This is a genomic window from Amycolatopsis ponsaeliensis (genome assembly GCF_030182635.1).
GTDB lineage: Bacteria > Actinomycetota > Actinomycetes > Mycobacteriales > Pseudonocardiaceae > Amycolatopsis > Amycolatopsis ponsaeliensis.
In genome coordinates this window covers 1-115,343 of the sequence record NZ_JAPZLD010000030.1, presented here as the reverse complement: position 1 = coordinate 115,343, position 115,343 = coordinate 1, and the positions used below count along the sequence as shown (strand labels likewise).

The following is a 115,343-nucleotide window of genomic DNA, read 5'->3' as shown; positions in this document are numbered from 1 at the left end:
CGTCAAGGAGCTGGTCAACCGCCTGCTCGACGACATGCAGGCCCACGGCGACAGCGCCGACCTCGTCGAGGAGCTGGCGCGGCCGCTGCCGGTCACCGTCATCTGCGACCTGCTCGGGGTGCCGCAGGAGGACCACAAGATCTTCCGCGAGTGGACCCAGGCGCTGGTCAGCGACGCCACGGCCAAGGGCGACGTGCTCGACGTCTACGGCGACCAGCTCGACAACTACGTGGCCGGGCTGGTGGCCCAGCGTCGCGAGGAGCCGACCGACGACCTGCTCGGCGCGCTCGTCTACGCCCGCGACGCGGGGGACAAGCTGACCGAAAACGAGCTGATCTCGATCGCCGGTGCGGGGTTGCTGACCGGCGGCGTGGAGACGGTTTCGACGGCGCTGCCCAGCTTCATCTTCACGTTGCTGACGCAGCCGGAGCTGCTGGCGCAGCTGCGCGCGGACCCGGACCTGATGCCGACGGCGATCGAGGAGCTGCTGCGGTACGTGCCGATCAACACCGCGGCGATGTTCGCGCGCTACGCCACCGAGGACATCCGCTTCGGCGACGTTGTGGTGCGCGCGGGCGACCCGGTGCTGCCGGCGCTGCACGCGGCCAACCGCGACCCGGAGGTGTTCGCCGACCCGGACCGCATCGACCTGACGCGCAAGCCGAACCCGCACGTCGCGTTCGGCCACGGCCCGCACCACTGCATCGGTGCGCAGCTGGCCCGGCTGGAGCTGCAGGAAGCGCTGAAGGCGATCCTGGCGCGGTTCCCGGACCTGCGGTTCGCGGACGGGCGCGAAGGCGTGAAATGGGAGTACGGCGTGATCGTGCGCGGGCCTTCGCTGCTGCGCATCGCCTGGTGACTTCCCGCCCCTAGAAGCGTTTTCAGGGGATCCGGCGGCGCTGCGCGCCGACCTACGATTGAAAAGACGACCTTGAGTGCTGGCTTGCTACAGCGGTGGAGTGCGGAATGCGTGAGTTTGAAACCGAATCGAATCGGGCGTCCGGGTTCGCGGAGCGGCTGACCGAACTGCCCCCCGGTGACCGCTCGGCATTCCTGGCCGACGTCGTCCACGACGCCACCCGGGCCGCGCTCCTGGCGGCCCGGCCGGACGTCCCGGCGTTGCTCGACCCCGAAAAGGCGTTCTCCGACCACGGGTTCGACTCGCTGGCCGCGGTGGAGCTGCACGCGCGGCTCACCGAGGCCACCGGGCTCGACCTGCCGGTCACGCTGGCCTTCGACCACCCGACGCCGGTCGCCGTCGCGCGCTTCCTGCACGCGGCGGTGTTCGGCGCCGAGGTCGTCCACAGTGGACCTTCGAGCACGGGTGACGTAGACGAGCCGGTCGCGATCGTCGGCATCGGCTGCCGCTACCCGGGCGGGGCCGCCTCGCCCGAGGAGCTGTGGCGGCTCGTCGCCGAAGAAGTGCACACCATCACCGGGTTCCCGACCGACCGCGGCTGGGACCTCGACGGCCTCTACGACCCGGACCCGGACCGCCCGGGCAGCAGCTACGTCACCTCCGGCGGGTTCCTGCCCGACGCCGGGGAGTTCGACGCCGGCTTCTTCGGCATCGCCCCGCGCGAAGCGTCCGCGATGGACCCGCAGCAGCGGCTCGTCCTCGAGACCGCCTGGGAAGCCCTGGAGCGCGCCAAGATCGACCCGACGACGCTGCGCGGCACACCTGCGGGCGTCTTCATCGGCGCCGAGGCCCAGGAGTACGGCCCGCGCCTGCACGAGGCCCCCGACGGCCTCGACGGCTACCTGCTCACCGGCAACGCGCCCAGCGTCGTCTCCGGCCGCGTCGCCTACGCGCTCGGCCTCGAAGGCCCGACGCTGACCGTCGACACCGCGTGCTCCGGCTCGCTCGTCGCGCTCCACCTCGCGGTGCAGTCCCTGCGACGTGGCGAGACCCCGCTCGCGCTCGCCGGCGGCGTCGCCGTCATGGGCGGGCCCGGCACGTTCACCGCGTTCAGCCGCCAGCGCGGCCTCGCCGAAGACGGCCGCTGCAAGGCTTTCGCCGCGGGCGCCGACGGCACCGGGTTCGCCGAGGGTGTCGGTGTCCTGGTGCTGGAACGCCTGTCCGACGCGGTCGCGAACGGGCACACCGTGCTCGCCGTCGTCCGCGGTACCGCCATCAACTCCGACGGTGCCTCCAACGGCCTCACCGCCCCCAACGGCCCGTCGCAGCAGCGCGTCATCCACCGCGCCCTCGCCGACGCCCGGCTGGAAGCGTCCGAAGTGGACGCCGTCGAGGCGCACGGCACCGGCACCCGGCTCGGCGACCCGATCGAGGCGCAGGCCCTGCTCGCCACCTACGGCCAGAGCCGTGAGACGCCGCTGCTGCTCGGCTCGATCAAGTCCAACATCGGCCACACCCAGGCCGCGGCCGGCGTGGCCGGCGTGATCAAGATGGTCGAGGCGATCCGCCGCGGCCGGCTCCCGAAGACCCTGCACGTCGACGCGCCGACGCCGCACGTCGACTGGACCGCGGGCGCGGTCGAGCTGCTGACCGAGGCCCGCGAGTGGCCCGCGGTCGAACGTCCGCGCCGCGCGGGTGTTTCGTCGTTCGGTGTCAGCGGCACCAACGCGCACGTCATCATCGAACAGGCTCCGGCCACCGCCGACGAGACCGTCGACACCCGGCCGCTGCCGGTCGTGCCGCTCGTCGTCTCGGCCCGCAGCGAGGAAGCCCTGCGGGCGCAGGCCGAGAAGCTCGTGTCCACAGTGGAGTCCGCCGACCTCACCGAGATCGGCTTCTCTCTGGCCGGCACGCGTGCCGCGCACGACCACCGCGCCGTCGTCGTCGCCGAGAGCACCGAGGACGCCGTCCGCGGCCTGCGTGCGCTCGCCGCGGGGGAGCAGGACAGCGCCGTCGTCACCGGCGAACGCACGCCGGGCAAGCTCGCGATGCTGTTCACCGGCCAGGGTTCGCAGCGGCTCGCCATGGGCAAGGAGCTGTACCTGGCCCACCCGGTCTTCGCCGAGGTCTTCGACGAGGCCATCGACCACCTCGACGTGCAGATGGACCGCCCGCTGCGCGACGTCCTCTTCGGCGACGACGCCGACGAGCTGAACGGCACCCAGTACGCGCAGTGCACGCTGTTCGCGATCGAGGTCGCGCTGGCGCGGCTGCTGGAGTCGTGGGGTGTCAAGCCGGACGTCCTGCTCGGGCACTCCATCGGTGAACTGGCCGCCGCGCACATCGCCGGCGTCTGGTCGCTGGAGGACGCCTGTCTCGTCGTCGCCGCGCGTGGCCGTCTGATGCAGGCTCTACCCGAGGGTGGCGCGATGGTCGCCGTCGCCGCGACCGAGGACGAGGTCCTGCCGCTGCTCACCGACGGTGTCAGCATCGCCGCGATCAACGGCCCGGCGGCCATCGTCGTCTCCGGTGAGCGGGACGCGGTCGAGGGCGTCGTCGCGGTGTTCCGTGCGCAGGGCCGCAAGACGAGCGAGCTGCGCGTGTCGCACGCGTTCCACTCGCCGCTGATGGAGCCGATGCTCGCCGAGTTCCGCGAGGTCCTGGAGGTCGTCGACTTCGCGCCGCCGTCGATCCCGGTCATCTCGAACGTCACCGGCCGCCTGGCGACCGCCGAGGAGCTGTGCTCGCCCGGTTACTGGCTCTACCACGTCCGGCGGGCCGTGCGATTCGCCGACGGCGTCGCCGCGCTCGCCGCGGCCGGGGTCACCACCGCTCTGGAGGTCGGCCCGGACGCTGTCCTGGCCGCGATGGCCGCCACCGGCCCGCACGGCAACGACATCGCCTTCGTGCCCGCGCAGCGCCGCGGCCACGCCGAGGTCCCGGCACTCGCCGGCGCGCTCGGCCGGCTGCACACCCGCGGCGTGCGGGTCGACTGGACCGCGTTCTTCGGCCCGGCCAACGCCGTGGACCTGCCGACCTACGCCTTCCAGCGCAAGCACTTCTGGCTCACCGCGCCGAGCCACGGCGACGCGGCCGGCTTCGGCCAGCTCGCCTCCGGCCACCCGCTGCTGGCCGCCGAGATCGGCCTGGCCGACCACGACGGCCTGGTCCTCACCGGCCGGATCGGCCTGCGGTCGCACCCGTGGCTCGCCGACCACACCATCGCCGGCACGGCCCTGCTGCCCGGCACCGCGTTCGTCGAGATGGCCCTGCACGCCGCCGAACGGGCGGGCTGCGACGTCGTCGACGAGCTGACCCTGCAGGCACCCCTGTCCGTGCCGGAGGGCCGGGGCGTCGAGGTGCAGGCCGTGGTCGGCCCGGTCGAGGACGGCCGTCGCACCATCGAGTTCTACTCGCGGACCGAGCAGGACGTCGCCTGGACCCGCCACGCCGTCGGCGTGCTGGCCGAGGAGGAGGCCGCCGCGCCCGCGCCGATCACCGAGTGGCCGCCGTCCGGCGCCGAGGTCGTCGCCACGCACGAGCTGTACGAAGAGCTGGCGGCCCAGGGCTACGGCTACGGCCCGCTGTTCCAGGGCCTGCGCACCGCGTGGAAGCGCGACGACGTCGTGTTCGCCGAGGTCGCCCTGCCCACCCGGGACGAGGACTTCGGGATCCACCCGGCACTGCTCGACGCCGTCCTGCACGCCACCGACTTCGCCCCGGGCGAGGCCCGCGAAGCCGACGAGATCCGCCTGCCGTTCGCGTGGACCGGCGTGCGGCTGCACGCCTCCGGCGCGACCGAGGTGCGGGTGCGGATCACTTCGCCCGCCACCGGCGGCGTCTCCCTGGAAGTGACCGACCCGGCGGGGACGCCGGTGCTGTCGGTCGAGTCGTTCCGCTCCCGCCCGGTCAGTGGCACCGACCTGGGCCCGCGGGCCCAGGACCTGCTGCACACCGTCGAATGGACGCCGGTCGCGGCGTCCGACGCCGAGTTCTCGGTGACCGAGGTTTCCGAACTCGCCGAGCTGACCGACGTGCCGGATGCCGTCCTGGTGCGGATCTCCGCGAAGGGCCGGAGCGTTCCGGCCGCGGCCAAGCAGACCGCGCACCGCGTGCTCGCCGTCCTTCAGGAGTTCGTCGGCGACGACCGCTTCGCCTCGGCCAAGCTCGTGCTGCAGACCCGCGGCACGCTCGCCGACTCCGTCGCGCGCGGGCTGGTCCGGTCGGCGCAGGCCGAGCACCCGGGCCGGATCGTGCTGGTCGAAGGTGAGACCACTAGCGCGACGCTGGCCACCGCGCTCGCGTCCGGCGAGCCGGAGCTGCGGATCGACGGCGACCAGGTGCGGACCGCCCGGCTCGTCCGCCTGCTCGCCGACGCCGACGCGCCGGCCTGGCAGGCGGGTGGCACCGTGCTGATCACCGGCGGCACCGGCGGCCTCGGCGCGCAGGTCGCGCGGCACCTCGTGGCCACGCACGGCGTCCGGCACCTGGTGCTGCTCAGCCGTCGTGGAAGCGACGCCCCGGGCGCGGCCGAACTGGTCGCCGAGCTGGGGACGAGCGCAACGGTGCAGGTCATCGCCTGTGACGTCACGAAGAAGCGGTCGCTGTCGGCCGCGCTGAAGAAGATCGAGCAGCCGCTGACCGCCGTCGTCCACACCGCCGGTGTGCTCGACGACGCGATGATCGGCTCGCTCACCGACGATCGCCTCGACACCGTCCTCGGCCCCAAGGTCGACGCCGCTTGGGCGCTGCACGAGCTGACCTCCGACCTGGCCGCGTTCGTCCTGTTCTCGTCCTCGGCCGGCCTGGTCGACGGCGCGGGCCAGGCGAACTACGCGGCGGGCAACACCTTCCTCGACGCGCTCGCCGAGCACCGCCGTGGCCAGGGGCTCCCCGCGACGTCCCTGGCCTGGGGCCTGTGGACCGACGACGGCGCCGCGCTCGGCATGAGCGCCGGACTGTCCGAAAAGGACTTGAGCCGGATCGGCCGGCTGGGTCTCGCCCCGCTGACCGCGTCCGAAAGCCTGGCCGCGCTGGACGCCGCGATCGCCACGGGCACGCCCACCGTGGTGCCCACCCGCGTCGACCGCGTCGCGCTGAGCGCCCGCGACGACGTGCCGGCGCTCCTGCGCGGCCTCGTCCCCGCGAACCGGCGCCGCATCGCCGCGGCGGCCGGGGAGCTCACGCCGGAGCGGCAGTTCGCCGAGCGGTTCGTCTCGCTGTCCGAGGCCGACCGCGACCGCGCGGTGCTGGACCTGGTGCGTACCCACGTCGCGGCCGTGCTCGGCCACGACGGCCCGTCGGCGATCAGCCCGTCCCGCCCGTTCGGCGAGATCGGGTTCGACTCCCTCGCCGCGGTGGAACTGCGCAACATCCTCGACTCCGTCACCGGCCTGCGGCTGCCCGCGACGCTGGTGTTCGACCACCCGACCCCGCGCGCGCTGGCCGAGTACCTGGTCACGCGCGTCGCCGGGCTCGCCCCGGCGACGCCGGTCGCGCCGGTGACCACGGCCGACCCGGAAGAGCCGATCGCCATCGTCGGCATCGCCTGCCGCTACCCCGGCGGCGTCGCGACGCCCGAGGACCTGTGGCGGCTCGTCTCGGGTGGGGAAGAAGCGCTCACGCCGTTCCCGGCCGACCGCGGCTGGAACGTCGACGCGCTCTACGACCCCGAGCCCGGCAAGCCCGGCCACAGCTACGTCAAGCACGGCGCCTTCCTGCACGACGCCGCCGAGTTCGACGCCGACTTCTTCGAGATCAGCCCGCGCGAGGCGGCCGCGATGGACCCGCAGCAGCGGCTGCTGCTGGAAGTGTCCTGGGAGGCGTTCGAGCGGGCCGGCATCGACCCGGTTTCGTTGCGCGGCAGTGCCACCGGTGTGTTCGCCGGCGTCATGTACCACGACTGGGGCACCCGACTCGGTACGGTTTCCGACGACATCGCGGGCTACCTCGGCAACGGCAGCCTCGCCAGCGTCGTCTCCGGCCGCGTCTCGTACGCCCTCGGCCTGGAGGGCCCGACGGTCACCGTCGACACGGCGTGCTCGTCCTCGCTGGTCGCCCTGCACTGGGCGGTCCAGGCCCTGCGCCGCGGCGAGTGCACCCTGGCCCTCGCCGGTGGCGTCACCGTGATGTCCACCCCGGACACGTTCGTCGACTTCAGCCGCCAGCGCGGCCTGTCCGCCGACGGCCGCTGCCGCTCGTTCGCCGACTCGGCCGACGGCACCGGCTGGGGCGAGGGCGCGGGCATGCTGCTCGTCGAGCGGCTCTCCGACGCCAAGCGCAACGGCCACCCGGTCCTGGCGCTGCTCAAGGGCTCCGCGGTCAACCACGACGGCGCGTCCAACGGCCTCACCGCCCCGAACGGTCCCTCGCAGCAGCGCGTGATCGCGAAGGCACTGGCCGACGCGGGTCTCAATCCGTCCGAAGTGGACGCCGTCGAAGGCCACGGCACCGGCACCACGCTGGGCGACCCGATCGAGGCGCAGGCCCTGCTCGCCACCTACGGCCAGGGCCGCGCCGAGGACCAGCCCCTGTGGCTGGGTTCGATCAAGTCCAACATCGGCCACACCCAGGCCGCGGCCGGCGTCGCCGGCATCATCAAGATGGTCATGGCGCTGCGCAACGAGCAGCTGCCGCAGACCCTGCACGTCGACCGTCCGTCCACTGTGGTCGACTGGGACACCGGCGCGGTGCGGCTCCTGACCGAGTCGCGCGACTGGTCCCCCAACGGCCACCCGCGCCGGGCCGCCGTCTCGTCGTTCGGCATCAGCGGCACCAACGCCCACGTGATCATCGAGCAGGCTCCGGCCGACGCCGGGATCGAGCAGCCGGCCGAGCCGCAGCCCGACGCCGTCGTCCCCGTCGCGCTCTCCGGGCGCACCGCGGCCGCCGTGCGCGGCCAGGCCGCCCGGCTGCGCGAGTACCTCGCCGACCACGAAGACATCACCGTCGCCGAGCTGGCTCGCTCGCTGGTCTCGACCCGCTCCGCGCTGGAACAGCGGGCCGTGGTGGTCGCCGGGACCCCGGCCGAACTGGCCGACGGTCTCGACGCGCTGGCCGCCGGCGAGCCCGGCACCGACGTCGTCACCGGCACCGCCGGCGAGGGCAAGCTCGCGTTCCTGTTCTCGGGCCAGGGCGCCCAGCGCGTCGGCATGGGCCAGGCGCTGCACGCCACCTACCCGGTGTTCGCCGAAGCCTTCGACGCCGTCTGCGCCGCGATCGACCCCCTGCTGGACATCCCGCTGCGCGACGTCGTCTTCGGCACGACCGCGCTGGCGAACCGCGGCCTGCTCGACCAGACGCAGTACACGCAGACCGCGCTGTTCGCGGTCGAGGTCGCGCTCTTCCGGCTCGCCGAGTCGTGGGGGATCGTCCCCGACGCCCTGGCCGGGCACTCGATCGGCGAGCTGGCCGCGGCGCACGTCGCCGGCGTGCTCTCCCTCGAGGACGCGGCGGCGCTGGTCGCCGCGCGCGGCCGCCTGATGGGCTCGCTGAGCGAGCCGCCGGGCGCCATGGTTTCGCTGGCCACGACCGAAGAGGGCGCGCGGGAACTGCTGCGCGGGCACGAGGACGAGGTCAGCATCGCCGCCGTCAACGGCCCGGAGTCGATCGTCGTCTCCGGCGTCGCCGAGGTCGTGGCCCGGATCGAGCGGGCGGCCACGGTCGCCGACGTCCGGACGCGCCGGCTGCGCGTGAGCCACGCCTTCCACTCGCCGCTGATGGCCCCGATGCTCGACGAGTTCCGCGAGATCGCCGCCGGCCTGACGTTCCACGCGCCGCGGATCCCGATCTTCTCCACGGTCTCGCCCGGCGCGGACCTGACTTCACCGGAGTACTGGGTCACCCACGTCCGCGAAGCCGTGCGCTTCGGGGACGCGATCGCGGCCCTGGCCGCCGACGGCGTCGAGACGTTCCTCGAGCTGGGGCCGGACAGCGTGCTGTCGGCGCTCGGCCCGCAGAGCGTCGCGAACCCCGACGCGGTCGCGTTCGTGCCGTTCGGCCGCCGCGACCGGGACGAGGTGCGCACCGCGCTGGCCGCGCTCGGCCGTCTCCACACCCGCGGGGCCGCCCAGCTGGGCCGCGTGCTCGGCGACGGCCCGGTCCGGCTCGACCTGCCGACGTACGCCTTCCAGCACAAGCGCTTCTGGCTCGACGCGACGCCGTCCGGCGACGTGACGGCGGTCGGCCAGCAGCCGCTGCCGCACCCGATGCTGGGCGCGGTCGTGCCACTGTCCGGTTCGGACACCACGGTGCTCACCGGCCGGCTGTCGGCCGGGTCGGTGCCGTGGGTGGCCGACCACGTCGTGAAGGGCGCGATCCTGGTGCCCGGCACCGGGTTCGTCGAGCTCGCCATCGCCGCAGGCGACCAGGTCGGCCACTCGACGGTCGAAGAGCTCACGCTGCAGGCGCCGCTGGTCCTGCCGCCGGACGGTGCCGTCGCGCTCCAGGTCGTGGTCGGTCCCGCCGACGGCGACCGCCGCCCGGTCACCGTGTTCTCCCGGCCCACCGACGGCGAAGAGTGGACCCAGCACGCGGTCGGCACGCTGTCCGCGGCGCCGCGGCCCGAGCCCGCCGGGCTCACCGAGTGGCCGCCGGCCGGGGCGACCCCGATCGTGGTCGAGGGCGCGTACGACCTGCTCGACGAGCGTGGCTACGGCTACGGCCCGTCCTTCCAGGGCCTCAAGGCCGCCTGGCGGCGGGGCAACGAGGTCTTCGCCGAGGTCGCGCTGCCGGAGCCGGCGGCGTCGACGGCGAGCCTCTACGGCCTGCACCCGGCGTTGCTCGACATCGCCATGCACGCCGATCTCCTCGGCGACCCGGGTGGCGCGACGCTGCTGCCGTTCGTCTGGAACGGCGTCACGCTGCACGCCGCCGGCGCTTCGGTGCTGCGGGTGCGGATCGAGCGGCTGAACGGCGACGAGGTGTCGGCCATCGAGGTGGCCGACAGCGAAGGCCGTCCGGTCGCGACCATCGACTCGCTCGTCTCGCGTCCGGTCCGCCGGGAGCTGACGGCGTCGCCGGCCGAGGTGGACGGCTCGCTGCTGAAGATCGCCTGGCAGCCCGTCTCCGTGCCGCCGTCCGACGCCGAAGTGGTCGCCATCGGCCGCGGCCGCGTCGGGGTGGCCGCCACCTACGCCGGGTTCGCCGACCTCACCGCGGCGATCGACCGCGGCGAGCCGGTGCCGTCCCTGATCACGCTGACCGTGCCGGGCGCCGAGGGCGATGTCCCGGCGGTGGCCCGCGAGAACGCCGCTTGGCTGCTCGCCGAGCTGCAGGCCTGGCTGGCCGAGCCCCGGTTCGGGATCACGAAGCTGGCCGTGGTGACGCAGGACGCGGTGCCCGCTGGTGAGTCCACTGTGGACGTCACGCAGGGGCTGCTGTGGGGCCTGGCCCGTGGGGCGCAGGCCGAGCACCCCGGCCGCGTGTTCGTCGTCGACGGTGACGAGGCCGCGGCGGCCGGGTCCATCGCGGCGGTCGTCGCCTCCGGGGAGCCGGAAGCAGCTATTCGCGAGGGCGCGGTGCTCGTGCCGCGGTACGCCAAGACCGAGTCCGGCGACGCTTCGCCGTGGCGGGCCGGCGGTGCCGTGCTGATCACCGGTGGCACCGGCGGGCTCGGCAGCCTGCTGGCGCGCTACCTGGTGGCCGAGCACGGCGTCACCGACCTGGTGCTCACCAGCCGCCGCGGGCTCGGTGCGCCGGGGGCCCCGCAGCTGGTCGAGGACCTGAAAGACCTGGGGGCCCGGGTGCGGGTCGCCGCGTGCGACGTCACCGAGCGCGCCCAGGTCGAGAGCCTGGTCGGCGCGATCGACAACCTCACCGCCGTGGTGCACGCGGCGGGCACGGCCGACAGCGGCGTCTTCGACTCGCTGACCGCCGACCGGCTCGACTCGGTCCTGCGGTCCAAGGTCGACGCCGCCTGGCACCTGCACGAGCTGACGAAGGACCTCGCCGCGTTCGTGCTGTTCTCCTCCGCCGGCGGCCAGGTGCTGCCCGCGGGCCAGGCGAACTACGCCGCGGCCAACGCGTTCCTCGACGGCCTCGCCGCGCACCGGCGGGCCGCGGGCCTGCCGGCGACGGCGCTGGCCTGGGGTCTCTGGGCCGAGAACACCGGCCTCGGCGGCGAACTCGCCGAAGCCGACCTCGCCCGGATGGCGCGGCTCGGCCTCCCCGCGGTCACCGCGGAGCAGGGGCTCGCGCTGTTCGACGCGGCGACCGCCGCCGAGGACGCCGTGATCGCCCCGCTGCGGGTCGACGTCGCGGCGCTGCGGGCCCGCACCGACGACCTGCCGGCCCTGCTGCGCGGGTTCGTCCCGCCGAAGGCCCGCCGGACCGCCAGGGCGGCGGCGAAGGCTGCCGACAACGCACTGGCAGCGGAGCTGGCTTCGCTGGCCGACAACGAGCGTGACCGCGTGCTGCTGGACATCGTCCGCACGCAGGTGGCCACCGTGCTCGGCTACGCGGACAAGTCCGAAGTGGACGGCACCCGGGCGTTCAAGGAGCTCGGCTTCGACTCCCTAGCAGCGGTCGAGCTGCGCAACCTGCTCGGCACCGCCACCGGCCTGACCCTGCCGGCGACGCTGATCTTCGACCACCCGACCGCCAAGGCGGTGGCCGACTTCGTCAAGGGCAAGCTGCTCGGCGCGGTCGCGAAGGTCCCGGCCACCACGACCCGGACCAACGCGTCGATGCAGGAGCCCATCGCGATCGTCGGCATGGCCTGCCGGTACCCCGGCGGCGTCCGGTCGCCGGAGGACCTCTGGCAGCTGCTGGTCGACGAGGTCGACGCGGTGTCGGAGTTCCCGACCAACCGCGGCTGGGACATCGAGAGCATCTACGACCCCGAGCGCGGCAAACGCGGCAAGACCTACGCCCGCGAAGGCGGCTTCCTCCACGAAGGCACGTTGTTCGACCCGGCGTTCTTCGGCATCGGCCCGCGCGAGGCGCTGGCCATGGACCCGCAGCAGCGGCTCCTGCTGGAGACGGCGTGGGAGGCCATCGAGCGGGCCGGCATCGACCCGACCGCGCTGCGCGGCAGCATGACCGGCGTCTTCACCGGCGCGATGTACGACGACTACGGCAGCCGCGTCCCCGGCGCGCCCCTCGACGTCGCCGCCTACATCCCCAACGGCAGCTCGGGCGCGGTCGTCTCCGGCCGCATCTCCTACCTGCTGGGGCTGGAAGGCCCGTGCATGACGGTCGACACCGCGTGCTCGTCCTCGCTGGTCACGCTGCACCTCGCGGTGCAGGCGCTGCGGGCGGGGGAGTGCGGGCTGGCACTGGCGGGCGGCGTCACGCTGCTCTCGCAGCCGGACCTGTTCGTCGACTCCAGCCGCCAGGGTGTGCTGTCGCCCAACGGCCGGTCGAAGTCCTTCTCCGCGGCGTCCGACGGCGTCGGCTGGGCCGAAGGCGCGGGCCTGCTCCTGCTGGAGCGGCTGTCCGACGCCCAGCGCAACGGGCACGAGGTCCTGGCCGTGGTCCGCTCCAGCGCCGTCAACCAGGACGGCGCGTCCAACGGCCTCACCGCGCCGAACGGGCCGTCGCAGGAACGCGTGATCCACGCGGCCCTGGCGGCGGGCGGTCTCACTCCGTCCGAAGTGGACGCCGTGGAGGCGCACGGTTCCGGCACGAAGCTGGGTGACCCGATCGAGGCGCAGGCGCTGCTGGCCACCTACGGCCAGGACCGTCCGGACGGGCGGCCGCTGTACCTGGGCTCGGTGAAGTCCAACATCGGCCACGCGCAGGCTTCCGGCGGCGCGGCGGGCGTGATCAAGGTCGTCCAGGCCATGCGGCACAACATGCTGCCGAAGTCGCTGCACATCGACGCGCCGTCCCCGGTCGTCGACTGGACCACCGGCGACATCGAGCTGCTGAGCGAGGCTCGCCCGTGGCTGCCCAACGGCCGCCCGCGCCGCGCCGGCGTCTCGTCCTTCGGCATCAGCGGCACCAACGCGCACATCATCATCGAAGAGGCACCGCCGTCCACTGTGGAGCGTCCGCGCCGGACGGCTCCGCCGCTGACGTCGGTTCCGCTGCCGATCGCCGGGACCACTGCGTCGGCGCTCGCCGACCAGGCCGCCCGGATGGCCGCGTGGATCCGGTCGAACCCGGAGCTGGACCTCACCGACGTCGGTTACTCGCTCGCCACCGGGCGAGCGGCCCTCGACCACCGCTCGGTGGTCCTGGCCGCCACCCGTGACGCCGCTTTGAAGGCACTCGACGGCCTCGCCACCGGCGGGACCCCGGCGGGCACGGTGACCGGCGCGACCAGCGCGGCCGACCTGACCGCGTTCCTGTTCACCGGACAGGGCGCCCAGCAGCCGGGCATGGGCCGCGAGCTGTACGAGGCCTTCCCGGTCTTCGCCGGTGCATTCGACGAAGCGTGCGGCCTGTTCGACACCGACGTCCCGCTGAAGCAGGTCATCTGGGCGGAGAAGGGTTCCGCCGACGGCGAGCTGCTGAACAAGACCGCGTACACGCAGTGCGCCCTGTTCGCCATCGAGGTCGCGCTCTACCGCTTGGTCGAGTCGTGGGGCATCACGCCGGACTACGTCGCCGGGCACTCGATCGGTGAGCTGGCCGCGGCGCACGTCGCCGGGGTGCTCTCCCTTGCCGACGCCTGTGCACTGGTCGCGGCTCGCGGCCGGTTGATGCAGGCCCTGCCTTCCGGCGGGGCGATGGCAGCCATCGCGGCCACCGAGGACGAGGTGCGTGCCGCGCTCCCGGCCGAAGTAGACATCGCCGCGGTCAACGGCCCGCGCTCGGTGGTCGTCTCCGGCCCCGAGGCCGCGGTGCAGGCCGCCATGGCCGCCTTCAAGGAAGCCGGACGGCGCGTGAAGCAGCTGGTCGTCTCGCACGCCTTCCACTCCTCGCTGATGGAGCCGATGCTGGCCGAGTTCGCCGTGGTGGCGGAGAAGCTGACGTACTCGGCCCCGGGCATCCCGGTCGTCTCCAACGTGACCGGCCGGATCGCCACCGCCGAGCAGCTCTGCTCGCCGGAGTACTGGGTGAACCACGTGCGGGAAGCCGTCCGGTTCGCCGACGGCGTCGGCGCGCTGCTCTCGGCCGGGGTGACCCGGTTCGTCGAGCTGGGCCCGGACGCCGTGCTGACCGGCATGGCCCGCGAGTGCGACACGTCGCTCGCCGACCGGCCCGACCGCGTCGTGGGCGTGCCCGCGCTGCGCCGGGGCCGCGACGAGGTCCAGACGCTGTTCACCGCGCTGGCCACGCTGTACTCGCGCGGGGCGAAGCCGGACTGGAGTGCCGTGTATGCCGGCCGTGGCGCGTCCACTGTGGGCCTGCCGACGTACGCCTTCCAGAACAAGGAGTACTGGCTCAACGCGACGAAGCGGGCCGGCGACGTCGGCTCGCTGGGCGCCAAGTCCGCCGGGCATCCGCTGCTGGGCGCGCTGGTGGAGCTGCCCGACGGCGGCGCCGTGCTCACCGGCCGGCTCGCGGTCGACCGGCAGACCTGGCTGGCCGACCACGTGGTGATGGGCCGGACGATGCTGCCGGGCACCGCGTACGTCGAGCTGGCCCTGCACGCCGGCGACCAGCTCGGCTGCGACGTCCTGGAAGAGCTGACCCAGCAGGCCCCGCTGCTGCTCCCGGCCGAAGGCGGCGTCGACATCCGGGTCGTCGTCGGCGCTCCGGGCGCGGGCGGCCGTCGTGAGCTGTCGGTGCACTCCCGGATCGAGGACGTCTGGACGCAGCACGCGGCCGGCACGCTGTCCACCGGTGCCCAGCCGGAGGAGTTCGACCTCTCGGTGTGGCCGCCGGAGGGCGCCGAAGCCGCCGACCTCACCGGGCTCTACGACGACCTGGCCGGGCTCGGCTTCGGCTACGGCCCGGTGTTCCGGAACCTGCGCGCGGTCTGGCTGCGTGACGGTGAGGTGTTCGCCGAGGTGGCGCTGCCCGAGGGCACCGCGGCGAGCGAGTTCGGCCTCCACCCGGGCCTGCTCGATTCGGCGCTGGGTGCCACGGACTTCCTCGTCCCCGGTGGCCCGAAGGCGCTGACCGAGACGACGATCCCGTTCGCCTGGAACCAGGTCTCGCTGCACGCGGCCGGAGCCACGACGCTGCGGGTGTGGGTTCGCAAGGAGGGCAAGGACGCCTCGCTGGCGCTGGCCGACGCGACCGGTTCGCCGGTCGCCTGGATCGAGTCGCTGGTGACGCGGCCGGTGTCGGAGGGCCAGCTGGGCGCGAAGGTGCCCGACTCGCTCTACCGGATCGACTGGCAGCCCGCGGCCGGTGTCCGCCTGGTCAAGTCCCTCGAGGGCTGGGCCGTGCTCGGCACCGACGACCTCGGTCTCGGCGTACCGACGCACGAGCGGCTCGTGGCGGCCGACGTCCTGGTCCTGCCGGTCGGCTCCGCCGAAGGGGATGTCCCGGCCCGGGTCCACGCGACCGTCCAGGAAACCCTCGGACAGCTGCAGACCTGGCTCGACGGCTTCGAGGGCAAGCTCCTGGTCGTCACGCGCAACGCCGTGGCCGACAGCGCGGACCTCGCGCAGGCGCCGGTCTGGGGGCTCGTCCGGGCCGCGCAGGCGGAGAACCCCGGGCGGATCCAGATCGTCGACGTCGACGATCTGTCCCAGTCGACGCGTGCCCTGCCCGCGGTGGTCGCCTCCGGTGAGCCGGAAGCGATCGTCCGCGTCGGCGAGGTCCGCGTGCCCCGGCTGGCCAAGGTCACGACGGTCGGCGACCCGGTCGACTGGGACCCGGCCGGCACGGTGCTCATCACCGGCGGCGCGGGCCTGCTCGGCGGCCACCTCGCCCGGCACCTCGTCGCCCGCGGGGCCCGGAACCTCGTCTTGACCAGCCGTCGCGGTCTCGACGCGGCCGGGGCTCGCGAACTCGTCGACGAGCTGGCCGAGCAGGGTGCCGAGGTGACCGTCGCGGCCTGCGACGTCACCGACCGGGCCGAGCTGGCCACCCTCATCGAGTCGCTGCCGGACCTCACCGCCGTGGTGCACGCCGCCGGCCAGATGGACAGCGCGGTGCTGAGCGCGCTCACCCCGGAGCAGGTCGGGAACGTCCTGCGCCCCAAGGTGGACGCCGCCTGGCACCTGCACGAGCTGACCGCTTCGCTGGACCTCAAGGCGTTCGTCCTCTACTCGTCGGCGGGCGGCCTGCTGCTCGCCGCCGGGCAGGCGAACTACGCGGCGGGCAACGTCTTCCTCGACGCGCTGGCCGAACACCGCACGGCGCTGGGCCTCCCGGCGACGTCGCTGGCCTGGGGTCCGTGGGAAGGCAGCGGCGACGCGGTCGACCTGACGCACGTCGCCCGGTACGGGGTCGCGGAGCTGGCCGTCACCGACGGGCTCGCGCTCTTCGACGCCGCCCTCGCGGCCGGTGAACCGACGCTGGTGCCGGTCAAGCTCGCCGACCTGCGGGAAGCCGACCGGCTGGCACCGCTCCTGCGCGGCCTGGTCACGGCCACCCCGCGACGGGCTGCCGCGGCGGCCGGGCCGGCGACGGCGGCACCCGAAGCCGGGTTCGCCGAGAAGCTGACCGGGATGTCGGCCGACGAGCGGGAAACCGCGCTGCTGCAGCTGGTCTGCGAGCATGCGGCGGCCGTCCTCGGCTACGACGACGCTTCGGCGGTCGGGGTCGAGAAGGGCTTCACCGACCTGGGCATCGACTCGCTGGCGGCGCTGGAACTGCGCAACCGGCTCGGGGCCGCCTGCGGGCTGCGCCTGCCGGCGACGCTGATCTTCGACTACCCGAGCCCGCTGCCGCTGACCCGGTTCCTGCTCGGGGAGCTGCTGCCCGAGCTCGGCGAGCCGGTCGAAGAAGTGGCCGAGGCCAACGGAACCGACGAGGTGGCGGCGATCGCCGGGATGGACCTGGCCGACCTGGTCCGGTCCGCGATGGCCGGCGCCCAGACCGAGGATGGAGGGGACTCCCAGTGACCGGCCAACCGAAAAGCTCGCCGTCCACCGAGCAGATCGTCGCCGCGCTGCGTCAGTCCATGATGGACAACGAGCGGCTCAAGGCGGACAACCAGAAGCTCACCGCGGCGATGAGCGAGCCGATCGCGATCATCGGGATGGGCTGCCGCTACCCCGGCGGGGTCACCACGCCTTCGCAACTCTGGGACCTCGTCGCGAGCGGCACCGACGCCGTCGGCGAGTTCCCCGAGGACCGCGGCTGGGACACCCCCTCGCTCTTCGACCCCGCCGGCCGGCCCGGGACGACGTACTCGAAGGAGGGCGGTTTCCTCTACGAAGCCGCCGACTTCGAGCCGGAGTTCTTCGGGATCTCCCCGCGCGAGGCCCGCACGCTCGACCCGCAGCAGCGGATCGTGCTGGAGACGGCGTGGGAGGCCGTGGAACGCGCCGGCATCGTGCCCTCGACGTTGCGGGGCAGCAAGACCGGCGTTTTCGCGGGCGTGATGTACCACGACTACGGCGCCGGGAGCAGCGACGGCAGCCTGATCTCCGGTCGCATCTCCTACACCCTCGGGCTCGAAGGCCCGTCGGTGTCGGTGGACACGGCGTGTTCGTCATCGCTGGTCGCCTTGCACTGGGCGGCGCAGGCGCTGCGCCGCGGCGAGTGTTCGCTGGCGCTGGCCGGCGGCGTGACCGTGATGGTGACGCCGGACATGTTCGTCTACTTCAGCGAGCAGCAAGGGCTTTCCCCGGACGGCCGGTGCAAGGCGTTCGGCAGCGGCGCCGACGGCGTCGGGTGCTCCGAGGGTGCCGGGATGCTGTTGCTGGAGAAGCTTTCCGACGCGCGGCGCAACGGCCACCACGTGCTGGCCGTGCTGCGCGGCAGCGCGGTGAACTCCGACGGCGCGTCCAGCGGCATCACCGTGCCGAACGGGCCCGCGCAGCAGCGGGTGATCCGCGCGGCGCTGGCCGACGCCGGGCTGGAGCTGTCCGATGTGGACGCCGTCGAGGCGCACGGCACCGGCACCAAGCTGGGCGACCCGATCGAGGCTCAGGCGCTGATCTCGACCTACGGCAAGGTGGCGACGCCGGAGCGGCCGCTGCACGTCGGGTCGTTCAAGTCGAACGTCGGCCACACGCAGGCGGCCGCCGGCGTCGGCGGCGTGATCAAGATGGTGGAGGCGCTGCGGCGCGGCGTCCTCCCGCGCACGCTGCACGCCGAAGAGCCGTCGCCGCACGTCGAGTGGACGGACACCGTCTCGCTGCTCACCGCGGAACGGACGTGGCCGGAGACCGGCCGGCCGCGCCGCGCCGGGGTGTCGTCGTTCGGCATCAGCGGGACCAACGCGCACGTGATCGTCGAGCAGGGCGACCCGGTGGCCGTTTCTTCCGGTGATGAAGGCCCGGTGACCTGGCTCCTGTCCGCCAACGACCCCGAGGCCTTGCGGGCGCAGGCGGGCAAGCTGGCCGCGTCCGTGGGCGAAGAGTCCACTGTGGACGTCGGATATTCGCTGGTGACCACCCGTACTCTTGCCGAACACCGAGCCGGTGTCGTGGCTGCCGATCGTGAGGGCGCGATCCGCGTGCTCACCGAGTACGCGGCGGGCCGTCCGGCCGGCGTTGTGGAAGGTGTGGCGGGGGCGGGGCGCACGGCGTTCCTGTTCACCGGCCAGGGTGCGCAGCGCGCCGGGATGGGCCTGGAGCTGGCGGCGGCGTTCCCCGCGTTCTCCGAGGTCTTCGACCTGGTGGCCGCCGAACTGGACAAGCACCTCGACGTTCCCCTGAAGACCGTGCTCGGCTCCGGCGAGACCGGGTACACGCAACCCGCGTTGTTCGCGATCGAGGTCGCCGTGTTCCGGCTGCTCGAGTCGTGGGGTGTCCAGCCGGACTACCTGCTGGGGCACTCGATCGGCGAGCTGGCCGCGGCGCACGTCGCCGGCGTGCTCTCGCTCGAAGACGCTTGCACGCTGGTGACGGCCCGGGCGCGGCTGATGCAGGCGCTGCCCACCGGGGGCGCGATGGTCGCCGTGGCGGCGGCCGAAGCCGATGTCCTGCCGCTGCTGGGCGACGGCGTGTCGATCGCCGCCGTCAACGGGCCGGCGTCCGTGGTGCTCTCCGGGGACGAGGACGCGGTGCTCACCGTGGCCTCGAAGTTCTCGAAGACCACGCAGTTGAAGGTGTCGCACGCGTTCCACTCGGCGCTGATGGAGCCGATGCTGGCCGACTTCGCCTTCATCGCCCGGAACCTGACCTACCGCGCGCCGGAGATCCCGATCGTCTCGACGGTTTCGCCGGACGCCGACCTGACCTCGCCGGAGTACTGGGTGAGCCAGGTGCGCGACGCCGTCCGGTTCGCCGACGGGATCCGCACGCTGCTGGACGCGGGCGTCACGACGTTCGTCGAGGTCGGCCCGTCCGCGGTGCTCACCGCGATGGGCCAGACGTGCTTGGGTGAAGACGACCGGGCCACGTTCGTCCCGGTGCTGCGCAAGGACCGGCCCGAAGCCGAGTCGGCGGCCGCCGCGGTCGCCGCTCTCTTCGTCAGCGGGTCCACTGTGGACTTCTCGGCGTTCTACGCCGGCGGGACGGCGGTCGAACTGCCGACGTATGCGTTCCAGCGCAAGCGGTACTGGCTGGAGAACCCGACCGGCGCCCGCGTCCGCGGCGTCGCCGAGGTCGGGCAGCGCGACGCCGAGCACCCGCTGCTGGGTGCCGTCGTCGTCGCGGCCGACTCCGGTGGTGCCGTGCTGACCGGCCGGCTTTCGGCTTCGACGCAGCCGTGGCTCGCCGACCACGTCGTCCAGGGTTCGCTCGTGTTCCCCGGCACGGCGTTCGTCGAGCTGGCGGTCCGCGCGGGTGACGAGGTCGGCTGCGGGCGGCTCGACGAGCTGACCCTGGCCGCGCCGCTGATCGTGCCCCCGGAAGGGGCTGTCCGGCTGCAGGTCGTCGTCGGTGCTCTCGAATCGGAGCAGCGCTCTCTGTCGATTTATTCACAGGCCGAGGATGCTTCGGAATGGGTGCAGCACGGCTCCGGCCGGCTGTCTTCCTTCGTGTCGAGTCCGGCGGCTTTGCCGGAGTGGCCGCCCGCGGGGGCGGTCGAGATCGACGTGACCTCGCGCTACGACGACCTCGCCGCCCAGGGCTTCGACTACGGGCCGGTGTTCGCCGGGCTGCGCCGCGTGTGGCAGGACGGCGACACGCTGGCCGCCGAAGTCGCGCTGCCGGAGGACGCGGACGCGTCGGCGTTCGGCCTGCACCCGGCCCTGCTCGACGCCGCGCTGCACACGATCGGCCTGGCCGGGCCGACCGAGGACAAGCCGGTGCTGCCGTTCGCGTGGTCGGGCGTTTCGCTGCACGCGGCCGGGGCGTCGGAGCTGCGCGTCCTGATTACTTCGGACGTCGAGAACACCGTGTCGCTGACCGCGACGGACGCCACCGGTGCGCCGGTGCTCAGCGTCGAATCGCTTTCGCTGCGGCCGATCGCGGCCGACGCGTTCCGCGCCACGCGCTCGGCGGTCGACGACTCGCTCTTCCGCGTCGAGTGGCAGCCGTTCACAGGTGACGCCGTCTCGGGGGTCACTTCGGCGGTGCTCGGTGCCGGGTTCGGGTTGCCGGGGCAGTCCTATGTGGACCTTCCGGCGCTGGTTTCCGCGGGGGTGGCGCCGGATGTGGTGTTCGCGCCGTTCGTGGCGCCTGCCTCGGCTTCGCCGGCTGCGGCTCGTGAGGCGACGCATCGGTTGCTGGCGCTGGCCCAGGCTTGGGTCGCCGAGGAGACGTTGGCGTCGTCCCGGCTGGTCGTGGTCGCCGCGAACGCGATCGGGACGCGGCCCGACGAGGGCGTCGACGATCTGACGCACGCCGCGCTGTGGGGCGTGATCCGGACGGCTCAGCTGGAGTACCCCGACCGGTTCATGGTCGTGGACGTCGACGGTGGTCCGGTGCCCCTCGATGCGGTGCTCGGGGCGATGTACGCCGACGAGCCGGGCGTCGCGGTGCGGGACGGCGCGGTGCTGGTGCACCGGCTGGCGAAGTTCGTGCCTTCTTCGAATGTGGCCGGGCTGGATCCTGACGGAACCGTGCTGGTCACCGGCGGCACCGGCGTGCTGGGGCAGCTGATCGCGCGGCACCTGGTGACCGACCACGGCGTCAGGAACCTGCTGCTCACGAGCCGTCGTGGTGCTTCGGCGCCGGGGGCCGCCGAGCTGGTGTCGTCGCTGACTTCCTTGGGGGCCACGGTCTCGTTGGAAGCGTGTGATCTCGCCGACCGCGACGCGGTCGCGACTCTGCTGGACGGGGTCTCGCTGACGGCGGTCGTGCACACGGCGGGCGTCGTCGACGACGGCGTGCTGCTCGCGCTGACGCCCGAGCGGATGGACGCGGTGCTGCGGCCGAAGGTCGACGCGGCGTGGAACCTGCACTCGCTGACTGCTTCGCTGGACATTCCTTTCGTGCTGTACTCGTCGGCGGGCGGCACGCTCGGCGCGGCGGGCCAGGCGAACTACTCGGCGGCGAACGTCTTCCTGGACGCGCTGGCCCACCACCGGGCGGCGTCCGGGCGGCACGCGGTGTCACTGGCGTGGGGGTTGTGGTCCGAGGGCGGCATGTCGAACGAGCTGGCGGACACCGACCTGATCCGGATGGCCCGCTCGGGCGTGCTGGGCTTGTCGTTCGCGGACGGGCTTTCGCTGTTCGACGCGACGTTCGGTACGTCGCAGCCTTCACTGGTGCCGGTCCGGCTGGACATGTCCGGCGTGCGAGCCGACGCGCACAGCGTCCCGGCGATGCTCCGGGGCCTGGTCCGCGGTGGCACCCGGCGTCGCGCGGAGGTCGTGGACGACTCGTGGGCCCGGGTGGTGGCCTTGCCGGCGGCGGAGCGCGACCGCGCGCTGCTGGACGTGGTCTGCGGCACGGCGGCGGTGGTCCTCGGCCACGAGCGCCGTGACGCGATCGACCCGCGCAAGGGCTTCATCGAGCTGGGCTTCGATTCCCTGACGGCGATCGAGCTGCGCAACCGCCTGGAATCCCTGACGGGGCAACGGCTGCCGGCGACGCTGATCTTCGACCACCCGTCGGCGGGCGCGCTGGCTTCGTTCCTCGGTGCGGGGCTGACCGAACCGCCGTCCGCGGTGGAGGTCCGGCTGGCGGACCTGGAGACGGAGCTGCGGGCTTTGGACTCCGCGGAGCGGGCATCGGTGGTGGGCCGGCTGCGCGAGCTGGTGGCGACGTTCTCCCCGGCCGACCGCGAGCTCGAGGAGGCGGGCGCGGACGAGCTGTTCGCGATGCTGGACGAAGAACTGGAGTCACAGGGGTAGAACTCCCGGTCACCTCCCCCGGCCGGGTCCAGGGACCGCTTCCGCCAACGGCGCCGGAAGCGGTCCCTTTGCGTTGCGCCGGCCGCGGCTTGCCGTGTCTTGAATGAGTCATTCAGGTCTTCGGAGGTCTTGAATGACTCATTCAAGACCTTCGAGCGCAGGAGACGGTTCGGCACATGTTCGCAGTGAGGGGTTTCGCGGAGCGCCACGCGCGGTGGGTGCTCGACGCGAGTCAGGGATGCGCGGTCGCGAGGAGCGGCCGCGCTGCCGCATGTCTTGAATGACTCATTCAAGACGTCTCATCGGCCGGGCTCGCGGATCGCCGCTCAGGGCGCTCGACGCGAGCCGGAAACACCACCCGGACGAACGCCCCCAGGCGTCCGCCGCGGGGGGCTCACACCTCGGCCAGCAGCCCCAGCGAACACAGCGAGCCCGCCAGCAGCATCATGTCGTAGCGGGTGTCCTCGACGTCCGTCTCCCACAGCGCCGCCAGGACCGCGCTGGCCCGGTCCACGTCGCCGTTGTGCTGCTTCAGCGCGATCCACATCGCCGCCGCCACCGGCTCGCATTCGACCTGGCGGCTCGTGTTGCGGCAGCTCAGCTGGAGGTGGCCGTTGGGGAGCATCCGCTGGGTGACGCCGGGAACGGTCTGGATCGCCATCATGACTACCTCCGGGGGCAGGTCGTTTTCTTCGATGTACCCAGTTTCGCGGACCGGGGCCCGCCGAACCATGGGGTCCGCACCTGAACTCCGCCTGGGGTTTCCCCACCCCACCCCCTAGGGGCTCCAGTCACCCAGCCGGGCCTTGACACTGGCCAGCACGCCCTCGAGCTGCGCGTTCAGGTAGAAGTGCCCACCAGGGAACACCTCCACGACGCACTCGCCCGTCGTGTGGGCGCGCCAGGCGTCCGCCTCGGCCAGCTCCGTCACCGGGTCGTCGTCGCCCACCAGCACGTGGATCGGGCACTCCAGCTCGCGTCCCGGGCGGTGGCGGTACGTCTCGACCGCCGTGTAGTCGCCGCGGATCGCGGGCAGGACTATGCGCAGCAGCTCGTCGTCGCCCAGGACCGCGCTGTCGGTGCCGCTGAGTTCCTTGATGGCCGCGATCAGGCCGTCGTCGTCGCGCTGGTGGATGTACTCGATCCGCTGAGCGGACGGTGCGCGGCAGGCGGACGCGAACAGGCCCAGCGGCCGTGCGCCCCGTGCTTCGAGCCGGCGGGCGACCTCGTAGCCGAGGGTCGCGCCCATGCTGTGGCCGAAGAGGGCCACCGGGCGGTCGAACCACGGGCCGAGGTCGTCGGCGATCGCGTCGGCCATGGTCCCGACGTCGTCGAAGCAGCGTTCGGCGAGCCGGTCCTGGCGGCCGGGGTACTGGACGGCGACGATGTCGGCGTCGAGCCCGGCGGCGGTGGCCGCGCGCGAGAACGGGAAGTAAGCCGTCGCGGACCCGCCCGCGTGCGGCAGGCAGACGAGCCGCACGGCGGCGTCGTCGGCCACGTGGAAGCGCCGGATCCACCGGCTCGTTCTTTCGTTCAGGGCAGTCACAGTTTCCGAAGTGTTCGGGGCTTTCCCCGCACTGGCAACCCCTACCGAAACTGTGTCGGATTCACTCCGCTGGGTGACTTTAGATCGCGGTTGGCCCTGCTTAGGCGCCTGCTGCGAACGTCGTAGGGGCAGGAAGACAACCGCCTGCTTCGAGGAGCTTGCGATGGGCGCGATCTGGGGGCAGAACCGCCGCGAAAATCCGCAGGGGGCCTTGGCTTTTCTCGAGGACCTGTTGATCGAATGCGACGCCGGCGTGGGAGAGACGGTGCTGGTCGGTGGGGGACCGGCCAGCGGGAAGACACACCTGCAGCACCAGGTGGTGGTGCGGGCCAAGGAACTGGGCATCGTCACGCTCACCGCGGCCGGCGCCGCCGACGAGCGCGACGTGGACGGCGGGGTGATCGACCAGCTGCTGGCGAGCCCGCTGCTGCCGCCGTCGCTGACCGGCCGGCCGGCCGATGGCGACGGCAGGGACGTCGATGAACGGATCGCCGAGCTGTGCAGCGCGATCCACCGGCTGGCCCGCGAACGCGCGGTGCTGGTGGCGGTCGACGACCTGCACCACATCGACGAGACTTCGGCGCGGCTCCTGCTGCGCCTGCAGCGGCGGGCGCCGTCCGCGGCACTGCTGCTGGTCCTGAACCACGCCGACGGCTCGTACGCGGATTCGCCGTTCACCTCGCTGCCGCACCGGCACGTCGAGCTGACGCCGCTGTCGGTGCAGGCCATCGCGGAGCTGGTGCAGGGCGACGGGCTGCCCGAGCGGATCCACGAGCTGAGCGCCGGGAACCCGCTGCTGGTCCGTGCGCTGGTCGACGCCCACCGCGGCAGCGCGGACACCGGCTCGGCGTACTCCGAGGCCGTGCAGCGGCTGCTGCACCGCTACGGCTCGCCGCTGCGCGAGGTGGCGACCGCGATCGCCGTCCTGGACAGCGACGTCACCACCGAGGCCGTCGCCATCGTCGCCGGGGTCGACCCCCTGGAGGCCGAGGCGTCCACCGGGCGGCTCGCCGACGCGGGCCTGGTCGCGGGCGTCCGGTTCCGGCCGCCGGCCGCCGCCGCGGTGGTGGGCGGGCTGCGCGGGCCGGAGAAGGTCCGCCTGCACGTCCGGGCCGCCGAGGTCAAGCACGCACGCGGGCTGAGCCCCGCCGAAGTCGCCCGGCACCTCGTCGCCGCGGGCGAGGCGGAGGCCGACTGGGCGCTGCCGGTGCTGGTTGCGGCGGCGGAGCAGGTGATGCTCGGCGACGACATCGAGTTCGCCACCCGCTGCCTGAAGCTCGCGGCCTCGGTCGCGAAGGCGCGGTGGGAGCAGCAGACGATCTCCCAGCTGCTCGCCAAGATCACCTGGCGCGTCAACCCGGCCGCTGCCGCGCCGCACCTGAGATCGCTGCGGGAGGCGGGCTCGCTGGACGCCTCCGACCGGATCGGGCTCGCGCGGCAGTCGCTGTGGCTGGGCGACCGCGACACCTTCGAGCGCTCGTTCGCCGCGCTCGAGACCGACGTCGAGCCGCTCGACCCGCGCACGTCGGCCGAGCTCATCCTCGCCGGCTACTGGCACTACGGCGTCTCGACGACGACGGCCGACCCGGGCGATCCGTGGCTGCACACGGCGAACTCGCTGGCCGCGATGTGGCGCACCGGGGGCACCGAGACGACTTCGGCGTGCGCGGAACGGATCCTGCAGAACTGCCGGCTTTCGGACACTTCGCTGGAGGCGCTGGCGACCGCGATCCTCGCGCTGGCCCACGACGACAAGGCCGACCGCGCGGAAGGCTGGTGCACCTCGCTCAGCGAGGAAGCCGAATACCGCGGCGCGATCACGTGGAAGGCGATGCTCGACGCGATCGGCGCGAGCCTGCGGCTGCGCCGGGGCGACGTCCCCGGTGCCGTGGACCTGGGAACGCGGGCACTGGGCATGCTGGACGCGCCGAACTGGGGCGTCGCGATCAGCTACCCGCTGGCCACGCTGCTGATCGCGCACACCGCGGCCGGCGCGTTCAAGGACGCGGCGGCGGTGCTGCGGCACCCGATGCCGGACGCGGTGTGGGCGACCCTGGGCGGCGTCCGCTACCTGCGGGCGCGCGGGCACTTCCACCTGGCGACCAACCGCGGCCTCGCGGCCGTGAGCGATCTGCAGCAGTGCCGGCGGATCCTGCACGAGCAGGACCTGGAGCTCCCGGCGGTCCTGCCGTGGCAGGCCGACCTCGCGGAGGCGAACCTCGGGCTGGGCAACACGGCCATGGCGGTCGAGCTGGCCAGGCAGTCCCTGGCGGGGCCGGCCGACGCGTACTCGCGCGGGTCCGCCCTGCGGGTGCTGGCGCTGGCCGGCGACGCGGCGGCCCGCCCGGGACTGCTGAACCGGGCGGCGGAGGCGTTCAAGGCGTCCGGCGACCGGCTGGAGCTGGCGAAGACGATGCGCACGATCAACCACCTGAGCCAGCGCGCGGAACGCGCCGGCAGCCTGGTGAAGGCGGTGCACGTGCCGCGGCAGGGCCGGTCCCGGCCGGCGGTTCCCCGCCCGGTGGCGCGTCCGGAGCCGGTGGCGTCGCCGTCGGCGTCCGTGCTGAGCGAGGCGGAGCTGAGGGTGGCCGAGCTGGCGGTGGAAGGCCGCACGAACCGGCAGATCGCGGAGACGCTGTACATCACGGTGAGCACGGTGGAGCAGCACCTGACCCGCGTGTACCGCAAGCTGGGCGTCGCCGGCCGGGCCGCGCTGGCGGGCGAGTTCGCCGACGCCGAGGGCGGGCAGTGACCGTGCTGCTCACCGAGGCCGAGCTGCGGGTCGCCGAGCTGGCCGCGGACGCGACGGGGATCGAAGCGATCGCGGAGGCGCTGGGGGTGCGTGCGGACGAGGCCGCGGGGCTCCTGGAGACGGTGTACCGCAAGCTGGGCCCGCAGGGTGGCGCCTGAACGAGTCGTTCACGGCGTGAAGAACCCGGAAACGCGGCGGAGGCCGGCCACCCCGGAGGCCTTCGCGGCATTTCCGCGGCGCTCGGCCCAGCAGTCCTGGTACGCCATGAGGGGCACCCTCATGGCTCTTATGGCCATGAGGGTGCCCCTCATGGGCGGCCGGGTGCGGCGGCGTTTCCGCGGCGGGCGAGGGGTGGGATGCGCGGCTCAAAGGTCTTGAATGAGTCATTCAGGACCTCCGAAGACCTGAATGACTCATTCAAGACATCCGGAACCGGGTGCGGCGCCGAAGAACCCCGCAACGCACTGAAGGGGGCTTTCCTCGCTTCACAAGCGAGGAAAGCCCCCTTCAGGCAGTGCCGGGCCGGGTCAGGAACCGCGCTGGTCCGCGACCACCGCGGCGATGATGTCGTCCAGCGTCCGGGTCGGCGAGAACCCGATCTGCCCCAACGCCTTCTCGCAGTTCGGGATCCGGCGCTGCATGTCCTCGTACCCGTCGCCGTACGCCTCCTCGTACGGCACCTTCGCGATCGTGCTCGCCGAGCCCGTCGCCGAGATCACGCGCTCGGCGAGCTGGGCGATCGTCGTCTGCTCGGTGCTGCCCAGGTTGAACACCTTGCTGTACGCCGTTTCGTCGGCCAGCAACGCCACCAGTGCCGGGACGACGTCGTGGACGTGGCAGAAGCACCGCGTCTGCTGGCCGTCGCCGAAGACCGTGATCGGTTCGCCCGCCAGGGCCTGCTTCACGAACCGCGGGATGACCATGCCGTAGCGCCCGGTCTGGCGGGGGCCGACCGTGTTGAACGGGCGGACGATCACCGTGCGCAGGCCGTGCTCGACCGCGTACAGGTACGCGAACGTCTCGTCCAGCGCCTTGGCCTCCGCGTACGACCAGCGGTTCTTCAGCGGCGAGCCGATGATCCGGTCGGCGTCCTCGGTGAGGCCGTCGGCGGTGTTCTTGCCGTAGATCTCGCTCGTGGACGCGACCAGGATCGGCACGTCGTGCTGCAGGGCCGCGTCCAGCATGGTCTCCGTGCCGTGCAGGTTGGTCCGCAGGCTCTCCATCGTCTTGTCGAGGATGGTGAAGACGCCGACCGCGGCCGCGAGGTGGAAGATCGCGTCGATGCCGGCCATGCACGCCTCGACCGCCGAGGGGTCGGTCACCGAGCCGCGCACGAAGCGGAAGCCCGGGTTGTCCCGCACGCCGGCGAGGTTGTCGAGCGTGCCGGTGCTGAGGTTGTCGAGCGCGACGACCTCGTGGCCGCGCTCCAGGAGGTGCTCGGTCAGGTGGGAGCCGATGAAGCCGGCGCCGCCGGTGATGAGGTAACGCACGTCGGGTGTCCTCTCAGTTCGCGAAGAGCGCGGGGTCGAAGCGGTAAGTGGCGTCGATGACGAGCGGGCACTGCCCGAGCCAGTCGTACCCGTGGCCGGGCTGGATGGTGTGGATCAGCGCGACGTCCCAGTCGTCGCCGTCCGGCTCGACGACGCTGTCGAGCTGGCCGCCGGTGACGCGGATGGTCGGCACGAGCGGGTCGTGGTAGCCGACCTTCGCGCCCTTCGCCGCCAGCAGGTCGATGATGTCCAAAGCGGACGACGACCGGACGTCCTGGACGCCGGGCTTGTACGTCACGCCGACCACCAGCACGCGCGTGCCCGCCAGGCCCTTCCCGTTGCGGGACAACGTGTTGGCGACGCGGTCCACGACCTGCTTGGGACGTTCGGCGATGGCGTGCATGGCCTGCGTGACGAGCGGCGCGTTGTGCTGCGTCGCGCGCAGCTGCCAGAGCAGGTAGTGCGGGTCGCAGGGGATGCAGTGCCCGCCGACACCCGGGCCGGGGTGGAAGGCCATGAAGCCGTAGGGCTTGCTCGCCGCCGCGTCGATCACCTCGATCGGGTCGATCGAGAAGCCGTCGCTGATCTCCGCGAACTCGTTGGCCAGCGCGATGTTCACCGCGCGGAAGGTGTTCTCGTACAGTTTCGTGAGCTCGGCGACCTCCGCCGAGCTGACGCAGTGCACCGCCGGGGTCAGCAGGTTGATGACGCGCTGCGCCATCGCGGTGCACGCCGGCGTCACGCCGCCCAGGACACGCGGGGTCTCCTGCTGTGTGTGCGTGACGTTGCCGGGGTCGATGCGCTCGGGGCTGGACGCGACGAAGATGTCGCGGCCGACCTTGAACCCCTTGGCGACCAGCGGTTTCACCAGCAGCCGCCCGGCGGTGCCGACGTAGCTGGTGGAGGTGAGGATCAGGGTCTGGCCGGTCCGGGCGTGCGCGATCAGCGCGGCGCAGGCGCTCTCGAGCGGGCCGAGGTCGGGCATCAGGTACTCGTCCAGCCCGGTCGGCACGCACACCAGGACCGCGTCGGCCTCGGCCATCCGCGCCAGGTCGGCGGTGAGCTGGAAGTCCTCCTGGTGCACGGCTTTCTCCAGCCGGCGGTGGTCGGCCTCGATCAGGTCGACCTCGCCGGAGCGGATCGCGTCGAGGCGGTTCTGCGAGAGGTCGATGCCGATGATGCCGACACCGCTCTCGTGCAGGCCGAGGGCGGTCGGCAGGCCGACGTACCCCATCCCGATGACCGCGACCGAGGTCAGTTCGTTCAGCTCGGCCAGGATTTCGTGTTCAGCGACAGTACTCGTCATTGCGGTTCACCCGTCTCTTGCACGGTGGAAGGGTCAGTGCACGACCCGGACGATTTCGAAGGCTTCGGCGAGTTCGGTGGAGATCTGCGAACCGCGGTATTCGGCGAGGGCGCGGACGCCCCGCTCGCTGCGCGGGTGGGGCCAGGGCTCGAGTTCCTTTCCGTACGCGCGCAGCGCTTCGATCTTGCGCTCGACGTGCGTCTCCTCGAGGCGCTGCCAGCAGTTGGGGCGGAAGGTGACCGGCAGCCCCGACGCCTCGCCGACGTCGGTGGCGGAGCGGATCTCGAAGGTCCGCACCTCCTGCACGCTGCCCTTGCCCGGCCGGCCCGCGACCCGGGCGGCGCGGCTGACGAGCGCGTGGTCGGTGCTCAGGTCGCACATGCTCGTGGTGAGGATGGTGTCGGGCTCGAAGTCCCGGACCTCGTGCTCCACCACCCGGTTGAGCTCGAGGTGGCTGACGGTGTCGAGGCGGTTGTCCCCGAACTCGTGGATGCGCACGCGTTCGATGCCGAGCGTCTTCGCCGCCAGCTCGATCGCGGCGGTGCGGTTGACGACCCCGGCGCCGCTCGAGGACCGCGAGCCGTCGTCGTTGGTGAGGATGCAGAGCGAGATCGTCACACCCTCGTCGGCGAGGCGGGCGATGGTGCCGCCCGCGCCGAGCGTTTCGTCGTCGCCGTGCGCTCCCACGACCAGCAGCTTGCCAATTTTCCTGTGCATACCGGATCCCCAGTCTTCGTGCTGATGGAAGTGCCGTCGCACGGCATCACGGGCAACGGAAGTTTCTTTCACGAAATCTGACATCCGCCGGTCGCGACCGACAACCCCTAAAGACCGTCTAAAGCGGACCTTGGCGGGGGCGCGGGACGGCGGCTAGGGGCGCGATCCCCGCGTTGTCCGGGGCCATTAGGGGTGGGTGCGCCCGCGGTGCGCTCGTATCGTCGATCGCATTGCTGTGGGGGTGCGCGATCCCCCTTTCCAGCGCAGGCGACGTGGAAGGAAAGAGGACTCGTGGGCAACTCCGAAGACAAGCTGGTCGGTGCGCTCCGTGCCTCCCTCAAGGAGAGCGAACGGCTGCGCGAGAAGAACCGGCGGCTGACCGAAGCCGCACGGGAACCGATCGCGATCATCGGCATGGCCTGCCGGTTCCCGGGTGGCGCCACGACCCCGGAAGAGCTCTGGCGGCTGCTGGACGGCGGCATCGACGCGATCGGCGAGTTCCCCGCGAACCGCGGCTGGGACCTGGACCGCCTCTACGACCCGAGCGGTGAGCGCGCGGGCTCGAGCTACGTGCGCGAAGGCGGCTTCCTCCACGACGCGCTGGACTTCGACGCCGACCTCTTCGGCATCAGCCCGCGCGAAGCCCTGCTCATGGACCCGCAGCAACGACTCCTGCTGGAAACCTCCTGGGAGGCCTTCGAACGCGCGGGCATCGCGCCGCATTCGGTCAAGGGCAGCGCCACCGGCGTCTTCGCCGGCACGATGTACCACAACTACCAGGGCAGCTACGGCTCTTCCGGCGTCATCTCCGGCCGGCTCGCCTACACCTTCGGCCTGGAAGGGCCCGCCGTCACCATCGACACGGCGTGCTCGTCGTCGCTCGTCGCGCTGCACATGGCCGTGCAGGCCCTGCGTTCCGGCGAATGCTCGCTCGCGCTCGCGGGCGGTGTTTCGGTGATGTCGACGCCGCGCACCTTCGTCGAGTTCAGCCTCGACGGCACGCTCGCCCGCAGTGCCCGCTGCCGCGCGTTTGCCGACTCCGCCGACGGCACCGGCTGGTCCGAGGGCTGCGGGATGCTGCTGGTGGAGAAGCTGTCCGACGCCCGCCGCAACGGCCACCCGGTGCTCGCGATCGTGCGCGGCACCGCGATCAACCAGGACGGCGCGTCCAACGGCATGACCGCGCCCAACGGTCCCGCCCAGCAGCGCGTCATCCGCCAGGCGCTCGCCAACGCCCGCGTCAGCCCGGACGAGGTCGATGTCGTCGAGGCGCACGGAACCGCGACCAAGCTCGGCGACCCGATCGAGGCCGGCGCGCTGCTCGCCACCTACGGCCAGGGCCGCCCCGAGAACTCCCCGCTGTGGCTGGGTTCGGTGAAGTCCAACGTCGGCCACACGCAGGCCGCGTCCGGCGTGGCCGGCGTGCTGAAGATCGTCCTCTCCCTGAACAACGGCGTGCTGCCGCAGACCCTGCACGTCGACCGGCCGACGACGCAGGTCGACTGGAGCGCCGGGCAGGTCGAGCTGCTCACCGAGCGGCGCACCTGGGAGCGCAACGGGCACCCGCGCCGCGGCGCCGTCTCGTGCTTCGGCCTGAGCGGTACCAACGCCCACGTCATCCTCGAAGAAGCTCCGGACCCCGAAAACGCCGGAGTCGCCGAGGAGACCCCTCGCGACGACGCCGCGATCCCGTTCGTGCTGTCCGGCCGGACACCGCAGGCACTGCGAGCGCAGGCCGCGCGGCTGCTCTCGGACCTCGACGGGAACTCCGCCGGGCCGCTCGACGTCGCCGCGACGCTGGCCGCCGGGCGCACGCACCTCGACCACCGCGCCGCCGTCGTGGCGAGCGGCCGCGACGAGCTGATCGCCGCGCTGCGCGGGTTCGCCGACGGCGAGCCCGGCGCGCTGACCGGCGTCGCCCGCGGCGAGACGAACACCGCGTTCCTGTTCTCCGGCCAGGGTTCCCAGCGCGCCGGGATGGGCGCGGTGCTCGGCGCGAAGTACCCGGCGTTCGCCCAGGCGTACGCCGAGACCTGCGCCGAACTGGACAAGCACCTCGACCGCCCGATCCGCGAAGTGATCGACACCGACGCGGAAGCCCTGTCGCAGACCGGGAACACCCAAGCCGCCCTGTTCGCCTTCGAGGTCGCGCTGTTCCGGCTCGTCGCGTCGTGGGGCCTGGTCCCGGACGCGGTGTGCGGCCACTCCATCGGCGAACTCGCCGCGGCCCACTGCGCCGGTGTGCTTTCCCTCGCCGACGCGGCGAAGCTCGTCGCCGCCCGCGGCCGCCTGATGCAGGCGCTGCCCACCGGCGGCGCGATGGTCGCCGTCGAGGGCACGGCCGACGAGGTCGCCGCCTTCGATCCCGAAGGGACAGTCGACGTCGCCGCCGTCAACGGCCCGCGCTCGGTCGTCATCTCCGGGGCGGAGGAAGCGGTCATCGCGATCGGCGACAAGTTCGTCGACGCGGGACGCCGCACCACGCGGCTGAAGGTCTCGCACGCGTTCCACTCGCGGCTGATGGACCCGATGCTCGCCGAATTCCGTGCGGTGGCAAGGAGTCTCACCTACTCGCAGCCCGAGCTGACCGTCGTCTCGAGCGTCACCGGCGGAGAGGTTTCGGCCGAGCTGACCGATCCCGAGTACTGGGTGACCAACGTCCGGCAGCCGGTCCGGTTCGCCGACGCCGTGCGCGCGCTGGCCGCCGAGGGCGTCAACCGGTTCCTGGAGCTGGGGCCGGACGCGCCGCTGACCGCCGCCGTCCCGCAGTCCGCCGACACCGCGGTCGCCGTCGCGGCGCAGCGCCGGGACGTCCCGGAAGACGTCGCCGTCGCCACCGCGCTCGCCACCCTGCACGTCCGCGGCGTCGTGCCGGACTGGGCCGCGCACTTCGCCGCCCGCGGCGCGGGCCGCGCGGACCTGCCGACCTACGCCTTCCAGCACCAGCGGTACTGGCTGGAGGTGTCGAACGAGTCCGGGGACGTTTCCTCGATCGGCCTCGACCCGGTCGACCACCCGCTGCTCGGCGCGGCCACCCTGCTGGCCGACGCCGACGGCGTGCTGCTGTCCGGCCGGATCTCCGCCGCCACCCACCCGTGGCTCAACGACCACGTCGTCGGCGGCGCGATCCTGTTGCCCGGCACGGCTTTCGTCGAGCTGGCCGTCCGCGCGGGCGACGAGGCCGGCTGCGGCCGCGTCCGCGACCTGACCCTGCACGCGCCGCTGGTGCTGCCCGCCAAGGGCGCCGCGCGGATCCAGGTGCGGATCGGCAAGCCCGCCGCCGACGGCTCCCGCCCGATCAGTGTCCACTCGCGACCGGACGACCTCGCCGCGGCCGCCGGCTGGACCCGGCACGCCGACGGCACCCTCGCCCCCGCCACGGCCGCCGCCACGTTCGACCTGAGCGCGTGGCCCCCCGCCGGCGCCGAGGTCGTCGACCTCGACGGCATGTACGACCTGCTGGCCGAAGCCGGCATGAACTACGGCCCGGTCTTCCAGGGCCTGCGCGCGGCCTGGCGAGCCGGTGACGACATCTTCGCCGAAGTCGCCCTGCCCGAGCAGGACCGGCTCGGCGCCGAAGCGTTCGGCCTGCACCCCGCGGTCTTCGACGCGTCCCTGCACGCTGTTGGCCTGAGCAGCGCGGCGGGGGAGGGCACGACGCTGCCGTACTCCTGGTCCGACGTCGAACTGCTGGCCGCGGGCGCGGCCGCGCTGCGGGTACACGTCCACCCGACCGGGCCGCAGACGGTCGAGCTGCGGCTGGCCGACTCGGCCGGGGCACCGGTCGCCCGCGTCGGGCAGCTGGGACTGCGCCGGATCAGCGAGGAACAGCTCGCCGCGGCCCGTGCGAAGCCCGGCGGCACCGACTCCCTCTACCGCGTCGACTGGGTTCCCACGACGCTGCCGGAGGCTTCCGAAGCGGACCTCACGGTGTACGAGGTCAAGCCCGGCACGACGGCGGCCGCCGCGAAGAAGGCCGTCCACAGTGCACTGGACGAACTCCAGGCGTGGTCGTCCGCGAACGCGTCCGGACTGCTGATCGTCGTGACCCCCGCCGACCTGGCCGGGGCCGCCGTCGCCGGGCTGGTGCGCTCGGCGCAGGTCGAGAACCCGGGCCGGATCGTGCTGGTCGAAGGCACCGCCACGGCGGAGCAGCTCGCCGCGATCGTCGCCGCCGACGAGACTTCCGTCCGCGTCGACGGTGACCACGTGACCGTGCCGAGGCTGGCCCGCGCGGTGCCCGAGGCCGCCGAGACGCCGGAGTGGGGCACGGTGCTGCTGAGCGGTGGTACCGGCGCGCTGGGCAAGCTCGTCGCGAAGCACCTCGTGCGGCAGCACGGCGTCAAGAACCTCGTGCTCGTCAGCCGTCGTGGCCCGGAAGCCGAGGGCGCCGCCGAACTCGTGGCCGAACTGGCGGAGCTGGGCGCCGAGGCGACCGTCGTGGCCGCCGACCTCGCCAACCGGGCCAAGGTCCGTGCCCTGCTGAAGAAGTACCCGGTGAACTCGGTCGTCCACGCGGCCGGTGTGCTCGACGACGGCGTCCTCGCATCGATGACCCCCGAGCGCGTCGACGGCGTCTTCGACCCGAAAGCCCTGGCGGCCTGGCACCTGCACGAACTGGCCGGCGACCTCACCGCGTTCGTCACGTTCTCCTCGGCCGCCGGCGTGCTGGGCGCGCCGGGCCAGGCCAACTACGCCGCCGCCAACGCCTTCCTGGACGCACTCACCGCGGTGCGCCGCGCCGAAGGCAAGCCGGCGCACTCGCTCGCCTGGGGCATGTGGGAGTCGGCGGCCGGCATGGCCGGCGAAACCCACGGCAAGCGCGGCCTCGGCGCCTTCGGCGTGGAAGAGGGCATGGCGCTGTTCGATGCCGCGGTCGGCGCGGCCGGGGACCTGTACGTCCCGATCAAGCTCGACCTGCCCGCGTGGCGCGACGCGGGCGGCGTCCCCGACCTGCTGCGCGCCCTCGTCCCGGCGTCGCGGCGGACGGTGTCCGGCCGCGAAGCGGGCGCGGACTCGTTGCTGGGCAAGCTGATCCGGCTGCCCGCGGAGAAGCGCCGCGACCACCTGCTCGAGCTGGTGGTCCAGCACTCGGCCGCGGTGCTCGGCCACGGCTCGGCCGACCTGGTCGACGCCGACCGCGCGTTCAAGGACCTCGGGTTCGACTCGCTGACCGCCGTCGAGCTGCGCAACGCGCTCAACGAGGCCACCGGCCTGACCCTGACCGCGACGCTCGTCTTCGACTACCCGACCGCGGGCGACCTCGCGGCGCACCTGCACGAATCGCTGCTGGGCGAACTCGGCGACCCGGCCGAGACCGAAGAGATCACCGCGAGCACCGACGAGCCGATCGCGATCGTCGGCATGGCCTGCCGGTTCCCCGGCGGCGTCACCACCCCGGACGAGCTGTGGGAGCTGGTCGCGGCCGGCCGCGACGGCACTTCGCGGTTCCCGGAAGACCGCTCGTGGGACCTCGACTACTGGCTCGGCATGGCGGCCGCCGCGGGCAAGGAGCCCAACGGCGGCTTCGTCACCGGCGCCACCGACTTCGACGCCGGCTTCTTCGGCATCAGCCCGAACGAAGCCGTGATGATGGACCCGCAGCAGCGGATGCTCCTCGAAGCGTGCTGGGAGGCGTGCGAGTCGGCGGGCATCGACCCGTTGTCGCTCAAGGGAACCGACACCGGCGTGTTCGCCGGCGTGATGCAGTCCGACTACGACCCGGGCCCGCTCGGCACGGTCGAGCACAACGGCCTGTTCCGCGGTTCCGGCGCGCTCGGCAGCGTCGTGTCCGGCCGCGTCGCCTACACCTATGGCCTCGAAGGGCCCGCCGTCTCGATCGACACCGCCTGCTCGTCGTCGCTGGTGGCGCTGCACCTGGCCGTCCAGGCGCTGCGGCAGGGTGACTGCTCACTGGCGCTGGCCGGCGGCGTTGCCGCGCTGGTCTCGCCGGAACCGTTCGTGCACTTCGACAACAGCGGCACCGCCACCGACGGCCGGACGAAGGCCTACTCGGCGGCGGCCGACGGCGTGGGCTGGGCCGAAGGCGTCGGCCTGCTGGTCGTCGAGCGGCTGTCGGACGCCCGGCGCAACGGGCACGAAGTCCTCGCCGTGGTCCGCTCCAGCGCGGTGAACTCCGACGGCGCGTCCAACGGGCTCACCGCCCCGAACGGCCCGTCGCAGGAACGCGTGATCAAGCGTGCGCTCAAGCTCGCGGGCCTGAAGACGTCCGAAGTCGACGCCGTCGAAGGCCACGGCACCGGCACCACGCTGGGCGACCCGATCGAGGCCAACGCGCTGCTCGCCACCTACGGCCGTGACCGGCCCGAGGACGCGCCGCTGTGGCTGGGGTCGGTCAAGTCGAACATCGGGCACGCGCAGGCCGCGGCCGGCGTCGCCGGGGTGATCAAGATGATCCTCGCGATGCGCCACGGCGAGCTGCCGATGACCCGCCACGGCGACGACCCGTCGCCGCACGTCGACTGGTCCGCGGGCGCCGTGCGGCTGCTCGCCGAGACGATCCCGTGGCCCGACCGGGGCCGGCCGCGCCGCGCCGGCGTGTCGGCCTTCGGCTACAGCGGCACCAACGCACACGTGATCCTGGAGCAGGCGCCGCCGGCCGAAGCGGCCGAGCCGGTGCGTGCCGCGGGGGAGCGGCCCGCGGTGCTCCCGCCGTGGCTGCTGACCGCGCGCACACCGGAAGCCCTGCCGCTGCAGGCCGCCGCGCTGCTGACCCACCTGAACGAGAACCCGGACCTGGACCTGCTCGACGTCGGCTTCTCCCTGGCCGTGCGCGAGCCGGTGCTGCCCTACCGCGCCGCGGTGGCCGGGGACGACCAGGCCGAGCTGATCGCGGGGCTCACCGCGCTGGCGGCGGGCGAAGACTCGCCCGCCGTCGTGCGGGGAACCGCCCGCGGCGGCCGGACGGCGTTCCTGTTCCCCGGCCAGGGCACCCAGCGGCCCGGCATGGGCCGCGAGCTGTGCGCGGCGTTCACCGTCTTCGAGCACGCCTTCACGCAGACGAGCGCGCTGTTCGACGGCCACCTCGGCCGGTCGCTGCGTCAGGTCATGTTCGCCGAGGAAGGCTCGGCCGACGCGCAGCTGCTCGACCGGACCGCGTTCACGCAGGCCGCGCTCTTCACCATGCAGGTCGCGCTCTACCGCCTGGTCGAGTCGTGGGGCCTGCGCCCGGACGTGCTGCTGGGCCACTCCGTCGGCGAGATCGCCGCGGCCCACGTCGCCGGGGTGCTTTCGCTGAAGGACGCGGTGAAGCTCGTCGCCCACCGCGGCCAGCTCATGCAGGAGCTTTCCGGTGGTGCCGTCGTCGCGGTCGAAGCCACCGAGGACGAGGTGACGCCGCTGCTCACCGCCGCCTGCGGGATCGCGGCGATCAACGGCCCCACCTCCCTGGTGGTTTCCGGCGCGGAGTCCGACGTCCTCGCGATCGCCGAGCACTTCACGGCGCAGGGCCGCCGGACCAAGCGGCTGGTGATCAGCCAGGCGATCCACTCGCCGCTGCTCGACGAGATCCTCGACGAGCTGCGCGAGATCGCCGAAGAACTGACCTACGAACCCGCCCGGATCCCGGTCGTGTCCACAGTGGACGGCGCGGCGGTGGAGCCGGAACGCTGGGCCGACCCGGAGTACTGGGTGGCCAACTGCCGGCAGTCGGTCCGGTTCCTCGACGGCGTCCGCGCCCTCGAAGCCGCCGGTGTCAGCCGGTACGTCGAACTCGGCACCGACGGGACCCTCGCGGCGATGACCCAGGGCTGCCTGGCCGGGGACCCGCGCGACGCCGTGGTGATCCCCTTGCGGACCAAGACGCAGACGGAGGTCCGGGGCGCGCAGCTGGCGGCCGGCCGGTTCTTCGCCCACGGCATCGGCTTGACCGGCGCGAAGCTGTTCCGCGGCGCCGAGCGCGTCGCGCTGCCGCCGTACGCCTTCCACCGCAGCCGGTACTGGCCGGACGTCGACATGGAAGCACTGCACGCCACCGGCGACCTCACCGCGACCGGGCTCGACGCGACCGAACACCCGCTGGTCTCCGCGTCGCTCGCGGTGGCGGGCTCCACGCAGGTGGTGCTGACCGGGCAGATCTCGGTGCACACGCACCCGTGGCTGGCCGACCACACCGTCGGCGGCACGATCATCTTCCCCGGTGCGGGTTTCGTCGAGCTGGCCGTGCGGGCCGGTGACGAAGCGGGCTGCCCGCGGCTCGACGAGCTGACCCTGGAAGCACCGCTGGTGCTGCCCGAGCTGGGCAAGGTGCGGCTGCAGGTCGTCGTCGACGAGCCGGACGCTTCCGGCCACCGCGCGGTTGCGGTGTATTCGCAGACCGACACCGACGACCCGTGGGTCCGGCACGCGGCAGGCCGGCTGGCGCCGACCGCCGGCGCGGAACCGGCCGGCCTCACGGCGTGGCCGCCCGCCGGTGCCGAACCGCTGAACCTGGACGGGCTGTACGAAGGGTTCGCCGCCGCCGGGCTCGGCTACGGGCCCGCGTTCCAAGGCCTGTCCGCGGCCTGGGTCCGCGACGGCGAGGTGTTCGCCGAGGTCGTCCCGGCCGAAGCCGGGACCGCCGGATTCGGGTTGCACCCGGCCGTCTTCGACGCCGCGCTGCACGCGATCGGCCTCTGCGACACCGTGACGGTCGCGGGCGGGTTGCCGTTCGCGTGGACGGGGGTCGCGCTGCACGCGGCGGGGGCGTCCCGGCTGCGGGTGCGGGTCGTCCCGCTCGGCGCGGACTCCGTGTCGCTCGAGCTGGCGGACCAGACGGGCCGCGCGGTCGCTTCGGTCGGTTCGCTCGTGCTGCGGGCCGGGGCGACGGCCGTTTCGGTGGTCCGCCCGCCCAAGTCACTTCACGGCTGGGCTTGGCAGCCGGTCCCCGTGCCCGCCGGCCCGGTGTCCGACGTCGAGGTCCTCGACCTGCCCACTTCGGGCTCGGTGCAAGAGACGCTGACCCGGGCGCTCGACCGCGTGCGGGACCGGCTGACCGGTTCGCAGGCCACGATGGTGGTGGTCACCCGCGGCGCGGTCGCGCTCGACGGCGAGGACGTCACCGACCTGGCCGGCGCCGCGGTGTGGGGCCTGATCCGCTCCGCGCAGTCGGAAAACCCGGGTCGGTTCGTGCTCGCCGACATCGACGACCACGCCGGTTCGGCGGCCCTGCTGCCGCGGCTCGCGGCTGCCGGGGAACCGCAGCTCGTCGTCCGTGACGGCGTCGCGTACGGCGGGCGGCTGACGCGCCTCGCGCCGTCGGCCGACGCGCCCGCGACGACGTTCGACGCCGAGGGCACCACGCTCGTCACCGGGGCCACCGGCGCGCTCGGCTCCCAGCTCGTGCGCCACCTGGTCACCGAGCACGGCGTGCGGAACCTGCTGCTCGTCAGCCGTCGTGGTGCGGCACCCGGCCAGGTCGAGGACCTGACCGAGCTGGGCGCTTCCGTCACGGTCGCCGCCTGCGACGCCGCCGATGCCGACGCGCTGGAAGGCGTGCTCGCCGCGATCCCGGCCGAGCACCCGCTGACCGCTGTGGTGCACCTGGCCGCGGTGGTGGACGACGCGACCCTCCCGTCGCTGACCCCCGACCGGCTGGCCGCGGTGCTGCGGCCCAAGGTCGACGCCGCGCTCAACCTGCACCGGCTGACGTCGAACCTGGGCGCGTTCGTGCTCTTCTCGTCCGTCGCGGGGCTGCTGGGCAACGCGGGCCAGGGCGCTTACGCCGCCGCGAACAGCTTCCTGGACGGGCTGGCCGCACACCGTCGCGCTCAGGGCGCTCCCGCGCAGTCCCTCGCCTGGGGGCTGTGGGACGCCACCGCGGCGCTGTCCGACGCCGACCGGGCGCGAATGGCACGCACCGGCCTGTCCCCACTGTCCACTGAGGAGGGCCTGGCGCTGTTCGACGCGGCGTCCGCACGGCCGGAGGCGCTGCTGGTGCCGATGAAGGTGGACACTGCTGCGGAAGGCGGCGAAGTCCCGCCGGTGTTCCGGGCTTTGGTCCCGCCGACGCGGCGCACGGCGTCGCGGGCCGAAGGCGGTCCGACGCTGAAGGAGCGCCTGGCCGGGCTCGAACCGCTGCGGCGGGAACGGGCCGTGCTCGACCTGGTCCTGGACCGGACCGCGGGCCTGCTCGGCTACGCCGGCGGCAGCGCGATCGAGGCGCAGCGGCACTTCCTGGAGTCCGGTTTGGACTCACTGACGGCCGTCGAACTGCGCAACGGGCTCAACGAGGACACCGGGCTGCGGCTGCCGCCGACCGTCGTCTTCGACCACCAGACCCCGGCGGGGCTGGCCGCCCACCTGCTGTCCGAACTGGACGGTTCCGGGCCCGCCCCCGAACCGGCCGGGGAGCCCGACGCGCTGGCGGACGTGTTCGCCGACGCGGTGCGGGCCGGGCGGGTCGAGGACGGGCTGAGCATGCTGGCCGCGGTGGCGAACCTCCGCCCGGCGTTCACCTCGTCGGCCGACATCGACGGCCTGCCGGCCCCGGTGCGGCTCAAGGAAGGCACGGCCGGCGCGCAGGTGTTCTGCTTCAGCACGCCGGTCGCGACCGGCGGCGTCTACCAGTACGCCAAGCTGGCCGCCGGGTTCGGCGACGACCGGGAGCTGCACGCCGTGCCGATGCCCGGGTTCCTGCCGGGGGAGGCGCTGCCGTCGTCCCCGGAGGCGATCGTCGAGGTGCTGGCGGAGAGCCTGCGCAAGTCCGCCGGCGACCGGCCGTTCGCGCTGCTGGGGTATTCCTCGGCGGGGATCCTGGTGCACGCGGTGGCGGAGTGCCTGGAGCGCGCCGGGACCCCGGCCGCGGGCATCGTCCTCCTGGACACGTACGTGATCAACGGCGACGACGCGATCGGCGACGGCGCGGCGGACCTGGCGAAGGGCATGCTGGCGAACGAGTCCCAGTACGGCTCCTTCGACCGCGCGAAGCTCACGGCGATGGCCCGCTACATGGACCTGTTGCCCAGCATCGCGATCAGCGGCATCGAGACGCCGTCGCTGCTGGTCCGCGCGGGAGAGCCGTTCGACGCGGAGGCCCGCAACTGGCAGACGACGTGGTCGCACGCCGACGAGGTTCGCACGGCGAAGGGACACCACTTCACGCTGATCGACACGGACGCCCCCACGACGGCCGCCGCGGTGGCCGAGTGGCTCGCGGGCCTGGACTGAAGTCGCGACCCGGCCCGGCGCCGGTGAGATGTCTTGAATGAGTCATTCAGGACATCCGAGGACCTGAATGACTCATTCAAGACATCCGGGCCGCGGCGACCGGGCCGCGCACGCCGGGCGGGCGGGGTGGCGGGCTCAGAAGATGCTCGCCATCCCGGCCACTCCCGCCAGCACGGGCTCGAGCCCGGCGGTCAAGAACGCTTCACGGTCCTCGGCGGTGACCGGGTACCGGCCGTCGGACACCAGGGCCGCCAGCTCGGCCGAGTCGTGCCGAGCCAGGTTGGGCGCGAGGTGATCCCGCACGGCCGACGCCTCCGCCGGGGTCGCCGGGGTGGCCAGGCGAACCGCCGCGGCGGTGGCGAACCCCGTCACCATCGTTTCGCAGCCGAGCAGGTGTTCGCCGCGGACGCCCGCCGCGGCGCACGCCCGCAGGAGCAGTTCGGTCCACGCGAGGCGGTTCGGGGTCACCGGGTCGCCGCGCATCGGCAGGTCCAGCAGCCAGGGCCGGCTCAGCAGCCGGTCGAGCACCGCCCGCGTCCAGGCGCGGACGTCGGCACGCCAGTCGCCCGACGACGCCAGACCCGCGGGCGGCGGGCCCCAGCCCGCGTCGGCGAGCAGGACCGTCAGCTCCTCCTTCGAGCTGACGTAGCGGTACAGCGCGTTCGTCGTCACGCCCACCTCGTGGGCGATGTTCGGGAGCGAGGCGTTGGCGACGCCGTCGGCGTCGGCGAGTCCCACGGCCGCCGCGACGATCTGCGCCACCGAGTGCGACGGCTTGGGCCCGCGGCGCGGCGGCGGCGTGCCGCCCCAGGCCAGTGTCATCCCGGGGGGCAGCTCCGGTGTGGTGTCCCTGTCCAGCATGGTGCGTCTTCCCTGGCGAGTGCTCCGGCAGTAAACTGTGAGAGTCTTACACTGATTTGGGCGGAGGGCGAGCGACGTGAGCGAGAACAGGCCGGTGGCCACGGCCGTCGGCCGGCTCCTGTGGCCGGAGCGTACGCGGGTCACCGAGCTGGATCGCAAGCTCGCCGTCACGCGGATAGAGCACGATCGCGCCGAGGGGCGGTGCGAAGACGCCGAGGTCAGGCTGGCCCGCGTGCGGGTCGCCACCACCCACGCGGAGCTGGACAGCGCCGTCTCCGGCCGGTCCGGATCCACGGTGCCGCCGATCCTGGAGGCCGCGCCGCGGGTCGGGCTGGCGGTCTGGGTCGTGGTCAGCCTGGTCAACGTCGTGGTCTACCTGACCCTGGGGATGGTCAGCGGCCAGTGGGACGGGCCGTGGGTGCTGTGGCCGGTGCTCGGCGGCGGCCTGCTCGTGCTCGGCCTGTGGTCGACGCGGGAGCGGGACCGCCGGATGCGGCTGGGCGACTGACAGGGCAACCCCTGCGTCCCGGTCATCGGGGTCCGGGTTCCGCTCGGAGCCCGATTGGGCTAAACTGTGCAACCCATACACAGATTTGTTCGTACCTGAGATCGGGGGCCGAGATGGCCGAGACGACAGACGGTTCCACGGCCGGGGGGCGCACGGCACTGAAAGTGGTCACGATCGTGTGGCTCGCCGGCACCGGCATTCACCTGCTGATCTGGCTGATCATGTGCTTCGCGACGCTCAGCCTGCACTCGCCGTTCTTCATCTGGCCGCTGATCGGCGGCGCGCTCATCGTGGTGCCGTGGCACTTCGCTACGCGCAACCGCTCGAACGAACGGATCGCGCGGGGATGACTACCTTGACGACCACCGGGTCGCCCGTCCGGCTGGACTCGGTGAAGAAGACGTACGGGCGCGGCGAGAGCGGTGTGGTCGCGCTCGCCGGGGTCAGCGTGGAGTTCCCCGCCGGCAGCTTCACCGCCGTGATGGGGCCGTCGGGATCCGGCAAGAGCACGCTGCTGCACTGCGCCGCCGGGCTCGACCGGCCCGACGAGGGAAGCGTCACGCTCGTGGGCGTCGACCTCAAGGGCCGCAACGAGACCCAGCTGACCGAACTGCGCCGCGAGCACGTGGCGTTCGTGTTCCAGTCGTTCAACTTGATGCCCGCGCTCAACGTCGAGGAGAACATCACCCTCCCGATGCTGTTGGCGGGCAAGGAACCGGACCGGGCGTGGATCGCCCAGGTCGTCGAGCGGGTGGGCCTGTCGCAGCGCATCGGGCACCGTCCCGGCGAGCTGTCCGGTGGCCAGCAGCAGCGCGTGGCGATCGCCCGCGCGCTGGCCGGCCGCTCGGCGGTGACCTTCGCCGACGAGCCGACCGGTGCGCTCGACACGACCACCGCGCTCGAGGTCCTCGGGCTGCTGCGCGAGCTGGCCGACGCGGGTCAGACCATCGTCATGGTCACCCACGACCCGGTCGCCGCGTCGTTCGCCGACGAGGTGCTCTTCCTGGTGGACGGGCAGATCGTGACCAAGATGGCCACCCCGGCCGTCGAGATGGTGGCCGCGGAGCTGGCGCGTCTCGGTGCCCAGGCCAAGCAGGCGAGGGGGCGGCAGTGAGCCCGCGGCGGGTGGTCCTGCGGATGGCGCTGGCCAGCCTGCGGTTCCGCGCGGCCGCCTCGCTGGCGACGTTCGTCGCGGTCCTGGTCGGCTGTTCGCTGCTCATCGCGTGCGGTGGCCTGTTCGAAACCGCGCTGTCGCTCGACGCCCAGCCGCAGCGGCTGGCCGCCGCGCCGGTCGTGGTGACCGGTTCGGCCGGGTTCAAGCTGCCGGACGAGGAGTCGCAGGTCGTTCCCTACGGGGAGCGCTCGGGCATCCCGGCCGGGCAGCTCGCCCAGCTCGCGTCCGTGCCGGGCGTGCGGCAGGTCGTGCCGGACACCACCTTCGCCGCGGTCGTCGTCACCGCGTCCGGGCCGCAGAGCGCCGACGCTCCGCTCGCCGGGCACGGCTGGGACTCGGCCGCGCTGGCGCCTTACTCCCTTGTGGACGGTGCGCAGCCGCGCGCCACGGGCCAGGTCGTGCTGGACGAAGCTTCGGCTGCGACCGCCGGTGTCCGCACCGGGGGCCAGGTCCCCATCGCCGTCAACGGCGCGCCGCCGCGGGACTTCGTGGTCGTCGGCGTCGCGCACGCGGACACGATCGGTCCGGCCCTGTTCTTCTCGCCCGCCGACGCCCAGCAGTTCTCGGTGCACCCCGGCACGGTCGACCTGGCCGGGATCTTCCCCGCGGACGGCGTCGACGCCGGTGAGCTCGCCGCCCGGATCGCCGAGAAGGTGCCCGGGCTGAACGTGCTGACCGGCGCGGACCGCGGGTCCGCCGAGTTCCCCGGCATCGACGGCGCCCAGCTGCCGCTGATCCTGCTCGCCGGCGTGTTCGGCGGCATGGTCCTGGTGGTCATGGCGCTCGTGGTGTCGGCGACGATCAGCCTCACCGTGCGGCAGCGGCAGCAGGAGCTCGCGCTCCTGCGGGCCACCGGCGCGACGCCGCGGCAGGTGCACCGCATGGTGCTCGCCGAGACGATGGTGGTGGCGGCGCTGGGCGCGCTCGTCGGGCTGGTCGGTGGCCGCTTCGTCGGCACGGAGATCTTCAGCTTCACGACCGGCAACGGGATGCTCCCGCCCCAGCTGGAGTTCCAGCAGGGGATCATCGCCTTCGGCGGCGGTCTCGTGCTTTCGCTCGCCATCTCGTTCGCCGCCGCGTGGTTCGCCGCGCTGCCGGCGGCGCGGGCCCGGCCGCTGCAGGCACTCGTCGAGGCGTCCATCCCGCCCGCGAAGGTGAACGACGTGCGCCGCTTCGGCGCGAAGGTGTTCGCCGGGGTCACCGTGCTGCTCGCTGTCGCGACCCTGTTCATGCCGGTGGAGATCGCGTCGGCCGTGTGCGGTCCCGCGGTGCTCACCGGCTCGATCGCCGTCGCGCTGATCGGCCCGGAGCTGATGGCGTTCGTCGCCACGCGCTTCGGCCCGCTGATCCGGCGGGTCGGCGGCCGGGACGCGGTGCTCGCGGTGATCAACTCGCGGACGCGGGCGGTGGCGTTCGCCGCCGTGCTGACGCCGATCACGCTGGCCACCGCGGTCGCGCTCGGCAACGTGTACGCGGAAACCACGCAGCAGCACGCCATCATCGGTGCCTACGCCGACCAGCTGCAGGCCGACGCGGTGGTGACCAGTGGCACGGGTGCGGTTTCGCCCGCGCTGGCCGACGCCGTCCGGCAGGCGCCGGGCGTCGGGTCGGTGTCGCCGCTGGTGACCAGCCAGGGCTGGATCGAGGAGCCCTACGACGGCAATGGCAGCGACCCGGGCCGGCTGCTCGGCCTCGACGTCCGCGACGCGAAGGGCGTGCTGGCGACGCCGGTGACGTCCGGTTCGCTGGGGGAGCTCACCGGTGAGACGGTGGCGTTGCCCGAAGGCATCGCGGACGACCTGGACCTGAAGCTCGGCGACCAGATCACCATGCGCCTCGGTGACGGCGCGCAGGCGAAGGTGAAGATCGTCGCGTTGCTGGACAGCCCCTCGGGCTACCCCAGCATCGTGCTGCCGGCCGCGCTGCTCGCCCCGCACACGACGTCGGGCGTGGCGAACCGGCTGCTGGTCCGCGCGGCGGATGGAAATGATGCAGCGGCCATCGTTTCGGCGGTCACTTCGGCGACGGCGAACTGGCCGGGCGCCACCGTCGGGGACTCCGACGCGGTGACGGAAAGCTTCGCGGCCAGTGCCGACATCGAGGCGATGATCCACTACCTGCTGGCCGTGCTCGCGATCGCGTACGCCGCGATCGCGGCGGTGAACACGCTGGCCGTGGCGGTGCTTTCGCGGCGTCGCGAGTTCGGCGTGCAGCGGTTGGCGGGTGCGCGACGCGGGCAGGTGCGGTCGATGCTGATGATCGAGGGCGGCATCCTGGCCGTGCTCGGCCTGGTGCTCGGGACGGGGATCTCGCTGTTCACGGTGATTCCCATGGCACTCTCGTCCGGCACCGTCGTGCCGATCGGGCCGCTGTGGGTGTTCCTCGCGGTGATCGCCGCGGTGTTCCTGATCGTCTGGCCGGTCACCGCGCTTTCCGCGCGGCTCGCCATGCGGCGGAGCCCGATCGAAGCGGTGACGTTGCCGGGGCAATGAGTTTCGTCCGGACCGGCGGTTGCCGGTTCGGAGGTCTTGAATGAGTCATTCAGGACCTCCGGCGCCCTGAATGAGTCATTCAAGACGCCGGGCCGGCGTGCATCCTGGGCTGCTTCGGCCGGGGAAGCCGCGCAGGCGGGAATTTGTAGGGGTTAGCGGGCCGGCCCGGTGCGGATAGTGTCGAAATCGACTATCCGCACCGGGCCGGCCCGGTTTCCTTTTCTGGAGTGGATCCCATGCGCGTACTCCTGGCCGCTCCGCCGTCGCCCGCGCGGCTGCACAACCTCGTCCCGCTGGCGTGGGCGTTGCGCACCGCGGGCCACGACGTGAAGATCGCCGGGCAGGCGTCGTTCGTCGACGAGATCCTGCGCACCGGCTGCGTCGCGGTCGACCTCGGCACCGAGGACACGGAGTCCGCGGCGCTGACCGAGTTCGCCGAGCTGTGGCGGCCCGACGTCGTGGTCGCCGACGCGCAGGCACCGGCTGCCGGTGCGGGCACCGTGCGGCTGCTGGGCCCGCTCGACGAGTCCGGCCCGGCCGGCTTCGACACCGTTCCGCCGTCTCTGCGGGACTCCTCGGACGCCCGCCCGGTCCGGCACGTGCCGTACTTCGGGCCGGTCGTGGTGCCGGAATGGCTGCGCCGCAAGGCAAGGCGCAGCCGCGTGCTGCTCTCGCTCACGGACGCGACCCTGGCCGGACCGGTGTTCGACGCCCTCGCCGGTCTCGCGGCCGAGGTGGTCTGGGCGACCGACGCGGCGGAGATCCCGGCCGGCGTCACGATGCCGCCGAATGTCCGGCTGGTCGACACGGCACCCCCGGCGGCGCTCCTGCCGACGTGCAGTGCCGTCGTCCACGACGGTGACGCGTCCCTCGCCCTCGCGGCGGCAACCCATGGTGTGCCTCAGCTTTCCCTGACGGAGACGGCGATCGGCGCCCGCATCGCGGCGGCCGGGGCCGGGTTCGTGGGCTCGGCCGACGGCGTCGCGGAACTGGCTTCGCTGAGTGGCGCGGCGACCGCGCTGCGGGACGAGATCGCCGCCCTGCCCGCGCCGCGCGAGCTGGTCGCCGCCCTGACCCGCTGATTGTGGGGCCGTTAGGGGTGGGACGGCACAAAGTCCCTGGGTAGCGTTTTCGACGTGGCACCTTCCACCCCTTTCGCGGTTAGGTGGTCGATTACGTGAGTACCGTTTTTCCTGCCATTTCCCGGCTGCGCGCCGGAACGGGGGTAATGGCGTGAGCGCCGAGAACGAGCGGAAACTGCTCGACTACCTCAAGCGCGCGACCGCCGACCTGCGCGAGGCCAAGGGTGCCCTGCAGGAGGTCCGGCGGCGCGACAGCGAGCCGATCGCGATCGTCGGCATGGACTGCCGCTTTCCCGGCGGCGTGGCGAGCCCCGACGACCTGTGGGAGCTGGTCGGCACCGGGACCGACGCCATCGGCGCGTTCCCGGCCGACCGCGGCTGGCCGCTGGACCGGCTCTACGACCCGGCGGGCGAGCGGCCCGGCACCACGAACACGCGCGAAGGCGGCTTCCTGCGCGACGCCGCGGAATTCGACCCCGAGTTCTTCGGGATCTCGCCCCGCGAGGCGCTCACCATGGACGCCCAGCAGCGGCTGCTGCTGGAGACGTCGTGGACCGCGCTGGAGCGTGCGGGCATCGTCCCGGAAACCCTGCGCGGCAGCAGCACCGGCGTCTTCGCCGGCGTGATGTACCACGATTACCTCGGCCACGCGGCCGCCGGCAGCGTCGTCTCCGGCCGGGTCGCCTACGCGCTCGGGCTGGAAGGCCCCGCGGTCTCGATCGACACGGCTTGCTCGTCCTCCCTGGTCGCGTTGCACTGGGCCACGCAGGCGCTGCGCCGCGGCGACTGCTCGCTGGCCCTCGTCGGCGGTGTCACCGTGATGGCCACCCCCGAGACGTTCGTCTACTTCACCGAGCAGCGCGGCCTGTCCGACGACGGCCGCTGCAAGGCCTTCGCCGCCGGTGCCGACGGCACGGGCTGGGGCGAAGGTGCCGGTGTGCTCGTCGTCGAGCGCCTGTCCGACGCCCGGCGACTGGGCCACGAAGTCCTCGCCGTCGTGCGCGGCAGCGCGGTCAACTCCGACGGCGCGTCCAGCGGCCTGACCGTCCCCAATGGACCGGCGCAGCAGCGCGTGATCCGCCAGGCTCTCGCCACCGCCGGACTGTCCACAATGGACGTCGACCTCGTCGAAGGCCACGGCACCGGCACGAAACTCGGCGACCCGATCGAAGCGCAGGCGCTCCTGGCCACCTACGGCCAGGACCGCGCGGCGGACCAGCCGTTGTGGCTCGGCTCGCTCAAGTCCAACATCGGCCACACCCAGGCGGCCGCCGGGGTCGGCGGTGTCATCAAGGTCGTGCAGGCCATCCGGCACGGCGTGCTCCCGAAGACCCTGCACGTCGACACGCCGTCGCCGCACGTCGACTGGTCGGCCGGCGCGGTCGAACTGCTCACCGAGTCCCGCGAGTGGCCCGCCGTCGACCGCCCCCGCCGCGGCGCGGTGTCGTCGTTCGGCATCAGCGGAACCAACGCCCACGTGATCATCGAGCAGGCCGAGCCCGTCGCCGAGGAGCCCCCGGGCGCCGAGGTGCCGGTCGTCGCGTGGCCGATCTCGGCGGACTCTGCCGACGCCCTCGCCGCGCAGGCCCAGCAGCTCGTGGACCACGTCGGGGACCTGGCGGACGTCGGGTTCTCACTGGCCACGACCCGCTCGGCGCTGGACCACCGCGCCGTCGTCGTCGGCTCCGACCCCGCCGAGCTGCGTGCCGGGCTGACCGCGCTCGCCGCCGGCGAGGACGCGCCGAACGTCGTCCGCGACCGTCGCGGCACCGGCCGGACGGCCTTCCTCTTCACCGGCCAGGGCGCCCAGCGCGCCGGCATGGGCAGGTCCCTCGCCGCGAAGTACCCGGTGTTCGCCGAAGCCCTCGACGCCGTCTGCTCCCGGCTCGACCTCGACCGCGCGGTCTTCGACGACGCCGAAGCCCTGGCACAGACCGGTTTCACACAGCCCGCGCTGTTCGCGTTCGAGGTCGCGCTGTACCGGCTGGTCGAATCCTGGGGCGTCCGGCCCGACCACCTGCTGGGGCACTCGATCGGCGAGCTGGCCGCGGCCCACGTCGCCGGGATCCTCTCGCTCGACGACGCTTGCACGCTCGTCGCGGCCCGCGCCCGGCTCATGCAGGCGTTGCCGGCCGGAGGGGCGATGGTCACGATCCCGGCCGCCGAGGCCGAGGTGACCCCGCTGCTGACGGCCGGGGTGAGCATCGCCGCGATCAACGGCCCGCGCTCCCTGGTGGTCTCTGGCGCCGAGGACGAGGTCGCCGCCGTCGTCGCGCACTTCGAGCGCCCGAAGGAGCTGCGCGTCTCGCACGCCTTCCACTCGCCGCTGATGGAACCGATGCTGGACGAGTTCGCGGTCGTGGCGGAGAAGCTCACCTACGCGAAGCCCGAGATCCCGATCGTCTCCACGGTCGCCGCCGGGGCCGACCTGGCGTCGCCGGAGTACTGGGTGGAGCAGGTCCGCGCGACCGTCCGGTTCGACGACGGCCTGCGCGCGCTCGCCGCCGAAGGCGTCCGGACGTTCGTCGAGCTCGGCCCGGCGCCGGTGCTGACCGCCGCCGCGAGCACCGCCCTGGACGACGAATCGCTCGCCTTCGTCCCGGCCGTGCGCAAGGACCGCGACGAAGCCCACTCGGTCGTCACCGCGGTCGCCACCCTGCACGCCCGCGGGATTCCCGTGGACTGGCCGGCGTTCTACGCCGGTGCCCGTCGCGTCGAGGTGCCGACCTACGCCTTCCGCCGCACCCGTTACTGGCTGTCCGCCACCACCGCGACCGGCGACGCCGCGGACCACGGCCAGCAGCCCGCCGCGCACCCGATGCTCAGCGCCGTCGTCCGCGTGCCCGAGTCGGACACGGTCGTGCTGACCGGGCGGCTGTCGGCGGACACCGTGCCGTGGGTCGCCGACCACGTCGTGCTCGGCACGATCCTGCTGCCGGGGACGGCGTTCATCGAGCTGGCGCGCGCCGCCGCCGAGGAGGTCGGCTGCGCCGGGATCGAAGAGCTGACGCTGCAGGCTCCGCTCACCCTCGCCGAGGGCGCGGGCGCGGCGATCCAGGTCACGCTCGAAGCCGAGGACGCCGGACGCCGGCGCGTCACCGTCCACTCGCGAGCCGACGGCGAGGACGCCTGGACGCTCCACGCCGAAGGCTTCGTGACCGCCGAGGCGGCCGAGCCGTCGTTCGACCTCACCGCGTGGCCGCCCGCGGGCGCCACCGAGGTCGCCCTGGACGACCCCTACGCGCAGCTCGCGGACCTCGGCTACGACTACGGTCCCGCCTTCCAGGGGCTGAGCCGGATGTGGCGCCACGGCGACGACGTCTACGCCGAGGTCGCCCTGGCCGACGCCCGCGACTACGGCCTGCACCCGGCCCTGCTCGACGCCGCCATGCACGCCCAGCTGCTCGGCCCGGTCCCGGAGGACGGCGAAACGAAGCCGATGCTGCCGTTCGCCTTCAGCGGCACCACGTGGCACGCCGCCGGCACCTCCGCGCTGCGCGTCCACGTGTCGCCGGCCGGCCCGGACACCATCACGCTGCGGATCGCCGACGCCACCGGTGCCCCGGTGCTGTCCGTCGGCTCCTTGGCCGCCCGGCCGATCTCGCTCGGCAAGCTGGCGACCGGCTCGCTGTTCCGCGTGGCTTGGGAGCCGGCGCCGGCGGGCACGGCGGTCGCCGCGAAGGTCCTGGAAGTGTCCACATCGGACGGTTCGGTGCCGGCGCGAGCCCGCGCGGCCACCCGTCAGGTGCTCGCCGCCATCCGGGACTCCGAGGACCGACTGGCCGTCGTCACGCGCGGCGCGGTGTCGGTGGCCGGCGAGGACGTCGACCCGGCGCTCGCGACGGTCTGGGGCCTGGTCCGCGCGGCCGAAGCCGAGAACCCGGGCCGGTTCGTGCTGATCGACGGCGAGGACGTCGAAGCGGCCTTGGCCACCGGCGCGCCCGAGACGGCCGTCCGCGACGGCAAGGTCCTGGTGCCGCGCCTGGTCGCGGCGACGCCGTCCGGCGACCTGACCTGGAACCTGGAGCGCACGGTCCTCATCACCGGCGGCACGGGCGGGCTCGGCGCGGTCGTCGCGAAGCACCTGGTGACGAACCACGGAGTCCGGCACCTGCTGCTGACCAGCCGTCGCGGCGCGGACGCACCCGGCGCTCGTGAACTGCGCGACGAACTCGCGAGTTTGGGCGCGGACGTCACGATCGCGAGCTGCGACGTCACCGACCGCGCGTCCGTGGCGGCCCTGCTCGACGGCGTCGAACTGACCGCGGTGGTGCACGCGGCGGGCGTCCCGTCCGCCGGTCGCGTCGAGAACCTGACTGCTGAAGAAGTCGACCGCGTCTTCGCCCCGAAGGTCGACGGCGCCTGGCACCTGCATGAACTCACGAAGGACCTCGACGGGTTCGTCCTGTTCTCCTCGGCCGCGAGCACGGTGCTGGCCGCGGGACAGGCCGGATACGCGGCGGCCAACGCGTTTCTCGATGAGCTGGCCCGCCACCGCCACGCGCAGGGGCTCCCGGCGACGGCCCTCGATTGGGGCGCCTGGGCCGAAGACGGTGGCATGGCCGGCGAACTCGGCGAAGCCGACTTCCGCCGCCTGCGCCGCCTGGGCACCCCGCCGATGGCGACCGCCGACGCACTCGCGCTGTTCGACGCGTGCCTGGTCGCCGAGGACGCCGTCCTCGCGCCGGTGAAGCTGGACCTCGCGGCCCTGCGGTCCCGCGCGGACTCGCTGCCGCCGGTCCTGCGCGGCATGGTCCGGCCTGCGGCCCCCCGCCGCACGGCGGCGAAGAACGACGGCGCCGTCACGGCCCGGCTCTCGACGTTGCCGGAGTCCGAGCGCGAGGCGTACCTCCTGGAGGTCGTCTCCGGTCAGGTCCAGGCGGTGCTGGGCCTCGGGTTCGTCGAGCCCGGCAGGGCGTTCCAGGAGATGGGGTTCGACTCGTTGACGTCGGTGGAGCTGCGCAACCAGCTCGGCGCCCTGACGGGCTTGAAGCTGACGGCGACGATCGTGTTCGACCACCCGACCCCGGCGGCCCTGGCCTCGCGACTGCACGCCTTGCTGGGCCCGAGCCGCGGCGCGGCGGACTCGCTCCTGGCCGAGATCGACCGCTTGGAGGCGTCCCTGGCCGCCGCGGGCTCGCTGAACGGCTCGACGGCGAAGGTCACCGCCCGCCTGGACGCGCTGCTGCGCAAGTGGACCGAGGCGAACACGGGCACCACCGAGTCCGCCGACCTGGACGAAGCCACCGACGACGAGCTCTTCGCCGTGCTCGACGAAGAACTGGGGATCTCATGAGCAACGAGGACAAGCTCCGCGACTACCTGAAGCGCGCGACGGCGGACTTGCAGGCGGCCCGGCGCCGGGTGCAGGAGCTGGAAGCCAAGAACGCCGAACCCATCGCCATCATCGGCATGAGCTGCCGCTACCCCGGGGACGTCCGCACGCCGGACGACCTGTGGGATCTGGTCGACCAGGGCCGCGACGTCATCGGGGAGTTCCCCGCCGACCGCGGGTGGGACCTCGAGGGCATTTACGACCCCACGCCCGACCGGCCCGGCAAGACCTACACGCGCCACGGCGGGTTCCTCTACGACGCCCCGGGCTTCGACGCCGAGTTCTTCGGCATCAGCCCGCGTGACGCCCGCCGCGCCGACCCGCAGCAGCGGATCCTCCTGGAGGCCTCGTGGGAGGCCTTCGAGCGGGCCGGGCTCGACCCGCACGCGCTCAAGGGCAGCCCGACCGGTGTCTACGCCGGCGTCATGTACCACGACTACAGCGCTGGCAGCCCCGACGGCAGCCTCGTCTCCGGACAGGTTTCCTACACCCTCGGCCTCGAAGGCCCGTCGGTCTCGGTGGACACCGCGTGCTCGTCGTCGCTCGTCGCGCTGCACATGGCCGCGCAGGGCCTGCGGGACGGCGACTGCACCCTTGCGCTGGCCGGTGGCGTCGCCGTCATGGGCACGCCGGAGATGTTCGTCGACTTCAGCGGCCGCCGCGGCCTGTCCGCCGACGGCCGCAGCCGGTCCTTTTCGGACGACGCCGATGGGACGTCGTGGGCCGAAGGCGTCGGCGTCCTCGTGCTGGAACGGCTTTCCGACGCGCGCCGCAACGGCCACCGCGTCCTCGCGCTGCTGCGCGGCTCCGCGATCAACCAGGACGGCGCCAGCAACGGCTTCTCCGCGCCCAACGGCCCGTCGCAGGTCCGGGTGATCGAAGCCGCGCTGGCCGACGCCGGGCTGTCGCGGTCCGATGTGGACCTCGTCGAGGCGCACGGCACCGGCACCGCGCTCGGCGACCCGATCGAAGCGCAGTCGCTGATGGAGACCTACGGGCAGCGCACCACCGGTGAGCCGCTGCTGCTCGGCTCGATCAAGTCCAACATGGGGCACCCGCAGGCCGCGGCGGGTGTCGCGGGCGTGATCAAGGTGGTGCAGGCACTGCGCCACGGCAAGGCGCCGCGGACCCTGCACGTCGGCACGCCGTCGACGCACGTCGACTGGACCGCCGGCGCGGTCGAGCTGCTCACCGAGCCGCGCGACTGGCCCGAGGTGGGCCGTCCGCGCCGGGCCGCGGTGTCGTCGTTCGGCGTCAGCGGCACCAACGCGCACGTCATCCTGGAGCAGGCGCCGGCCGAAGACGCCGTCGAGCCGCCGAAGCCCGCGGTGCACCCGCTGGTGCTGTCGGCGAAGACCCCGGCCGCGCTGGCCGAGGCCGCCGGGCAGCTCGCTTCCCACGTGGAGGGCAACCTCGCCGACGTCGCTCACACCCTCGCCACCGGCCGCGCGCAGCTCGACCACCGCGCGGTGGTGCTGTCGGCGGACGCCAAGCAGGCGCTGGAGACGCTGGCCGCGGGCGGTTCGCGGCCCGACATCGTCACCGGCACCGCCGACGTCCGCGGCAAGACCGTGTTCGTCTTCCCCGGTCAGGGCTCGCAGTGGACCGGCATGGCGCTCGAGCTGATCGAGCAGTCGCCGGTGTTCGCCACGCGGATCACCGAATGCGACGAGGCTCTGCGGGAGTTCACCGGCTGGTCCGTGCTCTCGGTGCTGCGCGGTGAGCCCGGCACGCCGCCGGCCGACCGCGTCGACGTCGTCCAGCCGATGCTGTGGGCGGTGATGGTTTCGCTGGCCGCGGTCTGGCGCGCGCACGGCGTCGAGCCGGACATGGTGATCGGGCACTCGCAGGGTGAGATCGCCGCAGCCACTGTTTCGGGCGCACTGTCCCTTCAGGACGGTGCCCGCGTGGTCGCGCTGCGGAGCAAGGCGATCGGCGACGTCCTCGGCGGACGCGGTGGCGGCATGCTGGCCGCCGGGCTCCCCGCCGCCGAACTGCTGAAGCGGCTCGACACCTGGGACGGCCGGATCTCCCTGGCCGCCGACAACGGCGCCACCTCGGCCGTGCTCTCCGGCGACGGCGACGCCCTCGACGAGCTGCGTGACCAGCTCGTCGCCGAAGGCTTCCGCGCCAAGCGCGTCCCGGTGGACTACGCGTCGCACTCCGCGCACGTCGAGCACCTCGCCGACCGCCTGCTGGCGGATCTCGGCCCGATCACCCCCGCCGGCGGGAGCGTCGCGATGACCTCCACGGTGACCGGGGAGCCGGTCGTCGAGTCCACTGTGGACGCGAAGTACTGGTTCACCAACCTGCGCACCACGGTCCGGTTCGCCCCGGTCGTCGCGAAGCTCGCCGAGGCGGGCTACACCCGGTTCGTCGAGGTCAGCCCGCACCCGGTGCTGGCCATGAGCATCCAGGAGACCCTCGACGACGGCGGGCACAGCGGGTCCGTCACCGGCACCCTGCGCCGCGACGAAGGCGGCCTGACGCGCTTCGCGACCTCGCTGGCCGAGCACTCGGTCCGCGGCGGCGCGGCGGACTGGGCGTCGCTGGTGCCCGGCGGCCGGATCACCGATCTGCCGACCTACCCGTTCCAGCACAAGCGCTTCTGGCTCGAAGAGGAAGCCACCACGACGGCGCCCCCGGCGTCGGTCGCCGACCAGGACTTCTGGCAGGACGTCACGAGCGGCGACGTCGACGCGCTGGCTTCCCGGCTCGGCGTCGAAGCCGCGCCCCTAGGTGAGATCGTCCCGGCGCTGGCCGCGTGGCACGGCCGCCGCACCGAGCTGTCCACAGTGGAGTCCTGGCGGTACCGCGTCTCCTGGGCGCCGGTGAACGTCACGGGCGGGCTGACCGGCACCTGGCTGGTCGTCGTGCCGGCGGACGTCCCCGCGGCGGCCGAGCTGGCCGACGCGCTCGCCGAGCAGGGCGACGTCGTGCGCGTCATCGCCACGGCCGACCGCGAAGCCCTCGCCGAGCTGGTCACCGAAGCCACGGCGCTGCGGCCGTTCGACGGCGTGCTGTCGCTGCTCGCCCTCGACACCCGCGAACACCCGGAGCACCCCGCGCTCAGCACCGCGGTCGCCGCCACCATCGCGCTGCTGCAAGCGCTGCGCGACACCGGCGTCGACGCTCCCACCTGGGTCGTCACCCGCGGCGCGGTCGCGGTGGACGCCTTCTCCGACGCCGACCCGGCCGCCGCGGCGGTCTGGGGCCTCGGCACGGTCGCCGCGCTCGACCTGCCCGCCACCTGGGGTGGCCTGGTCGACGTCGACGGCCCCGCCGACGCCGCCCGCCTGGCCGCGGTGGTGTCCGGTGTGGACAGTGAGGACCAGGTCGCGATCCGGCCGTCTGGGGTGTTCGCCCGGCGGATGGTCCGCGCCCCGCTGAAGGGCACCGCCGACGAGTGGAAGCCGCGGGGGACGGTCCTGGTCACCGGCGGCACCGGCGCGATCGGCGCGCACGTCGCCCGGTGGCTGGCCGGCCGCGGCGCCGAGCACATCGTGCTCACCAGCCGCCGCGGGCTCGACGCCGAAGGTGCGCGCGAACTGGTCGACGAGCTGGGCGTCACCGTGGTGGCCTGCGACGTCTCCGACAAGGAGCAGCTGACGGCACTGCTGGCCGAACACCCGCCGACCGCCGTGGTGCACGCCGCCGGCGTCCTCACCGCCGAGTCGCCGCTGGCCGACGTCACGCCCGCGGAGTTCGCCGCGGCCACCCGCGCGAAGGTCACCGGCGCCGCGCTGCTCGACGAGCTGCTCGGCGACACCGAGCTGGACGCGTTCGTGCTGATGTCCTCCGGCGCCGCCGTGTGGGGCACCTCCGGCCAGCCCGCCTACGCCGCGGGCAACGCCTATCTCGACGCCCTCGCCCGGCGCCGCCGGGCCGCGGGCCGCACCGCGACCGCGATCGCCTGGGGCTCCTGGGGTGGCGGCGGCATGGTCGACGCCGAAGCGAGCGACCTGCTGCGCCGCATGGGCCTCGCCGAGATGGCGCCGGAACTCGCCGTCGAAGCACTGGGCCAAGCGCTCGACCACGACGAAACGCAGCTGGTCGTCGCGGACATCGACTGGGCCGCGTTCGCCCCGGTCTACCAGCTCGCCCGCCCGCGGCCGCTGCTGCGCGCGCTGCCCGAGGTGGCCGAGGACAAGACCGAAACCGTCGAGAACACCGGTGACCTCAAGGCGAAACTGGCCGCGCTCACCCCCGCCGAACAGCAGCGGACGCTCCTGGAGCTGGTCCGCGGCGAGGTCGCCGTGGTCGCCGGCTACGACGGCGGCTCGGCGGTCGAACCGGCCCGCGCGTTCAAGGAGCTCGGCTTCGACTCGGTGACCGCGGTCGACCTGCGCAACCGGCTCGGCGCCGCCACCGGGCTGAAGCTCCCGGCGACCGTCGCCTTCGACCACGTCAACCCGCAGGCGCTGGCCGAGCACCTGTGGACCCAGCTCGGCGGGGGCGAAGCGGCCGTGCCCCTCGAAGTGGAGCTGGACCGCCTCGAAGCGGTGGCCGCCGGCCTGGACGCCGCCGAGATCGACCGGTCCCGGATCGTCGCCCGGCTGCAGGCGATGGTGACCACCCTGCACAAGACCCTGTCCGGCACCAAGTCCACCGACGTGCTGGAGACCGCGACCACGGATGAGCTGTTCGCCCTCATCGACAACGAGCTCGGCGCCTGAGAGGTATCCCCACGATGACTGACGAAAGCAAGCTGGTCGACTACCTGAAGCGGGTGACCGCCACCCTGCAGGAGACGCGGGAGCGGCTGCGCGAAGTCGAAGCCGCGGACGCCGAGCCGATCGCCATCGTCGCGATGGGCTGCCGGTACCCGGGCGACGTCCGGTCGCCGGAGGACCTCTGGGACCTGGTCGCCGAGGGCCGCGACGCCATCGGCCCGTTCCCCACCGACCGCGGCTGGGGCCTGGACTCGATGTTCGACGCCGACCCCGACAGCCCGGGCACGAGCTACGTGAGCGAGGGCGGCTTCATCCACGACGTCGCCCAGTTCGACGCGCCCTTCTTCGGCGTCTCGCCGCGCGAGGCGCTCGCCATGGACCCGCAGCAGCGGCTCGTGCTGGAGCTGGCGTGGGAGACCTTCGAGCGCGGCGGCATCGCCCCGCACTCGCTGGCGAAGCAGCAGGTCGGCGTCTTCCTCGGCAGCGGCGACCAGGACTACTACGACGAGCTGCCGCCGTCGGTGCTCGCCGGTGAGGTCCAGGACTACCTGAGCACCGGCAACGCCGGCTCGGTCATCTCCGGCCGGATCGCCTACGCGCTGGGCCTGGAGGGCCCGGCCATCACGATCGACACGGCCTGCTCGTCTTCGCTGGTCGCGCTGCACCTGGCCGTGCAGGCGCTGCGGCAGCGCGACTGCGCGCTGGCGCTGGCCGGCGGCGTCATGGTGATGTCGCGCCCGGGCCCGTTCGTCGCGTTCAGCCGGCAGCGCGGGCTCGCCGCGGACGGCCGCTGCAAGCCCTTCTCCGACAGCGCCGACGGCACCGGCTGGGCCGAGGGCGCGGGCACGCTCTTGCTCGAGCGGCTGTCCGACGCGCGTCGCAACGGCCACCCCATCCTCGCGGTCGTGCGCGGCTCCGCAGTCAACTCCGACGGCGCGTCCAACGGCCTCACCGCGCCCAACGGCCCGTCCCAGCAGCGCGTCATCCGCCAGGCACTGGCGAACGCGCAGCTCTCGGCGTCCGATGTGGACGCCGTCGAAGGTCACGGCACCGGCACCACGCTCGGCGACCCGATCGAGGCCCAGGCCCTGCTCGCCACCTATGGCCAGGACCGCGACCGCCCGCTGTGGCTCGGCTCGATCAAGTCGAACATCGGCCACGCCCAGGGCGCGGCCGGCGTCGGCGGTGTGATCAAGATGGTGCAGGCACTGCAGAACGGTGTCCTGCCGAAGACCCTGCACGTCACCGAGCCGACCACTGAGGTCGACTGGACTTCCGGCACCGTCTCTCTGTTGACCGAGGAGCAGCCTTGGCTCGCGGGCGAAAAGCCCCGCCGCGCCGGGGTTTCCTCGTTCGGCGTGAGCGGCACCAACGCGCACGTGATCGTCGAAGAGGCCCCGCCCGCCGAGGTCGAGGAGACGACGCCGAGCTGGCCCGCCGAAGTGCCGGTCCCGTGGCCCCTTTCCGGGCACGGCACCGCGGCCCTGAAGGCACAGGCTTCGCGGCTGCTGTCCGTTGTGGACGGTGTGTCGCCGATCGACCTCGGCTTCTCGCTGGCGACGTCCCGCTCGCCGCTGTCCCACCGCGCCGTCGTGCTCGACGGGAAGGCCGGGATCGCCGCGCTCGCCGACGGTGAGCCGTCGCCGGACGTGGTCACCGGCACCCAGGTCGAAGGGCTGACCGCGTTCCTGTTCTCCGGCCAGGGCGCGCAGCGCGCCGCCATGGGGGCCGAGCTGGCCGCCGCGTTCCCGGTGTTCGCGGCCGCGCTGGACGAGGTCTGCGCCGAGCTGGACCAGCACCTCGACCGTCCACTGAAGACGGTCGTCTTCGACAAGCCGCGCCTGATCAACCAGACCGGCTACACCCAGCCCGCGCTGTTCGCGATCGAGGTCGCGCTGTTCCGGCTGCTGTCGTCGTGGGGCGTCAAGCCCGACTTCCTGCTCGGCCACTCGGTCGGCGAGCTGGCCGCCGCGCACGTCGCCGGGGTGCTGTCCCTGGCCGACGCGGCGAAACTGGTCGCCGCCCGCGCCAAGCTGATGCAGGCCCTGCCGACCGGTGGTGCGATGGTCGCGCTTCAGGCGACCGAGGACGAAGTCACGCCGCACCTGACCGATGGTGTCAGCATCGCCGCGATCAACGGCCCGGACTCCGTGGTGCTGTCCGGCACCGAAGACGCCGTCGCCGCCGTGGTGGCGCAGTTCGAGGGCCGCAAGTCGTCGAAGCTCAAGGTGTCGCACGCGTTCCACTCGCCGCTGATGGAGCCGATGCTGGCCGAGTTCGCCGAGGTCGCCCGCACGCTCACCTATTCCGAGCCGACGATCCCGCTGGTCTCCAACGTCTCCGGCGCGGTCGCCGGGGGAGAGGTCGCGACGCCGGAGTACTGGGTCTCGCACGTCCGCGCGGCCGTCCGGTTCCACGACGGGCTCACCGCGCTCAGCGACCAGGGCGTCTCGCGGTTCGTCGAGGTCGGGCCGGACGGCGTGCTGTCCGCCCTCGCCCGGCAGAGCTTCGACGCGGTGGTCGTGCCGGTCCTGCGCAAGGACCGCCCCGAGCCACGGGCCGCGCTCACCGCGCTGGCCGAGCTGTACGTCAGCGGCCTGGCCCCGGACTGGGCCGCGGTGTTCGAGGGCCGCGGCGCCCGGCGCGCCGACCTGCCGCCGTACGCCTTCCAGCGCAAGCGCTACTGGCTCGACGCCCGCGCCAACCGCGACGAGGTCACCGCCGCCGGCCTGACCTCCGCCGGGCACCCGCTGCTCGGCGCGGCCATCGCGCTCGCCGACACCGACGGCGTCGTCCTCACCGGCCGCCTGTCCCTCGAGACGCACGCGTGGCTCGACGGCCACCGGCTCGGCGACGTCGCCACCGTGCCTGGCACGGCCTTCCTGGAACTGGCGATCCGCGCCGGCGACCAGGTCGGCTGCGGCCGGATCGAAGAGCTGACGCTCGGCAGCCCGCTGGTCGTCCCGGACCGCACCGGCGTCCAGGTGCAGGTGACGGTCGGGGCCGCGGACGAGAACGGCGTCCGTGCCGTCCAGATCCACTCGCGTCCCGAAGACAGCGGCGAGCCGTGGCTGCTGCACGCCGGCGGCACCGTCGCACCGCAGTCCCACCGCGGCACCGAACTGACCGAATGGCCGCCGTCCGGCGCCGAGCCGGTCGCGATCGACGGCATCTACGACGACTTCGCCGACACGGGCCTCACCTACGGCCCGCTGTTCCGCTCGCTGAAAGCGGTCTTCAAGCGCGGCCGCGAGGTGTTCGCCGAGGTCGCCCTGCCCGAAGACAGCGACGCCGAACGCTTCGGCCTCCACCCGGCCGCACTCGACGCCTGCACGCACGCCCTGCGCATCGCGGGCGGGGGAGACGGCGGAGTCGGCCGCGTCCCGTTCTGCTGGACGGGCGTCGAACTGCACGCCACCGGCGCTTCGGCGCTGCGGGTGCGGTTCACCCCGACCACCGAGGACGGCTTCGCCCTGGACCTCGCCGACACCACGGGGGCGCCCGTCGCCACCGTCGCCGAGACGGTGTTCCGTGCCTTCACCACGCCGGTCGCGGCGGAGGCGCCGCTCTACCGGATCGAGTGGCAGCGGATCCCCGCCGAGTCCACTGTGGACGCCTCCGCCGTCGAGATCTTCGACTGCGCCGGCACCGAGACCCATGAGCTGACCCATCGCGTGCTCACCGCACTGCAGGACTGGCTCGCCGCCGACCACCCGGAGGACGCGCGCCTGGTCGTCGTCACCCGCGGTGCCGTCGCGGCCGCCGGCGGGGTCACCGACCTCGCCGCCTCCGCCGCCTGGGGCCTCGTGCGCTCGGCGCAGGAGGAGAACCCGGACACGTTCGCGCTGCTGGACCTGGACGCCGAAACCGAGGCGGACACGGTCCTGCCGCAGGTCCTAGCGACCGGCGAACCGCAGGCGGCCGTCCGCTTCGGCACGGTGCTCGTCCCGCGGCTCGTCCGCACGACGGCCGCCGCCGAACCGGCCTACTTCCACCCGAACGGCACCGTCCTGGTCACCGGCGCGTCCGGCGCGCTCGGCGGCACACTCGCCCGGCACCTGGTGCGCGAGCACGGCGTCCGCCGCCTGCTCCTGCTCAGCCGGCGCAGTACTCCCGAGCTGGAGAGCCTGGCCGCCGAGCTGGACGTGCACGTCGACATCGCGCTCTGCGACGTCGCCGACCGCGCGGCGCTGGCCCAGGTGCTGGCCGCCATCCCGGCCGAGCACCCGCTCACGTCCGTGGTGCACGCCGCGGGCGTCCTCGACGACGGCGTCATCACGGCGCTGACGCCCGAGCGTCTCGACACCGTGCTGCGGCCGAAGGTCGACGGCGCGCTGAACCTGCACGAACTCACCCGCGACACCGCGCTCTCGGCGTTCGTCCTGTTCTCCTCGGTCTCCGGCGTGCTCGGCGCGCCGGGCCAGGGCGGGTACGCCGCCGCGAACGCGTTCCTCGACGGCCTCGCCGCCCACCGCGTCGCGCACGGCCTGCCCGCGCAGTCGCTGGCCTGGGGCCTGTGGGGCGAAGTCGGCGGCATGGGCGGCACCCTGACCGAGGCCGAGGTCACCCGCCTGGGCGCGAGCGGCATCGTGCCTCTGTCCACTTCGGACGCACTGGACCTCTTCGACCGCGCGCTGGCGTCCCGGCAGGCCGCCGTCGTCCCGGTGAAGCTGGACCTGCCCGCGCTGCGGAAGCTGGACCGGATCCCGAAGACCCTGGAGGACCTGACCGGCCGGCCCACCCGGCGCGCCGCGGCGAACGGGACGGCGGCCGCGGAAGACTCCTTCGCCGCCCGCGTCCGGGCCCTGCCGGAGGCGGACCGGGCCGACGCCGTGCTCGACCTGGTCCGCGCCCACGCCGCGACGGTGCTGGGCTACGGCGGCGGGCACGAGATCGAGCCGGCCGCGCAGTTCCAGTCGCTCGGCTTCGACTCGCTCACCGCGATCGAGCTGCGCAACGGCCTCACCGCGGCGACCGGGCAGCGGCTGCCCGCGACCCTGATCTTCGACCACCCGACGCCGTCGGCGCTGGCCGCGCACCTCCTCACCGAGCTGACGGGCGGGCTGGACCAGGTCGTCACCGTGGTTTCGGTGGCGCACGACGAGCCCATCGCGATCGTCGGCATGGCCTGCCGTCTGCCCGGCGGGGTCACCTCGCCCGAGCAGCTGTGGGAACTGGTCGCCAACGGCCGCGACGCCATCGGCGACTTCCCCGCCGACCGCGGCTGGGACGTCGACGGCCTGCTCGACCCGACCGGCCGCCGTCCGGGCACCACCTACGTCGCCCGCGGCGGGTTCGTCCACGACGCCGGCGAATTCGACGCGACGTTTTTCGGGGTCTCGCCGAAGGAAGCCCCGGCCATCGACCCGCAGCAGCGGCTCCTGCTGGAGGCGTGCTGGGAGGCCCTCGAGCGTTCGGGCATCGACCCGTCCTCGCTCAAGGGCAGCCCGACCGGCGTCTACGCGGGCGTCCAGTACCACGACTACGTGGGCGCGAACAGCGCCGGCTCGATCGTCACCGGCCGGGTGTCTTACACCCTCGGACTGGAAGGCCCGGCGGTCAGCGTCGACACGGCGTGCTCGTCTTCGCTGGTCGCGATGCACATGGCCGCCCAGGCCCTGCGCGGCGGCGACTGCACCCTCGCGCTGGCCGGCGGCGTCACCGTGATGGCGACGCCGGAGACGTTCGTCGAGTTCAGCCGTCAGAAGGGGCTGGCCGCCGACGGCCGCTGCAAGGTCTTCTCCGACGACGCCGACGGCACCACCTGGTCCGAGGGCGTCGGCGTGGTCGTGCTGGAGCGGCTGTCCGAGGCCCGCCGCCTCGGCCACCCGGTCCTCGCGGTGCTCAAGGGCAGCGCGGTCAACCAGGACGGCACGTCCAACGGCCTCACCGCCCCCAACGGCCCCGCCCAGCAGCGCGTCATCCGCGCGGCGCTGGCCGACGCCGGGATCACCGCGGCCGACGTCGACGCCGTCGAGGCGCACGGCACCGGCACGAAGCTGGGCGACCCGATCGAGGTCCAGGCGCTGCTGGCCACCTACGGCAAGGAGACTTCGGCCGACCGTCCGCTGTGGATCGGTTCGGTCAAGTCGAACCTCGGCCACACGCAGGCCGCGGCCGGCGCGGCCGGGGTGATCAAGATGGTGCTGGCCATGCGCCAGGGCGAGCTGCCCGCGACGCTGCACGTCGGCCGCCCGTCCACCGAGATCGACTGGTCGTCCGGCGCGGTCCGGGCCCTGGTGGAGCCGGTGAAGTGGCTGCCCAACGGCCACATCCGCCGGGCCGGCGTCTCGTCGTTCGGCGTCAGCGGCACCAACGCCCACGTGATCCTCGAAGAGGGCGACCGCCGGGAAGTGACCGGCGGGCACGACTACGAAGGCCCGGTCGCCTGGCCGGTGTCCGGCCGCGGCGCCGTCGCGATGCGGGCGCAGGCCGAGCAGCTGATGTCCTATGTGGACGAAGACCCCGAAGGCAGTCTCGCCGACATCGGCTTCTCGCTGGCCACCACGCGCAGCGCGTTCGACCGGCGAGCCGTCCTGATCGGTCAGCGGTCGCCGCAGTTCGTCCGTGGCCTCGCGGCACTGGTCGACGAGGAAGAGGCGCGCGGGGTCGTCAGCGGCATCGCGACCGCGGGCGGGCGCACGGCGTTCCTGTTCGCCGGCCAGGGCGCGCAGCGCGTCGGCATGGGGACCCGGCTCGCCGAGCAGTTCCCGGCCTTCGCGGCCGCGTACGACGAGGTCTGCGCGGAACTCGACCGGCACCTGGACCGCCCGATCCGCTCGGTCACCGACGAGCTGGACGAGACCCGGTACACCCAGCCCGCGCTGTTCGCGCTGGAAGTCGCGCTGTTCCGCTTGGTGCGGTCGTGGGGCGTCAAGCCGGACGCCCTGCTCGGCCACTCGATCGGCGAGATCGCTGCGGCTCACTGCGCGGGCGTGTTCTCCCTGGCGGACGCGGCCAAACTGGTGGTCGCCCGGGGTGCGCTGATGCAGGCGCTGCCGACCGGCGGTGCGATGGTGGCGATCGAAGCGACGCCGGAGGAAGTTCGCGACGACAGCGTCGACATCGCTGCGGTCAACGGGCCGAGCGCGGTCGTCATCTCGGGAGCGGCCGACGCCGTGGCCGCGGTGGCGGCGAAGTTCGAGCGCACCAAGCAGCTGAAGGTGTCGCACGCTTTCCACTCCCGCCTGATGGAGCCGATGCTCGAGGAGTTCCGCGCGATCGCCGCGGAGCTGACCTACGCGTCGCCGCGGATCCCGGTCATCTCGACGGTCGCCGAGGGCGCCGACCTGACCTCGCCGGAGTACTGGGTCCAGCAGGTGCGCGAAGGCGTCCGGTTCGCCGACGCGGTCACCCGCGCCGCGGCCGAGGGCGTCAACCGGTTCCTGGAGCTCGGTCCGGACACCACGCTCGCCGCGATGACGGCCGCGTGCTTCGACGAACGGCCGGAGGTCGTGGCTTCCATGCTGCACAAGGAGAACGACGAAGCCGTCGCCGCGCTGACCGGCGTCGCGCAGCTGCACGTCAGCGGCGTCGACGTCGACTGGGCCGCGATCTACGAGCCCACCGGCGCCCGGCCGGTCTCGCTGCCGACCTACCCGTTCCAGCGGCAGCGCTTCTGGCTGGAAAGCACCACCGGCGCGGTGAGCCAGGAGGACCACCCGCTGCTCGGGGCGGCCCTCGAACTGGCCGGCGCCGACGGGCTGCTGTTCACCGGACGGCTGTCCGTGGGCACCCACCCGTGGCTGGCCGACCACGTCGTCGGCGGCGCGATCCTGTTCCCCGGCACCGGGTTCGTCGAGATGGCGATCCGCGCGGGCGACGAGGCCGGCTGCCCGCGGCTCGACGAGCTGACCCTGGAGTACCCGCTGGTCGTGCCGGAGCGGGCCGGCGTCCGCGTCCAGTTCGCCCTCGACGCACCGGGCGCCGACGGCACCCGCGCGTTCAGCGTCCACTCGCGGCCCGAGGGATCGACGGCCGCCTGGACGCGGCACGCCACCGGCAAGCTCGCCAAGACCGTGCAGAAGGCGGACTTCGACCTGACGGCCTGGCCGCCCGCCGGCGCCGAGCAGGTGAACCTGGCGGGCACCTACGAGGAGCTGGCCGCCGACGGCCTGGCCTACGGTCCCGCGTTCCGCGGGCTCGTCGCGGCCTGGAAGCGCGACGGCGAAGCGTTCGCCGAGATCCGGCTTCCGGCTTCGGTGTCCGATGTGGACCGTTACGGCGTCCACCCGGCCGTGCTCGACGCCGCGTTGCACACGATCGGCGTTTCCGGCGCGGTGGGCAGTGAACCGGCCTTGCCGTTCGCGTGGGAAGGCGTGCGGCTGCACGCCGTCGGCGCGACGACGCTGCGGGTCCACGTCCGCCCGGTCGGCTCCGGCGCGGTCTCGCTGGACGTCGCCGACGGCGCCGGAGCCCCGGTCGCGTCGGTGGAATCCCTGCTGCTGCGCCCGATGTCCGCCGTTCCGCAGGCCGCGGCTCCGAGCGACGGCGACTCGCTGTTCCGGGTCACCTGGGAGCGGGCCGACCTCGACGCCGTCGCCGAAGTCCTCGACTGGTCCGTGCTGGGTCCCGACCCGTTCGGCCTCACCGAAGCCTTGGGCGCGAAGGCGGTCTCGGCCGCGGAGGCGACCGGCCTGGCCGTGCTGGCCGCGGGCGGCGAAGACCTCCACGCCGAGATGCACCGCGTACTGGGCGACCTGCAGACCTGGCTGGCCGGACCCGGGGAGTCGCTGATCGTGGTGACCCGCGGTGCGGTGGCCACCGAGGAAGGCGAGAACCCCGACCCGGTCGGTGCCGCGGTCGCGGGCCTGGTCCGCTCGGCGCAGGCCGAGCACCCGGGCCGGATCGCCCTGGTCGACCTGGGCGCGGGCACCCCGACCGGCCGGACGCTGGCCGCGGTGTCGGCCTCCGACGAGCCGCAGGTGGCGCTGCGGGCGGGCGCGGTGCTGGTGCCGCGGCTGGCCAAGGCGTCCGACGCGGCGGCCGCACCGGTGTGGGACGCCGAGGGCACGGTGCTCGTCACCGGCGCCACCGGCGCGCTCGGCACGGCCGTGGCGCGCCACCTCGTCACCGAGCACGGCGTGCGGAACCTGCTGCTGGTCAGCCGCCGGGGAGCCGACGCTCCCGGCGCGGCCGAACTGGCCGCGCTCGACGCCGACGTCACCCTCGCCGCCTGCGACGTCGCCGACCGCGACGCCGTGGCCGCGCTGCTGGCCGGGATCCCGGCCGAAGCGCCGCTGCGCGCGGTGGTGCACGCCGCCGGCGTCCTCGACGACGGCATCCTGACGTCGCTGACCCCGGACCGCCTCGACACCGTGCTGCGCCCGAAGGCCGACGCGGCCGTGGTCCTCGACGAGCTCACGCGGGGCCTGGACCTCACCGCGTTCGTGCTGTTCTCCTCGGCCGCCGGCGTCCTCGGCGCACCGGGGCAGGGCAGCTACGCCGCGGCCAACGCGTTCCTGGACGCGCTCGCCGTCCGGCGCCGGGCGGAAGGCCTCCCGGGCACCTCGCTCGCGTGGGGCCTGTGGGCCGGCGGCATGGGCGAGGCCCTGGAAGGCGCGGACGCGCACCGCATCGGCGAGACCGGCATCACCGCACTGTCCACTGAGGACGGACTGCGGCTGCTGGACTCGGCGGCCGGTGCCACCGACGCGTTGCTGGTGCCGATCGCGCTGGACACCCGCGTGCTGGCTTCGTCGGGCGACGACGACCTGCCCGCGGTGCTGCGCGGGCTGGCGGGCACCCCGGGCCGCCGCGCGGCGCAGGAGGCGGCCGAGGACACCGAGTCCCTGGCGAAGAAGCTGGCCGGCCTGCCGGTGGCCAAGCGCGTCCCGACCGTGCTGACCCTGGTGCGCACGCACGCCGCGGCGCTGCTTGGCCACGCCGGGCCGGAGGCGGTGGAACCGGACCGCTCGTTCAACGAGGTCGGCTTCGACTCGCTGTCCGCCACCGGGTTCCGCAACAAGCTCAGCCTCGTCACCGGCCTGAAGCTGCCGGTGAGCCTGATCTTCGACTACCCGACCCCGCGGATCCTCGCCGAGCACCTGGTCTGCGAACTGGCCCCGGCCGAGGTCGAGGTGAGCGAGGAAACCGTGACCGAGCAAGGGGTTCGCGACGCGCTGGCGGGGATCCCGCTGGAGAAGCTGCGTGCCGCCGGGCTCCTGGACGGGCTGCTGGAGCTGGCCGGCGTGCGCCTGCCGGAGGGCAGCGTCGAACCGGAAGCCGTCGAAGAGGCCACGATCGACGACCTCGACACCGACGCCCTGATCAGCATGGCGATCGGCGGTGGGGACGACGACTAGCCCCGGCACCACCCCTAACCCGGCCCGACCCGGCCATTATTGCCGCCCCGGAACGGGCTGTGGCCCACTGGTACGGACAGTTCCCCTGCTTCACAACGATCTTGACCCGAATGAGGAGAGGTAACCGATGGTCACCGGCTACGCAATCGAAGCACGGGGGCTGCGCAAGTCCTATGGCGACGTGAACGTCCTGGAAAGCGTCGACCTGAACGTGGCCCGCGGCACGATGTTCGCGCTGCTGGGCCCGAACGGCGCCGGGAAGACCACGACGGTGCGGATCCTCAGCACCCTGCTGGACGCCGACGGCGGCACCGTGACGGTCAACGGTCACGACCTCGCCGGGCCCAAGCGGAAGGTGCGGGAGCAGATCGGCCTCACCGGGCAGGACACCGCGGTCGACGAGCTGCTCACCGGCCGCGAGAACCTGCGGATGATGGCCCGCCTGTTCCACCTGGGCACGGCCGAGGCGAAGACCCGCGCCACCCAGCTGCTCACGCAGTTCGACCTGACCGAAGCCGCCGACCGCCAGGTCAAGACCTACTCCGGGGGCATGCGCCGCCGGCTCGACCTGGCGATCAGCCTGATCACCTCGCCGCCGGTGCTGTTCCTCGACGAGCCCACCACCGGCCTCGACCCGCGCAGCCGCTCGGCGATGTGGGACGCGATCCGCGAGCTCCTCGACGGCGGCACCACGATCCTGCTCACCACGCAATACCTCGAGGAGGCCGACCAGCTGGCCGACCGCATCGCGGTGATCGACAAGGGCCGCGTCGTCGCCGAGGGCACCGCGGCCGAGCTGAAGCGCAAGGTCGGCACCGAGCGGCTGAAGCTCACCTTCGCCACCGCAGCCGAGGCGGAGCGCGCGCACGGCGTCACCGGCGGCGTGCTGATCGACGACACGGTCAGCGTCGCCATCGACCAGCCCGGCCAGGTCCGGCGGGTGCTCAACCAGGTCGCCGACGCGGGCCTCGAGACCACCGGCCTCGAGCTGTCCGAGCCGACCCTGGACGACGTTTTCCACACCCTTACCGGAACCGCGGGAGAGAAGCGATGACCCAGACCTTGTCCAGGGAGGTCGAGGGGACGCAGATCCCCGACGCCCCGAGCCGATCCTCGTTCGCGCTCGCGCTGTCCGACTGCCGGGTGCTGATCGGGCGCAACGTCAAGCACATCGCGCGCAACGCGGAGATGCTGATCCAGGCGGTCTCGCTGCCGATCGTGCTCCTGCTGCTGTTCCGCTTCATGTTCGGCGGCGCGATCAACGTGCCGGGCATGGCCTACATCGACTACCTGGTGCCCGGCTTGCTGGCCATCAGCATCGCGTTCAACTCGACGTCCACCGTGGTGGGGGTGGCCGCCGACCTCACCCAGGGGCTGGTCGAGCGGTTCCGCTCGATGCCCATGGCGGGCCCGGCCGTGCTCGTCGGCCACGTCGTCTCCGGCGTGCTGCGCAGCCTGCTCTCGTTCGTGGTGATGGTCGCGGTCGGCCTGGCCGTCGGGTTCCGCCCCGGCGGGGGCGTGCTCGGCTGGCTCGGCGCGATCGGGCTGCTGACGCTGTTCGCCACCGGCGTGTTCTGGCTGGCCACGCTCCTGGGGTCGATCGCCAAGACCGTCGAAGGCGCGGGCGGCCTCGGCATGATCCTCGTCTTCGTCCCCTACGCCACCAGCGCGCTGGTGCCCACGGCGTCGATGCCGTCGGTGCTGCGGGTGATCGTCGACAACCAGCCGGTGACCGTGCTCATCGACGCCATCCGCGGCCTGATGAACGGCACCGAGCTGGGCTCGACCGGCTGGCTGGCGCTGGCCTGGTGGGTCGTCATCACGGCGGGTGCCGCGTACCTGGCGATCCGGAAGTTCCACCAGCGCGCTCGCGGCTGAGCGCCTCTCGCGACAAGGCGGCCCGTGCTCGAAGCACGGGCCGCTTTCGCATGCGCAAGGTCGACTTTAGGTCGGTCCGGCACTCTGCGTAGAGAAGATCCGATCAGTCCGTGAAGTGAGGTGGCCCCGATGCCTACCCGCATCGTCGAGAAGCCGGACGTGACCCTTGACGCGTGGTTCGCCCCGCTGGCCGCCGATCCGGCCGGCGCGGCGGCGTTCCTCGCCGAGGTCGCCGACCGGGTCGCTCGCCGTCCTCGCGTCCTCGTCCCCGGCGGCGGCCCGGTGGCCGACGCTCTCGCGGCCGACGGGTACGCCGTCACGGACACCGCCCTCGACAGCCCGCCCGCCCAGCGCTTCGACGTCGTCTACGCGGGCTCGGACCTCCTCTCGCGGCTGCTCGTGCAGCGGGAGCAGGTACGCCTGGTCCGCCGGCTCGCGACGCTGCTGCGTCCCGGCGGCGGCCTGGTCGTCCAGGGGATCCACCCCCACCCGGCCCGCTGGGCGGCGCACCCGCTCGTCACCGGGCACGACTGCGCCCGCCAGATGCTGTTCCTGGCCGACGCCCGGGTGCCGCTGCGCTACGTGTGGCCCGCGGAGCTGGACCTGATGGCCGAGCTGGCCGACCTCGCGCTCGACAGTCGCTGGGGCGGTTGGTACGGCGAGCCCGCCGCGTGCGGTGAGCCGGTCGTGTCGCTCTACCGGAGCTGAACAGCCGTAACAGCACTGCGGCCCGGCCCCGCTGGTGGCGGGAACCGGGCCGCTGGGCCGGACGCGGAGGAGGATCAGACCGCGTCGGACATCTCGCCGACGAGGATGCTGTGGTGCAGCTTCCGCAGCGAGCTGCCGGGTTCGATGCCCAGCTGCTGGACGAGGTGGTGCCGGGCGGAGGCGAAGGTCTCCAGCGCCTCGGCACGGCGGTTCGACCGCAGCAGGGCCGTCATCAAGTACTCATAGAACGTTTCGCGCAGCGTGTGCTCCTTCGCCAGCGCGGAAAGCTGCCCGACGACCTCACGGTGCCTGCCGATCAGCAGCTCCGTCTCCATCAGCAGCTCCAGGCACTCCAGCCGGGTCTCCTCCAGTAGAGCGGCATAGGCCTGGACGTCGGGGGAGTCGGTGAAGCCGCCGAACGCCTCGCCCCGCCACAGGTTCGCGGCTTCGCGCAGGACGGTCGCGGCCTCCTTGTAGTTGCGGTCCCAGTACAGGGCCCGGCCGCGCTCGTAGTGGCGGGTGAAGCGGTCGGCGTCGAGCTCGCCGTCGGTGACGTGCAGCGAGTAGCCGCGCGGGCTGGTCACGACCGGGCTGTCGTCCACGTCGTCCCCCGTGCCGCGCAGCAGCTTCCGCAGCTGCGAGACGTAGACGTACAGCGCGGCGCTCGCCCGGGCCGGCGGGTGCTCTCCCCAGAGCTCGCCGATCAGGTGCTCGGTGGTCGCCACCTGGTTGCGCTTGACCAGCAGCACGGCGAGCAGTGTCTCGATCTTGCGCGCCCGCGGGGCGCTGACGCCGGGCCGCCCGCCGACTTTCATCTGCCCCAGTATCTCGTAGTCCATTTCCAGTGCCTCCGGTGTCCGCGTGTCGATCGGATCTGCCCGGCCTGGCGCCCCCAGTGTGTCCTCCAGCGCCCATGTGCCCGGTCCCACAACGGCAGCGTACTAAACCGGGAGGTCGGTTTTCAAGACAAAACCGGGAGGTCGGTCGGTTTGTTCTGTGAGCGGTCGCGAACTGCCTTGGCAGGGGCCGGTTTCTGGGGTTCCCCTAGTTGTAAACCGGGCGGTTGGTATGTAATCATGATCGGGACGCGCAGGGGTCCTGCGCCGGACGGCTCGAGCTGAAGGGACCGACGGTGACCAAGCAGGCACGCTCGGAACAGACGCGGCGCCTGTTGCTGGAGGCCGCGGCCGTGCTGCTGCACCAGGACGGCTACGCCGCCACCAGCATGGTGGGCATCGCGCAGGCGGCCGGCGTCACCAAGGGTGGCCTGTACTTCCACTTCTCCTCCAAGGACGAGATCTGCGACGAGGTGCAGATCGCCGCGATGGACGTGCTGCGCGCGCACGTGAGCCGTCAGCTCGCGGTGCCCCGGCCGGCCCTGCGGCGCCTCGCCGAGCTCAGCCGCGCCCTCATGCACTGGCTCGACACCGACCCGAAGGTCGGCGCGAGCTTCCGCATGGCCCGCGAGATGGGGTCCGTGGACGAGCGGTTCGTCGTGTTCTCCCGCGCCTGGCTGGCCCAGGTCCACGAGTACGTCGCCGACGCGATCGACGGCGGCGAGCTCGGCGCCGACGTGCCGCTCGAGACCGCGGAGCTGCTGGTGGTGGTCACCTGCGTCGGGCTCGAATCCGTGGTGTCCAGCCGAATCGTCGTGCCGGACAGCGATCTCGCCGTGACGCTGGGCAAGCTGTGGCGGCTCATCGAGCTGGCCGAGCGGTCTCCGCGCCCGACTGCGGGTGCGGGGGCGTAACGCCAGGGCGGCCCGGCCGCCCGTTCTTGCGTGCTTCTCAGACCGAGGCGGTCTCGGCGAGCGTGCCCTGCGCCAGGAACCGGTGCAGCCGCCGCGGCGGTACCACCGAGGTCAGGATCGTGTTCCACATGAACGTGATCCGCTCAAGCAGGTCCACTCGCCCGGTGAGCACCTGCGAGCTCAGCTGGATCCCGGTGAACGACGCCTGCACGAACTGCGCGAGGTCGTGCGCGTTGATCTCCTTGCGGATGTCGCCCGCCGCCTTCGCGGCCAGCAGGCAGGCGTGCAGCGTGTCGACCCACCGCTTGTAGGCGTTGTTGGCGGGCGAGATGAACGAGCCCTGCTCGATGACGAGCCGGATGCTGGCGCGTACCCGGACGTCGGACTGCAGGCTGGCCGCCATGCCCTGCGTGAGGTCGATGACCGTCTGCAGCCCCGGGTTCTCGATCTCCGCCAGGGGGTCCGAGACCGTGAACTGCTCGTCGATCAGCGCGTCGGCCAGGTCTTCCTTCGACTTGAAGTGGAAATACAGCGCACCCTTCGTGACACCCGCTTCGGTCAGGATGTCCGACAGGCTCGCGCCGAGGAAGCCGACCGCGTCGAACCGGGAGGCCGCTGCTTCGAGGATCGCGTTCCGTGTCTGCTCCGCACGTTCTTGGCGAGCCACGTCCAGCCCCTCTCGCTTCGGCCGGCGGTCCACAGTAGACCATTCGGCGGTACCTCATGCGTCAGTACGCCAGTCTACGGCCCGTTGCACGGGAAAGCCACTAAAAAAAACCGCTCGGTTGGTATGGTTTTAGGTGTCCGGTTCGGCTACAAATGAGAGCGGGGGAGTACTGGGGTACTGGGGTAGGACATTCTAGGAGGACCGTCATGGTCGGCACCATCCTTCAGGAATCTGCGCGCGAAATACCGGAAACCAAGATCATCGGGGGGCCCGCGGCGCGGGCGGTCGACTTCCAGCAGACGATCCCGCGGAGCCTCGTGCACCGCGCGGCCGTCTCGGAGGTCTTCGTCACCGATCTGAACATCCTCGGCGAAGGCCGGTTCGAGGTCGGCGCGCAGTGGCCGCGCCGGCACAGCTTCTTCGGCCCGCGGACGCCGGTGTTCCACGATCCGATGCTGTACGCCGAAACGATCCGCCAGGCGGCGCTGCTGATCGCGCACCGGGCATACGGCGTTCCGCTGAGTCACAGTTTTCTTTCGGACCACAAGGAGTACTCGGTCGAGGAGACCGGGCTGGCCACCCTGGGCCGTCCGGTGGACGTCGTGCTGCGGGTGAGCGCGCACGAGGTCGAGTACCGCGGCAAGAACGTCGGCGGCATGCGGCTGGACTTCGAGTGCTTCCGCGACGGCCGCCGGATCGGCACCGCGTCGGAGCGGTGGCGCTGCGTGTCCTCGGCGGTCTACCGCCGGGTGCGGGGCGACCACTTCGCGGCGACGCCGTTCCAGGCCGCGGTCCTGGCCCCGGTCGCCCCGGCGTCGGTCGGCCGCGACCGGGCGGAGGACGTCCTGGTGGCGGCGACGCCGACGGACGGCACGTGGGCCCTGCGCTTCGACCCGGACCACGCGGTGCTGTTCGACCACCCGGCCGACCACGTGCCGGGCATGGTGCTCATCGAAGGCGCGCGGCAGGCGGCCCTGCTGGCGATCGGCGACCCGTACGCGCTCCCGGCGCGGGCGGACTTCCGGTTCGACACGTACGTGGAGTTCGACTCCGAGTGCCTGCTGGTGGTCGAGGCGGACGAGCCGGGGCCGGACCGCACGCGGACGGTCCGGGTGGAGGTCCGCCAGAAGGGCGCGACGGCCGCGAGCGGCACGCTGGGGATGCGCTTGTCGTGACGGCCGCCGAGCCGGACATCCTGATCGCCGGCGCGACGGGCTTCGTCGGCACGGCGGTGCTGCGCGAGCTGGTCGGGCGCGGGATGGGCCCCCGGGTCCGAGTCCTCGTCCGGCGGCCAGCGCCGCAGTGGATGACCGACGCGGGCGTGACGCCGTGGACCGGCGACGTCACGGACGCGAGCAGCCTGGCGGGGCTGTGCACGGGGATCAGGACGCTGGTCCACCTGGCTTCCCAGGTGGGCGGCGACCCGGCCGGGTGCACGGCGGTCAACGAGGGAGGAACGGCAAACCTCCTGGCCGAGGCCCGGCGTGCGGGGACGAAGAGCGTGCTGTATTTGAGCACGTGCGCGGTGTATCGGGACGGCGCACATCGTGGTGCGCCGGTACCGGGGGAGAGGGCGCCGGCAGGTCGGAGCGGGCTGGGGGCCGGCTCCGGGTTGACGGCGGATCAGGGGGTATCGGCCGGCGGGGGCTCGCTGGGAGGCGGGTCCGAGCTGGTGGCGAACCAGGGGGCGCCGACCAGTTGGCGCGGTTCGGCAGAAGGGGTTCTGCTGGGCGGCGGGTCGGCGGGCGAGTGCACGGAGATCGGGCACGGGTTGGTGGCGGAGCAGGGGCCGCCGACCAGCCGGAACGGCCCGGAAAGCGGGGGTTTGCGTGGGCGGGGGTCGCTGACCGGAGGGGACGGGTCAGCGGGTTCGCCGGGAGCCGGATCCGGGCTGATGACGGATCCGGCGCCGCTGACCAGCAGCGGGCCGGCGGGGGAGTGCCCGGGGGCCGAGTCCGGGGCGGCGGCGGATCTGGGGCCGTCAGCCACCCGGACCGGCCCGGCGGGCGAGCACCCGAACGCCGAGCCGGTCACCGACCGGGCCTCACCGCCTGGCCGGACCGGCCTGGCGCGCGAGCACCTCCGCGCCGGGTCCGGGCTGGTCACGGGCCCAGCCGCACCGCCCGGCCGCAGCGGCTCTGGGGGCGGCTATCCGCATCCCGGACCGGTGATGGACCCGGCCTCACCGCCCGGCCGGACCGGCCTGGCGAGCGGCGATCCGCATCCCGAGCGAGAGCCGGTCACCGATCCGGCTTCACCGCCCGGTCGCAGCGGCTACCCGCATCCCGAGCTGGTCACCGATCCGGCCTCACCACCCGCCCGCAGCGGCCCGGAGGGGGACTATCCATACCCCGCCCCGGCCGCGCCGACCGGCCGCCTGCATCCCGGACTGGTGATGGACCCGGCTTCACCGCCAGGCCGGACCGGCCTGGCGGCCGGCGATCCGCACCCCGAGCCTGAGCCGGTCACCGATCCGGCTTCACCGACCGGCCTGGCGGCCGGCGATCCGCACCCCGAGCCTGAGCCGGTCACCGATCCGCACTCCGGGCCCGAACTCGTCCTCGACCCGGCCTCCCCGACCAGCCGCAGCAGGCTGGCCGGCGAGCGCCTGGTCCTGGCCGCCGGTGGCACCGTCCTCCGGCCGCACCTGGTCCACGGCCCCGGCGACCGGCACGTGGTCCCGGCGCTGGTCCGCTGGATCCAAGCCGTCCCGGCCTGGGCCGAAGGCGGCACCGCCCGCACGTCGCTCGTCGCGGTGGCCGACCTGGCGGCCGCGATCGCCGTGCTGGCCCTCGATCCCGGCCTGAGCCGGCCGGGTGAGGTCTTCCACGTCGCCGACCCCCGGCCGGTTCGGATCCGTGGCCTGGTCACCGCCGTCTGCGCACTGCTCGACCTGCCGCTACCGGCCACCGACCTGCCGCTGGCCGAGCACCGGGCCCGCACGCGGGCGGCCCTCCCGTCGCTCACCGACCACCAGTACTCCCTGCTCACGCGGGATCACTGGTACGAAAGCAGCCGCATCTGGGAACTGACCGGCGTCACGCCGAGGCCCCGCCTCGCCGAGGCCGCCGACTGGTACCGCGCGTCACTCGGACGCTGAACGCATCCTCGGATCGTGCGTCGGGTCGGGATACATCGGCGGGCACCCGTGCTCCACGGCCGAGGGACGCAGCTCGAAGTGCCAGGGCTCGTTGCGGTAGATCTGGCAGAGCCCGTACCGGGCGCCGTGCGCGGAGAGCCACGCCCGGGCGGCCGCGGGCCCGACGTCGACCGCGTCCCCCGAAACGTGCGCGGACGTGTCGGGAGTGGCCACCCACCGGGCGGCCTCCTGCGCCGATCCGTACTTCACCACCGCCGCCGCGAACAGCTCGGCCTGGTACTCGCGCGAACGCCAGCCACCGTTGACGACGAACTCGATCCCGGCGTCCGTGGCAGCCCGGCGCAGGGCATCGAGCAGCGCGGGATCGAGGTTGGCCACGGCCGGCGTGTCGTCGTCGAACACTCTCACCGGGTAGGGGACGGCACCGGCCGATCGCTGGGAGGACATGTCCCGCAGTCAAGGCAACGCGGTGTTGCCGGCCCGTATCCCGGTTTCGATATGCCCGCGATAACGCCCGGCTCGTAGCATCGGAACCGTGCGTGTGCTGATCGTCGAGGACGAGCCCTACCTGGCGGAAGCCGTCCGCGACGGCCTGCGCCTGGAAGCGATCGCCGCCGACATCGCCGGGGACGGGCACACCGCCCTCGAACTGCTGGACGTCAACGCCTACGACATCGCCGTCCTCGACCGCGACATCCCCGGCCCGTCCGGTGACGAGGTCGCCGCCCGCATCGTCGCCGCCGGCAGCGGCATGCCGATCCTCATGCTCACCGCCGCGGACCGGATCGACGACAAGGCGTCCGGCTTCGAGCTCGGCGCCGACGACTACCTCACGAAGCCTTTTGAACTCCGGGAACTCGTGCTCCGGCTCCGGGCGCTCGACCGCCGGCGCGCCCACAACCGGCCGCCCGTCCGGGAAATCGCGGGCCTGCGCCTGGATCCGTTCCGCCGCGAGGTCTTCCGCGACGGCCGGTACGTCGCGCTCACCCGGAAGCAGTTCGCCGTGCTCGAAGTCCTCGTCGCGGCCGAAGGCGGGGTCGTCAGCGCCGAAGAGCTCCTGGAGCGGGCGTGGGACGAGAACGCCGACCCGTTCACCAACGCCGTGCGCATCACGGTTTCGGCCCTGCGCAAGCGACTCGGGGAACCCTGGGTCATCGCCACCGTGGCCGGCGTCGGCTATCGCATCGGCACCTGACGTGGGAGACGAGACCGTGGACCGGAAGCCGGGGCTGAGCGTCCGCCTCAAGCTCACCCTCAGCTACGCCGGGTTCCTCATGCTCGCCGGTGCCCTGGTGCTGATGACCGTGTGGGTGGTCCTGCGCAGTCACCTGCCCGAAATCGCGGTCATGCCCGGGGGAGTGCTGAACCGCGCCACCCTGATGAGCACCTTCACGTCGGCCGCCGGCGTGGCCGCGGTCTTCCTGCTGGTGTTCGGGCTCCTGGGCGGGTGGATCCTCGCCGGGCGCATGCTCGCCCCGCTGACCCGCATCACCGACGCCGCCCGCATGGCCACCGGCGGATCGCTGTCCCACCGGATCCTCCTGGACGGCCGCCGGGACGAGTTCCGCGAGCTCGCCGACGCCTTCGACGCGATGCTCACCCGGCTCGAAGCCCAAGTCGCCGAGCAGCGGCGCTTCGCCGCCAACGCGTCCCACGAACTGCGCACCCCGCTGGCGATCTCGCAGGCCCTGCTCGAGGTCGCCCGCACCGATCCGGCGCAGGTGCCCGGCGAGCTCGTCGAGCGCCTGCACGCCGTCAACACCCGGGCGATCGACCTCACCGAAGCGCTGCTCCTGCTCAGCCAGGCCGACCGGCGCTCCTTCACCCGGGAACGCGTCGACCTGTCCCTCCTTGCGGAAGAGGCCACGGAAACCCTGCTCCCCCTCGCGGAAAAACACGGCCTCACCCTCGAGACCTCCGGCGAGGTCACCCCTGCCCACGGCTCGCCCGCGCTCCTGCTGCAGCTGGCCACGAACCTCGTGCACAACGCGATCGTCCACAACCGGCCCGGCCGGGGCACGGTGTGGGTGACGACCGAGGTGCGGCCCAAGACCGTCGTGCTGACCGTCGAGAACACCGGCGAGACGCTCGCCCCGCGGCTGGTTTCCACGCTCGTCGAACCGTTCCGGCGCGGCAGTGAGCGCATTCGCACCGATCACGCGGGAGTCGGCCTCGGCCTGGCGATCGTCAAGAGCATCACGCAGGCGCACGACGGCACGCTCACCCTCGAACCGCGCCCCGGCGGCGGGCTCCGCATCACGGTGTCACTACCACGGTGGTGGCTCCGGTGACTCCCGGCGCCCGGCGATCACGGTGAGCACGTGCCGGGCCAGCACGACGTCCGCGTCGGCCGCGCCGGTCGCCCGCGCGCGGGCCGACATCGCCGCGATCCGCCCGGGATCGGTGAGCACGGGGACCAGGGTGGTCTCGATCCAGGCCGGGTCGAGGGCGGCGTCACCGACGAGCAGACCCCCGCCGGCCGCGACGACCGGTTCGGCGTTCAGCCGCTGCTCACCGCCGCGATCCGGCAACGGGACGTACGCGGCGGGCAGGCCGACGGCGGCCAGTTCGGCGCACGTCATCGCCCCCGAGCGGCAGAGCGCGAAGTCGGCCGCGGCGTAGGCGTACCGCATCTGTTCGACGTAGGGGGTGACGACGTAGGGCGGGTCGCCGGCCGGCACGTCGACCGCGTGCCGCGCCCCGGTGATGTGCAGGACCTGCACGCCGGCCGCCCGCAACGCCGTGGCCGCGCCGGACACCGCGGCGTTGATCGCCCGCGCGCCCTGTGAACCGCCGGTGACCAGCAGGACCGGCCCGTCGGGGCGCAGGCCGAACCGCTGCCGGGCCGCGTCGCGCAGCGCGGGCCGGTCGAGCCCGGCGATCGCCGGCCGCAGCGGGATCCCGATGGCGGTGGCGTGCGCCAGCCGGATCCCCGGCGCGGCGGCGAACACGTGTGGCGTCATCCGGGCCGCCAGCCGGTTGGCGACGCCGGGCCGGGCGTTCGCCTCGTGGACGACGATCGGCAGGCCCTGCTCGCGCGCGGCGAGGTAGGCCGGCAGGGAAACGTAGCCGCCGAAGCCCACCACGACCTCGGCCCGCACGCGGCGGAGCACCGAACCGGCCGCCCGCACCGAGTCGCGCAGCCGGCCGGGTGTGCGCAGCAGGGCCAGGCCCGGCCGGCGCGGCAGCGGCGCCGGCGGGATGAGTTCGAGCGGGTAGCCGCGGGCCGGGATGAGCGTGGTGTCCAGGCCGCGGACGGTGCCGAGGGCGGTGATCTCGGCCGCGGGCACCAGCCGGCGCACCGCGTCGGCGAAGTTCATCGCGGGCTCGATGTGTCCGGCCGAATGGCCACCGGCGACGACGACGCGCGGTGCTGCCACGGCTCAGATCTCCTTGCGATAGGTGTGCGAGGTCGACTTCCGCCGGTATCCGACGCCCTCGTAGAACGGGTGGGATTCGGCGCGCACGACGTTCGAGCGAACCACGATCGTGCGCAGGCCCTGCCGGACCGCCCACCGTTCGGCGGCTTCGACCAGCGCGCGCCCGACGCCCGACCGGCGGGCCGTCGCGTCGACGACCAGGCCGGTGATCTCGAGGGTTTCTTCCTGGTGCGGGAGCGCCGGGCGCCGCTCGACGCTGACGTAGCCGTCGAGGCGGGAGCCGTCGCCCGGCGTCGCGACCAGCACCCGCTGCGTGTCCGAACGCAGGATGACCGCCAGCCGCCGGGTCACCGCGGCGAGTTCGCTCGGGTACCCGAGTTCGGCCAGCAGCCCGGTGATCCGCGGGGCGTCGGCGGCACGCAGCGGGCGGATCTCCCGGTTATCCGACGGGGAAGTCAAAGTACGTCTCCGGGAACGGCTCGTCCCGCAGCGTGTAGTGCCACCACTCGCGGTCGTACCGCCGGAAACCGCAGGCCTCCATGAGGGAACAGAGGTGGTGCCGGTTCCCCGCTTCGGCCGCCGTGATCCCCGGTGCGCCGTGGTGCGAGATCGCGTCCATCAGGTCGTGGTCACCGCCCATGGCCGCGAGCTCACCGGTGGCCAGGTGGTAGAGCGTCAGGTCGACGGTGCTGCCCCGGCTGTGCCCGGACTTCGCGGCCACGTAACCCTTTTCGAACATCTGCGCCCGGTCGATGTTCGGGTAGTGCCGCGGCTTCGTCCGCCCGTCTTCGGGCCGCCGCGACCAGCGCAGGAAGCAGTCCACGGCGCGTTGCGGCCGGTAGCCGTCCCACAGGAGGAGGCCGAAACCGAGGGACTCGGCCTTCTCCTGCGCCCGTTCCAGTGCCACGCACAGGGCCCGCGTGCCGACGACCCGGTTCGCCAGGTAGCCGTCCACCGGCTTGCCGGTGAAGTTGTCCCAGGTGGCGTACTTGGCGTCCCAGCGGATGCCGGGCGCGAACTCGTCCACGAAGACGAAGTCGTCCTTCACTGGGATTTCCCCGTCAACGCCAGCGAAACCAACCGGTCGAGCACTTCGCCGAGCGGCAACCCCGCGGCCGCCATCATCCGCGGATAGCGGCTGTAGGAGGTCAGGCCGGGCAAGGTGTTGACCTCGTTGAGGACCACCGTCCCGTCTTCCTTGAGGAACAGGTCCACTCGCGCCAGCCCGCGGCAGCCCAGGGCGCGGTAGACGGCCTTCGCCGTTTCCTGGACGAGCGCGCGCGACTCCGCCGGGATGTCCGCGGGAACGACGAACGTCGAGTTCTCGGAACCGCTTTCGGGGTTGCTTTCCTGGTGGATCTTGAAGAATCCGTGGGAGAGCGCGACCCGGTCCAGTTCGCCGGTGATCAGGTCCTCGTCGTTCCCCAGGACGGAACACCCGATCTCGCTGCCGGCGACCGCCTGTTCGATCAGCACCTTGTGGTCGTACTGCCGCGCGGCTTCCACCGCGCCCGGCAGTTCTTCCGCGCGGGACACCTTGCTGACGCCGAAGGACGACCCCGAGCGGGCCGGCTTGACGAAGACGGGGTAGGTGAGCTCGCCGGGATCGACGGTCTCGTCCGCGGTGACGGCCCGGAACTCCGGCGTCGCGATCCCCGCGTTCCCGGTGACGAGGTAGGTGAGGGACTTGTCCATGCACAGAGCGGAACTCGGGACGTCACAGCCGGCGTAGGGAACGCCGGCCAGTTCGGCTAAACCCTGCATCGCGCCGTCCTCGCCGAGCCGGCCGTGCAGGAGGGGCAGCACGACGTCCAGCCTGATCGTTGCGTACCGGCCCTCTTCCAGGACGAGCAGCCCGTGGACGGTGCGATCCGGCGACAGCATGACCGGACGGCTGTTCTCCCAGCCCTCGCCGGGGCCGTCGCAGAGCTTCCACTCGCCGTTCTTCGTGATCCCGATCCAGAACGGCTCGTACTTTTCCGTGTCGAGGTGCTTCGCGACCTCTCGCGCGGATTTGACGGAGACGGGGTGTTCTTCGGTGGATCCCCCGAAGATGATTCCGACCTTCAACCTATCCATGCCGCTTCCCGCTTTCAAAGGTCAGGCAGTTGACGAGACTGTTTTCGACGGTGTCGCTCAAGGCGTGGTCCGTGTAGTAGGCGGTGTGCGGGCTGATCAGCACGTTCGGCATGCCTTGCAGCCGCAGCAGCGACTCGCTCCCGAGGGGCTGGTCCCGGCAGTCGGCGTAGAAGATGCCTTCTTCGCCTTCGAGGACGTCCAGCGCCGCGCCGCCCAGCTTTCCGCTTTCCAGCGCGGGAATCAGGGCCTCGGTGTCGAGCAGGGAACCGCGTCCGGTGTTGACGACGACCGCGCCGCGGCGCATCTGCCCGATCCGGCGGCGGTCCAGGAGGTGGTGGGTGTCCGCGGTGAGCGGCGTGTGCAGCGTCACGATGTCGCTCTGCATCAGCAGATCATCGAGCGCGACGTAGTCGGCGGAGGTCTGCGGACGGCTGTCGTAGGCCAGCGTCTGGCAGCCGAAACCTCGCAGCCGGTCGATGACCGCGGCGCCGATGCGTCCCGTGCCGACCACCCCGACGGTCAGGTCGCGCAGTTCTTTCCCACGCACCTCGCTCAGCCGGTAGTCGTGCACTTCCGCGCGCCGGAGGACGGATTTCGCGTTCCGCACCATCATCAGCATCAACATGAGCGTGTAGTCGGCGACGCTGTCGGGGGAGTAGGCGACATTGCCCACGGAAATGCCGACGCGCTCCGCGTAGCCCACGTCGATGTGGTTGAACCCGACGCTCCTCGTGGAGATGTATTCCACGCCGGCTTTGCTCAGGGCGAGCAGAGTGGACTCGGCGAGCCGGGTCTTGTGCCCGACGCTGACGCACCGGTTGCCGAGCGCGAGTTCGCTGGTGGCCTCGGAAGCGGCGGCATCGGTGATGGTCGGAAGGACGCCGAAGCGCGGCGCCATCTCCCGGAACAGGACGGCCTCGTCCGGCTCGCACCCGTAGATCGTGATCCCCATCGCCGGCGGGGATGGCGCCGGCGATCGGACCGCGGTACGTGCTGGTTCGCCGTAGGTCATGCCGGCCAGTCAAACCAGCCCGCTGTTGCCGTCCCGTATGCGGATTCCGATAGGCCGGCAATATGTTACCGGCCGGTAATGTCAGTCCGTGCGACGAACCCGCTCACGCCGCCGGCCAGTGACCGGCGGCGTGCGCGGGCTCAGGCCGGGGGTGCCGGCGCCAGCATCGCCAGGATCGGCTCCACCATCGCCGCGCCGAGGGCGTTGGCGTACGCCTCCGCCGTGGCCTCGGTCCAGCGCCCGCTTTCCGCCAGTTCCCGGGACGCCGCCTCGCGGCCCAGCCGGCGCGTGTCGAAGCGGATCGTGCCCACCACCGCCCCCGAGGAATCGGCCAGGGGCGCCGAGCGCAGCGCGTGCGGGGCGTCGCCCAGCGCGTCCGGTACCTCCGCCGACAGCGCCGGCAGGGTGGCGCCGTCCGTGCTCACGGAGCACGACAGACCCGTCGGCCGGTCCTCCGCCGTCGCGTCCAGGTGGACGATCTGGTCGAAGTAGTGGTGGAAGCGGGTGTTGGCCCGGCCGCGCCGGTCCCACATCGACGTGCCCGCCGCCGAGCCGCGGCCCGTCGCCGTGACGTCGAGCCGGAGGTCGGCGCCCGCTTCGAGGGGGTTGCCCGGTGTCAGCGCGATGTCGAACACCGTGAGCGCGAGGACGTCGCCGCCGAGCAGCAGCGACGTCCGCCAGCCGACCGCGACGACCGACGACAGCCACTGGCCGGACGCCGACAGCAGCCCGTCGAACAGGCTCGCCACCACCGCCGCGGTCTCCGTGCCCGCACCGGCGAGTTCGTGGTACAGCCGGTCGATGCGGTCGTGGAGCCGGCCCGGCGGCGCCGGCGCGCCGAACGAGGGCGTCGTGGCCAGTGCCCTCGTCAGCGCCTCGTGGAAGATGCCGGGACCGAACCGGTCGACCCGGTCGACGATCCAGGCCGGCCACCCGGCGTGGTCCGGCCCGCCCGACCGCAGCAGCCCCTCCATGACGGACACCACCGTGGTCGCCGCCGGACCGGCCTCGTCGAGGATCGGGTACTCCGGGGAGACGAGGTAGAACCGCTCACCGTCCCCGGCCCAGAACTCCTGCCGCGCGCCCGATCCGGGGACGAGCCGCAGGTCGTACAGGTGGGTGTCCTCGTGGGTCACGGGGTCGATCCCCGCCACCCGCACCGGGGCCGGGGCGTGCCCCGGGGCCCGCGACAGCACCAGAGCTCCGGGCGCCAGGGCCCCGACGCCGCCCTCCCCGAACGTCGGGACGTCCGCCGCCAGGGCCACCGGGTCCACGGCCAGCACGGCCGGCGGTGGCGCCTGCGGGTGCTCCGGCGCGGCGTTCAAGAACGGGTGGGTCCCGGTGAACACCGGCCCGCCGCCGGCCGGCCGGTACAGCGGACGCCCGCCGCGCAGCGGCTGCGCGACGTACGCCACGGTGGCCTTTCCGTCGCGGGTCAGCACGACGTCACCCCGCTTGACCGTCCGCAGCGGGACGGGGTGGCCGTCCTCGCCGAGGACGTGGGTGTCGCCGGTGAAGCACGACCCGCCCGGCGCCCGGCGGTAGCGCGTCCCGGGCTGGCTGCTCGCGGTGAACTCGTAGGAGTTGCCGTTGGGGATCGAGGCGAGGCCACCTCCGTACGTCGCCACGTACGTCGTCTCGGAGACCGGGCGCGCACACGCGTCCCGGACGTCGGTGACGTCGACCTCCCGCTTGTCCCGCAGCTCCTCGGCGTAGGAGCGCCAGTTCTGCTCGTTCACCACGGCCGGCACCGGCAGCCCGGCGTCGCCCAGCTCGCGGATCAGCACGTCCACCTCGGCGTCCGTGGCGCCGAGGACCAGGTACTTCGCGTACTGGTTGAACAGTTCCCAGTCCGGGCTGGTCCACATCCCGGCCTGGTACCACAGCTGGCGGTTGAGCACGTTGTTCAGCAGCGACTCGTGGAACCGGGCCTTGGCGACGTCCCGGTTCACCTTGTGCAGCAGGTCGACGAGCGGGCCGTAGGTGGCCCCGAGGACCGTCGCGTACGCGCGTGCCGACCGGGCACGCAGCTGCGCGTTGAACGCCGCGACGGCGCCGCGGATCTCGTCCGCCAGCATCTGCCCGCGGATGTTGCTGCCCAGCTCCGCGATGGCCTGGCACAGGACCGCCACGGAGAAGTCGCGCCACCACGAGTCGGCGAGGCCGGTCGCGTTCGCCGCCGCCAGCAGCGGGTCGGCTCGCCAGCCGGGGTAGAACACGCTCCGGAACGCCGGGCCGGTGCCGAAGAGCTGCGAATAGGTGCCGGGCAGGGCGCTCTGCGTCTTGTTGACGTAGAGCGCGTGCAGGCGCCGCCCGGCGCTGTAGTCGGGCATGAGGTTGACGATGGCTTCGATGGCCGGGTCGGGCGTACCCGCCAAGGTGATGGCGGGCCGCGACAGGGTGATGATCACGGGCCTCTCCGTCACGCGTTGGCGAAGCCCTTGGCCACCATCGGGCCCTTGACGAAGTCGCTGATCGGGTCCGGCGGCGGCGGGGGCGGGTCGATCCAGTTCCAGATGAACTGGATCAGCACGATGACGATGCCGATGGCCGCCACGGCGAGGCCGACCGGCCCCGCCCACGCGACACTCATCAGCTCCAGGCCGATCAGGGCGACGGTCGCCAGCGCGACGAAGGTGTTCAGCGCCTCGAACACGATGTTGCGCACGTCGCCCGACTTGATGGCGTCGTACAGCGTGATCGCCGCGAGCACCAGGCCGCAGACGGCCATCGCGGGCCCGATCCGCCGGGCCATGAACTCCGCGGCGTTCTCGCCGAAGACGCTCACGAACGCTCGCCCGACCGGGCCCCTCGGAACGACCTTGCCGCCTTCGGCGAACCAGGTCGCGATGTCACCGGCGAAGGCGCGGAACGCACTGCCCCGGCCGCCGGCCGCGAAGTTCTCCAAGAAGCGGCCCACCCCCAGCGACATCATCTTCTGGACGCCCTGCACCAGCATCGCCAGGGCGAGGATGCCCAGGTTCACCTCTGCGGTGACCGTCTTGGGAGTCTGCGGGTCCTTGCTGTCCTGGACGATGGAGTAGATGAGGAAACCGGCCGAAGCGCCGTAGAAGAGGGTGCTCAGCAGGCCTTTGACCTTCCCGCTCCGCGTGAGCTGGTTCCACGCCTCGTATTGGCTCCCGCCGAGCTGCCGGCCGATCAGGCGCTGCGCCTCGGGGTTCCCGGCGAGCTGCTGCAGCGACTGCCGCTGGTAGTTGGAGAGGGCCGCCGCGATGCCGTCCACCAGCATCACGATCGAGTCGGTGGTGGTGATCAGGGTCTTCAGCAGCTCCTGGTTCTCCGCGGCCGCCTGCTGCTGGAGCTTGTCCATGACGCTCGGGTCGACCTTGCCGGCGATGGCGTTCTCGATCAGGGCCTGGAGGAACGGCTTGAGGTCGTCCGACCACTGGGACTTCGAGTAGTTCACCCCGAGCAGCGCCGCGTAGGCGATGGTCGTCATGCGCTGGCCGTAGTCCTTCTCCGGCGCGAGCACCTGCAGCTTGACGTACCACTCGTACATGCGGGTCTTGACGTTGTCGAACTGCTTGCTGGCGACCTGGATCTGCCAGGTGAGCAGGTTGGCGTCGTCGGTCAGCCACTTGAAGTAGTCCTCCGCCCACTTCAGGCGGTCGCCGTCGAGGTACGGCCGCATCGCCGCGACGCCGTCGCGGTAGCCCTCCAGGTACAGGGCGCTGCTCGCCTCCTGGTAGCGCACGCCCTCGGTCTCGCTCTTGCCCATGTCCGTCCAGACCGTCTTCATGGTCTCGGGCCGGATCTTGCCGATCAGGTCCTTGTACTGCTCCCAGGTGCCGAGGTTGTCGTAGAGCATCTGGCCGGTGCCGAGGACCGCGTTGTCGGAGAAGAACTGCTTCGAGTTGCCGAACACCTTCTTCACGCCGTCCGGGAGGGTGTACCGGTGCCCGTAGATGCCGTTGACCCACTTGTCGTCCAGCCCGTTGACGAGGCACTTGTTGAAGTAGCCGCCGCAGGTGGTCTGGGCGTAGTCGACGGTGATCCGGTTGCCCTTGTCGTCGGTGACGATCTCGATCGAGGAGATGTTGTCCAGGTCCTGCAAGGACAGCGTGGCGGGTGCGGGATCCACGGCGGTGGCCGCGCGGGCCCGCGCCGGCAGCACGACGGTGAGGGAGCTGCCGCGCCAGTCGTAGTCGCTGCCGTCGTCGTCGGTGAACGTCCCGGCGAAGGTGCGGCTCGCGGAGGCGAGCACGATGACGAACGCGTTCTGGCGGAACGGGGCCACGAGCTGCGGGACCATCTCCAGCGTGGTTTCGCCCTTCGTGCGGTCGACCTTGGTCACGCGGGTGCGGTCGCTGACGTCTTCGGTGCCCAGCAGGTAGGTGACCTTCAGGTCGTGGCCGGCCCACGCGGTTCTGATGGTGAGGTCCTCCGCCGGCCGGAACGGGGCGTACGGATCCTCCTTCAGGTGCCGTTCGGTGTGGTAGACCTGCTCGATCGCCGCGCCGCGCACGGCCTGGGGTGTGCCGCCGCCGGTGGACATCGTGCCGACGAACGCGGACCCGCATTCGGTCAGGTTGAGCCGGGCCAGGAACGTGGGGTCGCCGTCCTTGCCCCGCAGCAGCAGCGCGTGGTTCGCGCCGTGGTACTCGACGGCGTGGACGGGGTCGTCGTCGTGCGCGACCAGGTCGTCCCGCACGAAGAGCCGCCCGTGCGGCCGCCAGGTGGTGCCGTCGTGGACTTCGATGTCGTACCCGCGGCCGTGTGCGGCGCGGCAGTCGGTGAGGGCGAACGGAACGGGCCGGGTCAGGAGCATGGCTGGTCACCTTTGCGGTCGTCGTCGGAACCGGGCTTTCCGCCAATCTAGAAAAGCGCAGTGCCGGAAAACTGACCGGACTCTGCCCGCCGGGCGGGTGGCTGACAGTATTTGTGCCCCGCGATTGCGCCTGCGGCCGTGTGAGTGATCGACGGCCACCCGTTCAGGCAGAGTTCCTTGCCTGCCATTGCTTCCGATGGGGTCGTGGGTAATCTCGAGCACGACCGGAAAACGTCCAGCGACGCAGGTGGAAAACGTACATGGGGGAAATCGAGTTCCATTTCTTCGTGCTGGGGCCCGTTCGCGTTCGGCGATCCGGAACCGACGTGACGCTGGGTTCTCCCCAGCAGCGGGCCATTCTGGCGTTGCTGATGGCGAAACTCGGGCACCCCGTTTCCATGGCCAAGATCGTCGAGGTGATCTGGTGCGCGGACCCGCCGCCCAGCGCGGCCAACGTGATCCACCGGCACATCGGCGCGATCCGGCGGCTGCTCGAGCCCCTGCTGCCCGAGCGGGCCGCGGGGCGGTGGCTGTCCCGCAGTGCCAACGGGTACCAGCTGGACGCGCGGGCCGAGGCCGTCGACCTGCACCGGTTCCGGGACCTGGTGTGCCACGCGAGATCCGCCGGCGCGGCGGGGCGCTGGTCGCAGGCGGGGGAGCGCTACCGCGAGGCGCTGGCGTTGTGGACCGGGCCGGTCGCGACCGGGTGCCCCCGGCACGTCACCGAACACGCCGTGTTCGTCGCGGTGGAGATGGAGTACCTGCAGGCGCTCCGCGAAGCCGTCGACGTGCTGGTGGACACGGCGCTGCCCGAAGAGGTCGTGACCGCCTTGCGCGAGGCGAGCGGCCGCTACCCGCTGGACGAGTCCCTGCTGGCCAGGCTCGTGCTGGCGCTGGGTGTCACCGGCCGGCAGGGCGAGGCGTTCACCGCCTACGAGACGGCGCGGCGGTGCCTGGCCGACGAGTTCGGCGTCGGCCCGGGCCCGGAGCTGCGCGCCGCCCACGGCCGGGTGCTGCGCCAGGCCGCCCGCACCTGGGGCCTCGTCGCCGCTCCGGCGGTCGCGCCGGTCCCGATCGTGCGGCCGGCGCAGCTCCCGATGGACGTGCCGTACTTCGCGGGCAGGCGCGGGGAACTGGCCCTCCTCCTGGCGGCCGATGAGCGGCCGGGCGCCCCGGTCCCGCGGGTCCGGACCATCACCGGCGTCGCCGGCGTCGGCAAGACGACGCTCGCGACGCACGCCGCGCACCGGCTCGCGCCGCGGTTCCCCGACGGGCAGCTGTACGCGAACCTGCGCGGCTCCGACCCTTCCGCCGGCGCCGCCGCGACAGCCGTCGTGCTGCACGGGTTCCTGGAAGCGCTCGGCGTGCCGCAGACGCGCGTCCCCGGCACGGTGGACGGCGCCTCCGCGCTGTTGCGCAGCCTGCTCGCGAACCAGCGGGTGCTGGTCGTGCTGGATGACGCCCGCGACGCCGCGCAGGTCCGGTCGCTGCTGCCGGGGTCGCCCGGGTGCCTGACCGTCGTCACCAGCAGGCAGGCCCTCCACGAGCTGGCGGTCGCGGAGGGGACGTGCGCCCTGCCGCTGCGTGCGCTCACCCCGGCCGAGTCCCGGGAGCTGCTGGCCCGGCGGGTCGGCGAGTCCCGGCTCGCGGCCGAAGGCGCCGCCCTCGACGACGTCGTCGAGTTCTGCCAAGGCTTTCCGCTCACGCTGGCGCTCGTGGCCGGGCTCGCCACCCTGCGTTCGCACCTGCCGATGTCGGCGATAGTCGAGCGGCTGCGCGCCACCCGGGGCGCGGCGGAGGTCGTGGTCACGCTCGGGCCGGGCCGCGCGACCCGGTGCGGGCCCGCGGGGCGGTCGCGGCGAGTTGCCCGGCCGTGACGGCGCACCGGGCGCCGGGTCAGCGAAGCCGGGTCGCCAGCCAGCCGGCGACGGTGGTGAGCAGCTCCTCGTCCACGGGGTCGCGAAGCAGCCGGCGGTAGGAGAACACGGATGCCGGCCCGTCGGTGCGGCGGAGGATGTGGGTCAGGCCGGGAGCCCGGTGGGTTTCGGCCCCGCCCGGCACCAGCTGCGCGATCACGTCGAGGTCGCCCGGGTCGACCTGGACGTCCTTGGCGCCGGTCACGGCCAGCACGGGAACCGGGATGCGAGCCAGGTCCGGGCGCGGATCGTAAGCCAGCTGCTCGCGCCACCACCGGGCGTTGATCCGCAGGCCGCCGATGCGGGCGGTGTCGGTGGTGGTGGCGGCCAGCCGGGCCAGCTGCCGGGTGGCGACGCGGCGCAGGAGGGGCAGCAGCGGGCGCGGCAGCGAGTCCGCCAGCCGGGTGCCTTGCCAGCGCAGGGCCTGTTCACCGGGGCGCGCGTAGCCGGCGAGCAGGACCGCGGCGGCGGGCTGGGCGTGGGCGGCCAGCCACATCGCGTGGACAGCGCCTTCGCTGTGCCCGAGCACACCGACGGCGCGGGAGCGGATCTCCGGGTGGCCGCGCAAGGCGTTCAGGGCGGCCTCGCCGTCGGCCCGGTTGTCCAGGAATCCCACGCTGTGCCAGTCGCCCGGGGTGGCGCCGACGCCGCGGCGGTCGTAGCGCAGTGAGGCGATGCCGTGCCGGGCCAGGGTGGCGGCGAGCGGGCGGCCGAGGTCCATCCGCACCCGGCCGGCGTTGGAGTCGCGGTCGACCTTCCCGGAGCCGGGCAGGCAGAGCACGGCCGGGTGCGGGCCGTCGCCGGCGGGCAGCGTGAGCGTGCTCGCGAGGGCGAGGCCGTCGGCGGCCGGGACGGTCAGCCGGAGCTCCCGCACATCGTCTGTGGTCGTGCCGCGTTCCATCGGACGCACCTCCATTGGTATCAGTTTTGATATTAGTATCAGACATGGGAAGGTGGTGTCCATGGCCACGCTCGACTTGCTGCTGCACCCCGTCCGGCTCCGCATCCTGCGGACGTTCCTCGACGGCCACCCGGCCACGACCGCCGAGCTGCGCGAGCGCCTGCCGGACATCCCGCACGCGACGATGTACCGCCACGTCGCGGCGCTCGCGTCGGCGGGCGTGCTCGAGGTGCTCGACGAAAAACGCGTCCGGGGCACGGTCGAACGCAGGTACCGGCTGTCCTGGCAGCACGCGGAGATCGGCCCGGCCGACCGGGCGGCGATGACGGCCGAGGACCACCGCAAGACGTTCACCGCGTTCGTCGGCGGTCTCCTGGCCGACTTCGACCAGTACCTGACCCATGATCCGACAGACCCCACCGCGGACGGTGTGACGTACCAGCAAGCGGCGTTGTGGCTGACCGACGCCGAGATGGCCGAGTTGTCCACGGCGATCCGTGAGGCCGTCACCGCCCGGCTGGGCCGGGACCCCGGCCAGGGCCGCACCCGCCGCATGGTCAGCCTGGTGACCATGCCGGCGGAGTGACCGGTAATTTCGTCGACGATCGAGGGGAGCTGACGGAGTGGCGCGTCTTCATGTCGGCTGCGCGATGTGGACCCACAAGGCGTGGCCCGGGCGGTTCGTGCCGCAGTCGCTGCCGGCCGGCGAGCGCCTGCGGGCCTATGCCGGCTGGTGCAACGCGGTCGAAGGCAACACCACGTTCTACGCGACTCCCGCCCGGACCACGGTCGCGACTTGGGCGGAGCAGACCGATCCCGGCTTCCGGTTCGTGGTCAAGGTGCCCAAGGTCGTCACGCACGAGCGCCGGTTCGCCGGGGTCGAGACCGAGATGCGGGCGTTCCTGGACGCGATCGAACCGCTCGGCGAACGAGCGGTCCTGTGGACCCAGCTGCCCGGCTCGTTCGGCCCGTCGGACGTCGACGCGCTCGGCCGTTTCCTCCGCCGCCTCCCCGCTGACCGCCGCCGCGCGGTGGAGGTGCGTCACCCCGGGTTCTTCACCGACGCCGGCTCGACGTCGCTGCTGGAGGGGGCGCTCGCCGGCGCGGACGCCGAGTGGGTGCCGTTCGACACCACGGTCTTCTTCGGAAGCCCGCCGACGAGCGAAGCCGAGCAGGACGCCTGGGCCAAGAAACCACGGCTGCCCCGGCGGACGCGGGCCCTGACCGACCGGCCGATCGTCCGCTACCTGGGCCGCGACTCGGTCGAGGAGACGGTCGAGGGGTGGCGGCCGTGGGCCGAGGCGGTCGCCGCCTGGCTGCGCGAGGGCCGATCGCCGACGGTCTTCCTGCACACCCCCGACAACAACGACGCACCGGCGCTGGCCCGCCGTTTCCACGACGACGTACGAGCGCTGGTGCCCGCCCTCGACGCGCTGCCCGAGCCGGAGCCGATCGAGCCCGCGACCCTGTTCTGAACCGGTCGCCGCCTGCGGATCGCCCACCGATCAGGTTTTCGCGCCTCGCCCGTCTGTACCTGTGAGATCGACTCACGGAAGGCTGGCACGATGCGGAAACTGATCTTCGGCATGAACGTGACCCTGGACGGCTACATCGCCGCGACCGGCGACGACATCGGCTGGAGCGGGCCGCCGAGCGACGAGCTGTTCCAGTGGTGGCTCGAGCAGGAGCAGGCGAGCGGTCTGACGCTGTACGGGCGCAAGCTGTGGGAGGCGATGAGCTCCCACTGGCCGACCGGCGACCAGCTGCCGGGCGCCACCCCGGCGCAGATCGAGTTCGCGCGGAACTGGCGGGACACGCCGAAGGTGGTGTTCTCCTCGACGATCGACAAGGTCGACTGGAACACCCGCCTGGTCACCGGCGACGCGGTCGCCGAGATCACCCGGCTCAAGGCCGAGGACGGCGGCCCGATGCGCATCGCCGGCGCAACGCTCGCCGGGGCTGCCGTGCGGGCCGGGCTGGTCGATGACTACGAGATCGTCACCCATCCGGTCCTGGTGGGCGGCGGCACGCCGTTCTTCACCGCGCTGGACAGCTGGGTGAACCTGAACCTCGTGGAGACGCGGACGTTTCCCGGCGGTGCGGTGCTGACCCGATACGAGACGAAGCGATGAGCCGCCGGTGATCACAGCGTCGGGGGCAGGTCCAGCCACGGTTTGCCGGCGACGTCGAATCCGGTGAGCTCGGCGATCTGCCCGTCGACGATGTGCAGGACCGCGATGGCGAACGGCCGGTACTCCGGGTCGCCGGGGGTGCGGAGGTACAGCACGGCGGCCGGCATGCGGTTGACCGTCGTGGTGACACCGCGCCAGTCGTCGTGACCGCGCTGGAAGAGCCCACCGGAGACCCAGCCGTCCACCGCGTCCTCGGCCGTCGTGACCAGGGTGCCCGGATCGGGCAGCATCGCGAAGCGCAAGTCGTCGCGCAGCAGGGACATCAGCGCGTCGAGGTCGTTGCGCTCATGGGCGTCGATGTACGACTTCACCGCGCCGCGCTCGTCGGTCGACAGCTCGTGGGTGGCGGGGCTCCGCCAGTCGAGGCGGCCGGCGGGCAGCTGCTCGCGCATCGTCACGCGTGCCCGCTGCAGTGCGCTGGTCACCGAGGCGACGGTCAGCTCGAGGGCGTCGGCGGCCTTCGACGCCGGCCAGCCGAGGACGTCGCGCAGGACGAGCACCGCCCGCTGCCGCGGCGGCAGGTGCTGGACGGCGACGATGAACGCCAGCTCGATCGTCTCCCGCGCCACCACCGATTCCTGCGGGTCCTCGGGGAGCATCCGGTCGGGGTACGGCTGCAGGTAAGGCACCTCGGAGTCCGACAGCCCGGACGGCAGGGGGGTGCGTTTGTCCAGGAAGTCGAGGCAGACGTTCGTCGCGATCCGGTACAGCCAGGTCCGCAGCGCGGCGTGGCCCTTGAACGTCTCCCGCTTGTTCCACGCTCGCAGGAACGTCTCCTGCGTCATGTCCTGGGCGTCGTCGTAGTTCGCGAGCATCCGGTAGCAGTGCACCTGCAGCTCACGCCGGTGGCGCTCCGTGACGAGCGCGAACCGCGCGGTATCACCGGAGCGGGCCGCCGCGATGAACGTGGCCTCGTCGGCGTCCAGCGGTCCAGCGTCGGTCATGGTCATCGATCCTTCCACCGGTGCGAGGGGGCTGCCAGAACTGACGGCGTGGCGGAGGATTTCTGATCGGTGCCGTCGCTGACACCGGGCCGTTCGTCAGGGGCGGATCAGGCGTGGCACTCGTAGAGGGTCTGCGCCATGCCCATCGGCCCGGTCTGCTCGTCCTGCTGGGTGGCCTGCCCGCCGTAAGCCGCCGGGTCGACGGCGGTGCAGTGCTGCTCGGTCCACTGCTGCCGACGCTGACCGGCGCCGCCGTTCATGCCGGGCATGCCGCCGCCGGATCCGCCGAGGACGAACTTCAGCTTGCCTTCGGCCGTCCACTGCTGGAGCTGGCCGACCGAGGGCGAGTCGTCGCTGCCCATGAAGCCGCCCATGCCGATGACCGTCTCGTCGGAGCCGATGATGAAGCCCGCCACCGTGCTCGCCGAGCCGTCGACGGCCAGGGTGATCTCCGCGCCGCCGCTGTGCTGCTTCGCGTAGTCCAGGACGCGGCGCTGCTCGTCGGTGAGCTTGCCGTCCATGGCGCCCATCATGCCGCCGAAGCCGCCGGACGGTCGTTCGGTGCCGCCCGGCATCTGCGGCAGGTCGGCAACTCCAGGGAAACCTGCGCCGGTGCCGCCGGGCAGGTCGCCGGTGCCGGGGAAGCCGCCGGGGCCACCAGTGCCGCCCGGTCGCATACCGCCGAAGCCGCCGCTCGGGCCCGCGGCCGGCATCACACCGAGGTTCTCGCCGGTCGCGGCGGTCGCCGTGGACCACACCGCCGGCACCAGCAGCAGGGTGACCAGCCCGAGCACGAGCGAGACGCGCGAGAGCACCACGCGGCGCGCTTCGGCCAGCCGGCCCGCGAGCAGCGCGACCACGCCCGCCACCAGGACCGCCCAGCGCGTCCAGCCCTGCCACGAAGAATCGCGGCTCGCCAGCACGAAGGCCCACACCGCGGTGAGCGCCACCGCGGCGGGCAGCAGCAGCCACCCGGGTTCACCGAGCGCGCGAAGGAACTGGACGGCTCCGGCCCGCGGCGGAACGTCCGCACGCTCGGCGGCGCCGTCGCCGCGGTAGGCGCGCCAGAACCGCGCCAGCCCGGCCGCGGAGATCGCGGCGATCGCCGGGGCGAGCATCGTCGTGTAGTACGGGTGCCAGATGCCCTGCGCGTAGCTGAACACCACCGCGGTCACCAGCAGCCAGCCGCCCCACGCGAACCAGCCGGCCCGCAGCGCCGCGTCGCCCGGCTGCTTGGCCGCCATCCGCAGGACACCCTGGACGGCGACGACCACCAGGACGACCAGCGCCAGCGGCAGCAGCCACGAGATCTGCCCGCCGACCGACGTGCTGAACATCCGGCCGAGACCGGTGTCGCCGCCGAACATCCCGCCGGCGCCGCCGCCCATCCCGGACGGCAGGGTGATTCCCTCGGGCAGGTCCGGGCGCGGTCCTCCACTGCCCCCGGGGTTGCCTTCGTTGCCGAAGATCCGGCCGAAGCCGTTGTAGCCGAAGATGAGGTTCCAGGCGGTGCCGTCGGTGCTGCCGCCCATGTAGGGCTTGGCCCCGGGCCACCAGTCGTGCAGCGCCGCCCACCAGAACGACGACGCGAACAGGACGACGCCGGCCCCGAGCAGGTCGAGGATCCGCCGCTTGACCGGCGCGCTCGTCCCGGCCAGGTACGCCAGCGCGAACCCGGGGACGACGATCCACGCCTGCATCATCTTGGTGACGAACCCGCAGCCGATGAAGAAGGCGCACCACAGCAGCCAGTTCGTCCGCGCGCGGCTCGTGTCCGCTTTCACCGAGCGCGTGAACGCGTAGGCCGCCGCGACGAGCAGCAGCACGAGGAGCGTGTCCGGGTTGTTGTCGCGGTTGATCGCGACGGTGATCGGGGTCAGCGTGAGGATCAGCGCGGCCAGCAGGGCGACGTTCTCGCCCGCCCAGAGCCGCACCGCGCGGTGCAGCAGGAACACCGCCGCGACGCCCTCGAGCACCTGGGGGAGCAGCAGCGCCCAGCCGTGGAAGCCGAACACCAGCACCGAAAGCGCTTGCGGCCACAGCGACATCGGCGGTTTGTCCACAGTGAACACGCCGTACGGGTCGAACGAGCCGAAGAGGAAGTTCGTGAAGCTGCCCGTCATGGACTTCACAGCGGCCGAGTAGTACGTGTTGCCCAGCTGGCCCGCGCCGATCCGCCACGCGTACAGCACACCCGCGGCGACGCAGATCCCGGCGAACGCCCAGACCTGCCACCTCGCCCGGGGCGGGACTGCGACGCGGCCGGCGGGTGCCGCGTGGTCGGCGGCGACTGTCATTGTTCGTCCTTTCGGTTGTCCTTGCGGAAGACCCAGCTGCGCAGGAGCACGAACCGGCCCGCGGTGCCCAGCACCGAGGCCGCGAACAGCACCGTCAGCTCCAGCACGCGCCCGGGTTCCGGGTCGAACGCGTGCAGCGCGAGCAGCGCGGCCGAGGTGAACGCGTAGTAGCCCCGGGGGCCAGCCGCGAGCCGATGGCCAGGTCGGAGTGCCCGTTGACCAGCGGAGCCACCAGCGGCAGCAGCGCGTCGAGCCCGGTGGAGAGATCGACGTCCATGTACACGACGACGTCGGCAGTGCTGGCCCGCCAGGTCTCGCGCAGGGCCAGACCGCGGCCCTTGCGGTCGAGGTGGCACACGCGGACCGCGTCGTGCTCGCGGGCGAGTGCCTCGGCGACCTCCAGCGTCCGGTCCGTGCTGGCGTTGTCGGCGATCACGATGGTCCAGCCGAAGGGGAACTGGTCGCGGAGGAACTCGCGCAGCACGTGCACGCAGCCGGGCAGTGCGCGTTCCTCGTTGTACACCGGGATGACGATGTCCACCGTGGCCGTCGCGGCACGGTGTTCGGGGGAGGTCCGCAGACCCCCGGTCGCGCCGACCGACATGCTTCCTCCGTTCTCGCTGGTTCGCGGCCGAGCACGACGCTGTGTGACCGGTTACGTTGCCCATACGGTGGACTACTGATCGTGAGAAGCACCTGGTCTTCGCCTGAGAGAATCATGAGAAGTGGATCTACAGCTCACGCACAGGCTGACCGCGTAGCCTCCGCCGGGTGCGACTGCTGGTGGTGGACGACGATCCCGACGTGCGGGAAAGCCTTCAGCGCAGCCTGGAGTTCGAGGGCTACGGCGTCGACACGGCGATCTGCGGTGTGACGGCGCTCGAAGTCGTTGCGGGCGAACGGAAGCCCGACCTGGTGATCCTCGACGTGATGATGCCCGGCGTCGACGGCCTGGAGACGTGCCGGCGCATCCGCGCGGCGGGCGAGCGGCTGCCGGTGCTGATGCTCACCGCGCGCGACGCGCTCGGCGACCGGGTCACCGGCCTCGACTCCGGGGCCGACGACTACCTCGTCAAGCCGTTCGCCTTGGAGGAGCTGCTCGCCCGCGTCCGGGCGCTGCTGAAGCAGAACCGCGGCCGCCGGTCCGTGCCCGAGGTCCGCCGGTTCGCGGACCTGGAGCTCGACCCGCGCACCCGCGAGGTCACCCGTGGCGGGCAGCGGATGGAGTTGACGCCGACCGAGTTCGACCTCCTGACGGCTTTCCTGGACGCCCCGGGCAAGGTGCTGACCAAGCACCAGCTGCGGCAGGCGGTGTGGGGGACGGAACCGAGCCGTACCAACAACCTCGACGTCTACGTCGGGTACCTGCGGCGCAAGACCGAGGCGGGCGGGGCGAGCCGGCTGCTGCACACCGTCCGCGGTGTCGGGTTCGTGTTGCGGGCGCCGTGAAACGCCGCGGAGAGCGCCGGATGCTGCTGCGCAGCCGCGTCGCGCTGATCACCGCGGCGATCGTGGCGTTCGCGATCGCGTCGATCAGCACCGTGACGTACGTGACCACGCAGCACAACCTGCGTGCGCAGCTGGACGAGACACTGCTTGGCGGCTGGCCGCCGCCCGGCGCGCAGGACCCTGCCGTGCCGAAGCCGGACTGGGCCGACCTGTGCCGTGCGGTGAACGAGGGCCGTCCGCTGCAGCGGTTCCTCGAAGGGATCCAGCTGCTCAAGGCGGACGGGACGACGTGCTCGCCCGCCGGGGTGGACTCGGTCGTGCTCGAGCCGTCGGACCGGACGACGCGGACGGTGACGCTGCGGGACGGTCACACGCAGTCCGGCGCGCCGGTGCGGGTGCTGCTCGGCCCGGCCGGCGACGGGACCGTCGTGGCCATCTCGCGCAGCCTCGCCGAGGTCGAGAGCACGCTGACCGGGCTGCGCAACGTCCTGGTCGTGGTGTCGGTGCTGGGTGCGGCGCTCGCGGCCGCGGCGGGCCTGCTGCTCACCCGCCGGACGCTCGAGCCGATGGCGCGGCTGACCGGCGCCGCCGAGGAGATCGCGCGGACCCAGGACCTCGAGCTCCCGGTGGCGGTGTCCGGCCGCGACGAGGTCGGCCGGATGGGCCGCGCGTTCGCCGCGATGACCGGCGCGCTCGCCGAGTCCCGCCGTCGCCAGCGGGCGCTCGTGGCGGACGCGGCTCACGAGCTGCGCACCCCGTTGACCAGCCTGCGCACCAACATCGACCTGCTCGCCCGCAGCGAGCACACCGGCCGTCCGCTGGCGGGCGGGCAGCGCGCCCGGACGCTGGACCGGCTGCAGGTGCAGGCGGAGGAGCTCGGCGACCTCGTCACCGAACTCGTCGTGCTCGCCCGCGACGAGCACGAACTGGAGCAAGCCGAGGTCGCCGTGGCCGCCGTCGTCCGGCAGGCGGTCCGGCGGGCGTCGAGCCGCGCCCGGGACCACACGTTCGACGTCGAGAACGCCGAGTGGTCGATCCGCGGGGACGCGGGCGCGCTGGAGCGGATGGTCCTCAACCTGCTCGACAACGCGATCAAGTTCTCGCCCGCCGGGTCCGTGGTCACGGTCCGTTCGGCGCCGGGCCGGATCTCCGTCGCCGACGACGGCCCCGGGATCGCTCCGGCGGACCGCGAACCCGCGTTCGGCCGGTTCTGGCGGGCCCCGGCGGCGCGCGCGTTGCCGGGATCGGGCCTGGGCTTGGCGATCGTGGCGGACACCGCGACCGCCCACGGCGGGCGGGCGCGGTTCGAGGATCCGCCGGACGGACGGGGTGCGCTGGTCGTCGTCGAGCTGCCGGCCGGACCCGCCTGACGAAGGCAGTGACCTCGCCCACAGCGCAACCCATGAAATAGGCAAAAGGTTCATGCTCATTTCATGACTTGGTCCGCGACCGCGCGCTACAGCCTGGTGCCCGCCCCGGGCAGCCTGGGGTTCGTCCACGACCTGCTCAACACCCGGTCCGCGGGCCGTCCCCGCCGGCCCGATCTGCTCGCCGAGGTGACGTCGGCGCAGGACTGGGCCGGCGAGGCGCTGGCGGCCTGGGCCGGGGAGACCGGTCAGGAAGTGCCCGCGGTGGCTCTCGGCGAGGACGACCTCGACCCGCTTCGCGACCTTCGCGTCGACCTCCACGCCCTCGTGGCCGGACCGGCGGCGCCGCAACCCGAACACCAGGCCGGGGTGGTTCTCCGCCTCGGCTCGGACGGCCGGGTCCGGCCGGAACCGCGCGGCACCGGCTGGCGGGCCCTGGCTTCGGTCGCCCTGATCGCGATCGCGGACGCCCAGGCCGCCGATACGTGGCGCCGTCTCAAAGCCTGCCGCAACCTCCGGTGCGAGGCCGCGTTCTTCGACCGCTCGCGCAACAACAGCGGCACCTGGCACGACGTGCGCGTCTGCGGCAATCCGGCCAACCTGCGCGCCTACCGCGCCCGGCAACGGTCCGAAAAGAACTGAAAGCAAAACACCTATTTCGGAGGTCCTCCATGCGTGCGATCCAGTACGACGAGTTCGGCGACTACGACGTCCTCAGCGTCGTCGATGTCCCCATCCCGGTTCCCGGCCCCGGGCAGGCTCTCGTCCGGCTCACCTTGGCGGGGGTGAACCCGCTGGACGACACCGTCCGCCGCGGCAAGCTTCCCGCGGCGGCCGTCCGGCCGCTGCCGATCCGGCCCGGCGGGTTCGGCGTCGGGGTCCTCACCGAACCGGGCGCGAGCGAGTTGCCGGCCGGGACCCGCGTCGTGCTCAGCGTCGGCCGGTACGGCGTGGGCGCCGACGGCACGTGGGCCGAGTACATCGCCGTCGACCCGAAGCACGTCCTGCCCATCCCGGACAGTGTCGACGACACCGCCGCGGCGGCGCTCACCGCCGCGACCGGGCACCTCACCGCTTACCTGGCGCTCACCGAGCTCACCGGGTTCCGCCCCGGGCAGTCCGTGCTCGCGCCCGGCGTCGGGGGCGGTGTCGGGCAGGGCGGCGTGGACATCGCCCGGGTCCTCGGCGCCGGCGCGGCCATCACGACCGCCACGGGCACCGCGAAGGCCGAGCGCGGCCGCGCGGCCGGGTTCGAGGTGATCGACCTGTCCACCGAGTCCCTCCGCGACGGCGTGCACCGGCTGACCGGCGGCCGAGGCGTCGACGTCGTCCTCGACGGTGTCGGCGGTTCCGTGACCGGCGCGGCGCTGGGTGCCCTGGCCGTGGACGGCACCCTGGTCAGCATCGGCTACGCGGCGAGCACCCGCACCGAAATCGACGTCACCGACCTCATCTGGAAGAACACCCACATCCACGGCTTCCGGTTCGCGCTGTTCACCCCGGAGCAGATCAATTCGGCGAACACGCGGCTGCTCGAAATGCTGGGGCGCAAGGAGATCGTCCCTCTGGTCGACCGCGTGTTCCCGCTGGAGCAGGCCGCGCAGGCGCAACGCCACCTCGCCGAGGGAGGCCCGTTCGGCCGCGTCCTCCTTTCGCTCTAGCCGGGGCGCTCATTGGCGGTGGAGGACGAGGAGGAACTCGGCGGTGCCGTGGTCGTCCAGTGAGCCGAAGGGGCCGTAGCCGGCGGGGCTGGGGATGTCCCAGTCGGCGAACGCGACGGGGATGGTGCCCGCGGCCTGGAGGGTGTCGCCGTCCTGGCGGGCGGTGAGCGTGATGGCGACCGGGTGGGACTGGCCCCGCAGGGAAAGCTGACCCGGGACGGTGACGGAGGTGGCGGCCGGGTCGATCGTCAGCGGCGCGGTCACGGCGACGACGGCCTCGGGGTGCTGGGCCGTGTCGAGGCTGATGGCGAGCTGAGGGGTGGGTTTGCCGTCGGTGGTGAGGGTGGTCAGGTCGACGGTGAACCGGCCGGCGGTGGCCTGGTTCCCGGTGATGGTGAGGCTGCCGGTGACGGATTCGGTGCGCTGGACGACGTCGTTGTTCGCGAACAGGACCGTCTGCCGGATGCGGAAGCCCGCGGTGGATCCGGTGGTGACGTCCCATCGGCCGGTGAGGGAACCGACGGCGGCGCTTGTCGTGGCGGGCAGCGTGAGCGGGGCGGGGACCGGCGTGAGCTTGACGTAGAGGACGACCGAGGCGACGAGCAACAGGACGAGTGCGGCGAGAGCGATGAGGATGCGCCGTGCCCAGCGCCGTCCGCGGTGCCGCGGTGCGTGGTCGAGGAGAACCTGGAAGACGGGGTAGCCGGCGGCGATGGCGTCGAACTCGGCTGGTGGCGCGCCGGGGCTGATCGCCATGTGGGGGCGGGCGCCGGGGACGGTTTCGAGGTAGCGGCGGAGGATCGGGCCGCGGTCCTCGACGGGGATTTCGACCAGCCGGCAGGGGTGGCGGCCGCGGCGGTGCAAGACGGCGTGGCCGTCGGCGGCGCGGACGTTGCGGACCCAGTTGCACCGCTCGCCCAGCATCGGCACCAGGTACCAGTGGCCGTGCCAGTCCGCCATGCCCAGCGGAAACCGCGTCGGGTTCCCGGACCGTCGGCCGATGATCTCGAGGGTCACCCAGCGCCGGGGCTGCAGGCCCAGGCTGAAGACGCCGGCCCACAGCCGGGCGAACCGCCGGGCGGTGGCGTTCGCGCGGGCGCCGCGGTACATCGCTCGCAGCCGGTCGGGGGAGTACAGCCACGTCATCGTTGCCTCCTTGTCGGGTCGTGCTGGGGTAAGCTTGACCGGACATGAGACTTGAGACATAGAGTCCAAAGTAACCAGGGAGTGGCGTGACCGAGTCCGACCGCGCACCGACGGGCCTGGGGCGCCGCCGCAGCCGCCTGTCGGACCACGAGACCGCCGAGCGGATGCTCGAGGCGGCGATGGCGATGGTCGGCCGCACCGGTCTGACGGTGAGCCTGGACCACCTCCGCTTCGAGGACATCATCCGCGAGGCCGGCGTGGCGCGGAGCGCGGTCTACCGCCGGTGGCCGTACAAGGACCTGTTCTTCAGCGACCTGGTCACCGAACTGGCCAAGGCCGCGGTCCCGAGCGCGGCCGACACCGATGCGATCATCGGCCTGATCCAGAACGTCGTCAGTGCGCACCAGGACCGGTTCGGCACCGCCGAGGGGCGGCACGCGATGCTGGTGGAACTGTTCCGGCGGGCGGCGCTGCAGGACTTCCAGGCGCTCTACGGGTCCGCCGAGTGGCGCACCTACCTCGCGTTGCACGCCACGTTCCTGAGTCTCGCGGAAGGCCAACTGCGGCAACGAATCCAGGAGATCCTCGCCCGTTCGGAGCACGGCTTCATCACCCGCGTCGCCACGGCCTGGCAGCAGATCGCCGGGTTGTTCGGCTACCGGCTGCGGCCCGAGCTGGGGTCCACGTTCGAGACGGTGGCGACGCTGGTCAGCGCCACCGCCCGCGGCTTGATCCTGATGGCACTGTCCACACCGGACCTCGCCGGCGAACGCATCCCGGCCCGGCCATTCGGCGCGACGGCGACCGAGGACTGGTCACTCCCGGCCCTGGGCATCGCGGGCACGGCGGTGGCTTTCCTCGAGCCGGACCCCGGAATCAGCTGGGACGACGACCGGATCGAAGCGGTGAAAGCTGCGGTGGCTTCTCTGACGATACCGAGTCCGTGACGTCGCGCCAGGAGTGCTACGACATGGTCAGAGTGCCGGCTTGCCCGGCTGGTAGAGCCAGGTGCGGAAGAACGAGTCGAGGTTGCGGTTGGTCAGCCGCTCGACGAACTGGATGAACTGCCGCGTCGAGACATTGCCGTATCGGTTGGCCGTCGGCCACTGCGTGAGCACGCGGAAGAAGGCGCGGTCGCCGATCTTCATGCGCAGCGCCTGCAGTGCCATCGCGCCGCGGTTGTAGACCAGATCGTCGAAGATGTGATCACGTCCGGGGTCGGCGACTTTGCCACTCCAGTCGTCCTCGTCGGCGTAGGCCTTCGCGAAGGTCTGTTGCACGGGGACGTTGTTGAATTTCTCCTGGTAGAGCCATTCCGAATAGGTCGCGAAGCCTTCGTTGAGCCAGATGTCCGACCAGTGCACCGGAGTGAGGCTGTCGCCGAACCACTGGTGGCCGAGTTCGTGGGCGAGCAGGTCGCCGTCGACGTCGCTGGTGCTCTGGTCGTAGACCGGCCGGCTCTGGGTCTCGAGGGCGTAGCCGACGCCGACGTCGGCGAGGATGCCGCCGGTCGAGTCGAACGGGTACTGCCCGTACACCGAGGATTCCCACTGGATGATCTGCGCCGTGGTCTGGTTGAACACCTTGCCCTGACCGGGTTTGGTGTCGATCGACTGGCCGATCGCGGTGATGTTCGGCAGGCCGCCGGCCGCCACACCGCGGGTGACGTCGTAGTGGCCGATCGCGATCATGCTCAGCTCGCTGGCCATCGGCCGGTTCATGGTCCAGCGGAAGGTGGTCTGGTGGTCGTGCGTGGTGGTGGGCCCGGGTTCGCCGTTGGCCAGCACGGTGAGTCCGGTCGGCACGGTGATGGTCTGGGTGTAGGTCGCTTTGTCGTCGGTCGTGTCGTTGACCGGGTAGTAGGTCGCCGCGCCGATCGGCTGGTTGAGCGCGATCGCGCCGTCCTTGGTGGTGACCCAGCCGGAGAGGCCCAGCGCAGGGTCGTCGATCTTCTGCGGGACGCCGGCATAGCTCACCGAGACGACGAACGTGCTGCCCTTCCGCAGACCGTGCGGCGGGGTGATCACCAGCTCTTGGGCACCGCTGCGGGTGAAGGCGGCGTTCTGGCCGTTCACCGACAGTCGGCTGATCCTGAGCGGTCCCTGGAAGTCCAGGTCGAAGCGGGAGAGGTCCTGTGTGGCCGTGGCGAGAATCGTCGTGGTGGCGTCGATCGCTTTGGACGCGGGGTCGAACGCCAGCCGGATGTCGTAGTGGCTGACGTCGTAGCCGCCATTGCCCATGTCGGGGAAGTACGGATCCCCCGCGCCCGGCGCACCGGGCGAGTACCGCGGCGCTTGTGCGGGCGCCGCATCCGCTGCCGGGCTCGCCGCGGCCAGCAGACCGGCGGACAGAAGGCAGGAGATGATCACCAAGTGGCCACGACTACGGTTGGCGCCTCGCATGGGAGTCCTCCTCGGCAATCATCGACGCTGAAGAGTAGGTCCGATCCGCCACAAGGATCAACCCCGTTGCGGCGCCCGCGAAGTCCGGTTCGGGCGGTTCGTGACCGGTTGTGCCACAGAGGTCTTCGATCCCGGTATGCGGCCGCGGCCAGTCCGCTCGTTGCGAGGAATGACTGCGGTAGCCTGCGGCGTGCTCGATGCAGGTGTCGGCTTGATTGCGGAAGATCTCCGTCGCTATAGCGAGGACGACGTTGCCCTGTGGGTCATAACGTGTTCGGATGACGAACTGCTTCGGGTGTGTTCGGTGGCCGAATGGCTCCTCCTGCGAGGCCCGGCGCTACCTTCCGGCTCGGGCATGATGAGCGCAAAGGCATGTGCGCTCGCCGCGGTGTACGTCTGTGAGGGAAAGCCCCGCAATCTGAGGCGACGTCGCCGCAGGCCGGCATCGGCCGCAGCCGAGCTTTCGCCGGATGCCGACCGTCGGCCCGATTTGATGGCCCAGTCGAGCGCTGGTCGCGACTATGGTGTCGGGAAGGATGCCTGCGACTTCTGGAGCGCAACCGAGTAACTCCATGACGATTTCGTGGCAGCAGCCAGATGACGACCGCTCAGCGGAATGAGGGCTATGCGCCCGTGTCGATGTACGCCGCCCATAGACTCGGACTGTCGGGGACCGAGTGCGTACCTACTTCGCCGGTGATGCCGGAGAAACGTCGATGAGCCCTCGTGCGGAAATGGGGATCGTCCTGCTGGCGATCTGCGCTCTTTTGGTGACGACGGTGTTCGTAGGGATCCGGCGGCGGGAGAAAACCGGGGGTATCGGCCAGGTCCCGCCGCCGGCCCCGGAGTACGCGCGCCGGATTACCGCGCTGCAGGACGAGGACTACGACCTCGTCCTGCGGGGCGGGGCCATTGTCAACGGCGTCAGCGCGACGTGGCCGTTCGCCGGTCTGCTGGTCAGCCGAAACCAGATCGAACTGCGCGTCGGGGTCCTTATGCCGATCCGGATCGCCCGCGCCGAGGTGACTGGCGTATGTCGGGTGCGTGGTCCGTTCGGCCGCGGTTTCAAGTTCCGGACCGCGTCGGGCCGGTTGGACAAGGTGAGCTTCTGGCCCGTGGGCAAAGCCGCGGAACAGCTGGCCGAGCTCGGCTGGCAGATCTCCCGGTGAGGTGGGTGGCGCCGAGATCGCGCCACCCACGAGCACGGCTCGGTCAGACCAAGGTTGCGTACTGGATCTGGTAGCGCCAGTCTGCCGAGTCTCCGGGGTTGGCATCGCCGTACTGGACGTCGAAGCTGGTGGCCTGGGCCTCGATGCCCAGATCACGGATGTGGTTGTCACCCGCGTCACCACTGGCGGTGTTGTCCAGGAAGAACCCTCGGATGACCTTCTCCCCGCCCAGGGCGGAGCCGGTCGCAGTGCCGGTGGCGTGCACCGTGTTGAGGACGGTCGCGAGGAACCCGAGCCGGGACCGGGGCACCCAGGCGTAGCTGACGTCGTAGGTGAACGGATCGTCGCCGTTGTTGTCCTTGTACTGCACCGTCAGCCGGCTGCCGCTCTCCGACACCCCGATCATGTCGAGGTGGTGGTCGCCGTTGTCGAAACCGAACCGGAAGCCGCTGAGCACGAAGACGAAGTCCCCGGCCGGGCGCGTGAAGAGCGGCACGGAGCACTGGCCGGCGCAGGTTCCGTGGAACGACGCCGGCACGATCCCGGCCGGATCGACGCGCTCGTGGGAGACGCGATAGCCATAGTTGTCGTCGCCGTTCTCGTCGGCGAACGTGACCTCGACCGCGGACTGCTGCGGCAGTGGCATCGCCGCGACCTGGCGGATGTGGTGGTCTCCGCTCGTGAAGTGGTACTGGAAACGGCCGAGCAACGGCGCGCCGAACACGCCGACGCCCGGGAACACCGTGCCGTGGGCCGTGCCGCTCACCTCTTCGAGCTGGGCGGCGTCGGCCGTGGCCACCCCGCTGGCGAGCAATCCGACTACTGCGGTCACCACGGTCAGAATGCGTACTTTCTTCATACGTCCTCCCCGACGTGCTCGGAATTCCCGCGTGTCCCGCGGACGCCCTCACGTTCCCCCGGCTTGTCGACAGTCCGTCGACAACGCTTCATCAGTGCGGAGGGGCTGTTGTCAATCCGGCTTGTGCACGACCGGCAGATAGCGGCCTCGAGCGTCGGCTCCGGCGCCCGGTTCGGCGGTCCGCCGGCTCCGCTCGTCGGCGATGCCGTCAGCTGACCTGGAGGTCGATGCACGAATGCCGCGCCATCTGGCTGATCACCACGAGCCGGTCCTCGAACAGCTCGGGCGCGATCTCGATGCGATCCCGCCGGGACAGTCCAGTGAGGATCACCGCCGGCCTCGGAGGAGCGTTCTCGGCGAGCCGACGCAGGCCGGGCAATGCCCAGGTCAGCCAGTTCGCGTTCTCAGGTCTTGCCCTGGTCGACCGGGCTCGGTCCGGTGGCGGCGCCTCATTCGCACGGGCGGTCGGTCGTCGGCGGTGTTGGCGGTGGGGAAGCCGGAGATGGCGCCTTTGGTGCCGTCGGTGCGGCGGTAGCGGACTCGCCAGGTGTCGTCGCCGGCGGGTTCGGTCCAACGGGGCTTGGATCCACCCGAGCACTACCAGGCCGAGCCAGGTCGTGTAGCCGGCCCACTCGCATGAGCGGCGTTGCTTGAGGAACCCCTCCCGGGTTGAGGTGCCGCTGAGAGCAGCTCACCGGGACGCACGCTCTGCGGCTCCTTATCGCACACGTCGCCTGACCAGCGATGTTCGTCACGGGGTGACCTAACCTGAACGCTTTGGGCGGGCGTTGGCAAAGACGGGGTGTCAGGGCGAAGCGAAACCCGAGGAGCTTCATGTCGTCAGACGCGGAACTGATCGGTAGGTCGCTGCGCGGAGACACCGATGCCTTCGTGGAAGTGATCAGCCGGCACGAGACCGCGCTCGGGAACTATCTGGCGCGCAGAGTGGGGCGGCAGGCAGCCGAGGACGTGCTCGGCGATGTGTGGGTGGCGGCTTACGAGTCCCGTGCGAACTATGACCGTTCGTATCCCGAAGCCAGGCCTTGGTTGTACGGCGTCGCGCTGAACAGGCTGCGCCGGCACTGGCGGTCCGCGCCGGCCGAGGAGCCGGCGTCGGACCTGACCGGCGTGGCGAGTGACTGGGATCCCTGGCCGGCGGTGGATGCCCGCGTGGACACACAGGCACTGCTGAGCAGGGCACTGGCTCGGCTCAAACCGGAAGAGCGGGAAGTGCTGGGCCTGGTCGCCTGGGAGGACCTGACCGTCGCCGAGGCCGGGCGGGTGCTCGACATTCCGGCCGGCACGGCCCGCCGCCTGTTGCACCAGGCGCGCAAGGCGTTGCGTGAAGCCCCCGAAGTGGTCGCGCTGCTGCAAGTCCCGACAACGTGAAAGACAGCCCATGGATGAAATGGATCTCATGAAGAATCTGCGTGACGTGCCGTCCCCCGGTCCCGAGGCCTATGACCGTGCCCGTACGGCACTGCGGACGGCGATGGGGGAGCCCGTGGCCACGGTCGTGCGACCGAAGCGCTGGTTCTCCTGGCCCAAGGTCGGCGTCGCCGCCGTGAGCGCGGCAGCCGTCGCGGCGGCCGTGGTGATGGGTACGTCCGGCGGCAGCGTCCCGGCCGGCCCGTCCGGCGCGGCCCCGCAGGCGGCCGAGGCACCGCTGGTGAAGCTGGCCTCCGCGGTCCAGGCGGCCGGTACGCAGCCAGGAGACGCATCGCTGATCATCAACACGAAGTTCGGGCTGGACAACAAACCGGACCTCAACTACACCCTCTACACCGACAAGGGCCAGCAGTTCACGGGCGACTCGGCGAAGACCCTGGTGGACGCAGTCGTCAAGGGCGACGCCCAGCCCGCTACGCCGTACGACGGGAACGTGATGGCGGCGGCCCGTCTTGCCGCGAACGGCGACGTCGACAAGGCCAGGATCGCGATGATCACCGCGGCCGGCAATGCCCTGGGAGTCGGCCTGAGCCCCGCCGAGGCCGACAAGGCCTGGGCGGCTGCCCAAGCGGAGACCGCGGAGATGTTCCGCAAGATCGGCAAGACGGTTCCCGCCCCCAAACCGCGTCCGACGGGCAAGGACCTGGAAAACCTCATCAACAACCACCTGTGGAGCAACACCGAACACGCGCTGTTCGCCAACGCCGCCGATGCGGAGGTCCGCGCGGGCGTGCTGAAGCTGTACGCGACCATCCCGGACATGATCGTCGGCAAGACCACCGTCGACGGCCAGGCCGCGCTGACCCTCACCGCGCCCCCCGCCATCCTGGGCGGCAGTACGGACGTCCTCACCATCAACGCCGGCAACGGCCTGCCGATCCGTGAGGAGATCACCTCGGCGGAACCGTCCAAGCGCTGGGTGGTGAACTACAAGTCCGCTCGCGTGACCCTCGCCGACGTGGCCGCGGGCAAGATCTGATCCTCGTACCGAACTGTCCTGGGAGGGCCGAGATCATCTCGGACCCTCCCAGGACCGTTCTGTCTGTGCGTCGCCGCCGTCGTCGTGCCTGAATTGCGTGTCGTCGGAGTCCGGCGTGAACCTGTAGTGCGTTCCGGCCAGAGTCAGGTCGACCCGGTACCAGCCGCGGGTCAGTTTTCCCGGACCAGGTCGCAGCTCGGCCTCGACGCCGTCACTCGGTCGGCCGAGACCACCACGTCTGCGCCGCTCCGAGCGCGATGCGGGCCAGCAGCACCGCGGCCCCGGTGCCGGCGATCAGCCGGGCGCCGAGACCGTCGAGCCGGATGGCGAGCCAACCGCCCGCAACTGCGCCAAGCACGGAGAGCAGGAAGTCGACGATCAGCAAGGGCGTCAGGGCGAGCAGGGCCATGTCAGCTCCGGTATCCCCGCGCCGGCTTCGCCGCGCCAGGTGCAGCGAGAGCGTGGCGGTGCCGGCGAACGCGACCCAGGCCAGGCCGAGCATCACCCACAGGACCGCGGTCACTGGGCTTCCCCCGCTGCACAACCAGACACATCGGAATTCATAGTGGCCTCCCTATCCGTCCCGACCAGGGTGAGCTTGTTCGGACACTCTGTCAAGACACTGTGTCCGGACAGGTGTCCGGTAGCTGTCCATGCCATCGGTGACCCGGGTCGCCCTTCCAGCAGCAAGGGAGCGGAGGCGGCTTCAGTTCCCGAAGGTGCGGCGGTAGGCGGTGGGGGTGGTGTCCAGTACGCGCCGGAAGTGCAGTCGCAGGTTGGCAGCTGTACCGAGTCCGCAGTCACGTGCCACGCGGTCCACCGGGTGATCGGTGGTCTCCAGTAGTTCTCGTGCCCGGCCGAGACGGGCGTCGAGCAACCACTGCAATGGGGTCGTGCCGGTCTCCTCGGTGAACCGGCGCATGAGGGTGCGCTTCGAGAGGCCCGCGTGCCGGGCGAGTTCGCGTAGGGTGGCCTGCTCGCCGAGGCGTTGCAGAGCCCACTCGCGAGTGTCGGACAGCGACGCGTCGCCGGCTACCGCGACCGGGGTGGGCACGTACTGGGCTTGTCCGCCTTCGCGGTGCGGGGCGGCGACCGGGCCACGGGCGATCCGGTTGGCCACTACCGCGCCGAGGTCGCGGCGCACGATGTGCAGGCACAGGTCGATGCCGCAGCACACTCCGGCCGAGGTGAGGACGTTGCCCTCGTCGACACAGAGCACGTCGCGATCCACTGACACAGCGGGGAAATCGTGTTCGAAGTCGTCGATGTACCGCCAGTGGGTGGTGGCGTGCAGGCCGTCCAGCACGCCTGCCGCGGCCAGCACGAACGCCCCCGTGCAGATCGACACCACCCGCTTGCCCCGCTCGTGCGCCTCAGCCAGTGCGGCGAGCATGGCTTCGGGCTGTCGGCGAGCACCTGCTCGAGGTCTCCCTCGGTGACCACCGTGAAGCCTCCGGTGGTGTGCACTGATCCTCGGCTGTCATCGGGACCCTCCGGCCGGTGCGGCCCAAGGGGACGAGCGGTCGCCGGACCGTCGTCGAAGCGACTACGTCCTGTAACTCGCCGACGATCATGGACACCAGATCGATGCCGTGCCCGAAGGCGACGGTGAGCATCGTGGCCCCGAGTGCGCGGTCGAGCGTGTATCGCATGCGCTCGGAGACGGGGGTACCCCACTCGACCGAGGACGCCAGCACCGTCGCGGACAGCACCTCTCCCGCGTATCCGCCGGCGACGAGGTCGGCCAGCCAGCGGGTGGTGGGTGAGGAACGCCCTCGGAGCCCGATGAAGGCGCGCGTCCCGCGAGCGGCTCGGTGCATTTCCTCGGCCTCGGCCGGATCGACGGCGAACGGCCACTCGCTGAGCACCGGTACGCCCGCCGCCGGCACGGGCAAGATCAGCTCGTGATGCCTGGGCACCTTGACCGCGACGACCACCAGGTCGACGTTCTCGTCCTCGGCGAGCTGCCGGACCGATGCGTAGCCGGGCACCCCGAACGCGGCGCCCCTCCCGACGCGCTCAGGCCCACGATCCCGACACCGGTCGGCCGTCTTCCGGGTTCTGCCATCGCCTTCCTTTCGCTTCACCTTCGCCAGTTATGGTCTCTCGGTACAGAAGCTGGCCCGGTCCGTTAGCCCGGCCAGGCGAGCAGCGCCGTGGCGACGATCTCATCGAGTTCGTCGGTCCCCAGGCCGTTCGCGGCCTGGACCGCAATGCCGAATCCCATCGTCATGATGAACCGGGCGAGACGCCTCGGATCGGCGTCCGGCCCGAGGTCGCCCTCGCCGACGGCACGCCGGAAGCGCTCCTCGAGCCGTACGCCCGCATCGTTGCGCCAGTCGACGAGGACATCGTGCGCCGGGCGGCCCTGCTCGCTCAGCGCCAGTGCGCCCTGAACGGACAGGCACCCGGCGGGGGCGCCCGGCGATGTCGTGGTCCGGACGGCTCCGCGAAGGAACGCCTCGGCCACCCCCCGTGCCGTGGGCTCGTGCAGGGCGCGCGTTGCGTAGGAGGCGGGACCCTCGGCGTAGCGCTTCACTGCCTTGCGGAAGAGCTGCTCCTTGTTGCCGAAAGCGGCATACATGCTCGACTTGGTGATCCCCATGGCACCGGTCAGATCCGTCAGGCTCGTGCCGTCGTAGCCCCGAGCCCAGAACACCTGCATGGCGCGCTCCAGCGCCTCGTCGATGTCGAACTCCCGGGGGCGGCCGAACGCTGTGCTCCCCGAACCACCCATGGCGGCGCCCTCCTCGCTCCAGAGCCACTGTCTCTCGTCACAGCAGACTTTAGTACCGAACGGTCCCGATGTGCTAGCGTTCTGTACCGACCGGAACTTAAAGCGGTCGACCTCACGTCAGAAAAGGACATCAGGATGAAAACCACCTCGCTCGGAGGGCTGGAGATCTCCCGCATCGGTCTCGGCGCGATGGGGATGTCAGCCTTCTACACCGGAGCCGGCCGGCTGGACGATCAGTCGATCCGCACGATCCGGCACGCCCTGGACCTCGGCGTCACCCACATCGACACCGCGGAGGTCTACGGCCCCTTCGTCAACGAAGAGCTGGTCGGCCGAGCCATCAAGGGGCGCCGGGACGAAGTGGTACTGGCCACCAAGTTCGGCCTCGTCTCGCACACCGGGCGCCCCGGCCCGGACAGCAGCCCGGCCGGCATCCGGGTCGCCGTCGAGGGATCGCTGCGGCGCCTGGGCACCGACCACATCGACCTCTACTACCAGCACCGCGTCGATCAGGACACCCCGATCGAGGACACCGTCGGAGCCCTGGCCGAGCTGGTTGCCGAGGGCAAGGTCCGCTACATCGGCCTGTCCGAGGCAGGCCCCACGACGATCCGGCGCGCCCACGCCGTGCACCCGCTCGCCGCGGTGCAATCCGAGTACTCGCTGTGGACCCGCGACCCCGAAACGGAGGTTCTGCCGGTCCTGCGCGAGCTCGGCGTGGGCCTGGTCCCGTACTCGCCGCTCGGCCACGGGTTCCTCACCGGCAACATCCGCTCGTTGGACGGCCTCGACGCCGACGATTGGCGCCGCACCAACCCGCGATTCACCGGCGGCAACCTCGAACTCAACCTGCGCATCGTCGACGAGGTCACCGCCGTCGCCGCCGAAGCCGGGGCCACCCCCGCACAGGTCGCCCTCGCCTGGCTGCTCGCCCAGGGCGACGACATCGCCCCCATCCCCGGCACCACACGCATCGACCGGCTCGAGGAAAACACCGCCGCCGACGGCATCGAACTCGCCGACGCCCAGGTAGCCCGGCTGAACAACCTGGAGTCGGCCGCCGGTGACCGCTACGACGAAGCCAACATGGCCGCCGTCAACCGCTGACCGACCGCGGACTCGGGCCCGGTCGGGCATCCGCAACCAGCCGACCACACCTTCAGGGGAAAAAATGAGAACGAGAATGACGGTACTGACCAGGGCGATCGTTGCCGTCGTCACGGCGGCCACCGCTGTCGTGGGGGCCGGCCTGGTCTCGGCCGATGCCGCCGTGACCTCCCGGCCGGAGTCGGCTGCCGTGTCGAGCGCCGCCGCCCGGACCGCCGAATCGTCGCACCGGCCGCCGATCGGCTACCAGTCGAACTACGCGTGGGTGAACGGTTTCCGGATGCACTACCTCCGCGGGGGCAGCGGCTCACCGGTCGTTCTTCTGCACGGTTTTCCGCAGACGTCCGCCGAGTGGGAGCCGCAACTTCAGGCACTCGCCGAGAACCACACCGTGATCGCGGTCGACCTTCGTGGAACCGGGGACTCCTCGGTTCCGGCGACCGGCTACGACACGGCACAGTTGGCTGACGACGTGCACACGCTGCTCGCCCACCTCGACCTGGCCAAGGGCATCCAGATCGTGGCCCACGACATCGGCGCGTGGATTGCCTACCCTTACGCCGCGATGTGGCCCACCGAGGTCAGCAGGATGGTGGTGATGGAGGGGCCCATCCCCGACCGGTCCCTCTACACGTTCCCGGCCTTCCCTCCCGAGGGTGAGCTTTCGACGTGGCACCTGGGATTCTTCCAGAAGGACTTCGCTCAGGATCTTGTCCGTGGGCACGAGCGTGACCTGGTCAAGGGGTTCATCGAGCAGTACCTGGCGGTGGACAGCGCGTTTGACACCGGCGACTACGAGTTCTACGCCCGATACCTCCGCGAGCCCGGCCGGTTCGAGGCGTGGATGGACATGTACCAAGCGCTTCACACCGACATTGCCCAGAACGAGAAGTTCCGTGAGTCGGGGCTACTGAAGATGCCGGTCCTGGCCGTCGGTGGCGAAGAGGCGCTGAGCAGTGCCGTCGGTACACAGTGGAAGGGCTACGCCTCGAACGTCGAGACCCAGGTAATGGCCGACACTGGCCATTGGCTCACCGAAGAACGACCGCGGGAGCTCACCGCGCTGCTGCTCGAGTTTCTGCGCTGAGGGCTGGAAACGCTGACACCAACCTCTGAACATCAGGGCGTGCACTGTCCGAGGACCGTGCACGCCCTGGCGTTCTCGATGCGGTGGCCGCGCCGATCCTCGAGGGCCGTGGCGTCGACCACGGTCAGGCCGCACCCGAGTCTTCGCCACACGGCGGAGGTCACACGGCCGCAACTCCGCCCGAATGCTTGGTGATGAGCGGTATCGAGAACCTGCTGTATTCCGCGCCGGCGGCCGGCGCCCAGGGTCGGCCGGAGTGTATTCGGGCCAGGTCTGGGCCCAGCCGTTGCTTCGGCTCCTCCTTCACGCCGGTCCTCAACCGCCGTCGACTCGTGCGTGCCTAGCTACCTGAATCATTGGCCTTTGTGTCGGTGCTGCTGGGGGCTGATGCCCGTATGGCGGTGGAAGGTAGGGCTGAAGTCGGCGGGCCGCCTGAAGCCCCATCGTGCGGCGATGGAGGTGATGGTCAGAAGACTCAGGCGCGGTTCGCTCAGGTCCCGTCGTCCACGATCCAGGCGACGGTGTCGGATGGGAACTACACAGTTGCGAGCCACGGTTGGGCGTGACCGAGTGGGCTCAAGAGCTGGAGCGAGCGGGGCTCGCCCCGTCGACGGTGAGCTCGCAGCTGAACCTCCTGTCGACGCTATTGATCGATGCCGCCGGCGAGCGGCTGATCCCGTTCAACCCGGTGCGCCGGCGGAGGCGTTGTGGCCGGCGGTCACGGCGGGCCGTGGCGGAGCGGATCTGGGCGTGGTGCGGTTGTCCGAGCAGGCCGGTGTCCTCGGCGGACCGATCGCGCGGCTGCTGGTCATCACCGCGGCGTGGACCGGCTGCCGGTGGGGCGAGCTGGCCGGTCTCCATCGCGACAATGTCGATCTCGGACGTGGCGTGATCGTGATTGATCCGCTGGTGGGTGCGTTGCACGAGTCGGGTCGATGCGGTGGCTGGGTCCGCCGAAGACCCGGGCTTCGGCGCGGGCGATCGCGTTGCCGCCGTTTCTGGTTGCGCTGCTGCGCGAGCATCTCGCGCGGCACCCGGTATGGGTTCGTGTTCACCACGCCGAGCGGGACGTGGCTGTGGCGCTCGACGTTCCTGCGGCGCGTATTCCGCCCGGCGGTCGACGGCAGAGACGCGTCCGGAGCGAAGGCGGGCTGTGCGGCGGTGCGGCCGGGGTTGACCTTTCACGGGTTGCGGCACAGTCACAAGACCTGGCTGATCGCGGGCGGCGCACCGGAGATTGCGCAGGCCCGCAGGCTTGGTCATCACCCGGACAACCGGGCTATCGAGACCTACTCCCACGTCGCCCGGAGGTCGAGCAGCGGCTGCTGGATGATCTCGAGCGCCGCTGGCGCATGGCGGCACCACTCCCGCCCACGCAGTCACCGACGGTGGACGGGTGGCGCCCGTTGTCACCCTCTTCACCACGGTGGGGGTCACTCGCCGACCGAGCCGACGAGCAGCGGGAACACCGGGTGGACGCCGGACCGGGGCTGGGGCAGTGCTCCAGTTTTGCCCCAGCGGGAGCACAAGATCACGCCGTAAGACGATCACCGATGATCCAACCGGGAACGTAGAAAACCCCTCCGACCAGCCACAACGGCTGAAGCGAAGGGGTTCTGTGAGAGTGGAGCTAAGGGGACTCGAACCCCTGACCCCCTCACTGCCAGTGAGGGTCGATCATGGCTCTGACCTGCGGCGATAGAGAATCGCCTAGTCGGATGATGCGCTTGATCGCCGTTGCTTGCAACCGTGTGTTGTTCAGTGCAGTTGTAACAGGGGGTCTGCCCCAGCTGTGCCCCAGTGAAATTGGTGAGAGGACTGCGCCGCGCGCGTGTCGAACATCTGGCGCATTCGGCAAGTGACGTGGGCTTGGATCCGGCCGATCAGGATCTCGCAGCCGGTGTCGTGCAGCCGGACCAACGGTTACGAGCGACCTTGGCTAGCGAGCCCCGTCTCGAGCCGAGGTGCCGATGAGGTGGCTCGCCAGGGCGCACGCTATGCGGCATGAGCGGATGTCTGCGACCCTGGTCACCGGCATCATTCAACTGGAAAGTTCGACGATGGTGCGCGTCGTAGCGCCGCGATGACATAACCTATCGTTGGTAAGCGGCGCGCATATACACCTATGGGCGCGGGAAAGCGGACAGCGCCGCTTCGACCTGACAATGTTGCACCATGCAGAACAGTGATCATGGGCTTCAGGCTGGCGGCGTCACCTTTCGGTTGGCTGATGCCGGCCTGCGCCCGGTGGTTGAGCAGTTGGGGCAGCTGGAACAGCACGACTTGTCGCAGTGGACGGGCGATCTGCCGGGACCTACGGGGCTGTTCGACTTCCCGCGGCTGTCGCGGTTCTTCACTGACGCTGACCACGATGCCTATGTGATCTACTCCGACGGACGGCTGGCAGGCTTTTGCTTGCTCCGCCCCTTCGAGGGCACGGCCACATTCATCACCGCGTTCTTCATCGTTCGCGCTCTACGGCGTCAAGGCGTCGGGCTGGTAGCCGCCACCGAACTCATCCGGTCACGTCGGGGACGCTGGGCCATCGCCTTCCTGGAGGAGAACGCACCGGCAGCACGTTTCTGGAGGCAGGTGGCGACCGAGGTCGTCGGCGAGCACTGGACTCAGGAACTTCGCCGCCATCCGGACGGGGTTCGTACCTTCACTTTCCTCCATGTCGACGTCGACCGGGACGAGCGCATCCTGCACTGACCGCATCCACCGACGCCGCTCGCACGCACATCGGCTACTTGTTGAATGGCGGTACGACCGATGCCGGGCCAGGCTCGGTCGAGGTGTTCGACGGGTGGCTCTCTCATCGGCTGCCCACCACGCTGTCGGGTGTGGCTCA

Annotated in this window: 64 protein-coding genes and 4 pseudogenes (1 of these 68 running past the window's edge); 38 read left to right on the top strand and 30 right to left on the bottom strand. The window is 72.2% G+C overall.

The features are described from left to right. From QQ657_RS35875 to QQ657_RS35865, 3 genes are all read left to right on the top strand, one after another. On the top strand, positions 1-859 hold the 3' portion of the coding sequence (locus QQ657_RS35875; RefSeq protein WP_284746762.1) for a cytochrome P450. It extends 299 nt beyond the left edge of the window; 859 of the gene's 1,158 nt are visible here — the last part of the coding sequence; its start codon lies beyond the left edge, outside the window; its stop codon occupies positions 857-859. Between the two features lie 107 nt (positions 860-966). Next, positions 967-16,770, top strand: coding sequence for a type I polyketide synthase (locus QQ657_RS35870; RefSeq protein ID WP_284746761.1), 15,804 nt, complete (start codon positions 967-969; stop codon positions 16,768-16,770). Then, the gene (locus QQ657_RS35865; protein ID WP_284746760.1) at positions 16,767-22,061 is read left to right on the top strand and encodes a type I polyketide synthase; all 5,295 of its coding nucleotides are present in this window, start codon (positions 16,767-16,769) and stop codon (positions 22,059-22,061) included. The genes QQ657_RS35870 and QQ657_RS35865 overlap by 4 nt, the downstream gene beginning before the upstream one ends. Before the next feature lie 394 nt (positions 22,062-22,455). Here QQ657_RS35865 and QQ657_RS35860 read toward each other — a convergent pair whose 3' ends face one another. Both QQ657_RS35860 and QQ657_RS35855 read right to left on the bottom strand, forming a co-directional pair. Next, on the bottom strand, positions 22,456-22,725 hold the full coding sequence (locus tag QQ657_RS35860) for a hypothetical protein (protein WP_284746759.1): 270 nt from the start codon (positions 22,723-22,725) through the stop codon (positions 22,456-22,458). A gap of 114 nt (positions 22,726-22,839) precedes the next feature. Next, on the bottom strand, positions 22,840-23,607 hold the full coding sequence (locus tag QQ657_RS35855; protein WP_350310731.1) for a thioesterase II family protein: 768 nt from the start codon (positions 23,605-23,607) through the stop codon (positions 22,840-22,842). A gap of 163 nt (positions 23,608-23,770) precedes the next feature. Between QQ657_RS35855 and QQ657_RS35850 the strand changes: the two genes are divergently transcribed. After that, positions 23,771-26,359 carry a helix-turn-helix transcriptional regulator gene (locus tag QQ657_RS35850; RefSeq protein ID WP_284746758.1) on the top strand — a complete coding sequence of 863 codons (2,589 nt, stop codon included), beginning with the start codon at positions 23,771-23,773 and terminating at the stop codon, positions 26,357-26,359. After that, complete coding sequence (locus QQ657_RS35845) at positions 26,356-26,517, top strand: hypothetical protein (RefSeq protein ID WP_284746757.1); 162 nt, start codon at positions 26,356-26,358, stop codon at positions 26,515-26,517. The genes QQ657_RS35850 and QQ657_RS35845 overlap by 4 nt, the downstream gene beginning before the upstream one ends. Positions 26,518-26,886: 369 nt before the next feature. Here QQ657_RS35845 and QQ657_RS35840 read toward each other — a convergent pair whose 3' ends face one another. Genes QQ657_RS35840 through QQ657_RS35830 form a run of 3 tightly spaced genes read right to left on the bottom strand, consistent with a single transcriptional unit; the run spans position 26,887 to position 29,872 of the window. Then, positions 26,887-27,849, bottom strand: a complete 963-nt coding sequence (locus tag QQ657_RS35840) for an NAD-dependent epimerase/dehydratase family protein (RefSeq protein WP_284746756.1) — start codon at positions 27,847-27,849, stop codon at positions 26,887-26,889. Positions 27,850-27,862: 13 nt separating this feature from the next. Next, entirely contained in the window at positions 27,863-29,155 is a 1,293-nt protein-coding gene (locus tag QQ657_RS35835; RefSeq protein WP_284746755.1) for a nucleotide sugar dehydrogenase, read from the bottom strand. 33 nt (positions 29,156-29,188) lie between these two features. Then, a complete protein-coding gene (locus QQ657_RS35830) occupies positions 29,189-29,872 on the bottom strand; it encodes a PIG-L deacetylase family protein (protein ID WP_284746754.1) in 684 nt (227 codons plus the stop codon). A 291-nt stretch (positions 29,873-30,163) separates the two neighbouring features. Here QQ657_RS35830 and QQ657_RS35825 point away from each other — a divergent pair. Beyond that, positions 30,164-41,038 (top strand): annotated as a pseudogene (locus tag QQ657_RS35825) (SDR family NAD(P)-dependent oxidoreductase); the annotation flags it as partial. Positions 41,039-41,173: 135 nt separating this feature from the next. Here QQ657_RS35825 and QQ657_RS35820 read toward each other — a convergent pair. After that, the gene (locus QQ657_RS35820) at positions 41,174-41,899 is read right to left on the bottom strand and encodes a TetR/AcrR family transcriptional regulator (protein ID WP_284746752.1); all 726 of its coding nucleotides are present in this window, start codon (positions 41,897-41,899) and stop codon (positions 41,174-41,176) included. 76 nt (positions 41,900-41,975) lie between these two features. Here QQ657_RS35820 and QQ657_RS35815 point away from each other — a divergent pair, with 76 nt between their 5' ends. The 11 genes and pseudogenes from QQ657_RS35815 to QQ657_RS35765 all read left to right on the top strand — a co-directional run bounded on the left by QQ657_RS35815 (position 41,976) and on the right by QQ657_RS35765 (position 70,053). Then, positions 41,976-42,407 (top strand): hypothetical protein, encoded by a 432-nt coding sequence (locus QQ657_RS35815; RefSeq protein WP_284746751.1) that lies wholly within the window; start codon positions 41,976-41,978, stop codon positions 42,405-42,407. Between the two features lie 113 nt (positions 42,408-42,520). Further along, positions 42,521-42,757, top strand: coding sequence for a hypothetical protein (locus tag QQ657_RS35810; RefSeq protein ID WP_284746750.1), 237 nt, complete (start codon positions 42,521-42,523; stop codon positions 42,755-42,757). 5 nt (positions 42,758-42,762) lie between these two features. Then, positions 42,763-43,521 (top strand): ABC transporter ATP-binding protein, encoded by a 759-nt coding sequence (locus QQ657_RS35805; RefSeq protein WP_284746749.1) that lies wholly within the window; start codon positions 42,763-42,765, stop codon positions 43,519-43,521. Continuing rightward, positions 43,518-46,073: an ABC transporter permease gene (locus QQ657_RS35800; protein ID WP_284746748.1), complete on the top strand. Its 2,556-nt coding sequence runs from the start codon at positions 43,518-43,520 to the stop codon at positions 46,071-46,073. Before QQ657_RS35805 ends, QQ657_RS35800 begins: the two co-directional genes overlap by 4 nt. A gap of 236 nt (positions 46,074-46,309) precedes the next feature. Beyond that, entirely contained in the window at positions 46,310-47,155 is an 846-nt protein-coding gene (locus QQ657_RS35795) for a nucleotide disphospho-sugar-binding domain-containing protein (protein WP_284746747.1), read from the top strand. A gap of 163 nt (positions 47,156-47,318) precedes the next feature. Then, positions 47,319-52,451 (top strand): annotated as a pseudogene (locus tag QQ657_RS35790) (type I polyketide synthase); the annotation flags it as partial. Beyond that, positions 52,448-57,166: pseudogene (locus tag QQ657_RS35785) on the top strand (type I polyketide synthase); the annotation flags it as partial. The pseudogenes QQ657_RS35790 and QQ657_RS35785, both read left to right, overlap by 4 nt. A 53-nt stretch (positions 57,167-57,219) precedes the next feature. Then, complete coding sequence (locus QQ657_RS35780) at positions 57,220-67,467, top strand: SDR family NAD(P)-dependent oxidoreductase (RefSeq protein WP_434056813.1); 10,248 nt, start codon at positions 57,220-57,222, stop codon at positions 67,465-67,467. Between the two features lie 127 nt (positions 67,468-67,594). Beyond that, positions 67,595-68,521, top strand: a complete 927-nt coding sequence (locus tag QQ657_RS35775; RefSeq protein ID WP_284746743.1) for an ATP-binding cassette domain-containing protein — start codon at positions 67,595-67,597, stop codon at positions 68,519-68,521. Further along, positions 68,518-69,345 carry an ABC transporter permease gene (locus QQ657_RS35770; RefSeq protein WP_284746742.1) on the top strand — a complete coding sequence of 276 codons (828 nt, stop codon included), beginning with the start codon at positions 68,518-68,520 and terminating at the stop codon, positions 69,343-69,345. The genes QQ657_RS35775 and QQ657_RS35770 overlap by 4 nt, the downstream gene beginning before the upstream one ends. Before the next feature lie 129 nt (positions 69,346-69,474). Then, complete coding sequence (locus QQ657_RS35765) at positions 69,475-70,053, top strand: hypothetical protein (protein ID WP_284746741.1); 579 nt, start codon at positions 69,475-69,477, stop codon at positions 70,051-70,053. Positions 70,054-70,127: 74 nt separating this feature from the next. Here QQ657_RS35765 and QQ657_RS35760 read toward each other — a convergent pair whose 3' ends face one another. After that, the gene (locus QQ657_RS35760) at positions 70,128-70,892 is read right to left on the bottom strand and encodes an AfsR/SARP family transcriptional regulator (protein WP_284746740.1); all 765 of its coding nucleotides are present in this window, start codon (positions 70,890-70,892) and stop codon (positions 70,128-70,130) included. A 293-nt stretch (positions 70,893-71,185) separates the two neighbouring features. Between QQ657_RS35760 and QQ657_RS35755 the strand changes: the two genes are divergently transcribed. Continuing rightward, positions 71,186-71,803, top strand: a complete 618-nt coding sequence (locus QQ657_RS35755) for a ScbR family autoregulator-binding transcription factor (RefSeq protein ID WP_284746739.1) — start codon at positions 71,186-71,188, stop codon at positions 71,801-71,803. A gap of 37 nt (positions 71,804-71,840) precedes the next feature. Here the strand turns inward: QQ657_RS35755 and QQ657_RS35750 are convergent, their stop codons facing one another. Next, the gene (locus tag QQ657_RS35750) at positions 71,841-72,470 is read right to left on the bottom strand and encodes a ScbR family autoregulator-binding transcription factor (protein WP_284746738.1); all 630 of its coding nucleotides are present in this window, start codon (positions 72,468-72,470) and stop codon (positions 71,841-71,843) included. 206 nt (positions 72,471-72,676) lie between these two features. Here QQ657_RS35750 and QQ657_RS35745 point away from each other — a divergent pair, with 206 nt between their 5' ends. Both QQ657_RS35745 and QQ657_RS35740 read left to right on the top strand, forming a co-directional pair. Then, on the top strand, positions 72,677-73,645 hold the full coding sequence (locus QQ657_RS35745) for a ScbA/BarX family gamma-butyrolactone biosynthesis protein (RefSeq protein ID WP_284746737.1): 969 nt from the start codon (positions 72,677-72,679) through the stop codon (positions 73,643-73,645). Continuing rightward, the gene (locus QQ657_RS35740) at positions 73,642-75,570 is read left to right on the top strand and encodes an NAD-dependent epimerase/dehydratase family protein (RefSeq protein WP_284746736.1); all 1,929 of its coding nucleotides are present in this window, start codon (positions 73,642-73,644) and stop codon (positions 75,568-75,570) included. The genes QQ657_RS35745 and QQ657_RS35740 overlap by 4 nt, the downstream gene beginning before the upstream one ends. On the opposite strand, the gene QQ657_RS35735 is transcribed toward QQ657_RS35740, so the two are convergent. Beyond that, positions 75,556-76,017: a M15 family metallopeptidase gene (locus QQ657_RS35735; protein ID WP_284746735.1), complete on the bottom strand. Its 462-nt coding sequence runs from the start codon at positions 76,015-76,017 to the stop codon at positions 75,556-75,558. The two genes, QQ657_RS35740 and QQ657_RS35735, sit on opposite strands and share 15 nt — an antisense overlap. An 88-nt stretch (positions 76,018-76,105) precedes the next feature. On the opposite strand from QQ657_RS35735, the gene QQ657_RS35730 reads away from it, so the two are divergent. Continuing rightward, on the top strand, positions 76,106-76,765 hold the full coding sequence (locus QQ657_RS35730; RefSeq protein ID WP_284746734.1) for a response regulator transcription factor: 660 nt from the start codon (positions 76,106-76,108) through the stop codon (positions 76,763-76,765). Positions 76,766-76,781: 16 nt separating this feature from the next. Continuing rightward, the gene (locus QQ657_RS35725) at positions 76,782-77,861 is read left to right on the top strand and encodes a sensor histidine kinase (RefSeq protein ID WP_284746733.1); all 1,080 of its coding nucleotides are present in this window, start codon (positions 76,782-76,784) and stop codon (positions 77,859-77,861) included. Here QQ657_RS35725 and QQ657_RS35720 read toward each other — a convergent pair. The 7 genes from QQ657_RS35720 to QQ657_RS35690 all read right to left on the bottom strand — a co-directional run bounded on the left by QQ657_RS35720 (position 77,838) and on the right by QQ657_RS35690 (position 86,830). Beyond that, complete coding sequence (locus QQ657_RS35720; RefSeq protein WP_284746732.1) at positions 77,838-78,950, bottom strand: UDP-N-acetylglucosamine--N-acetylmuramyl-(pentapeptide) pyrophosphoryl-undecaprenol N-acetylglucosamine transferase; 1,113 nt, start codon at positions 78,948-78,950, stop codon at positions 77,838-77,840. The two genes, QQ657_RS35725 and QQ657_RS35720, sit on opposite strands and share 24 nt — an antisense overlap. A 3-nt stretch (positions 78,951-78,953) precedes the next feature. Then, the gene (locus tag QQ657_RS35715) at positions 78,954-79,409 is read right to left on the bottom strand and encodes a GNAT family N-acetyltransferase (protein ID WP_284746731.1); all 456 of its coding nucleotides are present in this window, start codon (positions 79,407-79,409) and stop codon (positions 78,954-78,956) included. Continuing rightward, on the bottom strand, positions 79,390-79,998 hold the full coding sequence (vanX, locus tag QQ657_RS35710) for a D-Ala-D-Ala dipeptidase VanX (RefSeq protein WP_284746730.1): 609 nt from the start codon (positions 79,996-79,998) through the stop codon (positions 79,390-79,392). Before vanX ends, QQ657_RS35715 begins: the two co-directional genes overlap by 20 nt. After that, a complete protein-coding gene (gene vanA, locus QQ657_RS35705; RefSeq protein WP_284746729.1) occupies positions 79,995-81,029 on the bottom strand; it encodes a D-alanine--(R)-lactate ligase in 1,035 nt (344 codons plus the stop codon). The genes vanX and vanA overlap by 4 nt, the downstream gene beginning before the upstream one ends. Beyond that, entirely contained in the window at positions 81,022-81,981 is a 960-nt protein-coding gene (gene vanH / locus QQ657_RS35700) for a D-lactate dehydrogenase VanH (RefSeq protein ID WP_284746728.1), read from the bottom strand. Before vanH ends, vanA begins: the two co-directional genes overlap by 8 nt. Before the next feature lie 200 nt (positions 81,982-82,181). Beyond that, the gene (locus tag QQ657_RS35695; protein ID WP_284746727.1) at positions 82,182-84,452 is read right to left on the bottom strand and encodes a Hint domain-containing protein; all 2,271 of its coding nucleotides are present in this window, start codon (positions 84,450-84,452) and stop codon (positions 82,182-82,184) included. An 11-nt stretch (positions 84,453-84,463) separates the two neighbouring features. After that, a complete protein-coding gene (locus QQ657_RS35690) occupies positions 84,464-86,830 on the bottom strand; it encodes a phage tail family protein (RefSeq protein WP_284746726.1) in 2,367 nt (788 codons plus the stop codon). 326 nt (positions 86,831-87,156) lie between these two features. Between QQ657_RS35690 and QQ657_RS35685 the strand changes: the two genes are divergently transcribed. Continuing rightward, complete coding sequence (locus tag QQ657_RS35685) at positions 87,157-88,707, top strand: AfsR/SARP family transcriptional regulator (protein WP_284746725.1); 1,551 nt, start codon at positions 87,157-87,159, stop codon at positions 88,705-88,707. A gap of 19 nt (positions 88,708-88,726) precedes the next feature. On the opposite strand, the gene QQ657_RS35680 is transcribed toward QQ657_RS35685, so the two are convergent. Beyond that, complete coding sequence (locus tag QQ657_RS35680; protein ID WP_284746724.1) at positions 88,727-89,647, bottom strand: alpha/beta hydrolase family protein; 921 nt, start codon at positions 89,645-89,647, stop codon at positions 88,727-88,729. A 61-nt stretch (positions 89,648-89,708) separates the two neighbouring features. Here QQ657_RS35680 and QQ657_RS35675 point away from each other — a divergent pair, with 61 nt between their 5' ends. From QQ657_RS35675 to QQ657_RS35665, 3 genes are all read left to right on the top strand, one after another. After that, complete coding sequence (locus tag QQ657_RS35675) at positions 89,709-90,233, top strand: helix-turn-helix domain-containing protein (protein ID WP_284746723.1); 525 nt, start codon at positions 89,709-89,711, stop codon at positions 90,231-90,233. 37 nt (positions 90,234-90,270) lie between these two features. Further along, positions 90,271-91,122 carry a DUF72 domain-containing protein gene (locus QQ657_RS35670; protein ID WP_491047360.1) on the top strand — a complete coding sequence of 284 codons (852 nt, stop codon included), beginning with the start codon at positions 90,271-90,273 and terminating at the stop codon, positions 91,120-91,122. A 90-nt stretch (positions 91,123-91,212) separates the two neighbouring features. Beyond that, positions 91,213-91,779 (top strand): dihydrofolate reductase family protein, encoded by a 567-nt coding sequence (locus QQ657_RS35665; RefSeq protein WP_284746722.1) that lies wholly within the window; start codon positions 91,213-91,215, stop codon positions 91,777-91,779. 11 nt (positions 91,780-91,790) lie between these two features. Here QQ657_RS35665 and QQ657_RS35660 read toward each other — a convergent pair whose 3' ends face one another. From QQ657_RS35660 to QQ657_RS35650, 3 genes and pseudogenes are all read right to left on the bottom strand, one after another. Further along, positions 91,791-92,783, bottom strand: a complete 993-nt coding sequence (locus tag QQ657_RS35660; RefSeq protein WP_284746721.1) for an RNA polymerase subunit sigma-70 — start codon at positions 92,781-92,783, stop codon at positions 91,791-91,793. A gap of 107 nt (positions 92,784-92,890) precedes the next feature. Then, on the bottom strand, positions 92,891-95,080 hold the full coding sequence (locus tag QQ657_RS35655) for an ArnT family glycosyltransferase (RefSeq protein ID WP_284746720.1): 2,190 nt from the start codon (positions 95,078-95,080) through the stop codon (positions 92,891-92,893). Between the two features lie 133 nt (positions 95,081-95,213). Continuing rightward, positions 95,214-95,684 (bottom strand): annotated as a pseudogene (locus tag QQ657_RS35650) (glycosyltransferase); the annotation flags it as partial. 167 nt (positions 95,685-95,851) lie between these two features. On the opposite strand from QQ657_RS35650, the gene QQ657_RS35645 reads away from it, so the two are divergent. The 4 genes from QQ657_RS35645 (at position 95,852) to QQ657_RS35630 (ending at position 99,557) form a co-directional block, all read left to right on the top strand. Further along, positions 95,852-96,529, top strand: a complete 678-nt coding sequence (locus tag QQ657_RS35645; protein WP_086856611.1) for a response regulator transcription factor — start codon at positions 95,852-95,854, stop codon at positions 96,527-96,529. Positions 96,530-96,549: 20 nt separating this feature from the next. Continuing rightward, on the top strand, positions 96,550-97,899 hold the full coding sequence (locus QQ657_RS35640; protein ID WP_284746719.1) for a sensor histidine kinase: 1,350 nt from the start codon (positions 96,550-96,552) through the stop codon (positions 97,897-97,899). A gap of 63 nt (positions 97,900-97,962) precedes the next feature. Then, entirely contained in the window at positions 97,963-98,538 is a 576-nt protein-coding gene (locus tag QQ657_RS35635) for a CGNR zinc finger domain-containing protein (protein ID WP_284746718.1), read from the top strand. A gap of 29 nt (positions 98,539-98,567) precedes the next feature. Further along, positions 98,568-99,557, top strand: a complete 990-nt coding sequence (locus QQ657_RS35630; RefSeq protein ID WP_284746717.1) for a quinone oxidoreductase family protein — start codon at positions 98,568-98,570, stop codon at positions 99,555-99,557. Positions 99,558-99,566: 9 nt separating this feature from the next. On the opposite strand, the gene QQ657_RS35625 is transcribed toward QQ657_RS35630, so the two are convergent. Then, on the bottom strand, positions 99,567-100,703 hold the full coding sequence (locus QQ657_RS35625; protein WP_284746716.1) for a YceI family protein: 1,137 nt from the start codon (positions 100,701-100,703) through the stop codon (positions 99,567-99,569). A gap of 86 nt (positions 100,704-100,789) precedes the next feature. Here QQ657_RS35625 and QQ657_RS35620 point away from each other — a divergent pair, with 86 nt between their 5' ends. Further along, positions 100,790-101,650, top strand: a complete 861-nt coding sequence (locus QQ657_RS35620; protein WP_284746715.1) for a hypothetical protein — start codon at positions 100,790-100,792, stop codon at positions 101,648-101,650. 27 nt (positions 101,651-101,677) lie between these two features. On the opposite strand, the gene QQ657_RS35615 is transcribed toward QQ657_RS35620, so the two are convergent. Beyond that, entirely contained in the window at positions 101,678-103,105 is a 1,428-nt protein-coding gene (locus tag QQ657_RS35615) for a M1 family metallopeptidase (RefSeq protein ID WP_284746714.1), read from the bottom strand. Positions 103,106-103,821: 716 nt separating this feature from the next. Between QQ657_RS35615 and QQ657_RS35610 the strand changes: the two genes are divergently transcribed. After that, positions 103,822-104,274 carry a hypothetical protein gene (locus tag QQ657_RS35610; RefSeq protein WP_284746713.1) on the top strand — a complete coding sequence of 151 codons (453 nt, stop codon included), beginning with the start codon at positions 103,822-103,824 and terminating at the stop codon, positions 104,272-104,274. A gap of 43 nt (positions 104,275-104,317) precedes the next feature. Here QQ657_RS35610 and QQ657_RS35605 read toward each other — a convergent pair whose 3' ends face one another. Both QQ657_RS35605 and QQ657_RS35600 read right to left on the bottom strand, forming a co-directional pair. Further along, complete coding sequence (locus tag QQ657_RS35605; RefSeq protein WP_284746712.1) at positions 104,318-105,106, bottom strand: hypothetical protein; 789 nt, start codon at positions 105,104-105,106, stop codon at positions 104,318-104,320. Between the two features lie 235 nt (positions 105,107-105,341). Further along, positions 105,342-105,464, bottom strand: coding sequence for a hypothetical protein (locus QQ657_RS35600; RefSeq protein WP_284746711.1), 123 nt, complete (start codon positions 105,462-105,464; stop codon positions 105,342-105,344). A gap of 503 nt (positions 105,465-105,967) precedes the next feature. On the opposite strand from QQ657_RS35600, the gene QQ657_RS35595 reads away from it, so the two are divergent. Continuing rightward, positions 105,968-106,522: an RNA polymerase sigma factor gene (locus QQ657_RS35595; RefSeq protein ID WP_284746710.1), complete on the top strand. Its 555-nt coding sequence runs from the start codon at positions 105,968-105,970 to the stop codon at positions 106,520-106,522. Positions 106,523-106,550: 28 nt separating this feature from the next. Beyond that, the gene (locus QQ657_RS35590; RefSeq protein WP_284746709.1) at positions 106,551-107,561 is read left to right on the top strand and encodes a hypothetical protein; all 1,011 of its coding nucleotides are present in this window, start codon (positions 106,551-106,553) and stop codon (positions 107,559-107,561) included. Positions 107,562-107,772: 211 nt separating this feature from the next. Here the strand turns inward: QQ657_RS35590 and QQ657_RS35585 are convergent, their stop codons facing one another. The 4 genes from QQ657_RS35585 to QQ657_RS35570 form a co-directional block, all read right to left on the bottom strand. Next, positions 107,773-108,084: a TMEM199/VMA12 family protein gene (locus QQ657_RS35585; RefSeq protein WP_284746708.1), complete on the bottom strand. Its 312-nt coding sequence runs from the start codon at positions 108,082-108,084 to the stop codon at positions 107,773-107,775. 183 nt (positions 108,085-108,267) lie between these two features. Further along, positions 108,268-108,954 (bottom strand): helix-turn-helix domain-containing protein, encoded by a 687-nt coding sequence (locus QQ657_RS35580; RefSeq protein WP_284746707.1) that lies wholly within the window; start codon positions 108,952-108,954, stop codon positions 108,268-108,270. Continuing rightward, positions 108,935-109,648, bottom strand: coding sequence for a Gfo/Idh/MocA family oxidoreductase (locus QQ657_RS35575; protein ID WP_284746706.1), 714 nt, complete (start codon positions 109,646-109,648; stop codon positions 108,935-108,937). Before QQ657_RS35575 ends, QQ657_RS35580 begins: the two co-directional genes overlap by 20 nt. Before the next feature lie 44 nt (positions 109,649-109,692). Further along, positions 109,693-110,298, bottom strand: coding sequence for a TetR/AcrR family transcriptional regulator (locus QQ657_RS35570; RefSeq protein ID WP_284746705.1), 606 nt, complete (start codon positions 110,296-110,298; stop codon positions 109,693-109,695). Between the two features lie 135 nt (positions 110,299-110,433). Here QQ657_RS35570 and QQ657_RS35565 point away from each other — a divergent pair, with 135 nt between their 5' ends. After that, on the top strand, positions 110,434-111,405 hold the full coding sequence (locus QQ657_RS35565; protein WP_284746704.1) for an aldo/keto reductase: 972 nt from the start codon (positions 110,434-110,436) through the stop codon (positions 111,403-111,405). Between the two features lie 76 nt (positions 111,406-111,481). Further along, the gene (locus tag QQ657_RS35560; protein ID WP_284746703.1) at positions 111,482-112,492 is read left to right on the top strand and encodes an alpha/beta fold hydrolase; all 1,011 of its coding nucleotides are present in this window, start codon (positions 111,482-111,484) and stop codon (positions 112,490-112,492) included. Between the two features lie 353 nt (positions 112,493-112,845). On the opposite strand, the gene QQ657_RS56795 is transcribed toward QQ657_RS35560, so the two are convergent. Both QQ657_RS56795 and QQ657_RS35555 read right to left on the bottom strand, forming a co-directional pair. Beyond that, a complete protein-coding gene (locus QQ657_RS56795) occupies positions 112,846-113,046 on the bottom strand; it encodes a helix-turn-helix domain-containing protein (protein WP_350310729.1) in 201 nt (66 codons plus the stop codon). 22 nt (positions 113,047-113,068) lie between these two features. Further along, positions 113,069-113,416: a hypothetical protein gene (locus tag QQ657_RS35555; protein ID WP_284746702.1), complete on the bottom strand. Its 348-nt coding sequence runs from the start codon at positions 113,414-113,416 to the stop codon at positions 113,069-113,071. Here QQ657_RS35555 and QQ657_RS56790 point away from each other — a divergent pair. Both QQ657_RS56790 and QQ657_RS35550 read left to right on the top strand, forming a co-directional pair. Further along, positions 113,297-114,034 (top strand): tyrosine-type recombinase/integrase, encoded by a 738-nt coding sequence (locus tag QQ657_RS56790; RefSeq protein ID WP_350310733.1) that lies wholly within the window; start codon positions 113,297-113,299, stop codon positions 114,032-114,034. The genes QQ657_RS35555 and QQ657_RS56790 overlap by 120 nt on opposite strands. Before the next feature lie 633 nt (positions 114,035-114,667). Then, complete coding sequence (locus QQ657_RS35550; RefSeq protein ID WP_284746701.1) at positions 114,668-115,204, top strand: GNAT family N-acetyltransferase; 537 nt, start codon at positions 114,668-114,670, stop codon at positions 115,202-115,204. The last annotated feature ends 139 nt before the right edge of the window (positions 115,205-115,343 follow it).

Excerpts from the sequence above, each read along its gene's own strand:
- QQ657_RS35820 (WP_284746752.1), bottom strand. The coding sequence starts at position 41,899 with ATGCTGGACAGGGACACCACACCGGAGCTGCCCCCCGGGATGACACTG.
- QQ657_RS35870 (WP_284746761.1), top strand. The coding sequence starts at position 967 with ATGCGTGAGTTTGAAACCGAATCGAATCGGGCGTCCGGGTTCGCGGAG.
- QQ657_RS35640 (WP_284746719.1), top strand. The coding sequence starts at position 96,550 with ATGCTGCTGCGCAGCCGCGTCGCGCTGATCACCGCGGCGATCGTGGCG.
- vanH (WP_284746728.1), bottom strand. The coding sequence starts at position 81,981 with ATGGGGATCACGATCTACGGGTGCGAGCCGGACGAGGCCGTCCTGTTC.
- QQ657_RS35630 (WP_284746717.1), top strand. The coding sequence starts at position 98,568 with ATGCGTGCGATCCAGTACGACGAGTTCGGCGACTACGACGTCCTCAGC.
- QQ657_RS35560 (WP_284746703.1), top strand. The coding sequence starts at position 111,482 with ATGACGGTACTGACCAGGGCGATCGTTGCCGTCGTCACGGCGGCCACC.
- QQ657_RS35690 (WP_284746726.1), bottom strand. The coding sequence starts at position 86,830 with ATGCTCCTGACCCGGCCCGTTCCGTTCGCCCTCACCGACTGCCGCGCC.
- QQ657_RS35745 (WP_284746737.1), top strand. The coding sequence starts at position 72,677 with ATGGTCGGCACCATCCTTCAGGAATCTGCGCGCGAAATACCGGAAACC.
- QQ657_RS35625 (WP_284746716.1), bottom strand. The coding sequence starts at position 100,703 with ATGACGTGGCTGTACTCCCCCGACCGGCTGCGAGCGATGTACCGCGGC.
- QQ657_RS35830 (WP_284746754.1), bottom strand. The coding sequence starts at position 29,872 with ATGCACAGGAAAATTGGCAAGCTGCTGGTCGTGGGAGCGCACGGCGAC.
- QQ657_RS35580 (WP_284746707.1), bottom strand. The coding sequence starts at position 108,954 with ATGCTCGCCGCACTGGCTGAGGCGCACGAGCGGGGCAAGCGGGTGGTG.
- QQ657_RS35775 (WP_284746743.1), top strand. The coding sequence starts at position 67,595 with ATGGTCACCGGCTACGCAATCGAAGCACGGGGGCTGCGCAAGTCCTAT.
- QQ657_RS35835 (WP_284746755.1), bottom strand. The coding sequence starts at position 29,155 with ATGACGAGTACTGTCGCTGAACACGAAATCCTGGCCGAGCTGAACGAA.
- QQ657_RS35795 (WP_284746747.1), top strand. The coding sequence starts at position 46,310 with ATGCGCGTACTCCTGGCCGCTCCGCCGTCGCCCGCGCGGCTGCACAAC.
- QQ657_RS35770 (WP_284746742.1), top strand. The coding sequence starts at position 68,518 with ATGACCCAGACCTTGTCCAGGGAGGTCGAGGGGACGCAGATCCCCGAC.
- QQ657_RS35565 (WP_284746704.1), top strand. The coding sequence starts at position 110,434 with ATGAAAACCACCTCGCTCGGAGGGCTGGAGATCTCCCGCATCGGTCTC.
- QQ657_RS35615 (WP_284746714.1), bottom strand. The coding sequence starts at position 103,105 with ATGCGAGGCGCCAACCGTAGTCGTGGCCACTTGGTGATCATCTCCTGC.
- QQ657_RS35590 (WP_284746709.1), top strand. The coding sequence starts at position 106,551 with ATGAAGAATCTGCGTGACGTGCCGTCCCCCGGTCCCGAGGCCTATGAC.
- QQ657_RS35665 (WP_284746722.1), top strand. The coding sequence starts at position 91,213 with ATGCGGAAACTGATCTTCGGCATGAACGTGACCCTGGACGGCTACATC.
- QQ657_RS35850 (WP_284746758.1), top strand. The coding sequence starts at position 23,771 with ATGGGCGCGATCTGGGGGCAGAACCGCCGCGAAAATCCGCAGGGGGCC.
- QQ657_RS35570 (WP_284746705.1), bottom strand. The coding sequence starts at position 110,298 with ATGGGTGGTTCGGGGAGCACAGCGTTCGGCCGCCCCCGGGAGTTCGAC.
- QQ657_RS35550 (WP_284746701.1), top strand. The coding sequence starts at position 114,668 with ATGCAGAACAGTGATCATGGGCTTCAGGCTGGCGGCGTCACCTTTCGG.
- QQ657_RS35860 (WP_284746759.1), bottom strand. The coding sequence starts at position 22,725 with ATGATGGCGATCCAGACCGTTCCCGGCGTCACCCAGCGGATGCTCCCC.
- QQ657_RS35660 (WP_284746721.1), bottom strand. The coding sequence starts at position 92,783 with ATGACCGACGCTGGACCGCTGGACGCCGACGAGGCCACGTTCATCGCG.
- QQ657_RS35655 (WP_284746720.1), bottom strand. The coding sequence starts at position 95,080 with ATGACAGTCGCCGCCGACCACGCGGCACCCGCCGGCCGCGTCGCAGTC.
- QQ657_RS35765 (WP_284746741.1), top strand. The coding sequence starts at position 69,475 with ATGCCTACCCGCATCGTCGAGAAGCCGGACGTGACCCTTGACGCGTGG.
- QQ657_RS35610 (WP_284746713.1), top strand. The coding sequence starts at position 103,822 with ATGAGCCCTCGTGCGGAAATGGGGATCGTCCTGCTGGCGATCTGCGCT.
- QQ657_RS35810 (WP_284746750.1), top strand. The coding sequence starts at position 42,521 with ATGGCCGAGACGACAGACGGTTCCACGGCCGGGGGGCGCACGGCACTG.
- QQ657_RS35680 (WP_284746724.1), bottom strand. The coding sequence starts at position 89,647 with ATGGAACGCGGCACGACCACAGACGATGTGCGGGAGCTCCGGCTGACC.
- QQ657_RS35635 (WP_284746718.1), top strand. The coding sequence starts at position 97,963 with ATGACTTGGTCCGCGACCGCGCGCTACAGCCTGGTGCCCGCCCCGGGC.
- QQ657_RS35675 (WP_284746723.1), top strand. The coding sequence starts at position 89,709 with ATGGCCACGCTCGACTTGCTGCTGCACCCCGTCCGGCTCCGCATCCTG.
- QQ657_RS35760 (WP_284746740.1), bottom strand. The coding sequence starts at position 70,892 with ATGGACTACGAGATACTGGGGCAGATGAAAGTCGGCGGGCGGCCCGGC.
- vanA (WP_284746729.1), bottom strand. The coding sequence starts at position 81,029 with ATGGATAGGTTGAAGGTCGGAATCATCTTCGGGGGATCCACCGAAGAA.
- QQ657_RS35595 (WP_284746710.1), top strand. The coding sequence starts at position 105,968 with ATGTCGTCAGACGCGGAACTGATCGGTAGGTCGCTGCGCGGAGACACC.
- QQ657_RS35735 (WP_284746735.1), bottom strand. The coding sequence starts at position 76,017 with ATGTCCTCCCAGCGATCGGCCGGTGCCGTCCCCTACCCGGTGAGAGTG.